Below are 112586 nucleotides of genomic sequence, written 5' to 3'. Positions count from 1 at the left end.
CAGCCAGTTCCACCTGATCCGGCGCGCGGGCCACATTCCCTGTGTCGAACAGCCGGATGAATACACAGAGCGCCTGACGGCCTTCCTGAGGGAGACCGGGCACATTGGCTGAGTTTCTTCTTGTTCACGGTTCCTGCCACGGTCCATGGTGCTGGCGCGACGTGGTTCCGGCTCTGGAGACCCGCGGCCACTCAGCCCGCTCCATCACCCTGCCCGGCCACGCGGACGGGCGGGATCCCGCGGGCGTGACACTCGCTGAAACTGCTGAGGCGGTTGCCGCGGCCTCCACCCCGGACACCCTGATCGTCGGGCACTCCTGGGGGGGCTTTCCCATTTCTGCGGCAGCCGATGCGCATCCCGAGCGGTTGCGCGGGCTGATCTACCTTTGCGCTTATCTGCCGGTCAGCGGCATGTCCCTGATCGGCATGCGAAAGGCAGGACCCCGGCAGACCCTGGAAGGCGCAACCCGGAAGAACGAGGCAGGCACCGCGTACAGCCTGGTTCCGGAGACCACGCCGGATCTGTTCTATCACGACTGCCCGGCCGAAGCGGTGCGCTTTGCCATGGAAAACCTTTGCGAGCAGCCAATCCTGCCGCAGGACACGCCGGTTCGCCTGAGCGAACGGTTTGAAGCCGTGCCCAAAACCTACATCCGCTGCACCGGAGACCGGGTCATTCCGCCGGAATACCAGGCTCAGATGGCGGCCCGCCTGCCGCCAGGGCGGGCACATGATATGAACACATCCCATTCGCCCTTCTTCGCTGACCCGGAAAGTCTGGCAGAGCTGATGGGGCAGATTGCAAAGGACTTCTGATGGCGGGTTCTGTCTTTGACAGCCAAATCTATGGCGAGCTATTCGGCAGCGGCGAGGCCAGCCGCCTGTTCTCGGACAGCGCCGAAGTGCGCGCCATGCTGCTGGTCGAGGGCGCGCTGGCCAAGGCGCAAGGCGAAGCAGGTGTGATTCCTCAGGAAAGCGCGGCTGCGATCGGGCGGGCCGTGGTCGAGATCGCCGTCGACCCGGGTGTTCTGAAACGGCCTGCGGGGCAGAGCGGCGTGCCGGTTCCGGGGCTGGTGGCCGCGTTCCGCGAAGAAATGAAGGCGCCCGAGCATGCGCAATATGTGCATTGGGGTGCGACCTCGCAGGATATCATGGACAGCGCGCTCATGTTGCGGCTGCGCCAGGCGCTGGCGCTGGTTGAGGCGAACGTAAAAGCCGCGGTGCTATCGCTTGGCGAGCTCGCCAAAGCGCATGCGGAGCTGCCGATGGCCGCCCGCACCTACGGGCAGCACGCAACCCCCACCAGCTTCGGCGCAGTGGCGGCGGCTTGGGGCACCCCGCTGCTGAACCTGCTGGAAGAGCTGCCTGACTTGCGGCAATCCTGCCTGATGGTGTCCCTGTCCGGCGCGGCGGGCACGTCCAGCGCGCTGGGAATGAAGGCGGCAGAGGTGCGCGCCGCCATGGCAAAGGGGCTGGCCTTGCAGGATCCGGGGCGCAGCTGGCACACCGACCGCACACCGGTGTTGCGCATCGCGGACTGGATGATCCGCGTGAACCTTGCCTTTGGCAAAATCGGCGAAGACTGCACTGCGCTGGCGCAAAGCGGGGTCCAGGAGATTTCGCTCGTCGGAGCCGGGGCTTCTTCCACCATGCCCCAGAAGCAGAACCCGGTTGCCCCCTCGGTGCTGGCGGCCCTGGCCCGGCAGGGCAGCGGTCTATTCTCTGTCCTTCAGGGCGCTTCGATGCAGCAGCATCAGCGCGACGGTGCGGCCTGGTTCACCGAATGGATGTGCCTGCCGCAGATCGTTCTGGGCGCGGCAGCTGCAGCAAGAACGGGAAAGGAGCTGTGCGCTGTCATTGCGCCGCGCACTGAGACCATGGCGGCTGCGCTGTCGTCCGGGTTGGGCCTGATCCACGCCGAAGCACTGAGTTTTGCCCTGGCTGCGCAAATACCGCGGCCCGATGCCCAGGCGGCCGTCAAAACCTTGTGCCAGGAGGCTCAGGCCTCGCAAACCCCGCTGCGGGATCTTGTGGCGCGGGACTATCCGGACCTGGATGCGGATGCCTTATTTGACCCCGCCAGGCAGATGGGCCATGCCCCTTGGGAGGCCCTTCAGTTCAGCAAGAAAACGGACAGCCTGCGCAATCCCTGACAGGATTGCGCCCGGCAGCGCGCAGGGCGTCTTCCGTGACGTTACAACGCGTCCCGCCCTGCGTATTCCCGCTTGATGCAACCACCCCGGCGCGTCACCCTGACTGCAAACGGGGAGGATAATCATGCAAACCATCAAAGCCGCTGTCTGCCATGAATTCGGCGCCCCGCTGGTCATCGAGGACGTGCAGCTGGCGCCGCCCGGCACGGGTGAAGTCGAGGTCACGCTGGACGCGGTTGCAATCTGCCACAGCGACATTTCCTTTGCCGAAGGCGCTTGGGGCGGGCATCTGCCGGCGGTTTACGGCCACGAGGCCGCCGGGGTGATCACCGGGGTCGGCACAGGCGTGCAAGGTTTCAGCGCTGGCGATTCCGTAGTGGTCACATTGATCCGCAGCTGCGGCACCTGCCCGTCCTGCGCGGGCGGCAGGCCGGTGATTTGCGAAGCGCCCTATGACACAGTTAACGGTCCGTTGAAGACGGCCAGCGGCGAACCGCTGGAGCAGGCGATGGCTTGCGGCGCCTTTGCCGAGAAGGTGGTGGTGGACCAGCGTCAGATCGTGAAGATCCCGGCAGAAATCGGCAAGGACGCGGCGGCGCTGATCTCGTGCGGGGTGATCACCGGTGTGGGGGCGGCAGTCAACGCGGCCCGGCTGCGTGCAGGCCAGGACGTGGTGGTCATCGGCGCAGGCGGCGTAGGCCTCAACGCCATTCAGGGCGCCCGTATTGCTGGCGCCCGCCGCATCGTGGCCGTCGACATGAAACCTGACAAACTGGAAACCGCCAAGGAGTTTGGCGCCACCCACGGGGTGCTTGCCACCGAAGACAAGCCGTGGAAAGCGGCCCATAAGGCTCTTGGAGGACGCGGCGCTGATGCGGTTTTGGTAACCGTCGGAGCCATTCCCGCCTATGATCAGGCACCGCGGTATTTAGGCCGCGGCGGCAAAGCGGTGCTGATCGGCATGCCGCATTCCGGCGCCAAGGCCGCCTACGAACCAGTTGTGCTGGCCGCAGTGGGTCAGGGATTGATCGGCTCCAAGATGGGGGATGCGGTGATCCAGCGCGACATTCCTTGGATGGTGGATCTGTATCAGCAAGACCGCCTAAAACTGGATGAACTGATCTCCGGCCGCTGGTCTCTGGAGCAGATCAATGAAGCAATTGCCGACACCAAGTCCGGCAACGCGAAACGGAACATCATCATCTTCGACCGGAGCGGCACGGCAGGCTGAAGTGGTGCGGAGAAGATTATGGAAGTCATTACCTGCACCGTGGGCGCTCGTTCACCACCTGCCAATGGCCGTCCTACCGTTCCCATCAGATTTGAACTTTGCAGGCGCGACTACGCTCATGGCTGGGCCCTCACCGGTGGCTCTCCGCCGATACCGGAATGAAACTCAACTGCTGGATGACCGGGACGCCATTGGAAGGCAAGCTGTGAGGAAACAGCAGGAAATGAAGCAGTGCAACCGTCAAGAAATGACGGCGACCCGCCGGAAGCAACCATGCAGGAAAGTGCTGCAGCCGCAACAGCTTTCCTGAAAACTCTCGCGCATGAAGGCAGGCTTATGATCCTTTGCCATCTGAGCGCCGGGGAGAAATCAGTCAGCGAACTTGAGAAGCTTTTGGAGCTGCGCCAAGCAGCGGTGAGCCAAATGCTGGCCCGGTTGCGGGAGGATGGGCTCGTGAAAGCCCGGCGCAATGGGAAATCCGTGTTCTATTCTCTGAACAACGGCAACACGGAAGAGATAATTGCCCTGTTGTACAAACAGTTCTGCAATGGCGAATAAGAGCCTCGCCCCTGTCTAGCTGACGCCCTGCAGGACAGCGGATTGGAGAACAGTTTTCATCATGAGGGCCTGGTTTGCACTACACCATTACTCCCGGCAGAGACTGTCCGCCTTTGACATTTCAACTACAAGGCAGCAGACGGGAATAGCCGCTCAGTTGGCTATACGTCTTCTACCTTTTCTGCTCTGACTTCCTGAGTCTGCACCCCAAGTCCTTCGATCTCCAGGCGCATCACATCGCCGTTTTTTAGATAAACCGGTTCAGGCTTGGCCCCCATTCCGACTCCCGGCGGGGTTCCAGTTGCAATCACATCACCGGGGTGCAGCGTCATCAGTTCGCTTAGATGTGAAATGATCTGCGCAACAGTGAACACCATTCGCCTGGTGCTGCCCGTCTGCCGCCGAATGCCATTCACATCACAAGTCAGCCAAAGGTTTTGCGGATCCGGAACCTCATCCCTGGTCACAAGCCAGGGTCCCGTCGGCCCGAAAGTGTCGCAGCTTTTGCCCTTTGTCCATTGCCCCGTCAGCTTGGTTTGAAAATCCCTTTCCGACACGTCGTTGATCACGCAATAGCCTGCAACATGGTCAAGCGCTTCAGCCTCGGTCACGTATTTCGCTTTGGTGCCGATTACCACGCCCAGCTCAACCTCCCAGTCAGTGGCCACAGAGCCGCGGGGCAGGATTACATCATCGTCCGGCCCGCTGATAGAAGACGTTGCCTTGAGGAACAGGATCGGATGTTCTGGAAGATCCATGTCCATTTCTTCGGCATGATCAGTGTAATTAAGGCCGATACCGAGAAACTTTCCAGGCTGTCCAACACAAGGAGCGAGGTCCGGCTTCCCCTCCACTAGAGGCAAAGTAACGGGGTCCAGGGCGGCCAACCGGGCCAGCGCGCTTTCGCTCAGAGCCTCTCCTGCAATATCCGGCACATGGGCGGACAAGTCCCGGATCGCACCCGAACTGTCCAACAGTCCCGGGAGCACCTCTGAGCCCAAGCGGTATCGAAGCAGTTTCATTTCACTTCCTCCCGTACGGTCACCGGATCAGTTGGATACATAACCAGCCACCACTTGCAGAAGCTTGAAGGCCGTCGAAGCGTCGTTTTCGACAACTGCCAGGAACTCCTCTTCGCCGATTCGCAAGCACCGCAAATCGCTGGATGCAACCATACTCAGTGCCCGCGGCTCCTGACGGATCAGCCCCAGTTCTCCGACCAGCCGGCCTGGCCCCACTTGCGCAATCAGCCGGTCTTCGCGCCCCTCCTGCGGAAGCAGAAGATCTGCCTCACCCGACAGGATCATATAGGCACCGTCTGAAGCCTCATCATCCTTGAGGAATACCACCTCACCTGCCTTGGCATCGTACCAGCGCGCACCAAAAGCCAAGAGGCGCAACTGCCGACGGTTCAGGCCTGAGAAAAGCTCTGTCTGTTCGAGAGCACGAAGCTTGCGCGCCAGATCCTGACTGGCTGCTCCGTCTTCAGCAACCTCCGCCTGAGCCTCATCACTGACCAGCCGGCCTTGGCGCAATTCAAAATAGACATCAAAGACGTCCGGGCTCTGAAACCCGGGGGCCAGATAGATCAGCGTCGTGTCAGGCAAAAGCTTGCGCAGATTCTTGTGCACTGCAACACGGGTTTCCAGATCATAGCTCGCCATCGCTGAGTCGAGGATCAGGATGTCGGGACGTTTGATCGTCGCACGGCAGAAGGCGAGCGGTTCTGCGAAACTGGCTGCCAGCCCTTGTCCGCCAACAGCAATGGGCATGTCGAATATCAGTTCCACCACCTGATCACGCAAACCTTCACGAACCATAAGGTCCGAAACCAGTTTGCGCACTTCGTCGCCCTTGGCGCCGGCGGCATCGGATATCTTGCCGAACAGCGCATTCTCCAAAACCGTGAAACTGGGTGTAATGGCGTTCTGCTGAAAGGATACAAAGCCTGTGCCCAAGGACTTCAGCAGCCCGTCTCCGTGACTGCGGCGGAAACCAAGGATACGTTCCTTCATATCATCTTCAAAAGCTGGTCCGATCTGCTCGGCTGAGATGGTGAAAGGCACGATCAGCAGCTGCGCCAGCTCTTCCCGGCTAAGCGAAGATGCTTCAGCAGAGCCGGACCGGTCGACCAGCGTCAGCGCGGTCTCATATGCAGTAACATCCAGGCCGAGCTTACGGAAAAGCGGATGGCCGGTTCCATCCACACCAAAGATCTGCCGCAGCATTTCAACAACGTCGCGGGTCAGCGCGACCAGGCTTTCATCGAGGCCCAATTGCTTCAGCTGGTCCAGAAAATCTCTTTGCTGATGCAGCGTCTCGCCGGTCAGTGGCTCGTGAGAGGCCGCGAACAGCAGGTTTTCAGCAACAGGCAGGGCCGGATTGTAGCTCTCTGGGTCCAGGAAATGCACATGCACATCCAATCCTGCATTTTCGATTGCTTCACGCACTGCCGGGCGCAAGCTAACCAGTTGCTCTGCCAGCTCCTTGTGCGCGGCTTCCTCGAAACGCTGTTCAATGCCGCGCCGGAACAGGGCCGTATCTGAGCCGATGCCCTCCACTACTTTCAGCCACCAGCCCCTCAGTTCTGCCTCGCTGGAAAACCCGGCCAGCTTGGGGTCCAACCATGGCGCGTCAAATGGATCCGGGCTGTTCCCCGCCTGAACAGCAATCTCCAGTTCGTGCAGGTTGTTCGGCTCGCCCTGCGGACGCATCCGCATCGGCATCATCACATTGTCGCCAAAAGACCCCTGAAACAGAACCGGCCGCGAGGTGGCATAGCCTATGCGAGCTGCGACCACGGCCTGATGCAACCCGCTCAAATCCTGCTTTGCCACAGTAACAATTCCTGAGGTCGGCAGAATTTCACGCGTCAGTAGCTCCGCCAGTGCCCTGCGGTCCTCTTCTGACGGCGCTGCGATTCCGATCACTTGCCCGGCCGGAAAAGTTGCACTCAGTTCCTCCAGCACCAGGTTGCCATCAGTGTCACGCACGGTGACGGAATCGAGCACCACATCTCCAGAAAGGTGCTGCAGCTCGTCCGGATCCCCTGTGAGCAGCGCTTCGTCCACCATCCCCTGCGGGGCAAAACGTTCCAGGATCACCTCCCAGCGCAGGCTCATGTCCTGGGTCTGGTTGTAATAGGCCAGAAGCTCCTTCCACGGGGAAGCGAGATCCTTATATGCGGCCAGCGCGGCAACCAGCGCCCCAAGCGAAACTTTGCCCTGCAGAACCAGGTAGCCGCCAACCGCGTAGAAGAAAAACGGGGTCAACTGTGTAATGAAGTTGTTGAGGAACTTCATAAAGAACTTTTTCTGGTAGATCTGGAAGCGGATGTCATAGAGACGCCCGAGCCTGGCCGTGATGATCGCCATCCGGTAACGCCAGCCGCCATTTATCCGCAGGGTCGAAGCTCCAGCCGCGCTTTCCCCGATTTCGGTAGCCAGCGACCGCACCTGTTTGATGCGTTTCTTGTTCAAGAGGTTGATCTGCCTCTGCAGCATCGGAATCAGCCAGCCTTGCAACGGGATCAATGCAATCGCCGCCATTCCGAACCAGAAGTTCTGCAAAAACAGAAAAAACAAGATGGTCAGCATCTGCCCGGCTTGCAGAACGGGCTGACTCACGGCGTCCCCCATCAGCCCGCCCATCGGCTCAGACTCTGATGTGACCATCGATACCAATTCCCCCTGGCTCACCCGTTCAAAGTAGGGCTGCGGAAAGCGCAGCACTCGGGCGATCAGCTGATAGCGGAAACGGCGCAGCATCCGCTCCGCCAGCACCCCTTTCATGGTGTTGATCCGCATCTTCAGCAGACCGTGGCACAGCACTGACACCAGAAAGGCACCGCAAAGAATCCAGAGGAAGGTCAGCTGATCAAAACTATGGCTCAGCACCGTGATGGTCGAGCTTTCAGCACCTATCGCGTCGTTGATGATCCGTTTCGGCAGCTCTAGCGTCAAGTAGAGCAGCGGAAACAGGCAAGCGGTCACGACAAGCAGCACCAGCTGGTCGCGTTTCGAGTATTTCCAGATGAAGCGGAACAGAGAGCGCTCGATGGGAAAGCTCCGTAATTGGCGGCATCATGCAAGGTTTTTCTATGGGTAGCGCGGTTTGGCCAGCGCAGGCAATGGGCAGAAACCGGCCAAATCCCGTTGCGGCACCCTGCAGTTGCAACATTTGCCAGACGGCAAAAAATCCGTAAGGTGCCAGCCAAGTGTACTTTCAGGAGACTTTTTGGTTTGCCGGAATATGTCGGATCCGTGCTGCTGCTTCTCTGCGCCTTGCAGGTCAAGCACCTGTTTGCCGATTTTTTCCTGCAGACTCCAAAAATGCTTTCTGGCCGCTGCGCTTACGTGCACACCGGGCGGGCGCAGCATGCAGGCGTTCATATCGCCGGTTCGGCAATCATTTTTCTGCTGTTTGGCGCTCCTTTGAACTTTATTCTCGTGCTCGCGGTTTTGGAGTGGCTGGTGCATTTCCACATCGATTTCGGCAAAGCCCGCTTTTCCGAGCGCAAAAATCTTAATCCACAGCAACCGATGTTCTGGCAGGCCATGGGATCGGACCAGGCGCTGCACCAGCTGACCTATATCGCCATGGCCTGGGCCTGGGTGAAGTACGCAGCAACCTGAAAAGCGGAACCTGAATAGGAAACTGCTCTCCCCAGGAGCGCTGCCGGGAAAGAAACCACCAAGAAATCACAGATTTGCACTCTGGCTCTTTTGCAAGAAGGGCCGTGTTAGAGGCGACCCGGTCAGGGCACCACAGGCATGTCCCGTTTTATTGTGCGCAGAACTACGTTGGTTTGCGCGCTGGCGACCGCAGGCAGACGGAACAGAAAGGTTTCAAGAAAGCGGTTGTAGACATCTAAGTCCGGAGCAAGCACCCGCAGATGGTAATCCGCCTGACCGGTTGTGGCATAGCACTCCTGCACCAGCGGGTTTGTTTCAACGGCGCGGATGAACTCCACCAGTTTATCCGGGTCATGACGGGTCAAATGGACATGCACGATTGCCTGGAAACCAAGCCCCATTGCTGGCGCATTTACCACCGCACCATAGCGTTCAATGATACCCGCCTCTTCAAGTGCCCTGACCCGGCGCCAAAGGGCAGACGGCGACATTCCAACAGCCTCTGCGAGATCAGCGTTGGAAATCCGGGAATCCTCCTGCAGCAGCGTCAGGATACGGCGGTCTCGGTCGTTGATATCCATTTTCCGGTCACTTTCCCCGCATCAGAGCTTAACGAGGGGTAACTTAACCACAAATCATCGCAAAACCAACAAATCGGGCAAATCTTTTCAAGCATTCGGGATTACTTTTCCGCAAACCACATTTCCGCGCAAGGATTCCGACGCCATGACGAAGCTGAGCCACGACTTTCGCAGCTACAAACTGGACGACCGGTACGACATGACCAAAGGCCGGGTGTTCCTGACCGGCACCCAGGCGCTGGCCCGGGTGATGCTGGACCAGGCCCGCCGCGACCAGAAGGCAGGCTTGAACACCGCGGGCTTTGTCTCCGGCTACCGCGGCTCCCCGCTGGGTGGCGTAGACCTGGAATTCTGGCGCGCCAAGGGGCGGATGCAAGACCACCGCATCAAGTTCATGCCCGCCGTGAATGAAGACTTGGGTGCTACCGCCGTTTTGGGCGCCCAGCAGGCCATTCTGGACCCTCATTGCGAGGTCGAGGGTGTTTTTTCCATGTGGTACGGCAAAGGCCCGGGAGTTGACCGCTCCGGTGATGCGCTGAAGCACGGCAACGCCTACGGGTCGTCGGCGAAAGGCGGAGTGCTGGTCGTCGCCGGTGATGACCACGGCTGCGTAAGCTCTTCCATGCCGCACCAGTCGGATGTGGCCTTTATGTCCTGGTTCATGCCGGTTCTGAACCCGGCGGATGTTTCAGAATACCTGACTTTCGGCGAATACGGCTTTGCCCTGTCCCGCTACTCAGGCACCTGGGTCGGCTTCAAAGCAGTGTCGGAAACCGTGGAGAGCGCGCGCTCGGTGGAGCTGCAGCCGGACCGTCAGTTCGTTTACCCGGAGCTGCCGGATTACCCCGGCGGGCTGCATATCCGCCGCGCCGACCTGCCCTCGCCCGAGATTGAAACCCGCATCCATGCCAAGCTGGACGCGGTGCGTGCCTTTGCCGAGGCAAACCCGATCGACAAGCGGATTTATGACATCAAGGACGCCCGTTTCGGCTTTGTCTCTACCGGCAAGGGCCATCTGGACCTGATGGAGGCCCTGCGCCTTCTGGGGCTGGACGAGGCCGGCTGCCGCCGTCTGGGTATCGACATCTACAAGGTCGGCATGGTCTGGCCACTGGACCGCACCGATGCGCTGAAGTTCGTGAAGGGCAAGCAGGAAGTTCTGGTTGTAGAAGAAAAGCGCGGCATCATCGAAAGCCAGTTCAAAGAAAACTTCTATGACTGGCCCGGCAGCAAGCCGGAGAAGATGGTCGGCAAATACGACAGCCAGGGCGAGCCGCTGATCCCGTGGACCGGTGAGCTGAGCCCGCTGCTGCTGGCGCCCATCGTGGCGGCGCGGCTGGACAAGTTTTTCCCGGAAGAAAACCTTCCGGCCAAGGCCGCTGCGCTGACGGCTGAACCGCCGAAAGTGCTGAACGTGCCCGGCGCCACCCGCACGCCTTACTTCTGCTCCGGCTGCCCGCACAACACGTCTACCAAGCTGCCGGAAGGCTCCAAGGCGTTTTCCGGCATCGGCTGCCATGTGATGGCCAGCTGGATGGACCGTGAAACCGCCGGCTATGCCCAGATGGGCGGTGAAGGCGTGCCGTGGACCGTTGCCTCGCAGTTCAATGGAAACAAGCATGTGTTTCAGAACCTCGGCGAAGGCACCTGGTATCACTCCGGTTCGCTGGCGATCCGCCAGGCGGTCGCGGCCGGCACCAACATCACCTACAAGATCCTGTATAACGACGCGGTGGCGATGACCGGCGGCCAGCCGGTGGACGGACCGGTTTCGGTGCATGGCATCGCCCAGACCTGCCGCGCCGAAGGCGTGCAGCGTATTGCCCTGGTCTCGGACAACAACGGCAAGTTCAGCCATGGGGATTTCCCAAGCGGCACCACCTTCCATGACCGCGCAGAACTGGACACGGTCCAGCGTGAACTGCGCGAGGTCCCCGGCGTCACCGTGCTGATCTACGAACAGACCTGCGCCACCGAAAAGCGCCGCCGCCGCAAGCGCGGCAAGATGGAGGACCCGAAACGCTTTGCCTTCATCAACGACCTGGTCTGTGAGGGTTGCGGCGATTGCTCGGTGGAATCCAACTGCCTGAGCGTGGAGCCGAAGGAAACGCCCTTTGGCCGCAAGCGCAAGATCAACCTCTCCACCTGCAACAAGGACTTCTCCTGCCTCAACGGCTTCTGCCCCAGCTTCGTCACCGTCGAGGGCGCAACCCGGCGCAAGAAGAAGCCTGCCGGGCTGGACGCCGCCAAACTGGCAGCCCAGCTGCCCGCCCCGGACCTTCCCTCCCTGGCAGAACCGTTTGACCTGCTCGTTACCGGAGTAGGCGGCACCGGCGTTGTCACCGTTGGGGCCCTGATCACCATGGCCGCGCATCTGGAGGGCAAGGGATCGAGCGTTCTGGACTTCACCGGTTTTGCCCAGAAGTTCGGCACTGTGCTGAGCTACATCAGGCTCTCTAAGTCTCCGGAGACACTGAACCAGGTGCGGATCGACCAGGGCGGCGCGGATGCGGTCATCGGCTGCGATGTCGTCGTGAGCTCGGCGCCCAAGGCCTCGGCTCATTACCGTGCAGGCACCCGGATAGTTCTGAACCGGGCCGAGATGCCCACAGGAGATCTGGTTCTGCGCCGCGATGCCGACCTGATGGCAGCGGTACGAGAACGCACCATCGCCGACGCTGTTGGTCCGGCCAACCTGTCCGGCTTCAATGCCAACGAGGCTGCCGAAACAATGCTGGGCGACGCGGTCCTCGCCAATGTCATGATGCTGGGCTTTGCCTGGCAAAAGGGGCTGGTGCCGGTCAGCGCCGGAGCATTGGACCAAGCGATCGAACTCAACGGCGTTGCGGTCGAAAAAAACCGGCTCGCCTTTGCCATCGGCCGCGCCATGGCAGCAGACCCGAAGCTGGTTGAAGACGTCTACAAGGAAACTCCTGACGAGGGCGAAACGCTGCAAGAGCTGGTTCAACGGCGCGCAACCTTCCTGACCGGATACCAGGATACCGAATATGCATCCCGGTATCAGGAAACGCTGGGACGGTTCCGCGACGCCCTGCCTGCTGAGGCACAGGAGCAGCTAACCGCTGCAGCCGCCCGGTCGCTGTTCAAGCTCATGGCCTACAAAGACGAATTCGAGGTTGCGCGGCTATTGACCAGTGAAAAATTCCGTCACCAGATCGAGGACGAATTCGAGGGAGATTTCACGGTCAAATACCACCTCGCTCCGCCGCTGCTGAGCCTAAAAAAGGATAGCCGCGGCCGGCCGCTGAAACGCTCATTCGGCCCTTGGCTGCGCCCGGCTCTGAACCTGCTGGTCAAGGCACGCCGCCTGCGCGGCACTGCCTTCAACGTCTTTGGCTACCATGAGGAAGCCCGCCTGCACCGCGATCTGCTGACATGGTACGAGGCCGCGCTCAGCAAGATTGCCCAGCGCTATACGCCTGGCACCCATGACGCCTGTATCGCAATTCTGCAAGCACCGATGGAAATCCGCGGTTACGGCCCGGTGCGCCTGGAAGCCGCCAGAAAAGTCCGACATGCAACGGATGAGGTGCTGCTCAGCCTTTAACAACCATCCATCACAAGCCGGCGCTGGGATATCAGATGTCCCAGTGCTGGCGCGTGAACTCGGTGAAGGCGTCGATCTCCTCAGCCAGCGGCTCGCGCCCGGTGAACACTTTCAGGTACTCGGGCGTCACTTCCAGCCGATGGGCATGGCTTTCGTTCGGGTCCGCCATGTCGTAGCCTAGCTGCATGTAATACAGCACCTTGGCGCGGGTCATAGCCTCTCGTTCGGGGTAGCCATAACGGGCAAACATTTCAGTCAGCGCCTCAACCCGGCGCCGGTCAGAGCGATCCAGCAGGCTGCGCACCTTGCCAGATCGGCGCGACCAGTCCCGCACTGCAAAGTCCAGCGCGGTGTTGAAAAGGTTGGGGTTGGTAATGCAATGGAAGACATTCAGCACGGCCCCCGTGATAGTCTTGGCCGAGGCCTCAGCCTGGCGCACCATGCCCGCTGTGTTCGTCTGCTCCCAGGTTTTCAGAAGCGCGTCCAGCAGATCCTGGCGCGACTTAAAGTACCAGTAGAACGACGACCTTGAAACCTGCATCCGCTCAGCCAGCGCCAGCACTTTGACCTGCTCAACCCCGTCAGAGATCAGCACGTCCATCGCCACGTTCAGCCAGTCGTTGCGGGTGACTTTGATGTTGCCGATCAAAGGCTCAGCCTCAGGGTCATCCCGGTGCAGAACAGGTTTTTGCGCCATGGGCGGCCTTTCAGGTAGATTGCTTTTGCGATAGTCTACGCCGGGCCTGCAGCCAGCGCCAACACAGCACTCAAGTCTGCGCCGAATTGCTGTCAGGTTTGAGTGGCCTTAGCGACACACCGTTCTGCTGGTCCGGTTTTCAGAAGTTTCCAGCCGCAGGCAGCGGCCTGCACGAGGTCATGATCAATCGTGACTGAACGCTGGCGCAGTACTCCAGCCCCTTTCAGACGGCTTGCATACTCGTTGCTCTGCAACCGCGGGCTCGCAACAGCCTCATAAGCTTTGCCAATTACCACTTTCAAATCCGGCATCTGGTCAAATGGGGTTTGACTAAAAGGCCTTCGGCGCGCGAAGGTGATGAAAAAAACAGGGGAAAACACAATCTCATGAGCGCCTTGAACCAGCTGGGCGGGCAATTCTGAATGCGCCCTCTGCTGTCCGTTGAAAACCTCAGCATCGGGTTTGGCAAAGGAGACTCCGTTGTCAAGGACGTCAGCTTTGCTGTCCAGCCCGGCGAAACACTTGCCTTGGTTGGGGAAAGCGGCTCGGGCAAGACGATTTCCTGCCGCGCAGTTCTGCGTATTCTGCCAAAGGTGGCGCAGCTGCGTTCCGGACGAATATTACTGGAGAGCCGGGGCAAGAAGCTTGATCTGGCCACGCTTGACGAACGCTTGATGCGCGACGTGCGCGGCAATACGGTCTCAATGATCTTTCAGGAGCCCATGCGGTCCCTGTCACCACTGCACCGGATCGGAAACCAAGTATCCGAAGTCCTGTGGCTGCACGGGCGCAAATCTGAACGCGAAGCACGTAACGTGGTTCTGGAGTGTTTTGAACGGGTCGGGTTTCCTGAGCCAGAGCGCACCTACCGCTCCTACCCGTTCGAGCTTTCGGGAGGAATGCGCCAGCGGGCGATGATTGCCATGGCAATGGTTGCCAAGCCCGACCTGCTGATTGCAGACGAGCCGACCACAGCACTGGATGTAACTACACAGGCGCAAGTGCTGGGGCTGATGAAGGATCTGCAGCGCGAAACCGGAATGGCGATGATCCTGGTCACCCACGATCTGGGCGTAGTTGCCAATATGGCTGAGCAAGTGGTGGTGATGCACAAAGGCAGGGTTATGGAATCCGGGCCTGCCGAACCGATGCTCCGCGCACCGGCACACCCCTACACCAAGGTATTGTTTGACGCTGCACCGGAAATTCCGAATGCAGAAGTTGTCGCAATTCCGCCTTCGCGCGATGACCTGATCCTGGAGATGAAAAACATCTCCAAAACCTATACCCTGCGGGCAGGCAAAGGCTGGCAGGCCCCGACACTGATCCATGCCTGCCGGGAAATCGACTTACGGGTGACCCGAGGTGAGACACTGGCAATTGTGGGGGAGAGCGGCTCAGGCAAGACAACAGCCGCCCGGATCGCACTAGGGGCGGAACCGCCCGATTCCGGCGGCGAGATTCTGTTCCGGCCAACCCCCGGCAGCCCCCCGGTTGCAGTGCATGACATGGACCGGGAAACGAGAACAGCTTTTCAGAGGCAGGCTCAAATGGTGTTTCAGGATCCGTACTCGTCCCTATCGCCCAGAATGCGCATTCAGGACACACTGATGGAACCGCTGGACATCCATCGTATCGGCACCCGTTCTGAACGGCGTGACAAGGCAGCGGAAATGCTGCGCCTCGTGGGTCTCTCCTCTGATATGCTGAAACGCTATCCTCACGCCTTTTCCGGCGGTCAGCGCCAGCGCCTGTCAATTGCGCGCGCTCTGATGCTGGACCCTGCTCTGATTGTCTGCGATGAACCGACTTCTGCACTCGACGTATCGGTCCAAGAACAGATCCTCCGGCTGCTTGAGGAAATCCGAGACAAGAACAATTTGTCGTATCTGTTCATCAGCCATGATCTGGCCGTGGTGGCACGGATTGCAGATGAAGTGGCGGTAATGCGGCGCGGTCTGATCGTCGAGCAGGCCCCGCCAGAGACACTGTTCTACAATCCGCAGCATCCCTATACCAAGGCGCTGATCGCTGCCCAGCCGGAGCCAGACATAGACCGGCCAATTGATCTGAAACTGGTGGCCCAGGGTGCGGGCGCCCCCGAGCACTGGCCTGAAGCGTTCAGGTTCAACGGTGCTGATGCTCCGCCTTTAGTGGGAATGAAACACCTGGAACCTGGCCACAAGGTGCGCTGCCATGCTTGATGCTTTGAAAGCTCTGCTAGCCGCTGCCTTCTGCCTTGCGCCTTTAAGTGCTCACGCAGACATCACGGTGCAGGAAAGCGGCTTCTGGAAGTCAGAAGTTAAGGCGGGATACCTCCCTCCCGTTGCCAAACGTCTGCCCGAGGTGCCGCTGGTGGTCGATCTGGCGGCCAAGGGCCGCGATTTTGGCATTCAGGGCGGCACTCTCAATACGATGGTCACCCGCTCCAAGGACATCCGGCAGATGGTGGTCTATGGATACGCGCGGCTGGCAGGCTATGATGAGAAGTATCAGTTAAAGCCGGACATTCTTCTGGGTTATGATAACGATGGCAACCGCCGCTACACGCTGAAACTGCGGCCCGGGCACCGCTGGTCCAACGGCGATTCCTTCACATCGGACGATTTCCGTTATTGGTGGGATGATGTCGCCAACAACGAACTGCTGAGCCCGGCCGGGCCGCCGGATTTTCTGCGGGTGATGGGTAAGCTGCCACGGGTCAGCTTCCCCGACGAAACCACCGTGATTTATGAGTGGGACGATCCCAATCCCAGTTTTCTGCACATGCTGGCGCAGGCGCGCCCGCCCTTTATCTACCGCCCGGCCAAGTACCTGAAACAGTTTCACGCGAATTACGCCGACCCTGAAATTCTGGAAGAAGAAGTCGACTATGCCCGCGTGAAAAGCTGGGCTGCCCTGCACAACAAGTACGACAATATGTACAAATTCGATAACCACGAGCTTCCAACTCTGCAGCCGTGGATCAACGCTTCTCCCGGCAAGAAGATCCGCCACCAGTTTGTACGCAACCCTTACTACCACCGGATCGACAGCCGGGGTGTCCAGCTACCATATATTGATACCGTAGAGATGGAGATCGTGACCGCAGGGCTGGTGGCTGCCAAATCAAATGCTGGGGAAGCCGATTTGCAGGCCCGCGGGCTGGATTTCCGCGACATTCCTATCCTGCGCAAAGGGGAAAAGGACAACTCCGGCTACAAAACCTATCTTTGGGGCAACGGTGCGGCCTCGCAAATTGCCATTTACCCGAACTTGAACACTCAGGACCCGGTGTGGCGGACAGTACTGCGTGATGTGCGGGTGCGGCGCGCTCTATCGCTGGCAATCAATCGGCGCGCTATCAACCGGGCACTTTATTTCAACCTTGCCAAACCCGGCGCGATGACCGTTTTGGAGCAAAGCGAGCTTTTTGATCCCGCGTTCAGAAATGCATGGGCACAGTTTGATCCGGAACACGCCAGCAACTTGCTGGACGAAGCCGGGCTAACTGAAAAAGACGGCTATGGCATCCGCTATTTGCCTGACGGGCGCCTAATGGAACTGATCGTGGAAACCGCCGGCGAACGGCAGGAAGTGGAAAACGCCCTGCAGATCATCGCAGATGACTGGCGTGATGTCGGCGTCAAACTAATTATGCGGCCTCTGGACCGCGATATACTCAGGAACCGCGTGTTCTCAGGAAGGTCGATGGCCTCCGCCTGGTTCGGCTGGGACAACGGTCTGCCTCAGTCCTATACATCCCCCGTTTACTTGGCACCGACTGATCAGGTCTTTCTGTCCTGGCCTAAGTGGGGTCAGTACTACCAGACAGGCGGCAATTCAGGCGAACCGCCTGACATGGCGCCAGCCCGGCAGCTTCTCTCCCTCTTGCAGGACTGGGACATGGCCACGACCAAGGCCGAACGCATGGCTGCATGGCACGCCATGCTAAAAATCCACGCAGAACAAGTATATGCCATCGGCGTGGTTGCCGCTGCTCCGCAACCCGTCGTCGTCAGCAACCGGCTGCGCAATGTGCCAGAAAAAGCAATCTGGGCTTGGGATCCCGGAGCACATTTCGGCGTCTACCGGCCGGATGAGTTCTTCTTCCAGGGTGGCCTTGACTGATGGAAATACTGCGATACGCCATCTACCGTTTTGGCACCATGCTGATGACCCTGCTGGTGGTGTCGGTGCTGATCTTCGTCATCATCAACTTGCCACCCGGCGACTACCTGTCGAACCAAATTGCCGAACTGCAGGCAACCGGACAGTCCGCGGGGGTGGCCAAGGCAGAATTTCTGCGCAAGGAATACGCACTCGATAAGCCGCTTTGGCAGCAATACATGATCTGGATGGGTTTCATGCCGGGGCCGCACGGGTTTTCCGGCATGGTCCAAGGCAATTTCGGCTGGTCGTTTGAGTTTGACAGCCCGGTGGCCGATATTGTCGGCGACAGCCTGTGGCTGACGGTGCTCGTGAACTTGGCCGCCGTGATTTTTGTCTATGCCGTCGCCCTGCCCTTGGGCGTTCTGGCGGCGGCCCGCGCGCGCACCTGGGTCGACTACACCACCGCTTTTGTAGGCTATCTGGGGCTTGCCACACCGAACTTCCTGCTGGCGCTGATCCTGTTCTACTACGGCCACCGGTGGTTTGACCTGCCGATCGGGGGGCTTATGGCGCCTGAATTCGAAGGTATGCCGATGAATTGGGACAAGGTAAAATCCATCCTGGTGCACCTCATTGTTCCAACCTTTGTGATCGGTACAGCCGGCGCCTCGGCGATGATGCAGCGGCTGCGGGCCAACATGCTGGATGAACTGGGCAAACCCTATGTGGAAACCGCCATCGCCAAGGGCATGGCGCCGTCCCGCATGCTGACAAAATACCCGCTGCGGGTGGCCTTCAACCCCTTTGTTGCAGATATCGGCAACCTGCTGCCCTCGATGATTTCCGGCTCTGTCCTTGTGTCGGTGGTGCTGGGCCTGCAAACCATCGGCCCGACCCTGCTGACAGCGCTCAAGACACAAGACATGTTCCTCTCGGGGTTCGTACTCATGTTCGTTGCCCTTCTCACCCTGATCGGTACCATGATTTCGGATGTGCTGCTGGTGCTGCTTGACCCCAGAATCCGCTACGAGGGGCGTGACGCATGACCCATCTGCCCGACGGACGCTATGTCGACGATGAACCATTTGATCCGCAGGCCTCGCTGCTGGAACTGGAGCGGAAGGATCTGGATGCCCCAAACTGGCTACTGGTCTGGCGTAAGTTCAAGACGCACAGGCTGGGCCTCATCTCGGGTATTTTTCTGCTGATTGCCTACGGGCTGATCCCGTTTGCCGGTTTTATTGCCCCTTACGGCCCGAACCAGCGGTTTTCCGAGCACCTCTACTCGCCCCCGCAGTCAATCAAGCTGTTTCACGAAGGCGAGTTTGTCGGCCCCTTCGTCTACCCGATGACCTCCGAAGCCAACCTGGAGACCTTCCAGTGGGAGTTCAAACCGGACACCTCGCGGCCGTTAAAGCTCAAGTTTTTCTGCGAAGGCAGCACCTACAACCTCGCGGGTTTCATAGAGAGCAACAGGCATCTGTTTTGCGCCAGCGAAGAGGCCACGATCTTCATTATGGGCTCCGACCGTCTGGGCCGCGACATATTCAGCCGCGTGTCCTATGGCGCACAGCTATCACTGACGGTTGGCCTGATCGGAATCACGGTCTCCTTTGTACTTGGCATTTTCTTCGGCAGTGTCGCTGGTTATTTCGGCGGCCGCGTGGACTGGACAATAAACCGGGTGATCGAGATCTTGAGATCACTACCGGAACTGCCTTTGTGGCTCGCCCTGTCTGCCGCGGTGCCTTCAAACTGGTCGCCTGTTGCTGTGTTCTTCATTATCTCAATCATTCTTGGCATTCTTGACTGGCCCGGACTAGCCCGCTCCGTGCGCGCCAAGTTCCTGTCCCTGCGGGAGGAGGAATATGTTCGTGCTGCAGAAATGATGGGGGCCTCCTCCGGGCGGGTGATCCGCAAGCACCTTCTACCGAATTTCATGTCGCACCTGATCGCATCAGCCACCCTGTCGATCCCTGCGATGATCCTTGGTGAAACTGCGTTGTCATTTCTCGGCCTTGGTCTGCGCGCTCCGGCGGTCAGTTGGGGAGTGATGTTGAATGATGCGCAGAACCTCACGTCTGTTGAAATCTATCCTTGGCTCGCAATACCTATGCTGCCGATTGTCATCGTCGTGCTTGCATTTAACTTCCTTGGTGACGGATTGCGGGACAGCCTGGACCCGTATCAGCAATGACCCTCCTCAGCAGCCTGCCCGCCGCAGGCCAATATCAGGTGACCGGAAACGGCCATTTGCTCAGCGCTTTCGCGGTCACCGAATTGGCTGTCGCTTCGATCGGCACAGTGGGTCTCGAACTGGCAAGGCTGATAGACGTGATGAACCTGACCGCTTCTGCGCCAGAAGTTACTGTGGATCAGCGGCTTGCTTCACTCTGGTTCGGTTACAGCTTCCGGCCTAAGGGCTGGGAGCTCCCGAACCTTTGGGATGACATAGCAGGCGTTTACAAAGCCAAGGACGGCTGGATTCGCCTGCACACCAACCTGCCGCATCACCGCAAGGCTGCGCTGCAAGTGCTCGATTGCTCCGGAACAGGGGAAGCTGTAGCTGATGCGGTAAAACACTGGCAGGCCGACGCGCTTGAAAGCGAAACCGTGGCGGCCGGCGGCGTAGCTGCCGCCATGCGCTGCCGTGCCGACTGGCTGGCGCACCCTCAAGGCCGTGCAGTGGCCTCGGAACCGCTGATCTTCTGGTCAGCTCGGGAACCGGTCGAGTTGCGGGACCGGCCGGAAGCAACGGCAGCACGCCCTCTCGCTGGATTACGGGTGCTGGACTTGACTCGTGTTCTTGCAGGCCCGGTCTCGACCCGCACCCTTGCGGGGTTCGGGGCTGATGTACTGCGCATCGACCCGCCTGGATGGGATGAGCCGGGAGTAATCACAGACATCTCACTGGGCAAGCGCATGGCTGCGCTCGACCTGACTGAAGATAGCGACAGGCAGGTTTTTGAAACCTTGCTAAGCGAGGCCGATGTACTGGTGCACGGCTACCGGCCAGGCGCCTTGGATGGGCTGGGGTATGGCGCACAGACCCGTCGGCAGCTTGCGCCAAACACCGTCGAGGTGCAATTGGACGCTTATGGCTGGACTGGCCCCTGGGCGACACGGCGCGGCTTCGACAGCTTGGTTCAAATGAGCGCGGGAATTGCTGATGCGGGCCGGAACTGGGCTGGAACGGAGAACCCGCACCCTCTCCCTGTGCAAGCGCTCGATCATGCAACTGGATACCTGATGGCCGCCGCAGTCCTTTCGGCACTCACCACAGCAGCACAAGGTGAGGCAGTTCCACAGGCCCGCCTATCGCTGGCGCGCACGGCGGAGTTGCTGGCCGGGATGGAAAAATCTGCCGAAGGTCCGGAAATCATCGGACCAATTGATTGCGACTACGCACCGGATGTTGAAGCAAGCAGCTGGGGGCCTGGCCGCCGGCTTGCCGCACCGCTCAACATGAGCGGCACTGCTATGCGCTGGGAAATGGCAGCAACCCGCTGCGGCAGTGCTCCCCCTGCCTGGGCTGAAAAACCGCGCAAAAGAAGCTGAACTTGGCTATGAGGCGCACGATGCAGAGGGGTTCCCGAAATAGAAGGCGCACACAGGCTTCACAGGTTCGTCCACCCAATCCTTTTCCACGCTTTTCACACACGAAAGCGCAACCTTGCACCCGCTCGCAAGCCGAACGTGCCATCTGTACAGCAGGTGACCATGCAGCTGCCAGTTGGGAGATAGTCAACGGTCATCCCCACCAGGGCCGCCCATATCCTCAAGCAGGTCTTCATCAATCGCAGCCTGAACCGCCCCCAGAGCGGCCTCCTTCTGTTTTGGTGTCACCTCATCCGCCTGATCCGGGGCAAGGCGTACCGTCACTTCGCGATGCGCAAACTTGACGCCTTCGATTGCAAACAGCTCACGGATCTCTTGGTATACCCGCTTGCGCACGATCCACTGGTCACCCGGCTTGGTCATGAACTTTACCCGGATGATCATTGCGGAGTCCTGCATTTCGATCACCCCTTGCGACTTCAACGGCTGGATAAACGTATGACCAACAACAGGATCATCCATCAGTCTTTGTCCCAGCTTCTTGATGAGCTTCCTGACTTTTTCCACATCAGTGTCATAGGTTACCCGCAGGGGCAGCTTCATCATCACCCAATCCCGGGAGTAGTTGGTCAGAACCTTGATCTCCCCAAAAGGAATGGTGTGCAGTGCTCCCAGATGATGGCGCAATTGGAAAGAACGGACAGAGATCTTTTCGACAGTGCCCTTCACATCTCCGATGTCGATGTATTCGCCTTTGCGGAAAGCATCATCAATCAGGAAGAACGCCCCGGAGAAAATGTCCCGCACAAGCGTCTGCGAGCCAAAACCCACTGCCAAACCTACGACGCCAGCTCCGGCGAACAGCGGGCTGACATTGATTCCAAGCTCCAGCAGCAAGATCAGGACAATTGACACCAAAACCACTGCCAAAATTGCGCCGCGGAACAGGGGCAGCAGAGTCGCCAGGCGGCTGGCGCCGCCAGCTCCACCTTCATCGCCCAGCTCCGACTCTGAAACGTCACCCACTTCCTCATCAATCTTGCTGTCGATCCAAATCCGGAAAAGGTGGTAGACGATGTAACCGATAAACAGGATGACAGTCACATCCACCACACGTTCGGCAGCAGTGGTCCTGAGCCAGCTGGCGTCCGGGTTCCAGACAATTACCAGCGAATAAGCCCCGACGACAAAGGCGAGGATGCCTGCCACTCTGCGAGCGAGGTCCTCGTAAGTGGCGATCGGATGTCTTGGCTTCAGCGGAACTTCTGCTTCATCGTCCCATTCCGCCGCCGTACCGTCCGCCTGCGCATTTTCGCTCTCAGAAGGAACTCCCCTTGCGTCCTGCGCGGCACTTTCCTCAGCTGCGGGCGCAGAAACAACTCTCCGGCGGAAATACCTTTCAATGACATAGTTGATTGCCCCGTAGACCACTAGGATCGTCGTCAGAACGAAATAACTTCCAGCCATCAGCGGTATTGAGACTTCATGCTCAAGAACGAGGTCAAACGCCAGTTTTAGCCAGCCAAAGACCATGTAGATCATCAGTACAGGAGCCCAGGCAAATGCCAGAACCCGCACCAGCCATGAGCACTCCTCCGGCAGGCGGCCAGCGCGGATAGCATTGGAAATGGCCCGGCCGTTTACCAGCACCATCAGAAGATTGCCCAGCGTCGCCACCAATGCCAGGACGCCGTAGACCAGCGCATAAACGTTATAGTTGAGACCGAAGTCTCCAACCCAGGTTGCAAACAGTGTTGAAGAAACATCGTAGGTTGCCAGCAAAGAGGCCCAAATATAAAGCCGCTTGGCATCCCGGTCGGAAAACACCGGGATACGGTATTGCGCCAGAAATGGCGACAAAACCATCCGCCACAGATCCGACACGGTGCGAGCCAGGAAATAAGCTGTGTAGATTGCAGTAACGGTAAACTCGATGGACGGATCACCGGATGAGCCAAAAATCAGATACGAGGTCAGCGCAGCAAAAATCATCGCAAAAACTGTGGCCCCAATTCCTGTGAGAAAACGGAACACCAGAAACGGCATTTTCTCCTGATACCCTTCCGGGGTCTTTCGGATCCGCGAGACCACAAACCTCTTTGCAAACCGCTTGCCGTAGATCTCCACTGATAGCCAGCGTCCGATCAGAAGGAACAGCACACTCCAGCCCAGCACCTCTACATAGGTCATGATGCGCCCGTCCGGGCTGGTTTGGCGCAAGATGTACTGCATTTCGAAGACTGAATACGGCAGTGCTTCCAGCCTGCTGTTCAATTCTGCCCGAAACGCTGCAACTCTGGACTGCGCCTTCATCAAAGCCGACGGCTGTTCCATCGCTCCCGGCGCAGAATGATCCGCTGGCGGCCCGTCCTCCGGCGGCACATTCAGCAACCGTCCGCTGCTGTCAACGACCAGAACATTGACGCCGCTTTCGGCCGCTTGCTCAATCGCCCGGGACAGTGCCTCTGCACTTCCAGCGTCACTTTCCTGCGCGCTGGCGTGAGCTGTCAGCCCGATCCCCAGCAACAGACAGAGCAGGGCCCGAAAGATATATTGCTGCATGACCCGCTATCCTTCTGGAAACTTAAGCCAAATTAACCATCTCCCGAAGCGTTGCGCAAATGGCGCGCGCGCAAATCACCGTGCGCTTTGCAACAATGCCGCACGATTGCATGCTCCGCAGCTCCGGGCTATACAAATTCAGATATCTGCCCATGGGCAGAAAGCCGCAACGCCGCGGCCCCAGATAAGCCTTTCCGGGACTCGACGCGGCTAAAGCAAATACTGACCGCGCTCTTGCCGCAAATGGGCACCGAAGGCGCAAACTGAGGCGGAAGATGGCCGAGCACAAGAGCACGCGCCCTGACACAAGCGGCCGCATGGGCTGGCGCGCTCACTCTGCCGCCACGGCCATCCCGCTGCCAGCCTTGGTCCGAAAATCCTCCCAGGTAGTTGAATGACGGACACAGCCATCCCCCGCTCTCAGGCAGAAACCTGCAAACGTGGTCCCAGGATCATGTTCTATAGCCACGATACGTTCGGGCTAGGTCATCTGCGCCGGTCGCGCGCGCTTGCCGGGGCGATTACGGCGGCCAACTCCAACGCTTCGGCGCTGATCCTTACCGGCTCTCCGGTTGCAGGCCGGTTCTCCTTCCCTTCCCGGGTCGATCATGTGCGCCTGCCTGGTGTGATCAAGCGCTCAGATGGGTCCTACGCTTCGCGTACCATGGGTATGAGTATCGAGGAAACAGCCGAGCTGCGGGCAGCTTTGATCCGCTCAACCGTTGAGCAATACGATCCTGACGTGCTGGTCGCCGACAAGGAGCCTACCGGTTTTCGCGGCGAGCTGATGCCAGCCCTGGACCTTCTGAAATCGCAGGGGAACTGCAAGATGGTGCTCGGCTTGCGGGATGTGCTGGATGAGCCGGAAGTGCTGGCCGCAGAATGGGAACGCAAGCACGCGGTCGAAGCAACCCGTGATTTCTACGATGAAATCTGGGTTTACGGCCCTCAATCTGTGTATGATCCAACCGCCGGACTGCCATTCACTGCAGAGATGCAAGCCCGTATGCACTGGACTGGCTACCTGCGCCGCGATCTTGGTCAGGTCGGAGAACCGCCCGAGCAGCCTTACCTGCTGGTAACGCCAGGCGGTGGTGGCGACGGCGAGATGATGGTGGATCTGGTGTTGTCGGCATATGAAGCCGACCCGTGCCTCTCGCCGCGTGCGGTTCTGGTCTATGGCCCCTTTCTGTCCGGCGAAACCCGGCAGGATTTTGAGGAGCGCGTCGCCCGGCTGAATGGCCGCGTCACCGCCGTTGGCTTTGAATCTCAAATTGAGACTTTGTTTGCCGGCGCTCAGGGCGTGGTCTGCATGGGGGGGTACAACACGTTTTGCGAGGTTCTGTCTTTTGACAAGCCTGCAGTTATCGTGCCTCGCACCACCCCTAGGCTGGAGCAATGGATACGCGCCAGCCGGGCAGAAGAGATCGGCCTGACAACCATGCTGGATGAGTTTCGGGATGGCTGGACCGCGCCAGCACTGGCCAAGGCAATCCGAGCACTGGCTACCCAGCCGCCACCCTCTGCCGCTGGTTCCGAAGGTCTGCTGGACGGTCTCGATTATGTGACCCAGCGCGTTACAGCGCTGCTTCAGGAAACCCGCAAAGAGGCCGCCGAATGAACACTGCCCGCCCGCCCCTTGCAGTGGTGGTAAAGGGCTGGCCGCGCCTGTCCGAGACCTTTATCGCGCAAGAACTGGTTGCCCTCGAGGCCGCTGGCCATGCTTTTGAGATATGGTCATTGCGCCATCCCACGGACATCAAGAGCCATCCCTTGCATGCACAGCTGAAGGCGCGTGTAAATTACCTGCCTGAGTATCTGCATGAAGAACCGGTCCGGGTCTGGCGCGCACGCGAAATTGCTCAGCAGTTGCCTGGATACTTCGAGGCCTACCGCATTTGGCGTGCGGACTTGCGCCGTGACGCGACGCCTAACCGTATACGCCGTTTTGGCCAGGCTTGTGTTTTGGCGGCAGAGATGCCGGAGGAGGTACTAGGCCTCTACGCGCATTTCCTGCACACCCCATCATCAGTGGCTCGCTACGCAGCAATCATGCGGGACCTTCCGTGGAGCTTTTCTGCCCATGCCAAGGACATCTGGACCTCACCAGAGTGGGAAATCCAGGAGAAGCTCTCCGCAGCCCATCACGGCGCTGAATTTGGTGCCACATGCACTGGCTTCGGCGCCAAGCATCTGCAGGAATTGGCGGATACACCTGATCGTATTGATTTGGTCTATCACGGGCTGGACCTGACCCGTTTTCCAGCACCGCCTGCGCGCAGGCCGCGCCGGCCTCAAGACCCCATGCGCTTCATGTCTGTAGGCCGCTTGGTGGAAAAAAAGGGGTTCGACCGCCTGATTGCCGCACTGGCTTTGCTGCCGGCAGGCCTTGACTGGCACTGGACTCATATCGGTGGCGGCGGGCTGGGTGACCTTTTGCAAGGTATGGCTGAAGATGCAGGCATTGCCGATCGTATCACCTGGCGCGGTGCCTGCGACCAGCCAGAAGTGATTGAGGCAATGCGTTCATCTGACCTGTTCGTACTGCCCAGCCGGGTGGCAGCCGACGGTGACCGGGACGGGCTCCCGAACGTGCTGATGGAGGCGGCTTCGCAGGCTCTGCCGATCCTGTCGACCCCTGTTTCAGCGATCCCGGAGTTCATAGACCATGGGATCCACGGGCTTTTGAGCGCAGACAGCCCTGAGGCGCTGGCAGAGAGTCTGCTCTCTGCTGCGCGGCACCCACAGAAACTGGCAGAAATGGCCCAGTCCGCTTTGGCCCGTTTGCGCAGCGATTTCGGGATGGATCCTGGAATTGCCCAGCTTTCGAAACGGCTGAACTCTATGCTGCAGAACGGCTGACCTCGATGATGCCGGGATCCGGAAAGCGGGTTGCCTTCTACGCGCCGATGAAGCCGCCGCACCATCGTGTTCCCTCCGGCGATCGCGAGATTGCACGCAATCTGATGGCTCTGTTTAAATCCAACGGCGCAAAGGTGCAGCTTGCATCGGACCTTCGGATCTATGACAAACACGGCGACAGGGAGCAGCAATCTGCTCTGCGCGCAAATGCGGAAGGCGAAATCCGCCGTTTGATTGAAGAAATGCCTGAAGCTGACCTCTGGGTCACGTATCACAACTACTACAAAGCCCCTGACCTGATTGGCCCGGTGATGGCGCGCGCCCGGGGCATCCCGTATGTGCAGATCGAATCCACACGCGCCCAAAAGCGTTTGACCAGCCCCTGGGCCGAGTTCGCCAAAGCGGCCCATGCGGCGGCTGATGCCGCAGATGCAATCTTTTATTTCACCGAACAGGACCGGTTTGCGCTGGATCGTGACCGGCACGGGCACCAGATCATCACTTGCCTGCCCCCCTTCCTTCCACTTAACGGGCTACCGGCCCCGTCTTCCCTGGACGGACCCATTCTGGCAGCGGGCATGATGCGCCGGGGCGACAAACTGGCTTCATATGGTATCATTGCAGAAACACTTGCCCACCTGCCCGGTGATTGGCATCTGGATATTGCAGGCGACGGCCCGGCCCGGGCTGAGGTTGAGATTCTGATGGCCCCCTTCTCAGAAAGGGTCCGCTACCTGGGCCAACTCTCCCGCACGGAATTGGCCGCGGCCTATGCACAGGCGAGCTTGTTTCTGTGGCCCGGTGTCAATGAAGCCTTTGGCATGGTGTATCTGGAGGCCCAAGCCCATGGGCTGCCAGTTGCCGCTCAGGACCGTCCCGGCGTGCGGGATGTATTGCTGCCCAAGGCCTACCCGGCTCCGGAAGCAGGCGCACAAGCTCTCGCATCCTTTGCCACCCAGCTGCTTGCAAACCCCGAGCTGCGTTCAGAAACTGCCAAGGATGCCCGCGACTATATTTCAACCAACCACCTTGCTCCCGCCGCCGCCCGGACATTTTGGAAGACTGTTTTGCCGCTGATGGACCTCTCCGCATGATACGGCTTGCTCTATTGCGCCACGGGCATACCGCCTGGAACCGCGCCGGCCGCATCCAAGGCCGCAGTGACATACCGCTGGACGATGCGGCCCGGACAGAGCTGGGCAGCCACACCTTGCCAGAGGATTGGCGGCAGGCAGAGCTTTGGTCCAGTCCACTGGCACGTGCAGCGGAAACGGCCCTGCTCGTCACCGGACACAAACCACGAACAGCGTCTGAACTCATCGAGATGAACTGGGGGGATTGGGAAGGGCTCCGTGGTTTGGATCTAAAAGCTGCTCCGGGCAGCGTCTTTCGCGATATCGAAGAATGGGGCTGGAATTACCGTCCGCCTGGAGGAGAGAGCCCGGCGGAAGTCTGGTCCAGAATCGAACCTTGGCTTTACGCACTGAAACAGGATGCTGTTGCTGTTTGCCATATCGGTATCATGCGAATGATCCTGGCACGGGCGCACGGCTGGAATTTCGATGGCCCCGCCCCATTCCGCATCAAACGGAACCGCCTGTTTGTAATCGAGGTTATCGGTCGAGACCTTCGTCCCTGGCCAGACCCGGTTCGGCTGCTTAGCAAGGCATCCTCATGAAAGTTTTGATTGCCGTCACACATCTGCTGGGTACCGGCCACTTGTCCAGGGCTATCACACTGGCCCGGGCTTTCATCGAAGCGGGCCACCGGGTGCAGGTCGCCTCAGGCGGTTTCCCGGCACTGCAGCTCACAACTGACGGGGTTGAGTTGCTTCAGCTGCCTCCGTTGCGCTCCGACGGGGTGGACTTCACCCGCCTCCTGGCAGAAAACAACACGCTGGCTGATGAAGCATATTTGTTACAACGTCAGACAGCCATTTGCACTGCACTGCGGAACTTGCAACCCGACGTGCTGATCACAGAGCTTTACCCTTTTGGCCGACGCTCCCTGCGAAGGGAATTCCAAGCTCTGCTTGAAACTGCCAAAACACTGCCTCGGCGGCCGGTGATCCTGTCTTCTATCCGCGACATCCTCTCCCCTCCGTCAAAACCGGAGAAAGCGGCAAAGGCCGACGCAGTGATCGCTAAATACTTTGATGCTGTGCTGGTTCATTCCGACCCCGCAGCCACACGGCTCAACGCGAGCTGGCCGGTCTCTAAAATGCTGGCAGCCAAGCTGCGTTACACGGGTTATGTGGCCCCAGCCACCGCTGGCCCCCACCCGGATCAGGCAGGCGCTGGCGAAGTGCTGGTGAGCGCTGGGGGCGGCAGCGTGGGGACACCGCTCTATCGCTGCGCCCTAGAGGCCGCTAGGCTGATGCCCGGCACGCCGTGGCGATTGCTCGTTGGCGGCTCGGATGCCGACGTTCGCATTGCAGAGTTTTCCACGGCCAGGTCCCCCGCTCTGCTGGAGCCTGCCCGTCATGACTTCCGCCAGATGCTTTCCCACGCCGCGGCTTCAGTCAGCATGTGCGGCTACAATACTGCATTGGATATTTTGCAAGTCGGCACGCCTGCTGTTCTAGTGCCCTTCGACGCTGGAAACGAAACAGAACAGGGCCTGCGCGCGGCCAGTCTCGCACCACTGAAGGGCATAGAGGTTCTTGAAACTGCAAACCTTTCTCCTGAATCGCTATGCGCAGCAGTCAAGGCGGCAATGCAAGCACCGCCGCGGCTCGCAGGCGGTTTCAGGTTTGACGGGGCAGCCCGGACCGTGGAGATTGCCGCTGAACTTGCGGGAGGGCGCGAATGACACCGGATTGGAGCGAGCTGGACCGGGAACTGGACCACTGGCAGCAGGCAGGGCTGAGGCTGCCCCTGTGGTGGCGGGACGATGATGCAATGTCCCATTCTTCTGAACTGGAACGGCTGGCAGCGCTTTCGGATCACCTCGACCTGCCGGTGCATTTGGCCGTGGTTCCACAAGGCGCGACACCGGATCTGGCCCGTTTCATCGCAGAGCATCCAACACTCGTCCCGGTCGTCCACGGTTGGGCCCACCAGAACCATGCACCGGCTGGAGAAAAAAAGGCCGAGTTCGGTGCGCACCGCCCTCTGGAAGAACTGCTGGATGATGCCGAGCGCGGCTTGGCGGCGATGCAAAACTTGTTTGGCGGCTGCTTGCGCCCAATGTTTGTTCCGCCGTGGAACCGGATTTCTGCGGAAATGCTGACTTGGCTGGCAGGAGCCGGTTATACAGCTGTATCAACATTCACCCCCCGCAAGGCTGCCAAACCCGCTTCCGGCCTGTTGCGGGTGAACACTCATCTGGATCCGGTCGACTGGAAAGGCCGCCGCGGCTTGCTGCCAGTTGATCGGTTGACCACACAGGTGGCCCGCCAGCTGCGCGACCGCCGCATGGGAGATGCCGACAATGCGGAACCCTATGGGCTCCTCACCCACCATCTGGTCCATGATGAGGCAACTTGGTCTTTCATCGGTGCGCTCGCAAAGCGCCTGCTTCACGGCCCGGGCGAGGCTTGGATCTATGATGAAAGGATGTCCTGAATGAGCCGTCTCGATTCCATGCTGCGTCGTCTGACCGCCCAGCGCGACGGATTGAACTGGGCCGCGGAACTGATAAATCCGGTCCAAGGCGATGTTCTGGATATGGGGCTCGGCAACGGGCGCACCTATGACCACTTGCGCAAAATCATGAGTGACCGCCGGATCTGGGTGATTGACCGGATCCTGCAATGCCATCCGTCTTGCGTCCCACCGGAAGAGGACTTTCTTCAGGGCGAAGCCAGACCGATGCTGGAGCAGCTTGCGGCAGGCGGTCACAAGATTGCTCTCGCACACTATGACTTCGGCTTTGGTGTCAAGGAAAAGGACGTTGCCGAAGCTGCCGCACTCTCGCCTGTGATTGGTCAAGTCATGGTCCCTGGCGGGATTATCGTTTCCGGCCAGCCGCTGACGGGCTTTGAACAGTTGAGCGGCCCCGACGGCATCCCTGCCGGGCGCTATATGTTTTACCGGGCTGGCTGAACACTGACTTCGCGGGGCTCCGGCTCACAGCATCTACGCCACCCGCAGCCCTCGGGTCCAGACACCACGTATAGCAGGCGCTCCCGCCTGCATGCTGAACCTGATCAGGTCAGCACGTTTGCCTGTTTCCAGCCGCCCCCGGTCATCAAGTCCGACTGCGGCAGCAGGAGCATGCGTGACTGTGCCCAACCCACGTGCCAAATCACCCCATAGCTCGCCCAATTTGACCGCAGACATTAGCAGCGCGGCAGGCACATAATCGGACGAAAGAATGTCCAGCAATTCCAGGTTCGCCAATTCATGCGCAGCAACGTTGCCTGAATGCGATCCGCCGCGGATCAAGTTCGGTGCACCCATCATCACCTTGATGCCTTGCACCCGGCACGCCTGCGCAGCCTCAACCGTCGTTGGAAATTCAGCAAGCCGGATCCCATGGCCGGCGGAAACCGCCACCTGTGCCGCTGTTGTATCATCGTGGCTTGCCAGCACCGCGCCAAACCGCTTGGCCGCCGCGACAGCCTCCGCTTCGTGCAACGCGCCATAAGTTTCCTGCAGCTCCATCAGATGCGCCACATGCGACTGAAAGGCTGCATCGTCAAACCCGTGTTTGCCTTTTACATACTGCTCCAGCTTGGCGAGGTCGCGAAACTGTCGCTGGCCCGGCGTGTGATCCATGAGAGAGACCAGCCTGACCCGGTCTTCTTCTCCGAAGGCATTCAGTTCTTCCACCAGTGTATCAGTGCATATCTCTGCCCGAAGGTGCAGGAAGTGCGAGATCTTCAGCGCGTTGGCAGCGCGCAACTCCAGAAGCTCAGAAGCCAGCTGCCGGGCATATGCGCCATAACGGCTTTCCCGGCGGCTTATTGATCCAACGCGCATAGCGTCAAACACCGTGGTGATGCCGGTCCCCGCCAGCTCCGCGTCATGAGCAATAATGGCACTGGCAAGCGGCCAGTCCACCTTCGGGCGCGGCTGTATATGGCGTTCCAAGTTGTCCGTGTGCAGTTCCACCAGGCCAGGGCTAACAAAATCCCCTTGGCAATCCATAGCGCCCGCCGGGACCGATGCTCCGTCGGAGATGTCTGCTATCACACCACCTGTAACTTTCACACTGCCGGTCCGGACTTCGCCCGGAAGTACCAGAGCAGCATTGGCAAGGATCATCTCTTCTGTCATCTGGACTTCACATCTTTCAAGCTATGGAAGGCCACGTTTAGGAGGCCAATGTGACATTCACGCGATACGCGATCTATTACGCTCCGCCCGCCGATGCGGAATGGAGCCGGTTTGCAGCCAGCTGGCTTGGATGGGATATCAAGACGGGCAAGCGCCTGCCGCATCCGGACATGGCAGGGCTGGACATTGACGCGATCACGGAAGTGCCGCGAAAATACGGGCTTCACGCGACGTTGAAGCCGCCGATGCGCCTGGCCGAAGGTCAGACACAGGCTGCGCTTGAAATCGCCTGTGAAGCCTTTGCGGCTTCTCAGAAGCCTGTCAGCTTTGACGGCCTTCACTTGGCACGCCTTGGCCGTTTCCTCGCATTGCGTCCTACCGGTGACCAGTCGTCCGTGAACACGCTCGCAGCAAACTGCGTGACTGAACTCGACAGGTTTCGAGCGCCGCTGTCCACGGCAGATCTGGACCGCCGCCGTGCCGCTGGCCTGGCGCCGGAGCAGGAGGAGAACCTCATGCGCTGGGGCTACCCGTATGTTCTCAGCCAGTTCCGTTTTCATATTACGCTGACAGGAAAGCTGCCCAAACCAGAACTGCCCGCAGTGGAGGCCGCACTGAACAAACGCCTGATCCCACTTCTGCCTGCGCCTCTTGTGATCGGAGATATCGCGCTGACGGGCGAAGCGCCGGATGGCAGGTTTCACCTCATCCATCGCTATGCGCTCTCCGGCTGAACAACGGCCAGCGCAGCGTTCACCGCGGCACTCAGCGTCCCGCTGTTGTCGATCTGATGAACCCGGCGCAAGCCTGCAGGCAGCGGCTTCATCGCGCGAGCCAAACGCCTCTGCACTTCCTCTTCGCTCTCTCTTCTGCGAGCAGCAAGGCGCGCGGCCAGCACCTGCGGGCGTGCAGTCACCGAAAGCACGATGAAATGGCCGAACTTTTCCTGCGCCTCCAGCAACACGGCGCGGGACAAGTTTACCAGTACACCAGCTGCTCCTTCACGCAGGTCTTCGATGTCACGGGGGATACCGTAGTGGAGGCCATGCGCCTGCCAGTGCAGAGAAAAGACACCAGCTCCGGCGAGGGCAGAGAACTCCGCTTCTGATACTGCCTGATAGTCCTCGCCTCCGGCTTCGGGTGCTCGCGTGATCACCCGGCGCAACACGCGCAGTTGCGGGACTGAGACTGCCAGAGCGGACATGAGACTGTCCTTTCCGACACCTGACGGTCCGACCACTGCTATGACCGGACCTTTTGAAGCCCCCTTGCTCATGCCATGGCCTTCGGTGAAAAGCCGGAGACGTCCACGAACCGGTCGCATACCGTTTCGCGCGCAGCTTCATCATGGAAAATGCCTATAATGGCCGCCCCCCGTGCCTTGGCGGCCTTGATCAGGCCCAGAACAGTAGCCCGGTTTTGCGCATCAAGGCTGGCCGTTGGCTCATCCAGCAGCATCGCAGGATAATCGAAAGCAAAGCCTCGGGCGATATTCACCCGCTGCTGTTCGCCGCCGGAAAAGGTCGTTGGGCTAAGGCCCCAAAGCCGTTCCGGGATGTTAAGCTGTGCCAGCAATGAGGCTGCCTTGTCACGAGCTTGGCCCACGGGAGCTCCAACCGCCAGCAAGGGCTCTGCTACGACATCCAGAGTCGGCACTCGCGGAACGACACGCAAGAACTGGCTGACATATCCCAGGGTTTCGCGGCGCAAGGCCAGGATTTCGCGCGGCTCGGCGTTGGCCACATCGACACCACCAACCACGACGCTGCCAGAGGCGGCTAGATAGTTGCCATAGATCACACGCATCAGCGTGGATTTGCCCGCACCGGATACTCCAGTCAGCCCGACACATTCTCCGGGTTTCACACACAGTGTTGCATTTTGCATCACCGGGATCACTGCGCTGCCCTGGTTGTGCAAGATGAAGCTCTTGCTTACGTTGTTCAGTTCAATCATGATCCTGCCCTCAGACTTGCAGCACGCTGGAAACCAGCAGTTGGGTATAACTGTGCTGGGGATCGTCCAGTACTTGGTCGGTCAGCCCGGTTTCCACCACACGGCCATCTTTCATCACCATCAGCCGGTCTGCCAGCAACCGCACCACGGCCAGGTCATGGGTGACGATAATGGCGCTCAGCCCCATTTCCCGCACCAGCCCGCGCAAGAGGTCGAGGAGGCGCGCCTGGACAGAGACATCCAGCCCGCCAGTTGGTTCGTCCATGAAAACCAGCCGCGGGCCGGTGACGAGGTTGCGGGCAATCTGCAGACGTTGCTGCATGCCGCCAGAGAATGCGGAAGGGCGATCATCAATCCGGTTTTCGCTGATCTCGACCCGACCAAGCCAGTCAGCTGCCCGTTCCCGGATTGCGCCGTAATGGCGGTCGCCCACTGCCATCAGCCGCTCGCCAATATTGCCACCAGCCGAAACCGACATCCGCAAACCGTCGCGGGCGTGCTGGTGGACAAAGGCCCAGTCTGTTCGCGACAGCATCCGCCGCTCCGCTTCGGACATGGTTACTGTATCCACTGGCCCGTCCGCGCGTGTGTCAAAGATTACTTCGCCGAAATCCGGGACCAAATGTCCTGCCAGGCTGTTCAGCAGCGTCGATTTTCCCGACCCGCTTTCGCCCACAATTCCCATGACTTCGCCTGGGTACAAATCAAATGTCACATCCGTGCAGCCGATCCGTGCGCCATAAAGTTTCTTGACGTTTTTCACTTGCAGCAAAGGTGTCATCACACGGCCTCCTCACCCAGACGGCCGGAATGGCCCGCTTCACGCCGCGACCGGCAGTAATCAGTATCCGAGCAAACAAACATCCGGCTGCCTGCATCATCCAGAATGACCTCGTCCAGGTAGCTGTCCACTGCCCCGCAGAGATCACAAGGATGATCAGCCTTGCTGGCCTCAAACGGATAATCCTCAAAGTCCAGAGAGACGACCCGGGTATAGGGCGGCAGCGCATAAATACGTTGCTCGCGGCCCGCGCCGAACAGCTGGATTGCTGCCATTTCCATTTTGGGATTGTCGAATTTGGGGATCGGTGAAGGATCCATTACATAGCGCCCCTCCACCTTGACCGGATAGGCATAGGCGGTGGCGATGGCCCCGTGCTGGCTGATATCCTCATACAACTTCACATGCATCAGCCCGTACTCCTCAAGCGCATGCATCTTACGGGTTTCGGTTTCCCGCGGCTCCAGGAAGCGCAGCGGCTCCGGGATCGGCACTTGGTAGACTAGAATCTGATCCTCGGTCAGTTCTGCCTCAGGGATCCTATGACGGGTCTGGATAACGCTGGCCTTCGCGGTTTCCTCAGTGGTTGCAATGCCTGCCGTCTTTTCAAAAAATTTGCGGATTGAAACCGCGTTGGTGGTGTCATCGGCCCCCTGGTCGATCACTTTGAGCGTGTCGTCCGGGGTCAGCGTGGCGGCTGAGACCTGCACGCCGCCGGTGCCCCAGCCATAAGGCATCGGCATCTCGCGGCTGGCAAAGGGCACTTGATAGCCCGGCACCGCCAACCCTTTCAGGATTGCCCGGCGGATCATCCGCTTGGTCTGCTCGTCGAGATATGCGAAGTTGTAGCTGGTGCTCATTGGGTAGCCCCCCTCTCACATGGAGACATATGATGAGTGACTATTGGCCACTCTTGGTTTTCGCGGTGATCGCCGTTGTGGTTGCCTGGCCTTCGAAGAAAAAGCTCCGAAGGCTCCCAACCAGCGCCGCTACAGGCGCGATTCCAGGTGGAGGTGACGAAGTCATCCGCCGGAGTGATGGCTTCGATGGCGGTGACTGCGTCGGAGGCGGGGGCGACTGAAGTCATTCCACTGCCTCGCGTCGCAGCTTGCGGACAAGTTCCAGCTCAGACTGAAAATCCACGTAGTGCGGCAGCTTGATGTGCTCCAGAAATCCCGTAGCTTGAATATTGTCTGAGTGGCTCAGGACAAACTCCTCATCCTGCGCAGGTGCCCCCAGATTGTCCTCACCTAACTCTTCCCAACGCAGCGCCCGGTCGACCAGTGCCATGGCGATCGATTTGCGCTCGGACTGGCCAAAGACCAGGCCATAGCCGCGGGTGAACTGCGGCGGCACCGTTTTGGAACCCTTGAACTGGTTCACCGTCTCGCACTCGGTCAGCTCCACCTCTCCTATTTCAATGGCAAAACCCAACTCCGGGATCTCCATTTCCACCGGAACGGTGCCGATGCGCAGCTCTCCGACAAAGGCATGGTTGCGCGCATATCCGCGTTGAGTGGAGTAAGCCATGCCGAGGATAAACCCCTCGTCGCCACGGGTCAGCGATTGCAGACGCACTGCCCTGCCCGCGGGAAAGGCCATCGGTTCGCGTGTCAGATCGCCCGGCACCTCGTCCGAAAACGCCTCACGCTCGATAATGTCCTCCCCCTGCAGAAAGGCTGTGATGTGCGGCGTGGTTTCCATCCGCGGCTCGGCAGCCGGGGCTTCGGGAACGTCGCCTTCGGCGGCAAGTTTGAAATCCAGCAAACGGTGGGTGTAGTCGAATGTTGGCCCCAGCACCTGGCCGCCCGGCGCATCCTTGAACGTCGCCGAAATCCGCCGGTCGCAGGCCATCTCGCTGGTTTTTACAGGCCTTGAGGAACCGAACCGCGGCAAAGTAGTGCGATAGGCGCGGACCAGGAAAATGGCCTCGATCAGATCACCTCGCGCCTGTTTGATTGCCAGGGCGGCAAGATCGGGATCATACAAAGACCCTTCAGCCATCACCCTGTTTACCGCAAGGCTTAGCTGCTCGCGGATCTGCGCAAGAGAAAGCTCCGCAACATTGGTGTCACCCCGGCGTTCTTCGGCAAGCCAGGCATGGGCGTTTTCGATGGCGCGCTCGCCGCCTTTAACTGCAACATACATCGCTTAGGCCTCCGCTATGACTTGGGTGGACCGCGGCAAGGCCGAAACCTGCGATCCAAAAGTGAAGAAGAAGTCCAGTCCCAGCGGAAACAAGGCTGCGTTAGCTTGAAGCGCGGCAAGTTCGGGCACCTGCATGCGAGCCATTTCTTTGATCCCCGGACCGCTTAGCGCCGCATTCGCCACATCCAGGCTGTGCATTTCGACAATCAGCGTGGCCGAGCGGTCAGGATACTCTACCGTCCCTATGCGAAAGCGGCTGAGCGGCTGCAAGTGCTGCCACCCGCCCAAAGCAAAATCCGCCTGCCCTGCGTCAACGACCGGCGCGCCGGTGTGAAAGGCCAGCCAGCCACGCAGGGCCTCGCTGTCCACATCAGGCGCCAGATACACGCCGGTTTCCGGGTCGCAAAGGGTCAGCAAAAGGCTGCCTGCAGCCACTGAAACCCCTTCTGGAGGCGTTGCCCCTGAAATTTCCTGCACCTGACCGGGGCGGGCCATTGCATTCATCGCCGCTCGGAAAGCATGCGCGGCGGCGACCTGCGGATTGCCAAAACCGCCTGAGAAAACTGTGCTACGGGATTGCTGATCCATCAATCATCTCCCCGCACCATCGTGAAAAACTCAACCTTTGTTGCTGCAGCCTTGGACGCGCGGGCCGCCTTCTGCGCCTGCCGCGCTTGCGCCAGCGGCATCAGCACAGCCTCATTCAAGGCTTCAGCAGCACCCGTCTGCATCAGCGCATCTATCTTGGCTGCAATCTCCGCCTTCGCCTTGCAGCGGCCCTGCACATAGCTATGGCCAACCGTACCGTCCGCCAGCGAAAGAGCGCATCGGGTGACGGTCATTTCGCCCAAATTAAAAGGGGCACCAGTACTGCCCATTCGGCCGCGAACCATGATTCCGCCAACTTCGGGAGCGCGGAGGAACTCACAATCCGGGTCCAACCCGAAATCTTGCCACAGCTCAGTCAGCCGGACTTCTTCAGCGGAGGCCAGAAGGCTCATCCAGCCTTTGCGATCCTCTGCAGGAAAATTGGTGTTCATTTGTCTAAGCCTCTTGGCAAAGTTGTCCACAATATCTATACAACTATACAAATTCTACCCAATTCCCCTTCTCCGGTGCAATCCCAGATTTGTGAAAGTTCAGTGACATGGCCCGCACTCCCATTTGGAAGTCCATTGCTATCGCCCTGACCGACGACATCGCGCAGGGCCGGTATGAAACCGGCGGCAAGCTGCCCGCCGAAGTACAGCTTTCGGCTCGTTTCGGGGTGAACCGGCATACTGTTCGCCGGGCATTGTCGGAACTGGCGGAACAGGGATTGGTCCATTCGCGCCGCGGTGCCGGAGTTTTTGTAGCTTCCAGACCAACGGATTACCCGATCAGCAGGCGGGTGCGGTTCCACCAGAACCTGACACGCGAAGGCCGTAGCCCTGCCAAGCAGATCCTGACGCTGGAAACCCGCGCAGCATCTGCGCGCGAGGCCAAGACGCTGCAACTGGACCCGGGCGCAGAGGTGCATGTCTATGACGGGTTATCACTCGCGGACGGCCAGCCCATCGCCCTGTTCCAAAGCATCTTCCCTGCAGACCGCTTTCCCGGCATTCTCGAAGCCCTTCAGGAACAGCGTTCGGTCACAGCAGCGCTTCAGAAGTTCGGAGTTGAGGATTACACCCGGATCGAGACCCGGATCACCGCCAAGCTGGCCACGGCTACCCAGGCGCTGCACCTCAAGATCGCCGAAGGCAGCCCGATCCTGCGCACGACGGGTGTCAATGCGGATCCGCAGGGGCGGCCCGTTGAGTTCGGCCGAACTTGGTTCGCCGGCGACAGGGTGACACTTACCGTAAGCAGCGAAAGCTGAGGACGCTTTCCTGCGGCACTAAGAAAAAGCTCCCGCCAAAGGCAGGGGCTCCACTTATCCAGATCAGATCAGGTCACTGCTGAGCGTTAAAGACAAACAGCGTTTCGCCATTAATCTGGTAAGCGTTGATAAGTTCCTTGGCCTTGTCCGAAACCAGCCATTCCTCCAGCTGCATTACTAGGCCATTCTTCACATGGCCATGCTTCTCCGGGTTCACCGGGATATAGGCATACTGGTTGAACAGCACCGGATCACCAGCAAACAGCAGCTTCAGATCGCCCTTGTTGCCAAAGTTCAGCCAGCTGGCGCGGTCCGACATGATGTAAGCGTCCATACCCGCAGCGGTATTTAGCGCAGCACCCATGCCTGCGCCAACAGCACGGTACCACTCACCAAAACCTTCGGGGTCCAGCCCTGCGGCCTTCCAGAGGCTCAGTTCCTTCTTGTGGGTGCCGCTGTCGTCGCCGCGGCTGACAAAAGCTGCCTCCGTCCCGGCAATCCTTTGCAATGCTCCAGCTGCATTTCCGGCGCCAGCGATCCCTGCTGCATCGTCTTCGGGCCCGATGAAAACAAAATCGTTGTACATAATCTCGCGGCGGTGGGTGCCGTTGCCGCCCTGCAAGAACTTCTCCTCGGCCTTCTTTGAATGCACCAGGATCGCGTCGACGTCGCCCGCCTCTCCCAAGCGGATCGCCTGGCCGGTGCCGACGACCAGCAATTGCACATCCAGCCCTAGGTCCTTCTTGATTTCCGGCAGAAGAATCTCTGCCAGCCCGGAATTGTGGAAAGAGGTGGTCACCGCCATCTTCATCTCTTCCGCCAGCGCCGCCGCGGCCCATACCAAAGAGGCAACAGCACTTAAAATCAAAGGTTTCATTCTACAATATCTCCATTCAAAAACGCGCGCGCTTGCGCGGTTTCCGGCCCAGCGAAGAACTTCACCGCCGGTTTGAATTCGTGGATGCGGCCCTGCAGGACAAAAATAACTTCATCCGCCAGCCTCCGAGCCTGGCCCATGTTGTGGGTGGACATGATCAGACGGGTTCCGCTGCCGGCGGCATGTGCCAGAATTTCCTCGATCTCGCGCGTGGCCCTGCCGTCCAGCGCCGCACAGGGTTCATCCAGAAACAGCACTTGCGGCTCGCACACCAGCGCACGGGCCAGCGCCAGCTTCTGCCGTTCTCCCCCTGACAGCATGGTGGCCTGACGCTCCAGAGTTTCACCCAAGCCGACACGGGCAGCCCAGTCCGCAGCCCGCGAGCGGGCCTGGCTCCGGCTTTTGCCCGTCAGCCGCAGCGGATAAGCGATGTTTTCAATCACCGAACGCCGTAGCATCACTGGGGCCTGAAACACAAAGGCCTGTTTCTTCTGCGCCTCCTCCAGCGGGCAGGCCCATTCCAGGCTACCGCCATTCATACGCACAATACCATGCAGCATCTTAAGCAGCGTGGTCTTACCTGCGCCGTTCGGACCAATGATGATCGAGGTGCCCTGCCCGCCCAGCGTCAGGTCAACCGGGCCGACCAACACCTTGCCGCGGCGGCGCACCTGGGCAGCCTTGGCCTTTAGCGGGAACATCTGCATCACCAGCGCCCCTCGCTCTCAGTGCGGCCAAGCCAGTGGATCGCCAGGTTGACCGCAATCGCCAGCGCAATCAGAACGAAGCCCAGGCCCAGTGCCATTGCAAACTCACCCTTTCCGGTTTCCAGCGCAATCGCCGTGGTCAGCACCCGCGTTGCGTGGTCGATATTGCCGCCAACAACCATGATCGCGCCTACTTCGCCGATCGCGCGGCCAAAGCCGGCCAGGGCCGCAGTCAGCAGCGCCCTGCGCCCATCCCACAACAGCGCCTGGATGCGCTGGAACTGGGTAGCGTTCATCGATATCAGCAGGTCGTGGTAGTCGCTCCACAACTCTCGCAAGCTCTGGTGCGCAACCGAGGCCACGAGCGGCACCACGATGATCACCTGCGCGATGATCATGGCTGTGGGCGTGAACAGCAGGCCAAAAACACCAAACGGTCCGGCCCTGGACAGAAATACATAGACCACCAGCCCGACCACAACTGGAGGCAGGCCCATCAGCGCATTCAGCACTGCAATCGTAGCCCGGCGCATCCGGAACCGGCGCACCGCCAGAAATGCCGCAAGCGGCAGCGCGATGGCGCAAGCGATCGCCAGCGCTGTCAATGTGACCCGCAGCGACCGCAATGTGATCTCCACCAGATCCGAGTCGAGCGTCACCAGCAGCCAAAAGGCCTGGCTCAGTCCTGCCCACAGATCATTCATCGCGCCCGGTCACTCTCCCAAGGGTCAAATATCAGCCCGTACTAACATGGCTTCCTACGGTTCCAAATCACAGGAGAGGACGCCGGGACAGCCAAAAACGGCAAACCACTGGAAAAAGGTCACTTTGACCACCATATCATGACCGACCGCCGCAGACCGCGGACAGAATACTCCGCCTCCTGCGGCTTCATCCGGGAAGAGCACGCAAAACTGTGCCGCCTGTTAGCGCCAAATCACCGCTTTTGGCTCCGTTTCCGCTCACACGCGCTTGCGCGGATGATATGAACATGAAACAACCCCCGCCCAAAGTGTCATCCCTGACGCAACCTTGAGGATACGCCATGTTCGACCTGCAATCCATGCGGGATCAGCTCGCCAACCACTATGACCTGGCTCCCAACCCGGCTCTGGCCGAACAAATGGCGGACGTCTACGCTCGCATGGACCGCGTTGTGAACCCTGTCGAATGGGTGACCCATGCCCCTTATGTTGCGGCGATCCTGGAGTTGAAGAAACAGCGTAATGCGGTGATCCTGGCGCACAACTACATGACGCCCGAGATCTACCATGGCATTTCCGACGTGGTCGGCGACAGCCTGCAGCTGGCGATCGAGGCGACCAAGGTCGAGGCCGATGTGATCGTGCAATGCGGCGTGCACTTCATGGCCGAGACCTCCAAGATCCTCAGCCCGGACAAAACCGTGCTGATCCCGGATATGGAGGCAGGCTGCTCGCTGGCAGAAAGCATCACCGCCGAAGGTGTCGCGGAAATGCGCCGCCGCTATCCGGGCGCGCCGGTGGTCACCTATGTGAACACCACCGCCGAGGTGAAGGCGGCGTCCGACATCTGCTGCACCTCCTCCAACGCCGCGCAGATCGTTGCCGCGATGGAAGAAGACACCATCATCATGACCCCGGACCAGTACCTGGCGCAGAACATCGCCAATCTGGTGCCGGAAAAGAACATCGTCTGGTGGGAAGGCTCCTGCATTGTGCATGAGCAGTACACCGCCAAGGATCTGCGCGACTTCCGCGAATGGAACCCGGGCACCCGCCTGATCGCCCACCCCGAATGCCCGCCGGATGTGGTGGCCGAAGCCGACTTCTCCGGCTCCACCAGCGGCATTGTCAAATACGTGACCGACGAAAAGCCGGAAAAGGCGCTGCTGATCACCGAATGCTCGATGGCCTCGAACATCGCCGACCATCTGCCCGAGGTGGAATTCGTCGGCCCCTGCAACATGTGTCCCTACATGAAGAAGATCACCCTGGAGAAGGTCCTGTGGTCGCTGCACACCATGACCGAGCCAGTTGAGGTGGAGCCTGAAGTCGCCGAAAAAGCCCGAGTCGCAGTCCAGCGTATGATCGACCTATCACAAAAGCTGGGCATCTGATCCGTGATCGAAACCGGCCGTATCGTCATTGCAGGCGCGGGTCTGGGCGCACTTTACGCCGCGCTTGAGCTGGCACCGCGGCCGGTTCTGGTGATCTCTCCCGAAACATTGGGTGAAGGCTCCAGCTCAGCCTGGGCCCAAGGCGGCGTCGCGGCGGCTATGTCCGAACACGACACACCCGAGGCCCATGCAGGCGACACTCTTCAGGCAGGTGCGGGCACGGTCGACCCGGAGGTCGCTGCCATGGTGACGAGGGTGGCGCGCGAGCACATCATCGACCTCACCGAACTTGGAACGCCCTTCGACCGCGATGCGGAGGGCAACTATGTGATGAGCCGCGAGGCTGCCCATTCTGCTGCCCGCGTGGTACGAGTAAAGGGTGACCAGGCCGGCGATCAGATCATGCAGACGCTGATCGCCGCCGTGCGTGCAGCTCCGTCTGTGCAGGTACTCGAAAACACCCAAGCCGAGCGCCTGGAAACAGCTGGCGATGCTGTCACCGGCATCTGGATTACCCGTGCCGATGCCCCCTCTGGACCGGTGCTGATCAAATGCCCCGGCGTCCTGCTTGCGGGAGGCGGATCCGGCGGGCTTTATGCTCACACCACCAACCCTCCGCGGATCCGCGGGCAAGTTATCGGCTTTGCCGCCCGCGCAGGCGCTTGCATTGCGGATCCGGAATTCGTGCAATTCCACCCCACCGCCTTTGATATCGGCGAGGACCCCGCGCCGCTGGCAACCGAAGCCCTGCGCGGCGAGGGCGCAGTACTGATCAATGCCGATGGCGAACGTTTCATGGTTAAGGCGCACCCGGACGCCGAACTTGCCCCCCGCGACATCGTGGCCCGCGCCATCTTCGCCGAATCTCAGGCGGGCCGCCGGCCCATGCTCGACACCCGCGAGGCTCTTGGCACTGAAGTTCTGCGCCGCTTCCCGACAGTTGCCGAAACTTGTGCCCGCGCTGGTATCGACCCGGTGCAAGAAGCTATCCCAGTCGCTGTCGCCGCTCACTACCATATGGGCGGTGTTGACGCCGACCTGCAGGGCCGCACCAGCCTTTCCAACCTCTGGGTCTGCGGCGAGGCCTCCTCAACCGGGCTGCACGGCGCCAACCGGCTGGCGTCCAACGGGCTGCTTGAGGCGCTGGTATTTGCCCGCAACGCTGCACAAGACATGACTGCGCTGGAAATCTCTGAAGGAATGGAAATGGTCCGCCCTAGCTTCCCCGAAGGAGGCAAGGAACTGGACAACACTGCGGTAATGTCCTTGCGGGTGACAATGACCGCCCATGCCGGGGTCCGCCGAACCGCCAGCGGCCTTCGCCAAGCGCTTGCGGAGATTGCCCGCCTTGAAGCTGAGCAGGCTGGTGACGAAAACTTCGTCAACATGTGCGCCACTGCAACGCTGATCGCCGCAGCGGCCTTAAGTCGCAAGGAAAGCCGCGGCGGCCATTTCAGAGACGATTTTCCCGAGGCCGACCCTGCCCTGGCACACCGCACCCGCATTACCCTGAAGGAGGCCATGGCCATCCGCGCCAAGGCCGTTAAGGAACTGACATGAGCACCCAATTCGCCACCCTGCCCGACCTGATCCTGGAACCTATGGTTCGCGCTGCGCTGATGGAGGACCTGGGCCAGAACGGTGACATAACCACTCGTGCGGTGATCCCCGCTTCCGCCACCTACTCTGCCCGGCTGAACGCGCGGGAGGACGGTGTGGTCTCGGGTATGCAGATCGCCCGCATCGCCTTTCACCTGGTAGATGCCGAGCTGAAGGTGAACACCCTCCTGCACGATGGCAGCCCATGCAAAAAGGGCGACACCCTGATGACAATCGAAGGCTCGGCCGCCTCGATCCTGTCTGGCGAACGTGTGGCGCTGAACTTTGCAGGCCGCCTGACCGGCATTGCCACTCTGACTGCAGCCTTTGCGGCCGAGACCAAAGGCACCGCAACCCGCATAACTTGCACCCGCAAGACCACGCCCGGCCTACGCATTGCCGAGAAACAGGCAGTGCTGCACGGCGGCGGCTACAACCACCGTTTCGGCCTATCGGACGCAATCCTGATCAAGGACAACCACATCGCCGCTGCTGGCGGCATCAAGGCTGTGCTGGAAGCCGCCAAAGCCTCTGTCAGCCATATGATGAAGGTGGAAATCGAGGTCGATACCCTGGATCAGCTGGCTGAGGTCATCGCCACCGGCGGCGCTGACGGGGTGCTTCTGGACAATATGGACACCCCTACCCTGATCAAGGCTGTCGATATGGCCAAGGGCCATGTGGTGACCGAGGCTTCCGGCAACATGCGGCTCGAGCGTATTGCCGAAGTGGCAGCCACTGGGGTCGATTATATCTCCTCCGGCGCGCTCACCCACTCGGCCCGCACTCTGGATCTTGGCCTCGACTTCTGATCCCGGAAGGCCGGGAGTTTCCCCTGGCCTCCTATGGTCGTCCTGCTGCTTTTACAGCACCCCGCGCGGAATGGTCTCCTGCCACTCCTTGCGCATCACGACGTCCTTGTCTGCGCCTTCATAGGCCGTGACCTTGCGCCAGAGATAGAAATTCTCCCGGTCGCAGGTCATCTTGTTCTCGGTATCGATCGAGACCTGCCAGCCGCCACACTCAAACTCGAAGTTCCAATCACTGGCAAAGGCTGCCGACGCCGGGTCATCGGGATGCACCTCATAATGCATGGACACATGGCTGCCCACGCACATGCCGTGATAAGGGTCCACTGATTTGCCGTAGTCGTCAAAAGTATCCAGCACCAGTGCCCCGTCCTCGCGGATCCAGGTCTTGGAGGTGCCCCCTGCCTCTCGCAGGTTTTTGGATTGCAGTACCGGGTAGCCGCGCGGCGCGCCGGGGTTTTGCGGATCGATTTCCTCCGCGACCCTGCGTTCCGGCAGCACCAGCGAACAACTTTCCAAAAGCAACGTCACCTCCGCCGCTTCCGGCGCAGGCCAGACAATCGGCCAGTAAGACGTCGAAAGCGCCAGCCGCAGAACATGGCCCAGCCGCAGGCGGTGAGCGCATTCGTTGAGTTCGATTTCAGCCTCGTAACGCTCTCCGGGCACCAGTTTATCTGGTGCCTCGAACCCGTTCCGGCAGGCGAGGTTCAGCGCCCTGAAGGTTATACGCTGCGATACGCCTTCAGGCGACACATCGCACAGCCTTGCCGCAAGCTGCGCAACCGGCTTGTCCACAGTGAAGGCAATCTTCACGCGCGGTCGGCCCAGCATTTCCAGCGGCTCGGCCAACGGCGCTGTGTCGAAACAGGCTGACAGCCCGTCATCCCCGGCCTGATCACCAGCAAGTTCATTGTCGAACCGCATGCCCGGGCAGAAATAGCCGCCCGCCTGCCCCACCGTTGCCGGGCTGCTGATTGCTAATGTTCCGCTGGCGGCGCTTTCTGCTAGCACGCCGTCCCCCAGATGCATCACCGTCTCCTGCACATTGGGCGAGGGCCACTTTGCCTCTGCTGCCCAGCGCCCCTGACGCGGCTTGTTCTGCATAGCCGGGTTGAAATGCTCCTGAATGTAGACGCGGTAGTCCGGCAGGGTTTCGGCCCCTGTCTCCTCACCCTTCAGCCATTTGCCGAACCAGGCAAGCACTTCACCATGAAAATCCGCGGGATCCAGCTTGGCGATATGAGCGTAGCGATGCTCCCAAGGACCAATCAAGGCTTTGGCAGGCACCGTCAAGTTCGCAGCCAGCGCCGGAGGCGCGTTAACATAGGCATCTGCCCAGCCGGTGATCGCCAGCACTGGCACCTGAATGGCTGACCAGTCTTCACATACAGAACCGTGCCTCCAGAAATCGCCCCGTGTCTGCTGTCGCAGCCATTCCGCAGCCATGAAAGGCATTCCTTCGATCCGCCTGATCCAATCTTCCCTCCAATCCTCACGAAGCTCCGGGTCTGAAGGGCGCGACTGATAGGCAAACATTTGGCTGCCCCAATTCGCATTGTCGCTTAGCAGGCAGCCGCCCATATAGTGAATGTCGTCGGCATAACGATCCACAGTCGAGGCTACAGAAACCACCGCCTTCAGTGCAGCCGGGCGGCGAAATGCCAACTGCAGCCCGTTGAAGCCGCCCCAGCTGATGCCGATCATGCCAATGTTGCCGTCACACCAATCTTGCGCGACCATCCATTCCAGCACAACTTCGCCGTCGCTCAGCTCTTGGTTAGAGTATTCGTCATCGAACACCCCCTCACTGTCACCCGTGCCCGCAATATCCACCCGTAGGCAAGCGTACCCTTCGGCAGCAAAGACCGTATGCGTGGTCTCATCCCTTGGTGCAGTTCCGTCACGTTTGCGGTACGGAAGGTATTCCAGGATTGCAGGAAAGGGTCCCTCGCCTTCAGGCATCCACATGCGCGCCGCCAGCCTGCGCCCGTCGGGCAGGGAAATCCAAGTGTTCTCTTTGATGCTGTATGCACCGGGCATAGGCTTTTCCTTTGACTGTCTTTGCATTCGGCTTTTGCCCGCACCTTCGCCAAATCCGCACCCGCTGCAAAGTGAGCATTTATTCGCGGATGTAAGCGAGTTTACGCGCCTTCAGTTATTGGCCGCGCAAGTCAGGTCAACTGCTTCGGCAGCTTGGGTGCCGATTTGTCCAATGAAAGCTCTGCCTCAGAAAACTTCCAAGGACCACGCACACCCGGCACGCCCTCCGGCTCAATTTGCATACCCCTGTGCCTGATTTGCGGATCCTCGAAGGCCTGCCCAATGGTATTGATCGGCCCAGCCGGCACAGTTGCTGCCTCCAGCGCTGCCAGAAGTTCCGTTTGCGGCCAATCTGCCAGCGCTGCTTCAAGAATAGCAGTCAGCACTTTGCGGTTTGCCACCCTCATCTGATTGGTTTGAAACCGTTCATCGGATTTCGTTTCCGACAACCCAAGGACATCGCACAACCTCTGAAACTGGCCATCATTCCCAACCGCAAGGATCACGTGGCCGTCATCAACTGCCATTACTTGGTAAGGCGCTATATTGGGGTGGTCGTTGCCCAGCCGCGTTGGGCTTTCGCCGGTCGCCAAATAATTCATCGCCTGGTTTGCCAGAAGGGCCGTCGCGCAATCCAATAAGGACATATCCAGATGCTGGCCGCGCCCGGTTCTATGGCGCTGCTCTACCGCCGCCAGAATGCCAATAGTCCCATAAAGCCCTGTTACGATATCGGTGATCGCTACTCCTACTTTCTGCGGCTGCCCACCCTGCGCGCCAGTGATCGACATCAGCCCGGACATACCCTGAAGAAGGAAGTCGTAGCCAGCGCGCGGCGCATAAGGCCCGTCCTGCCCAAAACCAGTCACCGAACAATAAATCAGCCGCGGATTGATCTTGGAAAGTGTCTCGTAATCGAGCCCGTATTTTTTCAGCCCGCCCACCTTGAAGTTTTCAATCAGGATATCGGCATCCTGGATCAGCCTGACGACTGCCTGCCTGCCTTCTGCTGTCCTGAAATCGGCTGTCACGCAATCTTTCCCACGGTTGGCGGCATAATAATAAGCAGCTGACTTGTCGCCATCCCGCTCGATGAAAGGCGGGCCCCACTTGCGGGTATCATCGCCAGCGGGGCTTTCCACCTTTACAACCTCGGCACCCAGATCCGCCAAAGACTGACCAATCCACGGCCCGGCCAGTATGCGGGCAAGTTCGACCACTTTAAGGCCTGCAAGCGGGCTCATCGGCATTCCTTCCTGTCGGAAACTGTTTCTTCCCGACATGCTTAGCCGCTGCCGCGTCCCCGGGCAACATTTGATCAAATTTCACTTTCAAAACGCAAATCCCCCAATTCCGCAAAAATCCATGCAATTAGGCTGCAGCTAATAAATTTCCTGTGGCTCTTTGGCATGCAACATGTTAGCGATAACGAAACATTAACCGCCCCTATGCCAGCAGAGGGAATTGAATTGCCGCGCCCTTGGCGGCACAATGGCCTGGCTTTGCGGCCCCTAGGAACAGCGACGTAATATCAATGGTTTCCCGCGTCATTCCAGTTGAACCTTTTGACCTCGTGCTGTTTGGTGCGACCGGTGACTTGGCCCGCCGAAAAATCCTGCCAGCCCTGTTCCACCGTTTTCAGATCGGCCAATTCAACACAGATTGCCGGATCATCGGCACCTCGCGCAGCGAGCTGACCGCAGAAGAGTTCCGAAATCAGACTGCAGACGCGATCCGCGAATTCGGCCAGCAAGTAGAGACCACCCCCAAGGAGATCGCTTCATTCACTGCGCTGCTGGACTATGCTGCCGTAGATGTCCGCGGCGATGCCGGGTGGGATGAGATCCGCGGAAAGCTGCGTGACGACGCAGTCCGCGCCTTCTACTTGTCGGTTGGCCCGTCGCTGTTCACCGACATCGCCCGCCGGCTCAGCGAGACGGGCATCGCCACTCCCGAAAGCCGCATTGTTCTTGAAAAGCCCTTTGGCCACGACCTCGCCTCAGCTCAGGCTCTGAACGCCGCTCTCCGAAAGCATTTTGAAGAGCAGCAGATCTACAGGATCGACCATTACCTGGGCAAGGAGACAGTGCAGAACCTGATGGCGCTGCGCTTCGCAAACTCGTTGTTCGAACCGCTGTGGAACTCGTCCCACATCGACCATGTGCAAATCACAGTGGCCGAAAGCATCGGCGTTGAAGGACGCGGCGAATACTATGACAAATCCGGTGCCATGCGGGACATGGTGCAGAACCACTTGATGCAGCTTCTCTGCCTGACGGCAATGGAGCCGCCCGCGCAGTTTACCCCCAATTCGGTACGGGACGAGAAGGTCAAGGTGATCGAGGCGCTGCGCCCGGTTCCTCAGTCCAGCATTGCCCGCGGTCAGTACCGCAGCAGAAACATCGCGCAGAACGGCGATGGCTACCGCGATCATGCATGCAATGCCGCCAGCCGTACTGAAAGCTACATTGCTCTCAAGGTTGAAGTGGCAAACTGGCGTTGGGCAGGCACACCCTTTTACCTGCGCACCGGCAAACGCCTGCGTGAGCGGGTCAGCGAAATTGCAGTCTATTTCCGCGACCCGCCGCACAACATCTTCGAAGGATCCGGTCCTGTGCATGGCAATGTGCTGGTAATCCGCCTGCAGCCGGATGAAGGCATCACTCTGAAAACCACAATCAAGGATCCGGGACCTGGCGGCATGCGGCTGACTGGTGCTAACCTGGATATGACCTTTGCCGATGAGCTGGCGGAATCAGGGCGCCCGCAGGACGCCTATGAGCGGCTGATCATGGATGTGATCCGCGGCAATCAGACGCTGTTCATGCGCGGAGACGAAGTTGAGGCAGCCTGGGCCTGGGCCGATCCGATCATCGCCGGCTGGCAGGATACTGGAGACACGCCGCAGCCTTATGACAGCGGCAGTTCCGGCCCCGATGATTCTCTGCTGCTGATCCACCGAGATGGCCGCCGCTGGCGCAGTATCGGAGCATAAGATGGCACCCCTGATCTCCGCCCTCGCAAATGACAGCAAAGGCACGACATGACCCTGAATTCCACATTGGCAGCCGTCACGGAGCGCATCGTCTTGCGCAGCGAAACGACCCGCACCGCCTACTTGGAGCGGATGCGCGCTGCAAAGGGCAAAGGACCGGCCCGGGCGCATCTCAGTTGCTCCGGTCAGGCCCATGCCTATGCAGCCTCTGGTACGGACCAGCAAACGCTGGCGGCCGGCGGCAACGGGCACTTGGGGATTGTCACTGCCTATAACGATATGCTGTCGGCGCATCAGCCGTTTGAGACCTACCCCGCATTGATACGCGATGCGGTGCGCAAGGCAGGCGGCACTGCGCAAGTGGCAGGCGGGGTGCCTGCGATGTGCGACGGCGTCACCCAAGGAGCGGCCGGCATGGAGCTGAGCCTGTTTTCCCGCGACACCATCGCCATGGCGGCAGGTGTCGCACTTAGCCACAACGTGTTCGATGCCGCCGTGTTTCTGGGCGTCTGCGACAAGATCGTGCCCGGACTGGTGATCGGCGCCCAGGCCTTTGGCCATATTCCAGCAGTGTTCCTGCCCGCAGGACCGATGACCAGCGGCCTAGCCAATGACGAAAAGGCACAGATCCGCCAGAAATTTGCCGCCGGGGAAGTCACCCGCGAGGAGCTGCTGAAGGCAGAAATGGCTGCCTACCATGGCCCCGGCACCTGCACCTTCTACGGCACTGCCAACACCAACCAGATGCTGATGGAGTTCATGGGGCTGCATCTGCCCGGATCCTCTTTCGTCAATCCCGGCACTCCCTTACGCGAGGCGCTGACGGTTGAGGGTGCCAAGAGAGCGCTGTCGCTCAGCGCCCTTGGCAACAACTACACCCCTGTCTGCGACGTGCTGGACGAAAAGGCCTATGCCAACGGCATCGTCGGGCTGATGGCCACCGGCGGCTCCACCAATCTGCTGATCCACCTCATTGCCATGGCGCGCGCAGGCGGCATTCTCCTCGACTGGCAGGATTTTGCAGAACTCTCGGAATCTGTGCCGCTGCTGACGAAAGTTTATCCCAATGGCTTGGCCGACGTGAACCATTTCCACGCTGCAGGCGGGCTGGGCTACATGATTGGCGAACTGCTGAAGGCAGGGCTTTTGCACCCGGACACCCGGACAGTCGCGGGCGAAGGGCTGGAGACCTATACGCAGGAGCCGTTCCTGTCGGAGGACGGGCTCACCTTCCGCCCCGGCCCGGGGCAAAGCCTGAATGACGCGGTGCTGCGCCCTGCAGATGCACCGTTCCAGAAGACCGGCGGGCTGAAGCGGCTGACCGGCAATCTCGGCACCGCGGTGATCAAGGTCTCGGCGGTCGCAAAAGAGCACCAAGTGGTCGAAGCCCCAGCCAGAGTCTTTCACGACCAGGAAGAAGCCAAGGCCGCCTTCAAGGCAGGCGAACTGACCGGCGACGTGATCGTGGTGGTGCGCTTCCAGGGCCCCAAGGCAAACGGCATGCCGGAACTGCACAGCCTTACTCCGTTCCTCGGAATCCTTCAGGGCCGCGGCCTGAAGGTGGCACTGGTCACAGACGGGCGGATGTCCGGAGCTTCAGGCAAAATCCCGGCGGCGATTCATGTGGTGCCCGAGGCCCTTGACGGCGGCCCGATTGCCCGCATCCGGGACGGCGACTTGCTGCGGCTCGATGCGGTGAAGGGCACATTGGAAATACTGACGGAAGGCGCACTCGAACGCGAAGCCGCCACTGCCGACCTCAGCGCCAATCAGCATGGCACTGGCCGCGAGCTGTTTTCCCTGTTCCGCCGCTCGGTTGCCTCAGCCGACGAAGGCGCCAGCGTATTCGGAGTTTGAATGATGCGGATTACCCCTCAGGACGCCAGCCTGCGCACCTGCGAGATTTGCGCCCTGGCGCCGGTGATGCCGGTGCTGGTGGTGGAGGACGCGGCCCATGCCCGCCCGCTTGCCGAAGCACTCGTGGCAGGCGGACTGCCCGCCCTGGAAGTCACCCTGCGCACCGGTGCGGCACTGGATGTGATCCGCGAGATGGCGCAGGTGAAAGGAGGCGTTGTCGGGGCCGGGACGCTGATCACCCCCAAGGACGCCGAGGCCGCAAAAGAGGCCGGTGCCCAGTTCGGTGTCTCGCCCGGCGCTACGGATTACCTGCTGGACGCCTGTGAGTCCATCGGCCTGCCGCTCTTGCCAGGCGCGGCGACTGCCACTGAAGCAATGCGGCTGCTGGCCCGCGGCTACGGCATGCTGAAATTCTTCCCGGCGGAAGCCTCCGGCGGCGCACCGGCGCTCAAGGCCATTGGCGCACCGCTACCGCAAATCTCCTTCTGTCCCACTGGCGGCATCACACCCGCCAATGCAGAAAGCTACCTGAGCTTGGGTAACGTGGTCTGTGCCGGCGGCAGCTGGGTCGCACCCAAAGATATGGTTCAGGCAGGCAACTGGAGCGCAATTGAGGATCTGGCCCGCGAGGCGAGCACATTGGGCAAGGGCTGATTGCAGAACACCAGCATCAAGGATGAATGCCGGGCAGCACCGCGCCTGCGGTTGTTTTGCAGATCCGCTGCCCCCATGTTTCCCGAAACCAACGGAAACTAAAGGAACCGCCCATGGCAGAGGTCCAGACTCCCCGTACCGCGCTTCGGGTAGACATTATCTCAGACGTCGTCTGCCCATGGTGCGCCGTAGGCTATAGCCAGCTTGCTTTTGCCGCCCGCCGCGCGGGAGTAACCTTAGACATCCACTGGCAACCTTTTGAGCTGAACCCCGGCATAGCCCCCGAAGGAGAGAACCTGAGGGAACACCTTGCAGCGAAATACGGCAGCACGGACGAGCAATCGGCGCAGGTGCGGGCTCAACTGACGGACCTTGGCGCAGCCGTGGGCTTCACCTTCCGCTTTTTTGACGGCATGCGGATCTACAATACCTTTCAGGCTCACCAGGCAATCGCATGGGCAGACGAGCACGGCAAAGGACACGAGATGAAGCAAGCTCTGCTTCGCTCTTACTTTACAGATGGCAAGGATATCTCGGACCCGGATGTTCTGGCAGAGGCCGCCGAAAGTATCGGCCTGGCTGGTTCTGAGGCCCGAACCGCGCTCCAAAGCGGATTGCATGCTGACAGCGTTCGTCAGCGCGAAACGTTTTGGACAAGCCAAGGTATTCGCGGAGTTCCTGCGATGGTTTTCGACGGGCGCCATCTGGTCACCGGAGCGCAGGGCGTCGAAAACTATACCAGCATCCTTGAGCAGCTGGGATTTGCCGGAACCACTCTCAACTGACAACGGCGCGCGGCCAGTGTCCGGGCGGGTCCGCAAGCCTGGAATTCATCCATCTGGCAAACACTGCGTGATCGCTGTTTCCAGCTTGTCTACCATTTCAATGATCTGCTCCTCAGAAATAATGAACGGCGGCGCCAGCAGGATATGGTCACCGTTCCGGCCGTCGCGAGTGCCGGACATCGGATAACAGATCAGCCCGGCCTGAAATGCTGCCTTTTTGATTTTCCCCGCCAGGCCCAGCGCTGGATCAAATGGAGTTTTGGTGTCACGGTCAACGACCAGTTCCACCCCGCGAAACAGGCCCCGGCCGCGGATGTCGCCAATGTTGGAGTGCTGGCCGAAACGGTCCTCCAACGCGGCCTGCAGCTTATCTCCCATCTCGGCACAACGCTGCACCAATCCGCGCTCCAGCATCGCCTTGACCACAGCCAGCCCTGCCGCAGTTGCCACCGGATGGCCGATATAAGTGTGGCCATGCTGAAAGAAGCCGGACCCCCCCTCGATCGCTTCATAAATCTGCCTGGTACAGAGCATGGCCCCAATGGGCTGGTAGCCAGCCCCAAGGCCCTTGGCTATGCACAGAATGTCCGGCGCTACGCCGTCAGCTTCGCAAGCAAAGAGATGCCCGGTCCGGCCCATGCCGCACATCACCTCATCCAGAATTAGAAGTACCCCGTACTTGTCGCAGATCTCGCGGATGCGTTTGAAATACCCGTCCACCGCCGGCACCGCACCGGAAGTCGCGCCGACCACCGGTTCGGCCATGAAAGCCATCACGGTGTCCGGGCCAAGGCGGAGGATTTCCTCCTCCAGCTCATTCGCCACCCGCTGGCCATAGTCATGGCTGCTCTCTCCCTCCGCCCGGCCTATATATTCATAGCAGGGCGAGATATGGGAAATGTCGATCAGCAGCGGCGCAAACTGGGTCCGTCGCCATTCATTGCCGCCCGCCGCCAGCGCACCGAGGGTGTTGCCATGATAGCTCTGTTTGCGGGCGATGATGCGCCGCCGCTGTGGCTCCCCTCGCTCCAGATAGTACTGGCGGGCGAGTTTGATCGCTGCTTCGGTGGCCTCAGACCCGCCAGACACGAAATAGACCCGGTCGATGTCGCCCGGCGCGTTGGCCACCAGGAGATCTGCCAGTTCTTCTGCGGGATCGGAAGTCATGAAACCGGTATGCGCAAAGGCCAGCTTGGCCACCTGGTCCTGCACCGCCCTGATTACACCAGCGTCGGAATGACCCAGGCAAGAGACTGCAGCGCCGCCAGAGCCATCGAAATATCGCTTGCCATCCGCATCAATCAGATAACAACCGTCGCCTGCAACTGCAGTAGGCAGGCTGGCCTTGGTGTGACGAGGAAAAACATGACTCATGATCAGCGCTCCTTGAGTGTATGGCCCTGGGCCTTTGCGGCCTGAACGAAAGCGGCAACCGAAGCTGCATTATCTGCCAGAAGCCCGCCCTCTGATGTTTCGATGTTATTCTCAAATCCGATTCGCGCATCCCCACCGGCAGCAACCGCCGCCAGCAGACAGGCCTGCTCATGGCGGCCGAAGGCACAGACAGTCCAGCTAAGGCGTAAATCTGCCGTTACGTCACGGAAGGCAGTGAGCTGCCCAGGCTGCCCCAAAACCGGCGGGCTGTATTTGCCGAGGACAAAGATCGCACCCCGCATGCCACCTGGCACTGTTCCATCCTGATACCAGGCACGGAGCTGGGCGATGCAGTCTGAACCGTACAGAATATGCTGCACCTGCGTGCCTGCTTCCGCACACATAGCATAAGCACGCGCGGCCAGCGCCGTGTCCCGCGCCATTTCCCGCACCGAGACAGAGGCTGCCGCCGGACGCAACGCCTCCAGACAGGCAGTCTGGGCGGCCACATCGTAAAGGCCTGCGCTTTCCGTGGTGATTTGCACCGCCATCGCCGGTGCGCTTTCCTGCACCGCATCAAGGGCTTCACGGTAGCGGCCCGGATCCAGCGAATGCAGCCCTTCGCGGTCGCGCACATGAAGGTGCAAAGCCTGGGCGCCCGCAGCAAAGCAGGCAGCCGCAGTTTCCGCCGTTTGCTGCGGCGTCACCGGCAACTGCGGGTGAACCCGGCGATCCCGCCGGGCCCCGTTGGGTGCCACCATCAAACTGTAATTTGTCACCTCTTACCTCCTGCGCGGTTTGCACAGCCACGACTTATGGCCGGAGCATTTGGGCAGCTTGCCCGCACGGGACATGCGCTCTCAAGCCTGCAACTTCAGAACACCTGTTCCTTCAAGGCAGCTCAGCGGTGCTCTGCCAAAGAAGCCGGGGCTCGCCTCTGGACCTAAGCAAGCATATGCTCTGGCCCTAACGAATTCCCCGAAACTGACGTTTCTGGTACATAATACGCCTCGGAAGCCCTGTAGGGTTCCTGGCAGCCTGATTCACTTCTAACGCCGAAAGGACATGTCATGGACGGCACGTTCAACGAAAACGATCTCTCCCGTGTGGTCGAGGCCGACAAGGCCCATATGTGGCACCACCTGTTCCAGCACAAGGCGCTGGAAAGCTCCGACCCGCGCATCATTGTCGAGGGCAAGGGCATGCGCGTCTGGGATCAGAACGGCAAGGAGTTCCTGGATGCTGTGTCCGGCGGGGTCTGGACCGTCAACGTCGGCTACGGCCGCGAAAACATCTGCAAGGCGGTGTATGACCAGTTGATGAAGGTCTGCTATTTCGCAAACTCCGCAGGCTCCATCCCCGGCGCGCTGTTTGCAGAGAAACTGATCTCCAAGATGCCGGGCATGACCCGCGTGTACTACACCAACTCCGGATCTGAGGCCAACGAGAAGGCCTTCAAGATGGTCCGCCAGATTGCCCACAAGAAATATGGCGGCAAGAAAACCAAAATCCTGTACCGCGACCGCGACTACCACGGCTCCACCTTGGCGACCATGTCGGCAGGCGGTCAGGACGAGCGCAATGCGCAATACGGACCGTTCGCACCTGACTTTGTTCGCGTGCCTCACTGCATGGAATACCGCAAGCATGAACTGGGCCTCGAGCATCTCTCGGGCCGCGAGTTCGGCATTGCAGCAGCTGACGCCATCGAAGAAGTCATCCTGCGCGAAGGGCCGGAAACCGTTGGCGCCCTGTGCCTGGAGCCGGTGACCGCAGGCGGCGGCGTGATCGAGGCGCCGGAAGGCTACTGGGAGCGTGTGCAGGAGATCTGCAAGAAGTACGACGTGCTGCTTCACATCGACGAAGTTGTCTGCGGCGTCGGCCGTACCGGTAAATGGTTCGGCTACCAGCAGTACGGTATCAAACCCGATTTCGTCACCATGGCCAAAGGCGTCGCCTCCGGCTATGCAGCGATTGCCTGCATGGTCACCACCGAGGAAGTCTTTGAGATGTTCAAGGAAGACGCATCGGATCCGATGGGCTACTTCCGCGACATCTCGACCTTCGGCGGCTGCACCGCAGGCCCGGCGGCGGCGCTTGTCAACATGCAGATTATCGAGGACGAGAACCTGCTGGACAACTGTGCAGCTATGGGCGAACGGATGCTGAACAACCTGCGCGCTCTGCAGGAAAAGCACGCCGTGATCGGTGACGTGCGCGGCAAGGGCCTCTTCCTGGGTGCCGAACTGGTTCAGGATCGCGAATCCAAGGAACCAGTGGACGAGAAACTGGCCCAGCAAGTTGTCGCAGAATGCGGTGCGCAGGGCGTGATTATTGGTGTCACCAACCGCTCGCTGCCGGGCCGCAACAACACCCTGTGTTTCAGCCCGGCCCTGATTGCCACAGCAGATGACATCGACGCAATCTGCGATGCGGTCGACAAAGCGCTGACCAAAGTATTCGGCTGACAACCTCTCCCTGTTGGACGAAAAACTGCGCCCCGGAAATCCGGGGCGTTTTCTTTTACAAAAAGCGAGGCAATGCTGCCAATGGCTCGCCGCTGGCAGCTGGACCGTGTAAATCCTGCTCAATCAATACCGGAGCCGGTCCAAAGAGAAGCTCAAAATCCAAGACTTCTTTGGGACAGGAAACTGCGCGGAGTGTCAGAGCAGCACCGGTCTAGGGTGTTTCAGATTAGCTGGAAAAGCATCCCCGCTAGAATCGCGCCACTGACTCCCAGCCCCAGATAGGCTGCAAATACCTTTGGCTTTACCAGCGACCAGACCGCTGCCATGGCGGGAACAGAGCTGACCGCGCCCGCAACCAAAAAGGCCATAGCGGCGCCTGCGCTCATACCTTGCTCCATCAGCCCAGCCAGTAGCGGCGGCGCAACATAGGAATTTAGATAGGCAGGCATCCCAACCAGCGCTGCAACAGCAATCGGCAGCACACCATCTCCGCCGACCAGACCGGCAATCACAGCGGCTGGCACGTAGTGGACTAAAAGAGATTCCAGCACATAAGCCAACGCCAGCCATTTCAGCAAAAACACGCCGTTTGAGATGAACTCCCCGCGGAACCTCGCCCGGCGCTCTGCCTCGGTCCAGAAGCTCCAGTTCGGCTCGGCGTCAGGCTTCGGCGCGCTACAACCGCAGCAGTTCCTGGCCTTCTGCTGGCGTAGTGGATTGGCAAATACACCCTGCCCATGCAACAACTTGATGGCAAAACCGCCGAACAACCCCAACGCCACTGCAGCAACTGCCTTGCCGATGGCAAAAGGCCAGCCCAAAGCGCCGGCAGTGATTAACAACGTCGGCGGATCGATCAGCGGTGAGGACAGCCAGAACGCCATCACTGCCGACAACGGCGCGCCAAGCGCCAGAAGCCCTGCTATGAACGGGATCACCTCACAAGAGCAGAATGGGGCCAAGCCGCCAAACAGTGCGGCCAGAAAGATCATCCGGGTTTCACGGCCTTCAAATGCGCGAGCGACCATAGCCTCGGCCCCCGTTGCTTTGAGATAGGCCAGCAGCAGCACTGCAAACAGAATGTAACGCGCAGTGCTGCCCAGTGCGGCAAGTGTGAATTCCAGAACTGATCGGAAGTTTCCTGGATCAAGGATTGCGGCGGCAGCCAGCATTGCGACGCTGAGCGTCCAGGGCGTATTCAGCCAGTTGCCCAGCGCCTTCATAGGGCGGGGGTTCTGTGTCAGTTCAGCCATCGTTTGCAGCCCTCAAACCTGCATCCGCGCAACACTCCTGCAGGATGAAGCCGGCCAGCGCCTCCAGTCGCCCGTAGTCGGCCCGGCAGATGGTGCTGCGCCCTTCGCGCGCCTGCTTCACCACGCCTGCCGCTGCCAGGAATTTGAGGTGATGAGCCAGTGTTGAGGGCGCAATACCCGTGCGATTCTGAACTTCTCCGACAGTCAACCCGTTTTCTCCGGCCCGGATCAGGCAACGCAAAACCTGCAGCCTTGCTTCGGATCCCATAGCTGCAAATCCCTGTGCTGCTTCTTCCCATTCCATGACTTCAGCCCTCATTAGTTCGATGAAACTAGTTATATGGTTATTTTTAGAGTTTCAAGATGTAAGAGGGTCCCGCATCATTAGAGTTGCACATGAATATGATCATCGTGCCGCGCAGCACGGCACCCCTGGAAGCGCAGCTTGCCGGAACTCACCGCAAACCGTTCTTGCAAGTGTGGCTCAAGAAATACCTTCCCGATCCTGCCATCCGCCGCCAGGGCCCGCAGCAGATGGCGGGTTCGGTCAGCATCTACCCTCAAATCCTGCCACAATGGCTGTAGCGCCTGAAGGTCCCAGCGCAGCGATAACCAAGCGGCCGGGCAATCCGACACCCCGTGTTCAAAGGCAAAGTAGCCGATCGGAGACCGGGTCGCCGTGGGAACGTAACCCGATGCGCCCGAATAGTAGAATGCGAGATCTGCCTTGCGCCCGTCGCGGTGAGACAGGTGCGGAAGCAGCGGAAAACCATCAAGGAACGGAAAATTGGCATCAAGAACCTGCGTGACAGTACCGGGATAGGCTGTAGCAACCGACGCCGCTGTTTCCTGCAGCGCCTTGGCCAGCTCCGGTGTCACGAAATTCCGATTCGACGCACAGTATAGCCAGGATTGCATTTGCAAAGGGCCCTCCTGCCAGCAGCCGAGAGCAACCCGCCCGAAGTGCGGGGCGGCCCAGATGGCCGACAAGCTGAGACCTGAGTATAGAATTAAGAACGCCGCAAGCCTGCGCCGGAACAGGAGCGCAACCAACCAGGCGATGCCGCCGAGTTGTGTAAGAAGAGTCAAAAAGACTGCAAAAGCGATGTGAACGATGGGTTTCGGCATGAAGTGATCTGGCACTGCCAACCCAGCCAATTCAAGGCGCAGTTTTCCCCAAACTGGCCCTAAGTCCAGATTGCACCCCACTTAAGTCCACCCTAAGGTGCCCATATGGCCATCTCCGTTGACACCTTCTTCCTGAATCCGGATGCTCAGGGCACACTGCAGGCGCAGATCCAGGAAATGATTGCCGAGGGCATCTTGTCCGGCCGCTTCCGGGTAGGTGAGAAACTGCCGTCCTCGCGCAAGCTGGCCGCGCATCTTGGCATCAGCCGGATCACCGTAACTCTGGCCTACACCGAACTTCTGGCGAATGACTATCTCACCTCGCGTGGACGTTCGGGGTATTTTGTCTCCGACAACGCGCCGGTGCCTCCCTCCTACACTCCACAACAGAAATCCGGCGACACTGTTGACTGGGGCAAGGTGATGGCGCGCAGCTTCACTGGCGGCGACACCCCCCGCAAACCGCAGGATTGGCGCGACTACCGGTATCCGTTCATATACGGTCAGGCCGATGCTTCGCTGTTCGATCACGCTAACTGGCGGCTTTGCGCGCTGCGCGCTCTGGGGCAAAAGGACTTCTCCGCACTGGCCAATGATTACTTCGACCAGGACGATCCGCTGCTGATCGAGTATATCGCCCGCCATACGCTGCCGCGGCGCGGGATCACCGCACGGCCGGAGGAAATCCTGATTACCCTGGGCGCCCAGAACGCGCTGTGGATCACTTGCCAGTTACTGCTGAACCGCGGACGCCGCGCAGCTGTGGAGGATCCAGCTTACTATACATTGCGCGACCAGGTGGTTCAGACCCGGTGCCAAGTGGACTGCATTCCGGTGGACGAGCGCGGTCTGCCGCCTGACACCATTCCCGACGACACCAATGTTATCTTCTGCACTCCCAGCCACCAGAGTCCCACCACGTTCACCATGCCAATGGAACGCCGCAAGGAGCTGCTCCGGCGCGCCAGCGAAATCGATGCAGTGATTGTCGAAGACGACTACGAGTTCGAGATGTCCTTCCTTGGCGCACCTTCACCGTCGCTCAAGTCTCTCGACACCGAAGGCCGGGTCATTTACGCGGGCAGTTTCTCCAAGTCGCTTTTCCCGGGCCTCAGGCTTGGTTACCTGGTTGGGTCAGAACCTTTCATCCGCCAAGCCCGTGCATTGCGCGCCAGCGTGCTGCGGCACCCGCCCGGCCACGTGCAACGCACCGTGGCCTACTTCCTCTCCCTTGGCCACTACGACGCTCAGATCCGCCGCATCGCCAAGGTACTGCATGATCGGCGCGCGGTCATTGAAGATGCGATCCGAAAACATGGCCTGACCATCGCAGGCGTTGGCAGCTTTGGCGGCTCCGCCCTGTGGATGCAGGCACCAGCGGACGTAGACGCAACTGTAGTGGCGCAGCGGCTGAGGGAGAAAAGCGTGATTATTGAACCCGGCGCTCCCTTCTTTGCGGCAGAGCGCCGCAAGCAGAATTACTACAGGCTCGGCTATTCCTCGATTCCTGCTACCAGAATCGAGCCTGGGCTGGCCTTGCTGGCTCATGCGCTCAAACAGCGCTGACCAATACTACCGCACCAATGCCCAAATCAAAAAAATGGCACCAGATGTATCACCTGGTGATACACTCCCATTGAGGAGTCTAACAGGCGTGACCGGCTGAGCCTTATGTGAAAATCCCGCCCGGCTATTTTCATAAGGCCATTTTTGGACCTACCCCAGCGCCCTAACTGGCCCTAACCGGACACCCCAGCGCCCCCTAAACCAGAGTCAACTCCCGGCACTCTGGTCCGGGCAGATTATGCGTCTCACTCAGGAGCAAAACCCATGAAAATGACCACCGAAGAAGCCTTCGTCAAAGTGCTTCAGCTGCACGGCATCGAGCATGCCTTTGGTATTATCGGTTCGGCCATGATGCCGATCTCCGACATCTTCGAGCCGGCAGGCATCACCTTCTGGGACTGCGCTCACGAAGGTTCCGGCGGCATGATGGCTGACGGCTACACCCGCGCCACCGGCAAAATGTCGATGATGATCGCCCAGAACGGCCCTGGCATCACCAACTTTGTGACCGCCGTTAAAACCGCTTACTGGAACCACACCCCGCTTCTGTTGGTCACCCCGCAAGCCGCAAACAAGACAATGGGTCAGGGCGGTTTCCAGGAAATGGAACAGATGCGCATGTTCGCCGACTGCGTCTGCTACCAGGAAGAGGTGCGCGATCCCTCCCGCATGGCCGAGGTCCTGAACCGCGTGATCATGCAAGCCAAGCGCAACTCCGCTCCGGCCCAGATCAACGTGCCGCGCGACTACTTCACCCAGGTTGTCGACATCGAACTGCCGGCCGTTGTTGACTTTGAGCGCCCCGCAGGCGGCACCGACGCGGTGAACGAGGCGGCCGAGCTGCTGTCAAACGCGAAGTTCCCGGTCATCCTGAACGGTGCCGGCGTTGTTATCGGCGGCGCGATCCCGTCCTCGATCGCCCTGGCCGAGCGCCTGGACGCCCCGGTTTGCGTCGGCTACCAGCACAACGACGCCTTCCCCGGATCGCACCCGCTGTTCGCTGGCCCGCTGGGCTACAACGGCTCAAAAGCAGGCATGGAACTGATCTCCAAAGCGGACGTTGTCCTGGCCCTGGGCACCCGCCTGAACCCGTTCTCGACCCTGCCCGGCTACGGCATCGACTACTGGCCGACCGACGCGAAAATCATCCAGGTTGACATCAATCCGGACCGCATCGGCCTGACCAAGAAAGTCACTGTCGGCATCGTCGGCGACGCCAAGCAGGTTGCAGACACAATCCTGAGCAAACTGTCCGGCACCGCAGGCGACGAAGGCCGCGAAGAACGCAAAGCGCTGATCGCGCACACCAAATCCTCCTGGGCGCAGGAACTGTCCTCGATGGACAGCGAGCAGGACGATCCCGGAACCACCTGGAATGAGCGTGCCCGCGCAGCCAAGCCTGACTGGCTGTCGCCGCGCCGTGCATGGCGTGCGATCCAGGCCGGCCTGCCGAAGGATGCGATCATCTCCTCCGACATCGGCAACAACTGCGCAATCGGCAACGCCTACCCGTCCTTCGAGGAAGGCCGCAAGTACCTGGCCCCCGGCTTGTTCGGCCCCTGCGGCTACGGCTTGCCGGCGGTTGTCGGTGCAAAAATCGGCTGCCCGGACGTTCCGGTTGTCGGCTTCTCCGGCGACGGCGCATTCGGCATCGCAGTGACCGAGCTGACCGCAATCGGCCGCGAAGAATGGCCCGCCGTGACCCAGGTTGTCTTCCGCAACTACCAGTGGGGCGCGGAAAAGCGTAACTCCACCCTGTGGTTCGACGACAACTTTGTCGGCACCGAGCTGGACACCCAGGTGTCTTATGCCGGCATCGCCCAGGCCTGCGGCCTGAAGGGTGTTGTTGCCCGAACTCAGGAAGAGCTGACCGACGCTCTGCGCCAGGCCTGCGAAGACCAGAAGAAGGGCATCACCACCCTGATCGAAGCGATGATCAACCAGGAACTGGGTGAGCCCTTCCGCCGCGACGCAATGAAGAAGCCGGTCCAGGTTGCAGGCATCAGCAAGGACGACATGCGTCCGCAGAAGGTCTGAACCCAATGCCCCTGCCCTTTGACCTCTCGATGGGCCAGGGGCTCTATCTGGCCGCCGCGTTGTTCGCGGCGGCCATTATCCGGGGCTTCTCCGGGTTTGGTTTTTCCGCGATCTTCATCATTCTGGCAGCACTCACAACCAACCCGCTGCCTTTGATCCCGGTGGTGTTTTCTTGCGAAATCGCCATGACCGCCTTTCAGGCCCGCGACATCCGCCCGCATATCGACTGGCGCCGGGCCATTGCCCTTCTGGCAGGGGCCGCCGTCGCAACAGTTCCCGCCATCGCCATCATGGCACGGCTGGGCGAGCAGGAAGCCAGGCTGGCGATCTCAAGCCTGATCCTGGTGCTGAGCCTGGTTCTGCTCAGCGGCTGGCAGCTGGAACGCCCGGTCGGGCGCAACGGTAATTTGGGCGTGGGTGCTGTTGCAGGCATCGCCAACAGCGCCGGCGTCGGCGGGCTGCCCGTAGCGGCTTTCCTGACCGCGCAACCGGTTCCGCCTGCGGTGTTCCGCGCTACGATGATCATCTTCCTGACCGGCATCGACTTGATGGCGCTGCCGGTGATGGCTCTGAACGGTCTGGTAGGGCCGGAAACCCTGACCGGCATCCTGCTGGCCTTTCCCTTTCTGGGCCTCGGCATCTGGGCCGGGTCTCATAGTTTCAAGGCGGTCTCGCAATCGCTGTTCCGCCGGGCGGTGGTGCTGATGCTGACCGCACTTTCGCTGATCAATATCGCACGGCTGGCGTTCTGACTGCCGCGCCCTGCCCGAAACAACTGTTACAGGACGCTCGCCCATGACCCAGACCTTGTCCCCGCTTGAACTGCTGAAGGCCGAAGCCCCGGCGACCCGCCCCGTTGTTGCGCTGAGCGAGGGCACCGACCCCCGTGTGGTTGCAGGCGCCTTGGCCGCACATCAGGCAGGTATTGCCGATGTCATTCTGGTCGGCCCCCATGCCGGGGTTGAAGCCGCTCTGCAAGCCGAAGGTGCCCGGGCTAGCGGCGGTGTGGCAATCCACGATCCGGCCACGTCGGATCTGACTGCAAGCTTTGCTGCAGAATACTATGTGCTGCGCAAGCACAAGGGCGTGGATGAGGCCAAGGCCCGTGCCGCTGCCGAAACACCACTGGTTTATGCCGCCATGCTGGTCCGCCTGGGCCATGCAACCGGCACCGTCGGCGGTGCTGTGCACACCACCGGCGATGTGGTGCGCAGTGCCATCCAGGTGATCGGCATGGCGCCGGATGCCGGCATGGTCTCCTCCTTCTTCCTGATGTACCCGCCAGCCGATGCGCCCGAGGGTGCCCGTGCAATGCTGTACTCGGACTGTGGACTAGTGATTGACCCCAAGCCCGCCGAAATGGTTTCCATCGCCGCAGCCTCGGCCCAATCAGCCAGCGCGCTGTTGCGAGTGGACCCCAAACTGGCCTTCCTCAGCTTTTCGACCAAGGGCAGCGCCAAGCACCCGGCGGTGGAAAAGGTTACCGAAGCCCTAGGCCTGTTCCAAGACGCCCACCCTGAGCTTCCCGCCGATGGAGAACTGCAATTCGACGCGGCCTTCGTGCCTTCGGTAGGTGAGCGCAAGTCTCCGGGCTCTGCCGTTGCCGGCCAGGCCAACGTGATGATCTTCCCGAACCTGGACGCAGGTAACATCGGCTACAAGATCACCCAGCGGCTTGGCGGCTACTCCGCCATAGGCCCGGTCCTGCAAGGGCTGGCCAAACCCGCCAACGACCTGTCGCGCGGCTGCAGCGCCGAGGATGTGACCCAGATCATCGCCGTTACAATCCTGCAAGCTGCAGGCGCCAAGCGTCCGGAAATTTGAACAAATGTTCCAAAAGTCAGAACCTGTGCAGAACGCCATTCCCAAATTGAGGCAATCCGTCATACGGTCGCCCGAAACTCCCAACAGGACCCGCCAATGACCCACCAGCAGCCAATCCTGAACACCTCGCCCAAAGTTTCGGACGAGATCCGCAAGACCACCTGCTACATGTGCGCCTGCCGCTGCGGCATCAACGTGCATATGAAAGACGGCAAGGTTGCCTATATTGAGGGCAACCGCGATCACCCGGTGAACAAGGGCGTGCTTTGCGCCAAAGGATCCGCAGGGATCATGCAGGTTAATGCGCCATCCCGCCTGAAGGCGCCGATGCTGCGCACCGGGCCGCGCGGATCCGGCCAGTTCAAGGAAATCACCTGGGATGAGGCGCTGGCCATCGCCGTAGGCTGGCTGGAACCTGTCCGCCACGAGGCGCCGGAACAGCTGGCGTTCTTCACCGGCCGCGACCAATCGCAAAGCTTCACCAGCTTCTGGGCGCAAAGCTATGGCACACCGAACTATGCGGCGCATGGCGGCTTCTGTTCGGTCAACATGGCGACCGCGGGCATCTACACCATGGGCGGCGCCTTCTGGGAGTTCGGCCAGCCCGACTGGGACCACACCAAGCTGTTCCTGCTGTTCGGCGTTGCCGAGGACCACGATTCCAACCCCATCAAGATGGGCATCGGCAAGATCAAGAAACGCGGCGCGCGGGTGATCGGCGTCAATCCTATCCGCTCGGGCTATAACGCAGTGGCAGACGACTGGGTCGGCATCACGCCGGGTACCGACGGTCTGTTCATCCTGTCGATGATTCACGTGCTGATGAAGGCCGGCAAGATCGACCTCGACTACCTTAGCCGCTTTACCAACGCACCGGTTCTGGTGAACGCCACGGAAGGTCCTGAAAAAGGCCTGCTGATGCGTGACGCGGACGGCAAGATGCTGGTCATCGACCGCAACACCGGCAAGCTGACCCCCTTCGACCAGCCCGGCGTGCGTCCGGACCTGTCGGCGGTCTACGAAAAGGACGGCGTCACCCACCGGCCGGTCTTCCACCAGATGGCCGAACGCTATCTGACAGACGAATACGCCCCGGAAGCGGTGGCCGACAAATGCGGCATCCCGGCCAAGCGCATCCGTGCCATCGCGGGCGAGCTGGCCCGCGTCGCCTTTGACGAAGCGTTTGAGCTGGATCACGAGTGGACCGACTTCCGCGGTGAGAAACACTCCAAGATGACCGGCCGCCCGGTGGCCATGCACTCGATGCGTGGTGTCTCGGCGCATGCCAATGGTTTCCAAACCTGCCGTGCGCTGCATGTGCTGCAGATCCTCTTGGGCACCGTCGAGGTTCCCGGCGGCTTCCGCTTCAAACCGCCCTACCCCAAGCCGGTCGAGGCGCACCCGACACCGCACTGCAAATCCACGCCAGACACCCCGCTGGACGGCCCGCACTTGGGCTTTGTGCGCGGACCCGAGCATCTGGCGCTGAAAGAGGACGGCAGCCCGGCACGGATTGACAAGGCCTTCACGTGGGAAAATCCGATGTCGGCCCATGGCCTAATGCATATGGTGATCTCCAACGCGCACGCGGGCGATCCCTACAAGATCGACACGCTGTTCATGTATATGGCCAACATGTCGTGGAACTCTTCTATGAACACTAAGGGTGTGATGGAGATGCTGACCGACAAGGATGAGAACGGCGACTACAAAATCCCGCATATCATCTACTCGGACGCCTACAGTTCCGAGATGGTGGCCTTTGCCGACCTGATCCTGCCGGACACCACCTATCTGGAGCGCCACGACTGCATCTCGCTGCTGGACCGCCCGATTTGCGAGGCGGACGCGGCGGCAGATGCCATCCGCTGGCCGGTGATTGAGCCGGACCGCGACGTGCGCGGCTTCCAGACGGTACTGATTCAGCTGGCCAACCGGATGAAGCTGCCGGGCTTCACCAATGAGGACCGGACCGCCAAGTGGAAAGACTACGCCGACTACATCGTCAACCACGAGCGTAAGCCCGGAATTGGCCCGCTGTCGGGTTTCCGTGGGGAAGACGGCAGCAAAACCGGCCGCGGTGAAGTGAACCCGGAGCAGCTGAACCAGTACATCGAAAACGGCGGTTTCCACGTCGCCCACATTCCGGAAGGCGCCGACTACTACAAACCCTGGAACACCGCCTATCAGGACTGGGCGGTGGGCATGGGGCTGTATGACAGCCCCCAGCCCTACCTGTTCCAGCTTTATGTCGAGCCCATGCGCAAGTTCCAGCTGGCTGCCGAAGGCCATGGCGAGCGCCAGCCGCCCGAGCATCTGCGCCAGCGGGTAAAGGATGTGATGGACCCGCTGCCGATCTGGTACGAAACCGACCAGCAAGGGAACGAGGGCTTCACCGTCAACGCGCTGACCCAGCGTCCGATGGCGATGTACCACTCCTGGGGCACCCAGAACGCCTGGCTGCGCCAGCTGCACGGCCGCAACCCGCTCTATGTCCCCACCAAGCTGATGCGCGAGCACGGGCTGCAGGACGGCGACTGGGCCAAGATCACTTCGCCGCACGGGGAGATCACCGTGCCGGTGATGGAGATGGCCGCGCTCAATGACAACACCGTCTGGACCTGGAACGCCATCGGCAAGCGCAAGGGCGCCTGGGCGCTGGAGGAGGATGCACCGGAGGCCACCAAGGGCTTCCTGCTCAACCACCTGATCCATGAGCTGCTGCCCGCCAAGGGCGACGGCATGCGGTGGGCCAACTCGGACCCGATCACCGGTCAGGCGGCCTGGTTCGACCTCAAAGTCAAAATCGAAAAGGCCGCCGCGCCATCTGACCTGCAGGAAAGCCAGCCGGCCTTCCCGGCGCAGGAGTCGCCCGTAGGCACCGGCCCGAAAGAACTGAAGTGGAAAGTAGGCAAATGACCGAGCTCCCCAACTCCACAGACCGCAAGATGGGCCTGGTCATCGACCTGGACACCTGCGTTGGCTGCCATGCCTGTGTGATCTCCTGCAAAGGCTGGAACACGGAAAACTACGGCGCGCCGCTGTCAGATCAGAACCCCTATGGCGGCGACCCGTCGGGCACCTTCCTGAACCGGGTGCATTCTTACGAGGTGCAGCCGGAACAGGGCCACGCCCAGCTTATCCATTTCCCCAAGTCCTGCCTCCACTGCGAGGACGCGCCCTGTGTCACCGTCTGCCCCACCGGCGCCAGCTACAAGCGGGTGGAAGACGGCATCGTGCTGGTGAACGAAGACCACTGCATCGGCTGCGGCCTGTGCGCCTGGTCCTGCCCTTACGGCGCACGGGAACTGGACCTGGCCGAAGGGGTGATGAAGAAATGCACCCTCTGCGTTGACCGGATCTACAACGAGAACCTGCCGGAAGTGGACCGCATCCCCTCCTGCGTGCGGACCTGCCCCGCAGGCGCCCGCCATTTCGGCGATTTGGGCGATCCGGACAGCGATGTCTCCAAACTGGTGGCAGAGCGCGGCGGCATGGACCTGATGCCGGAAATGGGCACCAAACCTGTGAACAAATACCTGCCGCCCCGCCCCAAGGACCAGATCGAGGATCAAATCGACATCCTCGCCCCGCTGCTGGCTCCGGTCGCTGAGGAGCCGCAAGGCTTCATGGGCTGGCTGGACAAGGCCCTCGACAAACTTCCGGGAGGAGCGAACTGATGCATCCCGCACCCTCAGTCATCATCTTTACCACCCTGTCGGGTCTGGGTTTTGGCCTGCTGTTCTTCCTCGGGCTCGGTCAGCCAGCAGTGACCGGTACGGTGGCCTTTGTGTTCCACGCAATCGCCTTTGGCTTGGCCTGCGGCGGCCTGCTGGCTTCCACGTTCCACCTGGGCCGCCCTGAGCGTGCCTGGCGCGCACTCACCCAGTGGAAAACCAGCTGGCTCAGCCGTGAAGGCATCTGTGCCGTGGGCGCCTTGATCGTCATGGGGCTTTATGCGCTAGGCGCGGTGTTCATGGACAGCCAGTGGACCGTGCTGGGCTGGATCGGCGCGGCGCTCAGCCTCGCCACCGTCTTTACCACCTCGATGATCTACACCCAGCTCAAGACCATCCCGCGCTGGAACATGGAACTGACACCTGTGATGTTCCTCTCCTTCAGCCTGGCCGGCGGCGCGCTGCTGGCCGGTGCAGAGAGCCTGGCGCCCTGGCTGCTAGCCATCGCAGGAGCAGTGCAGCTGGCCTATTGGGCCAAAGGAGACAAGGCGCTTGAAAACTCAGGCACCAATCTGGGCACCGCCACCGGTCTTGGCGACCGCGGCACGGTCCGCGCCTTTGAGCCGCCGCACACCGGCTCCAACTACCTGCTGCGCGAGTTTGTGCATGTGGTGGGCCGCAAACACGCGCAAAAGCTGCGGATGATGGCCTTTTTCTTTGGCTTCGCCCTGCCGCTGCTGCTGATCCTGACCCCGGTTCAGGGCATCGTGATCAAGCATGTGTTTGCTGCCCTCGCGGTGCTGTCGCATCTCGCAGGCATCGCAACCTCGCGCTGGCTGTTCTTTGCTCAGGCCGAACATGTGGTCGGCCTCTACTACGGCAAACGCTGACATCCCCGGGGCGCCCAATGCGGCGCCCCAACTTTTTTGGCCGGAGGCGTCACAAACACCAAGCTTGCCTCGTCCTGTTCCTGAAGCCATCAGAAAGGAACAGACCAATGACCCAACGCCTCGACTATTTCGCTATTGCCCCTGAGCTGTTCCAGCCAATGCTGGAGCAGGAAAAACTGTTCAAGGACAGCACTCTGGAACACAGTCTGGTGGAGCTGGTGAAACTGCGGGCCTCGCAGATCAACGGCTGCGCCTTCTGCATCCACATGCACAGCCAGGACCTGCGGGCACATGGCGAAAGCGAGGACCGGATGCAACTGCTGAATGCCTGGCGGGAGTCTTCTTTGTATTCGAAACGGGAGCGTGCTGCGCTTGCGTGGTGCGAAGCTCTGACGCGGGTGGAAACAACCGGAGCGCCGGATGCGGACTACGAGGAGGCAACCAACCTGTTCTCTCCGCGTGAGCAAGTGGTGCTGACACTGCTGATCAGTGCCATCAACGCCTGGAACCGCATTGCAATCGGCTTCCGTACTCCCCATCCTGCCGCTGAGGAGGCAAACGCCGCGTGAAAGCTCAGGAAAGGAACGAAGGAATCGATGCGTTCCTGACAGCGCGGCCGCGATTGTTTGCGGCCGCCTATCGGATGCTGGGCACGGTCAGCGACGCCGAGGACATCCTGCAGGACGCGTTCCTGCGCTGGCAGGCAGCAGACAAGGCCGAAGTGCGGGACCCCACCGGCTACCTGATGCGGATCACCACCCGGCTGTGCCTTGACCAGCTGAAATCGGCCCGTGTGCGGCGCGAGACATATCCTGGCGAATGGCTGCCTGAGCCTCTGCTGACCGAGGACGCCACAGAACAGTTGGACCATGACGTCTCGGTTGCCCTGCTGTTGGCGCTGGACGCCTTGTCACCGCTGGAACGCGCCGCTTTCCTGCTGCATGATATCTTCGAAAGCTCCTACGATGATATTTCCGCCGCGCTGAACCGCTCGCCTGAGGCATGCCGCCAGTTGGCTGCCCGCGCCAGGCGCAAGGTGCAGGAACTGCGGCCGCGGGCCCCGGCCGACCCGGACCGGGGGCGGGATTTGACCGAAGCCTTCTTCCGGGCGTCAAGGACAGGCGACACAGCAGCCCTGACCCAGCTTCTGGCGCAAGATGTGCAGCTCATTTCGGATGGTGGCGGCAAGGCCATGGCGGCGCTCAATCCGATCTACGGGCGGGACAAGGTTCTGCGGCTGCTGGAAGGCATTGCCCGCAAGTTCGGCAATACGGTTCCGACCCGCTGGCGGTTCTGCCGACTGAACGGCCTGCCGGCGATTCTGAACCTGGCCGAGGATGGTATCCTGCAAGCAACTTCGCTGGAGATCACGGAGGGCAGAGTCACAAGGATCTACGTGACCCGCAATCCCGATAAAACCCGGCACCTGACGGACGCCCTGAGCTAAAGGGAGAACCCTTCTCGCCCCTTCAGGCTAACTCATCCCGGAGTATTTCCAACCGGCAAGAAGTAAATAGGGCGGCACTCCGATGGAGGCCGCCCTAGCTGTTCTCAGCTGCGGAAAAAGTTTACAGCAGGCCCGCGTGCACCATGGCCGCGTCTATAGCAGCCTTGGTGCCGTCCTCCAGTGTGGTCAGCGGCGAGCGAACCTCTTCGCTGCACATGCCGAGCCTGGCCAGACCGTATTTTGCACCAGCAAGGCCCGGCTCGATGAAGATTGCCTCGTGCAGCGGCATCAGCTTGTCCTGATACTCCAGGGCCTTGGCATAGTCACCTGCCAGGGTAGCGGCCTGGAATTCGGCACAAAGTTTCGGCGCAACGTTTGCGGTCACCGAGATGCAGCCTACGCCGCCGTGGGCGTTAAAGCCCAGTGCAGTTGCGTCTTCGCCGGACAGCTGCACAAAATCCTTACCGCAGGCGGCACGTTGCTGGCTGACACGGGCCAGATCGCCAGTCGCGTCTTTCACCCCGATGATGCGCGGAAGCTTTGCCAGCTCCCCCATGGTCGCAGGCGTCATGTCGACGACCGAGCGGCCGGGGATGTTATAGATGATGATCGGCAGGTCCGCGCATTCATGGGCGGCCTGGAAGTGCTGCATCATGCCGCGCTGGGTCGGTTTGTTATAGTACGGTGTCACGACCAGCGCCGCATCGGCGCCGACCTTCTTGGCGAACTCGACAAAGCGAATCATCTCGACGGTGTTGTTGGAGCCTGCACCCGCGATCACCGGCACGCGGCCCGCCGCTGCCTTGACCGTCTCTGCAATGACCAGCTCATGCTCCTCGTGGGTCAGCGTAGGGCTTTCGCCAGTGGTTCCGACGGGTACCAGCCCGGTCGATCCCTCGGCTATCTGCCATTCCACCAGGCGTTTGAGCGCATCCAGATCCAGCTCGCCGTTCGAAAACGGGGTAACGAGTGCTGGCATAGAGCCTTTGAACATGGGCACGCTCCCTTTGCTGCAGGTGCAGGCGGCAATCCGCCGCCGTCAAGATATGGAATGCCGGTTATTTGAGTTGATACCAGCACGCCAATGAGTAACGTTCATGCCTCTATCCCCGGACCACTGGAAAATGCAAGAGATGACCCGCATCCTGGCCTTTATTCTGCTGATTTTCGCAGCCCTGCCAGGCGACCCGGCACTGGCCCGCGACTTTGGCACGGCGCTTGATCTGATGCGTGCAGAAAAGTGGGATCAGGCCGCGCGGGAAGCCGGCAAGCGCCACAGCGTGGCGCATGACATCATCGAATGGCACCGCTTGCGGGCCGGGCTGGGATCTGCAGGTGATGTGGAAGATTTCCTGCAGCGCAGGCCGGACTGGCCCGGGCTGGATTACCTGCGCCGCCAGAACGAGGACGCCATTGCCGCCACCGGGCGTGAAACCATTCTGGCCTTCTATGCCAAGGATCGCCCGCAAACAGCCGAAGGCGCGCTGAGCCTGGGCAAGGCGCTTTTTGCTGCCGGGCGCCGCGGTGAGGGCGAGGCCGAGATCGTGCTAGCCTGGCGCACCATGGCGATGGGCAGCGCGATCCAGGACCTCTACTTACGCGATTTCGCCAAACTGCTGAAGCCGCACCATGCCGCGCGGCTGGACCGGCTATTGTGGGAGGATCATCTGGTCAGCTCCAAGCGCATGCTGCCGCTGGTGCCGGAGGGGGAACGCAAGCTGGCAGAAGCCCGAATCGCTTTGCAAGAACGCGCTCCCGGCGTGGATACCAGGATCAAAGCGGTTCCGGATCGCCTGCAAGACGCCGCCGGCCTTGCCTATGACCGCTTTGCCTGGCGCGACCGAAAGCGCCTGCAGGACAGCGCCATCGAAATGCTTTTGGACCGCAGCACCAGCGCCGAGAAGCTGGGCGAACCAGGAAAATGGTTGCGCCGCCGCCGTGACTTGTCACGCCAGCTGATGCGGGACGGCGATCATGAACGGGCCTACCAGCTCGCTGCCTATCATTTCTCTTCGCCTGAGGACGGCTATGGATATTCCGATTGCGAATGGCTGGCCGGCTACATCGCCCTGCAGAAACTGCGCGACCCTGAACTCGCCGCGGTGCATTTCCAGCGTTTCCTTGCTTCGGTCGAGACCCCGATCTCGATCGGCCGCGGAGGGTACTGGCTTGGCCGGGCCTATGCCGCAATGGGAGAGGCAGATAAGGCACATGAAGCGTACGCCAAAGGCGCGGAGTATCAGACGTCCTTTTACGGCCTTCTGGCCGCGGAAAAACTGGGACGTCCCTTTGATCCGGCCCTGGTGAAACCGGCGCCAATGCCTGACTGGCGCAAAGCGGCTTTCATGCAGTCCTCTGTAACGGAGGCCGGGCTGATGCTGCTGAAGGCTGGCGATCTTGCTCTGGCTGAACGCTTTCTCACCCACCTGGTGGAAACCCTGCCGCCGGTGCAGGCCCGGCAGCTTGGGCAGATGGCGGTCGACATGGACCAGCCGCATTTGGCCGTAATGATCGCCAAGCGTGCAGCCCGCGGCGGGGTGGAGCTGGAAGGTGCCTATTACCCGCTGCACCCGGTCGCCAAGCATCAGCTGCCGATGGCCGAGGAAATGACCCTGGCCATCGCCCGGCGCGAAAGCGAATTTGATCCTGCGGTCGTCAGCCATGCCGGCGCACGGGGGCTGATGCAGGTGATGCCGGCAACAGCCAAGCTGGTGGCAACGGAACTGGGCATCCTGGCAAACCACAAGACATCCCGCCTGACGGCGGAGTGGGATTACAATGCCAAGCTGGGGGCCAATTACCTGGCAGGCCTCGCCGGCAAGTTCCGCGGCAACGTTGTCATGATGGCAGCTGGCTACAACGCCGGGCCGCACCGCCCCATTGCCTGGATGGAACGCTATGGCGACCCCCGGGACGGCGACCCCGATATCGTCGACTGGATTGAACATATCCCCTTCAACGAGACCCGCAACTACGTGATGCGGGTCACCGAAAGCCTGCCGGTTTACCGGGCCCGGCTGGGCAAGGCACCACTGCCGGTTCCGTTCTCCAAAGAGCTGAAGGGCTCAACCCTTCACGCGTTCGCGCCATAGGGTGAACAGGCCCGCGGCGATGATGATGCCCGCACCGACAGCCACATTGGTGCGGATTACCTCGCGGAACACCGCCATACCCAGCATCGCCGCCCAGATCAGGTGGAAATAGGCGAAAGGCTGAACTGCACTGGCCTCGGCCATCTCATAACATTTGATCAGCAGCCAGTGACCGGTCACGCCCGAAACGCACAGCAGCGCCATCCAGAACCAGTCGCCCTGGCTCATCGGCTCCCAGAACCAGATACCGATTGCAGTCATGAAGACCATGCCGGCAACCCCGGTCCAGAAGAAACTGGTGGCGGTGCTGTCCTTGCGCGCGGCGTAGCGCGTCACCAGCCCGTAAACGGCAAACATCAGCGCCGAGATGAACGGTATCACCGCGGCCGGGTTGAACACGCCCATGCCCGGCTGCAGGATAACCAGCACCCCGATCAGGCCGACGCCAATCGCCGCCCAGCGCCGCCAGCCGACGCTTTCTCCCAGGACCGGGCCGCTCAGCGCCGCGACCAGCAGCGGATAGCAGATGAACACCGCCTGGCTCTCAATCAGGCCCAGCACGGTAAAGCCATAAACCGCCACGCAGATTTCCCCAACCAGCAGCACACCGCGGAAGATCTGCAGCCACAGCTGATCGGTACGGGCGGCCTCCTTGATCCCGCCCTTAGCCCGCGCCGCCAGGAACACAACAAAGGCAGCGAAGAACCAGTAGCGCACCATCACCACCATGTAGGTATTGTAGGTGCCTGCCAAATGTCGTGAAATGCCATCCTGCAGGGCAAAGACGATGGTGGCACCGATCATCAGCAGAATGCCCAGCGGCACGTTGTTCTGCTGCACCCGGGGCTGAGGCAGGCTTTTACCCTGTGGAACCATGCTCATCGCATTACTGCCTTTGTCATATGCCGCTTGCGCCCGTAGCCGGGGATGCGGGTCACTTCGAATCCTGCTGTCTCAAGCCCGCGGCGGACAAAACCCGCCGCCGTGTAGGTCGCCGCCGAGCCGCCGGGCGCGGTATGCGCCGCAACTTCCGCCATCAGCGTCTCCTCCCACAACTCAGGGTTTTTGGCCGGAGAGAACCCGTCCAGAAACCAGGCATCGGCCCGCCCTGTCCACTCAGGCAGCGACACCCGCGCGTCGCCCTGGATCACTTCCAGTTGCAGGCTACCCAGATTGCAAGCCCCTGTGCCTTGCCACTTGCTCAGGAACCGCTCTGCCCAGGGGCCAACGGCCGGGAAGGCTTCCAGCGCCTTGGCCATATCGGCAGGCACCATCGGGAAGGCTTCGAAGCTGGTGAAGCGCAGCGGCCCTTCCTGCCCCGCTTCCTCCCAGGCGCGCCAGGCCGCCAGCATGTTGAGACCGGTGCCGAAGCCCAGCTCGGCAATACGGAACCCCGGCACAAACCGCTCAGGCAGGCCGTTTCCGCCCAAAAAGACATGCTCGGTCTCCGCGAGCCCGTCGTGAATTGAGAAATAGGGGTCATCGAACTGATCCGATACCGGAACAGTGCCATCGCGCCAGCTGAGGCGGGCCTGCTGGTCTGCCATGCTGTAATCCCCTAAGTGAGTGCCTGGAACGGCGCGACACTGGCGAAAGGATCAGCAAATGGCAATGGCAGATGTAACGGTGCGCGGTGCGGGCATTTTCGGCCTGTCAATTGCCTGGCTCTGCGCCCGGCGCGGTGCAAAGGTGCAGGTGGTGGACCCGTTCGGAGCAGGTGCAGGCTCCAGCGGCGGCCTCGTCGGTGCCTTGGCTCCGCATGTGCCGGAGAACTGGAACCCCAAGAAGCAGTTCCAGCTTGAAAGCCTGCTGATGGCAGAAGGCTTCTGGGAGGAGGTCGAGGCCACCGGCGGTGTGTCCCCCGGCTACGGCCGCACCGGGCGCCTGCAGCCTATCAACGATGAACGCTCCCTTGAGCTCGCCCGCAGCCGCGAAGTTTCCGCCCGCGCGCTGTGGAAGGGTGAGGCCGAATGGATTGTCTGCCTGGCGGACAGCCTCGGTCCCTGGGTGCCGCCCAGCGCCACCGGGTTTGTCATTCACGACACCCTCAGCGCCCGCATGCACCCCCGCCGCGCCTGCGCTGCTCTGGTCTCCGCCCTGGCGGTGATGGGTGTGGAGGTGCAGCCGGAAGCAGCCGATCAGGGCCAGGTGGTGCACGCCAAGGGCTACGCGGGCCTCTTGGAACTGAACAAAAACTTCGGCAAGACCATCGGCGGCGGCGTCAAGGGCCAGGCGGCGCTCCTGCGCTTTCATGAAGGCGAGGTGCCGCAGCTGTTCGCCGACGGCCTGCACATCATCCCGCATGCGGACGGCACCCTGGCAATCGGTTCCACCAGTGAACGGGAATTCGAAGACGGCGGAGCCACCGATGGCCAGCTTGACGATGTGATCGAGCGCGCCCGCGCCGCGGTGCCGGTGCTGCACGGGGCGGAGGTGATTGAACGCTGGGCAGGCGTGCGCCCTCGTGCCAAGTCCCGCGCCCCGATGCTCGGCGCGTGGCCGGGCCGCAATGGCCATTACATTGCCAACGGTGGCTTCAAGATCGGCTTCGGCATGGCCCCGAAGGCCGCGCATGTAATGGCGGACCTGCTGCTGGAGGACCGGGACAGCATTCCGCAGGGCTTCCGGGTCGAAGACAATCTGTGACCGGACAGTGTCGTTCTGTCTCTAAGCAACCAAGGGATAAACGCCGTTGGCCGAGAGGGCGAACGCCTGCCCGCCGCTAGGTCAGCAGGGTAGGCTTTACTGTGCCGCCACCGCCAATTCGGCCCGCAGCTTCTGCATCAGCTTGGTCAGCGAGGCCTCATAGTGATCGCTCGTCAGCCGTCCGTTCTCGTCGAATTCCTTGCTGGATCCTGCCAGATGCACTTCCGGGCCGGTAATCAGCCGCGGCTGGAATGGCACCAGGAAGCCACGCAGGACCATTTGTGCGCGCTCGCCCCCGGCGCGGCCTGCAGCCGCCGACATCACAGCCACAGGCTTGTCTGCCCAAGGGTTGCCCTCGGTGCGGCTCACCCAGTCCAATGCGTTTTTCAGTACACCCGACGGTCCCTTGTTGTATTCTGGAGTGGAGATCGCAACGGCATCCGCCGCCGCGATCTGATCAGCCAGAACCTGCACGGATGGCGGAATGCCCTGTGCTGCTTCCGCATCACCATCGTAGAGCGGCAGATTGAGATCTGCCTCCGCGACTGACGCAGTACCAAACACCCGTGCGGCTTCAGCCAGCAATTTACGATTGGTGGCCTCGCGGCGCAGAGAGCCGGAAATTGTCAGCAGGACGGGGTCAGTCATTAGGAGCTCCTTCTGTTCGCGATGGCTTTGCCTGCATCATGTATGAGGTCGGCGTCAGCATGAAACCGCCATGCCCGCGCAGTCCATGTGCAGCGTTGCGTAACCCTGCCGCTGATTGAACGAAAACAGCCCGCCCCCATACGGGGCGGGCTGCAACACTTCTCATCCGGTTCCGGCTCAGGCCGCCTGCGGGATCACAATTACTTCGACACGGCGGTTTTGCGCCTTGCCCTCCGGTGTCAGGTTCGAAGCGACAGGCTGGTTCTCGCCCCGGCCGATGATGCGCAGGCGATTGTAAGGGACACCTCCGGCCTGGATCTGATCCGCCACCGCATTGGCGCGGCGTTCGGACAGGCCCTGATTATACCCAGCATCGCCATCGCTGTCGGTATGGCCGATCACTTGAACGATGCTGTTGGGATACCGCACCAAGCTGTCAGCAACCCGGCGCAGATCGCCCTGCACCGCCGGAGAAACCGTGGCGCTGTCCGTTGCGAAAGTCAGATCATTCGGGAACGACAGGATCAGCCGGTCACCGGTGTTGACGATGGTGATGTCGTCGTTGGCCAGCGTCTGACGAAGCTCGCGTTCCTGCGCGTCTAGCTGATTGCCGATCACGCTGCCAGCGGTCGCACCAACCAGTGCGCCGGTCACGGCACCCAGGCCACGATCAGAGTCATTTGCTATGGCGCCGACACCCGCACCGATGATGCCGCCCAGAACTGCTCCTTTTTGCGTATTGCTGCCCTGAGTACCGATAGTCGCAGGATCGGTGCAGGCGCCAAGAGCCAGTGTTGCGGCGACAATACCAGCCGTGGTGAGTTTCATCTGCATCTTAAAATTGCCTTCTGGTTTCTAAGGTCCGGGCGACACCCGGCGGTCCGCTGGAATATCGGGGCGCAGAGACGTGTTCTCAAGCCAAAGGGTATCAAGTTCGGCGGATTACCGCGCAAAATCTGCGTTATCCGCGGTATTCAGGGCGCAAATGCGAAGTTCCAGCCCTCCTGTTCCATCCAGAGTTTACGCAACGACCCGGCCTCCGCAGCAAAATCCGCCTCTTGCAGTTCCGCCGCAAGCATCCGGTCTGTGCGGAAATGACGGAACCCGCCGCGCAGCTCGCACCAGGCTGCCAGCATTGTGCATTCGATGTGATAGATCAGCGCCAAGGGTCGCAGCATGCGGCAGCTTTCGCCATTCTCCGGGCTGAGATAGGTCAAATACAGCTTACGGCTTTCCCTCACAGCTTTGCGCAACAAGGCCTTGGAAACGCAACCCTGCTCCGGATCATCCAGCGGTGCTCCCCAAGGAGCCACCTGCAGCCAGTCGGCGGTGGCATGCACATCCTTGATCTTATGGCTCACCCGCCCGGCAGCCTTCTGAAGGGCACCATCCCCGGTGCGCATCAGCATCGCCAGCCCCACATGCAGAGCCTCCAATTCCTCCTCGTCGAAATTGAGCGGCGGCAGGTCATAACCCTTGCGCAGCATGTAGCCAACGCCTGCTTCCCCCTCCACCGGCGTGCGCATCGCCTGCAGTGCTGCGATGTCCCGGTAGATAGTGCGTTTGGAAACCTCCAGTGTGTCGGCAAGATCCTCTGCCCGCACCGGAGCGGAGGCAGACCGCAGGATCTGGATGATTTCGAACAGGCGGCCGGTACGAGGCATAGGCGGGGCTCCAATGACATTCTGCTGACACTCTAGCACATGCCACTGACAAGAGCCTGTCAGTAGAGTTTTGGTTTGAATACCCAAAAGAGGAGAAAGCCAATGCTGAGCTACGATTGGATAGTAATGATCACGCTGGGTCTGGACCGCTGGGACAGCCAGCGGTCTCTACCTGCCCCTTATCTGATTGAACGCGAAGAGGCGCGGAAACGATATGAAGCACGGGTCGCCGCAAATCCGCCGGAGCCAAGTCTTCTTGAGCGCCTCTTTAACCGGCGGCCTGCAAACCGCCTGACGCAGGCTCCTCATCCCGCGCGGCCTCATAGGCCAGCATCGCGCGCTTGACCGGCAGTCCCCAGTGATAGCCGCCCAGCGCACCGGATTTGCGCAACGCGCGGTGGCAGGGAATCAGCCAGCTGACCGGGTTGCGGCCCACCGCGGTGCCAACAGCGCGCACCGCCTTAGGGGAGCCGATCGCACTAGCCAGCTCGGAATAGGTTGTGACATGGCCCGAAGGAATGCGCAGCAGTGCTTCCCAGACCTTAATTTGCAACGGTGCACCGATCATATGCAGCGCGGTCTCGCCTTTCTGAGCGAAGGCCGCCTCAGCCAGTGGCCGCAAAGCCGTGGGATCCTCAATGAACTCCGCCTGCGGCCAGCGGGCGCGCATATCAGCCATTGCGGGTTCGGCGCCGGTTTCGGCTGCAAACGCCAGACCGCAAATGCCCTTCTCGGTTCCCATCACCAGCGCAAGACCGAAGGGGCTGTCAAACCAGCCCCAGAAAATCCGCAGGCCGTCTCCGTTGCGGGCATATTCGCCTGGGCTCATGGCCTCCCAGCGCAGGAAAAGGTCGTGCAGCCTTCCGGATCCTGACAACCCTACAGCGTGTGATGCTTCCAGTGTGGTGAAGCGGTCCCGCAGCAGTGCCTTTGCATGACCCAGGCGGAGGTACTGCTGATAGCGCTTGGGGGACACACCAACCCAGGCCGAAAACAACCGCTGGAAATGGGCCGGGCTCATATCCATCCGGGCCGCCAGTTGCTCCAGTGTCAGATCCTCGCCGCCATCGTCGATGAGCTCAATCGCCCGCCGCATGACGCCATAATGATAAGTGTGTTCCCGCGCTTCGATATTCATCGGTCCAGCCTGTTTTGAACGTGTGCTGCCAAGGTAACCGGGCCTGCCCTGTCAATCGACCCGGAACCTGCGGGTTTCCCTTGCGGGAAAGGGCCAGGATCAGGAAAGGCGCAATTTCAATTGCTCTTTGGCACCCGCTCTGTACATATGGCGCGCGATGGCAAAGCAACTCGATTATCACACCCTGCGCGAGATCTTCACGCGGTTCCAAGCAGCAGAGCCCGAACCCAAGGGCGAACTGGAGCATGTCAACGCCTATACGCTGGTGGTTGCGGTGGCGCTCTCAGCGCAGGCAACCGACGCCGGCGTCAACAAGGCGACCCGCGAACTGTTCAAGATCGCCGACACCCCGCAAAAGATGCTGGACCTGGGCGAAGAGCAGCTGATTGAGCATATCAAAACAATCGGTCTCTACCGCAATAAAGCCAAGAACGTGATCAAGCTGTCGCAGATCCTGGTCGAGGATTACGCCGGCGAAGTTCCGAACTCACGCGCTGCATTGCAGTCGTTGCCGGGTGTGGGCCGCAAGACCGCCAATGTGGTTCTGAACATGTGGTGGAAGCAGCCTGCACAAGCGGTGGATACGCATATTTTCCGCGTTGGCAACCGCTCCGGCATTGCGCCGGGCAAGGATGTGGATGCCGTGGAACGCGCTGTGGAAGACAATATCCCGGCGGATTTCCAGCAGCACGCGCACCACTGGCTGATCCTGCACGGCCGCTACCACTGCAAGGCACGAAAGCCGATGTGCGGAACCTGCATCATCCGCGACCTCTGCATGTTCGAAGACAAGAACCTGTAAACTTTTTGAGCGGCATAGTCACTTCAACTGACACCGCTTTGGAAATCCCCGAGGAGGGACCATGACCAAAACCTACCAGCTCGTCGGCATTGGCAATGCCGTGGTGGATGTAATCGCGCAGTGCGAGGACAGTTTCCTGGCTGAACAAGGCATCGAAAAAGGCATCATGCAGCTGATTGAACGCGACCGCTGCGAAGATTTGTATGCGGCAATGGGAAACCGGGTGCTGACCCCGGGCGGTTCGGTCGCTAATACCATCGCAGGCGCCGGCGCGCTGGGGCTCGAGGCTGCATTCATCGGCCGGGTCCGGGACGACGCGCTTGGTAAGTTCTATGCCGATGCAATGAATAACGAAGGCGTCGGGTTTGTGAACGAGCCTGTTTCAGGGGATGTGCTGCCGACCTCGCGGTCGATGATCTTTGTCTCTCCGGACGGAGAACGATCGATGAACACTTACCTCGGCATTTCGTCCGATCTGAGTTCTGCAGACGTGCCGCAGGACGTGGCTGGCCAGGCGCAGATCATGTTCCTTGAGGGCTATCTGTTCGACAAGGACAAGGGTAAGACCGCCTTTCTGGAAGCCGCACGCAGCTGCCGTGAAGGCGGCGGCAAAGTTGGCATCTCGATCTCCGACCCCTTCTGTGTTGAACGCCACCGTGCGGACTTCCTCACCTTGATCGGGGAAGAACTGGATTTTGTAATCGGCAACCAGGACGAAATCCGCGCCCTGTTCGAGACCGATGACTTGGAGAAGGCAATGGCCAAGACCGCCGCGATCTGCCCGCTGGTGGTCTGTACCCGCTCCGGAGATGGCGTGACCGTTCTGAACGAGGGTGTGCGCATCGATGTGCCGGTGGAGATGATCACCCCGGTAGATGCCACTGGTGCCGGCGACCAGTTCGCGGCCGGCTTCCTGTTCGGCATGGCCACCGGGCGCAGCATGGAAATCTGCGCCCGCATGGGCTGCATCTGCGCAGGCGAGGTGATCCGGCATATAGGCCCGCGCCCGGAAAGAAACGTGCGTCACCTGCTGGAAGAAGCCGGACTGGTCTAGGCCAACCGCAACCTCCGGCCCGCCGGAGACCCGCCTGACGGCGTGCAGCCGCCAGTTGGACATGGCGCGAAGCGGCCTTGCCGCTCCGCGCAGCCTGACCGCAGCAGGCAGTTCACAGTTTTGCCGCCTCAGCGCTTTCAGCCGCCGCCAGGGCGCGTCCCAGAAGCACTGTGAACGCTTCCACGTCTTGGGTGCTCATGCCTTCCAGCAGCTTTGCCTGGGTCTGCACATGCGTGGTGACAGCCCGGTCGATCAGGGCAAAACCCTCCTCTGTCAGCCCGACAAGGAAACTGCGGCTATCCTCCGGGTTCACCTCACGCTTGACCAGTCCGTCCGCCTCCAGCCGGTCGATGCGGTTGGTCATAGTGCCGGACGCCACCATGGTCGCCTTCAGCAGATCGCCCGGCGACAGCGTGTAAGGCGCCCCGGACCGGCGCAACGTTGCCAGCACGTCGAACTTGGCCGCGTTCAGCCCGAATGCCGCAAATGTCTTATGCATCTCGCGCTGATAGGCCAGGTATAGTCTCGCCACTCTGCCGATCACTCCCATGGCCGTAACATCCAGGTCCGGCCGCTCCTGCTCCCATTGCTGGGTGATAAAATCCACATGGTCCATGCCACTGGTTTAGGTGTTTACATCTTGACGTCAAGACAAATCCTATTATCTCGACATCAAGACAAGGAGAACCACATGCCGATCCGCACCCTTCTGCTGACCGCGCTGGCCCCTGCAATCTGGGGCAGCAGCTACATCGTGACGACAACTTTTCTGCCCGGCCACTCACCGCTGGTGGTGGCACTGCTCAGGGCGCTGCCTGCCGGGCTGCTGCTGCTGGTGCTGGTGCGCCAGCTGCCGCCGCTTAGCTGGCTGCCGAGGCTGATGGTGCTTGGAGCGCTGAATTTCTCGCTGTTCTGGGTGCTCTTGTTCCTGTCCGCTTACCGCCTGCCTGGCGGGGTCGCCGCGACGCTTGGCGCCGTGCAGCCGCTGATCGTGGTGTTCCTGTCAGCGTTGCTGCTGCAGACGCAGATCCGCGCCGCTGCCGTTGCCGCCGCGCTTCTGAGCATGGCAGGTGTTGCCTTGCTGGTGCTGACCCCGGCCGCCAAGCTGGACACGCTGGGTGTCCTGGCCGGCTTTGGCGGCGCCTTGTCGATGGCGGCAGGCGTGGTGCTGACCCGCAAATGGCAGCCGCCGGTGCCGCCGCTCACCTTCACCGCCTGGCAGCTGACCGCAGGCGGGCTGCTGCTGGTGCCTTTTGCGCTGTGGATGGTGCCGGAGATGCCGGTCTTCACGGCTGCCAATGTCCTGGGCCTTGCCTACATGAGCCTCATCGGCGGTGCGCTGACTTATATCCTGTGGTTCCGCGGCCTTGCCCGGATTGACCCGTCGCAAGTCTCACTGCTTGGCGTGCTCAGCCCGCTGACCGCCGTGATCCTCGGCTGGCTGCTGCTGGGAGAAACCCTGACGCCCAATCAGATGCTGGGCGCCACCCTGGCCCTGTTCAGCCTTTGGCTCGGCCAAGCCAGGCTGCCGCGGCAGACAGAACGCGCTGCAGCGCCTGTAAAATGAAAACTGCTACCGCGGCTGGGCCGGTTCACAGGCCTTGCCGCGGTGGCAATCCAGCACCTGCCGCCGCACTTCGGGCGTGTCGTCAAACACAAACCCGCCACAGGCGTTTGCCCGGACCACCAGCTCCTGCCCGCGCTGCTCCGCAAAAACTACATAGTCTGCACCGGACTTGATCCCGCCGCACCAGGGGCCCAAGCATTCCACTTCCAGAACCGCAGGCACATTCACCCGGCCGGAGAAATACTTGCCCTCCAGCATCTTGCCCGACAACTGCGCCGGAATAAGGGTCAGCGGTGGCGTATCGTTGGGATTGTCAGCATGGGATTGCGGAAGCAAGCCTTCGTCAAACTGCAGTTCGCCCGCAATAACGTTGTAGACGCTTTCCGCGTTCGCAGCATGAAGATAGGCATCTGCGGGGCCCCAGGGCATGCAGCTGAGGGCGGCAGCGGGGCTGGCGGCAACAGCCAGAATACACGCGGTCAGGGCAGCCCCAGTTCCGGCAGGTCGCAAACAGGCTCGCAAATCCATCTCAAAGATACTCCCGGAACTCTGCCACCACCCGCGCATAGACCTCGCGCTTGAACGGCACGATCTTCTCCACCAGGCTCTCCACCGGCTGCCAGCACCAGGCGGAGAACTCCGGATCATCCGTCTCGATATTGACCTGATCATCCGTCCCGAGGAACCGCATCAGATACCACTTCTGCTCCTGCCCGCGGTATTTACCGCCCCAGAAGCTGGGCACCACGTCATGCGGCAGGTCATAGGGCAGCCAGCCTTCGCTTTCGGCGATGATCTCCACCAATTCAGCTGCGACACCGGTTTCTTCCTCCAGCTCGCGCAGCGCTGCAATCCGCGGATCCTCGCCCGCGTCGATCCCGCCCTGCGGCATCTGCCAGGCATCCTTGTAGCGGTCTTTGCGCTGGCCGACGAACACCGCGCCCTCGGCATTGATCAGCATCACCCCGACGTTGGGGCGGTAGGGCAGCTTGGCAATCTCTTCCGGCGTCATCAGGCTCTCCTCAACATGGGTTTTCTCAACCTTAGACCGCTTGCCGCCGGGGCACGCAAGGGGGTGACGCGGCGTTTGGCCGTGACAAGGCGGCCCGCACCCTTGATCCTAGAGGCAACTGCCAGGGAGAGTTTCAAGATGACTGCGTACCCCAATCTGCTTGCCCCGCTGGATCTGGGCTTTACCACGCTGAAGAACCGGGTGCTGATGGGCTCGATGCACACCGGGCTGGAGGAAACCGGGGACTGGAACCGCGTTGCCGAATTCTATGCTGCACGCGCCCGCGGCGGCGTGGCGCTGATGGTGACTGGCGGGATCGGCCCGAACCTGGAGGGCTCGGTGCTGCCGGGCGCCTCGATGATGACCTCGCCCAAAGACGTAGAGAACCACCGCGTGATCACCAGCCGCGTGCATGAGGCGGGCGGCAAGATTGCCATGCAGATCCTGCACGCAGGCCGGTACGCCTACGGCCCGAAATGTGTCGCTCCCAGCCCGGTGAAGTCACCGATTTCGCCCTTCCCGCCGCATGAGCTGGACGAAGACGGCATCGAAAAGCAGATCGCCGACATCGTGAACGCCGCCCGGCTGGCGCAGGAGGCAGGCTATGACGGCGTCGAGATCATGGGGAGCGAGGGCTACTTCCTCAATCAGTTCCTGGTCACCCACACCAACAAGCGCACCGACCGCTGGGGCGGCTCCTACGAAAACCGTATGCGGCTGCCGATCGAGGTCGTGCGCCGCACCCGCGAGGCCGTGGGCCGTGATTTCATCATCATCTACCGCCTGTCGATGATCGACTTGGTGCCCAATGGTTCAACGCATGAGGAAGTTGTGCAGCTGGCTCAGGAAATTGAGAAGTCGGGTGCGACGATCCTCAACACCGGCATCGGCTGGCACGAGGCGCGTATCCCGACGATCGCCACCTCGGTTCCCCGCGCGGCGTTTGCCTGGGTCACCAAGAAGCTGATGGGCAAGGTCGGCATCCCGGTGATCACCTCCAACCGCATCAACACGCCGGAAGTGGCCGAAGAGGTGCTGGCAGAGGGCTGCGCCGACATGGTGTCGATGGCCCGGCCGATGCTGGCGGATGCGGATTTCGTGGCCAAGGCGGAGGCCGGTCGGGCGGGCCAGATCGCTCCCTGCATCGCCTGCAACCAGGCCTGCCTCGACCATACCTTCAGCGGCAAGCTGACGTCTTGCCTCGTAAACCCGCGCGCCTGCCACGAAACCGAGCTGGTGATCGAGCCTGCTGCAACCTCCAAGACCGTTGCCATCGTCGGCGCCGGCCCCGCGGGGCTCGCCACTGCCATAACGGCTGCCCAGCGCGGCCACCAAGTGACGCTGTTCGACCGCGCCGACGAAATTGGCGGCCAGCTCAACATGGCCAAGCAGGTGCCGGGCAAGGAGGAATTCTGGGGGCTGGTCGACTGGTACCGGGTCATGGTGGCTGACGCGGGCATTACCTTGGAACTGGGCCGTGAGGTCAATGCAGAGAACCTCACCGGCTTTGACGAAGTGGTGATCGCCACCGGCGTCACGCCGCGCGACCCCGCTATTCCCGGCCAGGACCGCGACAATGTGCTCAGCTACATTGACGTTCTGCGCCACAAGAAACCGGTGGGACAGCGGGTCGCTGTAGTCGGTGCCGGCGGCATCGGCTTTGACGTCTCCGAATTCCTGCTTGAAGAGGGTCACAGCCCGGCAACCGACCTGCCCGCCTGGATGAAGGAATGGGGCGTGGCCGATCCGGGAGAGCACCGCGCAGGTCTCGCGCCCGAGGGCCCGCAGCCCGCGGCCCCTGCACGCCAAGTGACCTTGCTGCAGCGCAAGGCCGAACGCCACGGCAAGCGGCTGGGCAAGACCACCGGCTGGATTCACCGGGCAACGCTCAAGATGAAGGACGTGGAATTCGTCGGCGGCGTCAATTACGAGCGCATCGACGCGGAAGGCCTTCATGTGAGCTTTGGCGAGGCCCGAGAAAGCCCGCGGGTGATCCAGGCGGACACCATCGTGCTCTGCGCAGGCCAGGTCTCCGAACGGTCACTGGCCGACCAGCTGGCGGAGCGCGGCATCACCGCCCATGTTATTGGCGGTGCAGATGTGGCCGCGGAACTGGACGCAAAACGCGCGATCAACCAAGGCACCCGGCTGGCTGCCAGTCTTTGATGCAAACAGGAACCTCCCGCCTGCGGCAGCCGGACCTGTCAGGCCCGGCCCGCAGTCTGGCCGGGAGCCGCGCCATAGGCGCTACGGGTGCGTCCCCTGCCCCCCTTCAGGCGCCGGGCCCGCAAAAGCGATCAGCCGTGAGTCTGAATGCTGTCTGCAGGAGCCTCTTGCCGCGCCGTCATGCCATAATCCCGGATCACCCCGGCAACCCGCAGCCTGTAGTCTGCAAAAATTCCTGCCCTGCCCTTTCCCTGAGCCACGCGGTGTTCCGCCAGTTGACGCCAGCGCTGCACCGCCGCTTCGTCCTGCCAAAAGGACAAGGACAGCAGCTTGCCGGGTGCGGTCAGGCTTTGGAACCGCTCAACGGAGATAAATCCCTCCATCTCTTCCAGCAACCCGCGCAGTTCCTCAGCAATTTCCAGATAGGCATCCTTCTGCCCCGAGGCGATCTCGACTTCGAATATCACCGCAATCATCTGCGCACCTCTCATCCGTCCCCATGCGGCATTGAAACCAGCTTGAGCCAGGTCCGGTCCTCGCGCAGCAAAAACCGCTCCTTCCGGGCAAACTGGTAGTTTTCCTGCCCCAATGGGTCTGCCGCGAGCCGCACCCGGTAGGCTTCATACGCCGCCAGGCTGTCCACGTTGTAGATTCCGTAGGCCAACGTCGACGACCCTTCATGCGGCGCATAGTAGCCAACCAGATCAGCCCCGCAACGCGGGATCGCCTGTCCCCAGTTGCGGGCGTATTGTTCGAACTGCGCCTTCTTGGCGGAATCGATGTGGTAACGGATGATGCAGGTCAGCATAGGAGGTCCTTTAGTTTAACAAGACCTCCTGCCTAAACTGCGCCGTCCCGCAAATGCTTCGCTGCGCAGCGAAGTGTCATTCGACGTTTATAGTGATCACCTCGGACACCACGGGCGAGTCATGCGGCACATGACCTGCATCCCCCAGCACCAACTGCAGCGTGTGGCGGCCCGGAGCCAGATCAATGACAGCCTCAGTCTGCCCACCGCCGAAATGCACATGGTGCTCATCCGCCGGCAATCCGTACAGCAGTTCATCCGCGCCATCTTCGCCTTCCCCGATGGCGGGCCTGTCGATCAGCAGATGGTGATGGCCAGTATGCTCCTTTTCCGTTCCCGCAGGAGCGACCCCCATGCCGGAAAGACCGAAAACCACGGTTACCGGGGAGGTGACGGTATCGCCATCCTTCAGATTGACAAAGTAAACCTTAGCATCCGGGTGTGACGGCGTGCGCTCCTGCGCCCCAAGCGGTGCAGCCAGGCAAAGGGCAGCGGCGGCGGCAAGCAAAACTTTCATAGCGGGTTCTCCAGCAATTTGTTCAACAAACAAATGTAAAGCTATGCGCCTTGCCTGCGGCCGCAAACCCTTCTGCTGCAGCAGATGCACATTTTTTTGTCATCTTCACAGAAGTCCCCCTTGCCGTCCCCATCGCTCTTGCCTGCTCAATCTGGCGGCGGCAGTGTCGCACCAGAACCGCAAAACGAGGCAACCGTGATATTTGCAGTCATCCTGATGGGCCTGACTCCCAGCTTCCTGATGGTGGCCCTTGGAGGGCTGGTGCGCAGGCGGCTGTCACCGCAAGCTTGGCAAGGCCTGGACAAACTGAACTTTGAAGTGCTGTTTCCAGCGCTGCTGTTCTTTGCCGCCAGCGGCCGTCCCATTGCCATTGCAGACCTCGGCCGCATCGGACCCGCCGTCTGGAGCATCCTAGCCCTGGCGCTTGCCCTTGGCTTCCTGGCGCGCCGGGCAGGGCCGGAAAAGTTTCTTGATTTCGCAGGAGCCTGGCAGGCGGCCTGGCGCTTCAACACGGCCATTGCTTTTGTCGCGCTGCCATCGATCGGCAAAGAGCTGACCGGCCAGATGGCGGTTGCCATCGGGATGGCCGTTCCGGTGGCCAATGTCATGGCCGTCACCGCTCTGTCGCGCGGCAGCAGCCTTTCACTGCGCGAAACCTCTGCAAAAATCGCGCTCAATCCGTTTCTTATAGCATCTGTCGCAGGCGTCACCGTCGGCCTTTCCGGCTACAAGGTTCCTGCGCCGATCCTGGCGCCAGCCGAGATGCTGGCCCATGCCGCGATCCCGATTGCACTTCTGTCGATCGGCGCCACCATGAACTGGCGCGCACTGGCGCGGCTGGATTTCTTCAACAGCTACCTCTGCCTGGTACGTCTGGTTCTGGTTCCCGCCATTGTTCTGGCTGCCTGCCTGCTGCTGGGAAGTGATCCCGGCTTTGCATCAGTGCTGGTGCTGTTTGCAGCCTTGCCGACAGCCTCCGCCGCTCATGTGCTCGCATCTGCCTTTGGCGCCGACCGCACTCTGGCCGCCACACTAATTGCGCAATCCACCCTTCTCAGTGCGGTGACACTGCCGCTGTGGATACTCACAATCAGGCTTGTGATTTAAGGTTTCAGTAACCTTCTCAAGATCTTCTCTGCCATCCCGCGGCAGCCGTTTCCAGAGCGCAAACGATAACCGCGAAACCTCGCAATTATCCCACCTCCGCCCCGTTCTTGCCCGATTTCACCGTCAGTTTCGAGGCAACACGGCTTTACGAGGATGGGTGAATATGGACCGATTGATGGAAATGGAGGCCTTCGCCAATGTGGTGGATCAGGGCGGCTTCACCGATGCTGCCCGGAAAATGGGGATTTCCAAGTCGGCCGTCTCCAAACATGTCTCCAGCCTGGAGGCCCGCCTCGGCGCGCGGCTTCTCAACCGTACCACCCGCCGGGTTTCCCCAACCGAGATCGGCCTTGCCTATTACGACCGCGCCCGCCGGGTGCTGAATGATGCAGGTGAAGCAGATGCGCTGGTCACCTCGATGCAATCCGCGCCCTCCGGCCTGCTGCGGATTTCCGTCGCCACCGATTTCGGCGTGAACCATTTGTCGCCGGTGCTGTCCGACTTCCTGCGCGATTTCCCGGACATCACTGTCAACATGGTGCTGAACAACCGCTATGTTGAGCTGATTTCAGAGGGTTTCGACATGGCAGTGCGGATCGGCGAGCTGGAGGACAGCAGCCTCCGCGCCCGCAAGCTGACCGAGACAACCAAGCGGATGATCGCCTCTCCAGAGTATCTGGAAAAGTTCGGCCGCCCGCAAAAGATCGACGAGCTGAACAATCACAAGCTGCTGCATTATTCCAGCCAGTCCAGCGGCAACGTCTGGAAAATCACTGCGCCGTCGGGTGAAAAACGCCAAGTGCGCACCTCTGGCTGGCTGTCCGTGAATGACGGTCAATCTCTACTGAACGCAGCAATTTCCGGCCTCGGGATCGCCTATCTTCCCAGCTACCTCTACTCAGAGGCCCTGGAAGAGGGACTCGTTGAGGATGTGATGCCCAGCCTGCCCGTGGAAACCCAAGGCATTTACGCAGTCTACCCGCCCGGCAAGTTTACCCAGCCCAAGGTGCGGGCCTTTATCGATTTCCTGGTGGCGGCCTTTGCCGACCGCGACCCTTCTGAATGGAAAACCTGAACCGGTTCAACAGAAACGAAACCAAGATCTCCCTCGAACACCTGCCCCCGCACTATTTGCGGGGGTTCTTTTTTTGCAGGTATTGCCGCTTTCCATTTCCGGAGCTGGCGGGATTTGCTGACACTGCCGCAGCGCCTCCCCTGACCACGCCGGGCAACCTTTGGCTTTAAACGCCTCCCGATCCGTTTGTCAGCCAGTTCGAAAAACTCTTCATCGCCGCAGTAAACGGGCGGTCTGACGGCCAAGCCAGATAGTATTTACCGGCCGCCACAGTTGCACCGAAAGGCTGCGCAAGACGGCCTTGCTCCAGATAGCGTTCGAACATGCGGACTGGCAGCAATGCGGCCCCTGCACCAGAAGCGGCAAGTTCGGCGAGAGCAACCGAGCTATCCAGAACAGGTCCAGTGACAGGAGGGCAAGCAGCACCAGCCGCGTCAAACCAGCCTGGCCATTCCGCACTGCGATAGCTCCGCAGCAACGTGACCTTCCCCAGATCCGCCGGACACTTCAAGCGGCCGGCCATGGCAGGTGCGCAGAGGGGCGCCAGCGGTGCCTCCATCAACGGGACCGCATCATGACCCGTCCAGGCCCCGGATCCAAACCGGATCGCCATGTCGAGGCCTTCGCGCAAGATTTCCACGCGGTTGTTATTGGTCGAAACCCTTAAATCGACTTCCGGATGCAGCCGCTGGAATGCATCAAGTCTGGGCAGAAGCCAGCCGAGCGCGAAGGTGGTATTCACACCGACTTTCAGCACTTCCACATCCCGGCGGCCACCAAGTTGGTCAAGGACACGGGAGATCGCTTCGAACCCATGCTCCAGGACAGGAAACAGCAGCAGCCCCTCATCCGTCGGCATCAAGCCTTGAGGCGTGCGCAAAAAGAGCGTCGTTCCCAGAAGATCCTCCAACCGCGCAATCTGGTGGCTAACGGCGGCTTGCGTCACGCGCAACTCCACAGCGGCGCGGGTAAAACTGCCTTGACGCATGGCAACTTCGAAAACCCTAAGAGCGTTCAGAGGCAGATCCGGACGGTCCATAACATTACTTCACCTAATGACTGCTCACAGGATTTGTCGTTTGAGGCCGGATTTCAAGTTGTTTTATGACTTCCGCATAACATCACGTTATGCCTCTACAAAGTTAACACGCCCCTCAGGGCGCACTTTCAAAAGGGAACTCAATCATGCGGTTCTCCGCTTCGGTCCTGCCGCGCATTACGGCCGGGATTGCTCTCTGTTTGGCTTTCGCCACCGCTCCCGCTGCGCAGTCGCCCTTCAAGAAACTGGCCGCGTCTGTGTCCCAAATAGAAGAACGGCTCGATGGCCGCGTTGGAATCGCGCTGGTGGATACTGATACAGGCGCAGCCTGGCTCCATCGTGCAGACGAGCGGTTCCTCATGAACAGCACAGTGAAGACGCCGGTCTGCGGAGCTGTTCTTGCGCGCCATGATGCAGGCGGCTTGTCCCTCTCGGAACAGCTGCCTGTCCGCGACTCCGATCTGCTTTCCTACGCTCCGGTCACCAAGGAACATGCCGGCGGAACCATGCAGGTTGCAGATCTTTGCCTGGCTGCGCTCGACTGGAGCGACAATACCGCGGCAAACTTGCTGATCTCGCGTCTGGGCGGCCCGCAGGAGGTCACTAAGTTCTTCCGCAGCATCGGTGACACGGCCAGCCGGCTGGACCGCTATGAACCAGAGCTGAACACATTCGCCGCAGACAGCCCATTGGACACCACAACTCCCGCCGCAATGGCAGGAACACTGCGCGCCCTTCTGGTTGGAAACGCGCTGTCTGCATCTTCCCGCAACCTGCTGCGCGAGTGGATGAGCCATGGCAGTGTGACCAGTGCACTGTTGCGAGATCAAGCGCCTGCAAACTGGGCATTTTCCGACAAATCCGGTGCTGGCAGCCACACCCGAAGCATCATTGCGCTTGTCACGCCCGAAGGCCGCGCCCCTTGGGTTGCCGTTATTTACATATCCGGCACGGACGCGGACTTCGCGGTCCGTAACGCCGCGCTAAAGGAGCTGGGCGCGGCAGTTATCAACGTGATGCGTAACTAGCGCAGATCCAAAGCCTGGGTTTTCGCCCAACCTGTGCGAAAACCCGTCGGCCCTCCGCGTTGCCAAGCCCCTGCTCCCGGAAGGATTGCATCTTTTCAGATGCATTTCGCTGCTTGTTCTGACGCATATGGCCTGCGTTTTTCCTGCTCCTCGGACCAAGCGCCTCAATCGGCCAGCAAAACTGCCTCAACCCGCCGGTTGGCTTCCCGGCCTTCCGGGATCAGATTGCTGGCAATAGGCGCCAGAAATCCGGCGCCTGCAACGTCGATACGTCCTTCGTCCGCCTCATGGGTTTCTATCAGTCTTTCCTTCACCGACTGCGCCCGGCGCTCTGATATACCTGCGTTCTGCGCTTGAGAGCCGACTGTATCGGTGTGCCCTACCAGCAGCAGCCGGTACTGCGGGTTAGCGGCCAAATAACCCGCAAGTTCTCTTAGGCTGTCATACTCTCCGTCGCGCAGGCGGGTGGAACCGCTGTCAAAAACAAGATCGGTCAGCACGGCATGGCCGCGCACTTCCAGCACCTTGGCCAGTTCAACAGGCAGCGCCGGGCCCGGCTCTGCTTGCACAACGGGTTTTTCAGCTTCAGCGGCTGCACGCCCAGGCCCTACGCTGATCATCTGAACAAAGGCCGCGGCCCCGGTCCGGGACACCAGGATAGAGATCGCGTCCTGTCCGCGGACAGCCGACAAAAAATGGTAGCGGGAGATATCCACCATCATGTCCGGCGCCGGCACCACCTCAATCCCGAACCGGAAACCAAAGCCGCCGCAATCACGCGCCGCGCAGTCAAGACGCACTTCGTAGCCCAGCCCTTCCAGTTGATCCCGCAGCGGGGCCAGGATCTGCAGCACCGTGCTCTGACCATCCACCCGCCAGGTGCGACGGATGATCCGGCCTTCAAACCGTTCTGACGGCACTTTGTCCCCGTCTTCCGCCGCGACAGGCAGCTGATAGACACCAAGTGCCGTTATCCGCTCGGATATCCGGGCCGCACCGGCAGGAAAAGTAAGTTGAGCGGCACTCGGCATGGCAGGCAAAAGCGCAGCCGCAGCCGCTGCAATCAAACGTTTCAACGGCACTGGCTGTGATATTCCGGATTGGGTGCCATCGCGGTGGCGCTTGCCACCCGGTTGGACATATTGAAGAAGCCTGCGACATTGATGATGTCCCAGATATCCCGGTCGCTGAAGCCCGCTTCCCGCAGGGCCTGACGGTCCGCCTCCTCAATCTCCGCGCTGGCGGTGGTCATCTTGGCGGCGAAGTCCAGCATCGCCCGCTGACGGGCCTCCAGCGGAGCGACACGGTAGTTCATCACCAGCATTTCGCCGAGCTGCGGATCGCCTGACAGCTGCCGCACCGCCGCGCCATGTGCCACCAGGCAATAGAAACAGCGGTTGATCGAGGAGACAACAACCGCAATCATCTCCCGCTCCAGCTTGCTCAGGCTGCTGTCCGCCAGCATCAGATCGTTGTACATGGCGGTAAAAGCGTTGAGCTTATCAATGTCAAAGGCGTTCGCCTTCAGCACATTCGGCACAAAGCCCAGTTTTTCGACACAGATATCGAAGTATTTCTGCGTTTCCGGCGGCAACGGGTCCACCATTGGCAGATCAAGAGCTGTGGGTAAGGTCTGGTCACTCATCGTGTTCAATCGCCTTGTTGCAAAATCCGGTAGTGATACTCTCCAGCACAGTCCATGCCGAGGGAAGCGTAAAGCCCGTTGGCGCCTTCATTACGTTTCGTGCAAAGAACTGCCAATTCTCCGGCGCCGTTCTCCAGCGCCCAGAATGCTGCCTGGCGCATCATCCAGGCGCCCATGCCAGCCCGGCGCTGATGCGGCAGGATCTCAAGCGCATGCACCATCGCAACTCCGTCGTGAACCGCCACAAAACCAGCGCCCGCCGGCTTGTCTTTGTGGCGGGCGAGCAGCCCCGTCTTTGGCCCCTGCACCCGGCTCATCACTGCCAGCCGCGCTGGCCCGATGCCGCCCTGCGCCCAAATCTCACGCTGGATCGCCAGCGGCTCCCAGACGCAAAAGGCGGTGACACGCGGCACAGCAACATCCGTTAGCTGCTCCGCCGGACAGGTCCAGAGATTGACCGGATCCTTTACCACGTATCCGCGCGCCTCCAGCTGCGCATCAAGCTCAGACTCGCCGTCACGGACCATGAACAAACAATCCTGACCCATCGCACGCATCGCATCTTCAGCCGCGGCGATCTCTGCGTCTGTGGCCGTTCCGTTGACTGTCGCCGCCGACACCCGGCTGCCGCCGCCCTGCCCTTCGCGCAGGGTGACAGGCCCAAGTTCACGCAGCGAAGCCGGCGGCCAGGTTGCCTCAGTCACGGCATAGTAACGGGGATCGGTGGTCACTGCTCCAGCTCCCTTGCCAGTTCGGTCATCGCCGCATCGATGCGCGCACCATCGGTGCCCCGGATCACGATATTGGCGCCAAACGCGCCGTCCTTCTGAAACGGGTAGCAGCCTACCGAAAGGTCATCATAGGCCTCAGCCAGGGCACGCAGCGGAACGGCGATTTCGCCCTCTCCCCGCAGCACCCGCAGGGTCTGGGACAGCATTGGGCTGCCGCCAGTCAGCGTCGGCATCACACTCGCCACCATGGCTTGAAAGATCATCGGAACCCCCGCCATTACATGCACGTTGCCGACCGTGAACCCAGGCGCCGCCGAGACCGGGTTGTCGATCAGCATCGCACCATCCGGAATGCGGGCCATCCGCAGCCGCGGCTCGTTCATCTCCAGCCCTTGGGTATCGTAATGCGCCTGCAGGATCGCTCGGGCGTCATCACGCACACCCAGATGCGCTTCAAAAGCCTTGGCGATGCAATCCGCAGTGATATCGTCATGGGTTGGCCCGATGCCGCCGCTGGTGAATACATGGTCATATGCGCCTGACAGCGCCCGGACCGCAGCGATGATTGCGGGTTCGTCGTCGATCACCACCCGCACTTCTTTCAGATCGATGCCGTGTTTGGTCAGCTCCCCCGCCAGAAAGTGCATGTTTGCATCGCGGGTGCGGCCTGACAGGATCTCGTCGCCGATAACCAGCATGGCGGCTGTTGGGTTGGTCGTTGCAGGCATAAGCATCTCCCTTGATTGAATGCGAAAATACCCCGCCTGAAAGGCGGCACAAGAGCCAAAGCGACTAGATAAGCCCGGCAACCGCAGCGTCGAACAACTCCGCGTCGCCCGTTGCACGGGCCAGAATCATCATCCCTTCGAGGATTGCGGTCACAGTCGCCGCGGCTTTCCCCAACGCCCTCACTTGGTCGGGAAGTGATAGTGAACCGAGGCTGACTTAAGGCCAGCTTCAGCGGCTACTCCCCGAAAGCTGAAGGCGCGGCAACCATCCGTGCGCGCTGCCTTCTTCGCTATGACCAAAATCCGATTTGCGGAGTTAGATCCCGGCATGCTTGCCTCGTCACGCCTTACCTGCTTGCAGATTGGCCTTAGCGGAACACCGCACAATCCAATCCCATCAACTAACAATAGATAGAGGGGTCGCAACAACCCCTGAAACAGCATGTATCATCAGCGAGTCCTCGGGAAGCGGTCTGGAAACCACCCGCCAGTCGGCAAAATCCGGACATCAAGTCACCCTGCTCGGACCATCAGAAGCCAAGCTGGAGGCCGCCCAGGCTGAGTTCGGACCCCTCGCGAATGTCTGGAAGGTTGACCTGATGGACCTCACAAACGTCCAGATGCTGGTGCAAGAGCTAAAGACCGACAGCCGCTATTTCAGCAAGCTGGTCAATGCCGCCGGTGTCTTTGCCTCAAACCTTTTTAGGAACATGGCCCCGACGGTTTTGACCGATACATGGGCCTGAACCGCGTAACTTTCCTTCTGACACAGGCCGTTGCAGTCAACATGGCGCACAACTGCGGCGGTGCCCTCATCAACATCGGTTCGATGTGGGCCAAACAAGCAACCAAGGCGGCACCCAACTCTGCCTATTCCATCGCCAGGGCGGGCTTGCATGCCCTGACCCAGCACTTGACGATGGAGCTGGCGAACCACTGCATCAGGGTGAACGCGATTGCCCCTGCAGTGGCGGCCACCCCGATTTACGGCGCCTTTTTCGACCCGGCGCAGATCGCGGACACGCCGACGGCTGGCTTCGACACGTTCCATCCGATTTGGCGCATCGGCCGCCCGGCTGGCATTGCGGCCACCATTGTGCACCTGCCGTCCGATCGGGCCGCCTGGGTCGCCGGCGCCATCTGGGATGTTGACGGCGGCGTCATGGCCGCCCGCAACTAACGCTTTGCCGCCGGGCAGGGCTGGGATAGTCATCCGGGTATGAAGTTTGCCCAGCCCCTGATCCCCGCCACTCTGATCCGCCGTTACAAACGTTTCCTTGCCGATTGCCGGCTGGAGGACGGGCAGGAGATTACCGCCCATTGCGCCAACCCTGGCAGCATGATGGGGCTGGCGGACCCGGGCATGAAGATCTGGCTGGAGCCCAACGACGACCCGAAGAAGAAACTGAAGTACGGCTGGCGCCTGGTGGAACACGCAAACGGCCATTTCACTGGCGTTGACACCTCGGTGCCGAACCGTGCCCTGCGCTCTGCACTGGAGGCCGGTGCGGTCGCAGACCTTGCCGCTTATCAAACCATACGCGCCGAGGTGAAATACGGGGAAAACAGCCGCATCGACTTCCTGCTGAGCCAGGACGGGCTGCCGGACTGCTATGTCGAGGTGAAAAGCGTGACACTCTCCCGCGAACCAGGACTGGCCGAATTTCCCGACAGCGTCACCGCCCGCGGCACCAAACATCTGGGGGAGCTGGCCAACATGGTGGCCCAGGGCCACCGGGCTGTGATGCTGTACTTGGTCCAGCGCACCGGCTGCGAACGCTTCCAACTGGCCGCCGACATTGACCCGGCCTACGCAGATGCCTTTGCCAGCGCCTATGCCGCCGGGGTGGAGAAACTGGTTCTGGGCACCCGGGTTACCCCGCAGGGTGTTGAGGTCGCCGGACCGCTCTCATCAGAGTAACGGCCCGGACCGGGCGGCAGATCAGGCTGCCTGCCCCACTTGTTTTTCAGCGCCCTCCTCCTCGCGCTCCGGCTGGGCCTGGATCAGCGTACGGGTCGGGAACGGAATATCCACGCCTGCCGCGTCCAGCGCCTCCTTCACTTTGCGCTTCATGTCGGCCTGATACTGAAAGTAGTCCCCGGCATCGACCCAGACGCGCACCAGGAAATCAACCGAGCTGCTGTTCAGTTCATTGACCTGAATGAACGGCTCCGGGTCGCTGTGCGACCGGCTGTCGCCCATGATCGTGTCACGGATCACCTTTTCGGCAGTGGCAAGGTTCGCGCCATAACCGACGCCAAATGTCCACTCGGCGCGACGGGTGTCGAACGAAGAGTAATTGGTGATCGTATTCCCCCAGACTTCAGCGTTCGGGATGATCACCTTGAGGTTGGACATGCTGGCGATAACGGTGTTGTTCAAGGTGATTTCCTGCACCGTGCCCATCTCGCCGTCCACTGCGATAAAGTCGCCCAGTTTGAAGGGGCGGAACAGGATGATCATCACGCCTGCCGCAACATTCGAAAGCGCCCCCTGCATAGCCAAGCCGATGGCCAAACCGGCAGCACCGATTGCCGCGACGATGGATGTTGTCTTGACCCCAAAGGTGTTGAGCACGAACAAGGCAGCAAACGCCAGGATCACGTACCGGGCGACGTTGCCCAGAAAATGGAACAGAGTGACATCCAGTTTGGCATTGCTGTCGCCCAGCTGCACAATCCGGCGCTTGACCCAGCCTGCGACGATGAAGCCGGCCAGCAGGATAACCACCGCGGCCAGCACACTGCCCAGCGCCTGCGCCAGGAATTCCAGCGTCACCAGATCCGCAAGCGTTCTGCCATCGTAGATTTCGGTTTGCATGAGACTGTTGAAGCTGTCCATTCCGCTGCGTTCCCCTTGTTGCCAAATCGAATATTCAAACGATTAAACGCGCTTCAGACGAAAAAGTTCCCGCAACCCCGCTCTGGCCCTTTCGGCAGGAACCGCTTACATAGCTACGCAAAGAACGTGATGGAGCTCTGCGTGATGAGATCGAAAGACGGCCGCACTACCAAGGACGGCATCCGCATTCATGAAGCCGGCGACTATGCCGGCATGCACAAGGCGGGTGCGCTTGCCGCGCGCATTCTGGACGATATCGCAGCGCATGTTTTCCCGGGCCAGGCGACCAGCGAGATCGACCGCATCATCACTCAAATGGTCGAGGATGCGGGCGCCAAGTCGGCCACCATCGGCTACAAGGGTTATCAGCACGCCAGCTGCATCTCGGTGAACCATGTGGTCTGCCATGGAATCCCCGGCGACAAGAAGCTGAAGGATGGCGATATCCTGAACATCGATGTGACAGTGATCGTCGACGGCTGGTTCGGCGACACCTCCCGGATGTTCGTCGCAGGCAAGCTCAGCCGCAAGGCGGAGCGGCTGATCCAGGTCACCCATGATTCGCTTATGATGGGGATCGAGGCGGTGAAGCCGGGCAACACCTTCGGCGACATCGGCCATGCAATCCAAACCTATGCCGAAGCGCAGCGGATGAGCGTGGTGCGCGACTTCTGCGGCCACGGGCTGGGCACCGTGTTCCACGCACCGCCTAATGTGCTGCACTATGGCCGCCCCGGCACCGGACCGGTGCTGGAGGAAGGTATGTTCTTCACCATCGAGCCGATGATCAACCTGGGCCGTCCCGAAACCAAAATTCTGGCAGACGAATGGACCGCCGTGACCCGCGACAAGTCGCTGTCGGCGCAGTTCGAGCATTCGATCGGCGTAACCTCGGACGGTGCGGAGATTTTCACCCTGTCGCCCGCGGGCAAGTTCCACCCGACCTACGGCTAAGCTACAGCAAGGCAAGCGGGGGCCAGCCCCCGCACCCCGGCATACCTTCAGCCAGATGAAGGGCTGATCCGGTCAGGGTTTTACATCGCCCTGATCCACTGCTTCCTGAAACCGCCAGAGCGCCAGCAATAGCGTGCCATCGCCAAAAGGCGTCACCGCATCCTGAATGAACAGCGGTGCGCGCAGCTTTCCCGGTTTCGGCCGGCTCTGCGTTTCTGCTGCTTCTGAAGTCTGCAGGAAAGAAGCGTCCAAGGTCTGTTCCATGCACGCGATCGTACCACAACAGGGTCAGATCGACAAAAGCGCCGGCACTTCTGACATGTCAGTGAACACTTCCGCTCCCAGAGCCGCGAGCTTTTTGCCGCCGCCGCGTGGCGCGAAACCAAGGCAGCGCATGCCTGCCCGCACCGCTGCGGTCACCCCGCTGCCGCTGTCCTCGATCACCAGGCAATCGCGGGCCTGCACCCCGAAATGACTGGCCGCTGCCAGAAACAGCCCCGGCTCAGGCTTGGCAACACCCAGCGAATGGGCTGAGAACACCGCATGCGGATGAAACCGCTCCCACAGCCCGTTCTGTCCCAGGGTGATCCGCATCTTGTCCTCGCTGCCGTTGGAGGCAACGCAGACCGGGATGCCACATGTATCCAGCCGTGCCAGCAACCCGGAAATGCCCGGCATGAGCGGCACTCCTAACTCCAGCATTGCAAAAGTTTCCGCATAGATTTCTTCAATCCAGCTGGCCGGCAGATCCGCCCCCAGTGACCTGGCTTTCTCCATCACTCCGGCCATCGTGCCGCCGACAAAATGCGCCATCGATTGCTCCACCGTCAGCGGAAGCCCATGACGGGACAGGTTGTCTGCCAGCGCCTGATTCGAAGCTGGCTCGCTGTCCACCAGGACACCGTCGCAATCAAAGATCACCAGCTTCGGGGTCGGAAAAGTCTTGGGCATGCAAGGACACCTCATCGCAGAATTGGCTGAGCACTCGTGGCGCGCAGGCGTGGATCCTGTTTTGTACTAGAGTAGCGTAGGCACTGCAGCAAACCAGCCCTGAGCGATCCCCCGCCCGGCTTGTTTCAACCCGAAACATCCCTCCACATCAGGGTGATATGTGTATCGCCGTATTTGCGGCTATCATGCAGTTCAAACCCCTCAAGCGCGGCTGCGGGAGCGTTCTCCTCCCAGACCACCAGCGCGTCATCCGCAACCCAGCCGCCAGCGGCAGCTGCCGCAAGCGCCTTCTCTCCCAATGCTTTACCGTAAGGCGGGTCGAGAAAGATCAGGTCAAACGGAGCGTCCGGGTTCTGCCCGAGCTTCAATGCGTCGCGGCGCATGAGCGTGCAGCGGTCCTCTGCCCGGCAGATGCCGATGTTCTTGCGGATCAGCCCGGTGGAAACACGGCCGTCATCGACGAACACCGCTTCCGCCGCACCGCGCGACAGTGCCTCCAGCCCCAGCGCGCCGGTGCCCGCGAACAGGTCCAGCACCCGGGCACCGGGAACGGCACCTGTGTGCATCAGCACATTGAACAGGCTTTCGCGCACCCGGTCGGTGGTGGGGCGCAGATGAGCGCCCGCATCCCCCTTGCCCACCGCGGCCAAGGCACGGCCGCGGAAGTCTCCGGCGATGATCCTCACGCCTTCAAGAGCGGCTTCAGGTCCGCGGCGGGGTCACCGGCAACCGCCTTGTCGGCAGTCTTGCCCGCATCGATCAGCCGCTTGGCCACCATATAGGCGCGCGGATCGTTCATCGCATCCACGGCCACCAGCTGGTCGCCTTTGTAGTACCAGAAGGAAACCTGATTGCCTTCGCCCTGACGGGTCACAACATTGTCGTAACCGGTGTTGAGGCCCGCGATTTGCAGTTTGACGTCATACTGATCCGACCAGAACCAGGGAGTCGCGATGTAATCCTTGTCCGCGCCCAGCATGTTCTGTGCCACGACCTCAGCCTGGTCGATGGCGTTCGGCACGCTTTCCAGCCGGATCCGGCTGCCCTGGAACGGGAAGGAGGCGCAGTCACCCGCCGACCAGATGAAAGGATCGGAAGTGCGCCCCTTGGCATCCACCTTGATGCCATTGTCCGGCTCCAGCCCGGCCATCTCTGCCAGCTGCGAGGACGGCGTGATGCCAACACCAACCACCACAAAATCCACATCCACGGCTTCACCGCCGCTCAATACTGCGCGGGTGACTTTGCCACCCTCCCCTTCCAGCCGTTCCAGCCCGACGCCCTCGCGGATGTCCACTCCGTGGCTGCTGTGCAGGCTGCGGAAGAAATCAGAGGTCTCAGGGGCTGCAACGCGCTGCAGGATGCGGTCGGCCATCTCAACCAGGGTGACCTTCACGCCGCGCTTGGCGCAAACCGCCGCCGCCTCCAGCCCGATATAGCCGCCGCCGACGATCAGCGCCCGCTTGCCTTCGGTCACATGGGGCGCCATGGCGTCCACATCACTCAGCCCGCGCACCACATATACGCCGTCCAGATCACCGCCAATTGCCGCCGGCAGGCGGCGCGGGTCGGAGCCGGTGGTCAGCGCCAGCTGGTCATAGGAAATCACCTCATCGTCCAGGCTGACCGTTTTGGCCGCAGGATCAATCCCGGTGACACGCTGGCCCAGCTTCAGGGTGATGTTGTTTTCCGCATAGAAGCTTTCGGGGCGCAGAAACAGCCGCTCCAGCTCCATCTCCCCCAGCAGGTATGCCTTGGACAACGGCGGCCGCTGATAGGGCAGCACCTCTTCCGCACCGATCAGGGTGATCTCCCCGTCGAACCCGTCCTTTCGCAGCTTTGCCACCAGAGAAGACCCCGCCTGCCCCGCTCCAATCACGACGATATGGGACATATCCCCTTGCCTCCCGCAATAGTTCCCGTCACGCTTTCACCGGACCCTATATACCCGGGACCCCAAAACGCAATCAGGAGAAAGAGGAACGTGCAATGATTTCTGTTGGAGACCAGCTGCCGGACGCGACACTGACACGGATTGGGGAGGACGGCCCTGAACAGGTGCAGCTCGCGGACAAGCTGAAAAGGCGCAAAGTTGTGATTTTTGCGGTTCCAGGTGCCTTTACCAGCACCTGCCATTCCGCCCATGTGCCCAGCTTCATCCGCACAAAGGATCAGTTTGCCGCCAAGGGCGTCGACGAGATCATCTGCCTGGCCGGCAATGATCCTTTCGTGATGTCGATCTGGGGCGACAACACCGGTGCCACCGAAGCAGGCATCACAATGCTGTCGGATGCCGAATGCAGTTTTACCGAGTCCATCGGGATGCGTTTTGACGCCCCGCCGGCAGGTCTTATCGGCCGTTCGCTGCGCTATGCAATGCTGGTGGAGGACGGCGAGGTAAAGATCCTCAACAAGGAAGAAAACCCCGGTCAGTGCGAACTGTCTGCAGGCGAGGGCCTGCTGGACTCCATGGGCTGAGCGTGAAATCCCGGCAGCCGCCGAAGCAGGCGGCTGCCACACCAACCCCTTAATATTTTGTAAAAAATAGGGTCAGAACACCTGCCCGAATGTTTCGCGCGCGAAACATTCGGGCAGCAATGCTGACTTACTTTTCAACCGGCTTGGATCACTCCTGCGGCTCGCCGAACAGCCCGTCCATCTTGCGCGCCAGCTTGGCGTCCTGGGCGCTGATCCCGTCGACATCATGGGTGGTCAGCACCACCGTCACCCGGTTGTAGACATTGCTCCATTCGGGATGGTGGTTCCACTTCTCGGCCCAGATCGCGGCACGGGTCATCCAGCCGAAGGCATCCGCGAAATTGCTGAATTTGAAGGTCTTGGTAATGGCGTCGCGGCCATCAACCATCTCCCAGCCGGTGGCGAACAGCGGCTCCAGCAGCGGACCGCGGGTGGCGTCGGACAGTTTCTCCGTCATTCTTGCTCCTCCACATGGGCTTTGCGGAACGGGCCGTAATCGGTCAGGATTTCGATCTCTTCCTCGGTGGCAGCCCGTTCAGCCTCAAGGTAGCGTCCGACGGCCCCGGCAAACCCGGGATCGCCGATCCAGTGCAAGCTGTGTGTCTGGCACGGCATGTAGCCGCGCGCCAGCTTGTGTTCACCCTGTGCGCCAGCTTCCGCCCGGTCAAGCCCCAGGGCAATGGCCAGCTCAATGGCCTGATAATAGCACAACTCGAAATGCAGGCAGGGGTGCTGTTCGACACAGCCCCAGTAGCGGCCGTAAAGCGTTTTGCGGCCAATGAAATTCAACGCTCCTGCAACGTAGCGCCCGTTGCGTTCCGCCAGAATCAAGGCCATGTCATCCCCCATCATCCGATGTGCGATGTCAAAGAACTGCCGCGTCAGATAGGGGGAACCCCATTTGCGCGCGCCAGTGTCCTGGTAGAATTCCCAGAAAGCATCCCAATGCTCCGGGCGCAGGTCATTGCCCCGGAAAATGCGAATATCACCGCCAAAACACTGCGCCTGCATCCGCTCCTTGCGGATATTCTTGCGCTTGCGAGAGGACAGTGCCCGCAAAAACGCCTCAAAGTCGGCGTAACCATCATTTTGCCAGTGGAACTGCTGCGTGCTGCGCAGCATCAGCCCCATCTCCGCGCCCAGCCGGGCCTCGTCCTGGGTGCAAAAGGTCACATGCAGCGACGACAGATTGTTATCCGCCGCCAGCTGCACAGCGCCCTGCAGAAGCGCCGAATGGCCAATGCCATCAAAACCCGGGCGCACCAGGAACCGGCGTCCTGTGGCCGGGGTGAAGGGCACCGCGATCTGCAGCTTGGGGTAATAGTGGCCGCCCGCCTGCTCATAGGCATGCGCCCAATTGTGATCGAAGATGTATTCGCCCTGGCTGTGCCCCTTGGCATAAAGCGGCGCGCAGGCGATCAGGCTGCCTTCCTGATAGGCGGTCAGATACTGCGGCTGCCAGCCGGTGCCGGGCCCGACTGAGCCGCTGTCTTCCAGTGCGCTCAGGAAACGGTGTGTCGTGAAAGGATCCAGCGGACGCCCGCCGTCCGCGGTTTCAGGGCAAGCGCAGGCATCCCAGTCCTCTGCCGTGATCTGAGACAGCGACGCCAGCACCCGGATGTCGATTTGCGCCTGAGCCATTCAATTCCTCCGCACCGCTTCAAGATGTGGGGTGCGAGCCAGCGCGATCAAGATGTTAGCGGCGAAAGGTACTGTTCAAATGTGACATTGTCGGCAAACGCCCGCGCCGCGGTTTCCTCAGCCGCCGATCTGACCGTCCAGCACAGAACCGGCACGCCGGCGCTGCGCAGCGCCTGCACCCGCGGCCGGGCCAGATCGCCGGCCTCGTGGCTGATAAAACCGGATCCGCTGCGGTCAAAATCCGGAATGGCGCGCAAGTCATCGCACACAGCCTTGGGCAGCTCCGGCCATTCCGCCGGGTCATAGGCGCTGGTGGTGATACCGCGGGCGGTGTCCGGCGCCAGCCGCGCCAGTTCCGTTACCGAGTTGGGATTGAAGGACATCAGCGCCACCGGGCCCGCGTAGCCCTGGAGCGCCTCTACCGTGGCACGCTCCAGCATCCCGTCAGTGATCCCCATTTCCCCATGCTGATCCTTCAGCTCGATCAGCAGCGGCACCCGGCCCGCAACCAGGTCAAGCACCTCCGCAAGATCCGGAATGCCTTCACCATCGCCCCCCTTGAGCGGAACCGATCCCAGCGCCGCGCGCGTCAGCGCGCGGACCGGGCCGGTGCCTGCAGCCAGCCGGTCCAGATCATAGTCATGGAACACCATGGCGCAGCCGTCCTTGGACAGCTGCAGGTCAATCTCGATCCCGTAGCCTGCCGCAATTGCTGCGCGGACGGCAGCCCGGCTGTTCTCCGGACGCCCGTCCGCAACATCATGCAAGGCACGGTGGGCCAGCGGGACGGTCAAAAAGGCGGCAGGCAGGGACGGGATCATTTGATCTGGAACACGCCGTCGATTTCAACCGCGACCCCCAGCGGCAGTGAAACCGATCCCACAGCAGCGCGCGCATGTCGGCCGATGTCACCCAGGGCTTCCACTAGAAAGTCGGAGGCGCCGTTCACCACCTGCGGCTGCTGGGTGAAATCCGATGCAGAGTTAACGAAGGCACCCAGTTTCACAACACGCACCAGGCGGTCCAAATCGCCGCCGCAGGCTGCCTTCAGCTGTGCCAGCAGCGCAATCGCGCAGCGCTTGGCAGCGGCCTGGCCTGCATCGACGTCCATATCGGCCCCCAGGGTGCCGGTGATCAGCCCGTTTTCATCCGCGGAAATCTGACCGGAGATATAGACCATGTCGCCCGCCACCACATAAGGCACATAGTTGGCTGCCGGTGCCGGCGCGTCAGGCAGGGTCACACCCAGCTCTTTCAGTTTTGCTTCGATGCTCATGGTGCATTCCTCCGAGTCTTCAATTGCCGGGACGCTACCCGCCCCGGCAGGTTTCGGAAAGGGAAAATGCGAAGCCCCAGCGCAGCTTTCCGCACCTGCAGGCGCGGCAGCGGCCGCATTCCGGTTCTATGCGATGAAAACGGCGGGGCCTCAGCTTTCGCGGAAGGCCTTGTTGAAGTAATCGGCCAGCGGTTTGACCAGATAAGCCAGCGGCGAGCGGTCGGCTGTACGGATGTAGCTTTCAACCGGCATTCCCGGGATCAGCACCGTGCCCGCAGGCAGGCGGCCCTGTTCGCCAGGGTTCAGCTCGATCTCGGCGCGGTAGTAGGACAGGCCGCTGCCCTGGTCCTCAAACGCGTCCGCGGAAACCTGGGTCACACGGCCGAACAGCTCCGGTGTCGACCGCTGATCCAGAGCCGAGAACCGCAAGGTCACTTCCTGGCCGGTGAACAGCTGGTCGATATCCGTCGGTGCCACCTGCGCCGCAATCACCAGCGGCCGGTCCTGCGGCACCAGGTAGAGCACCGGATCAGCAGGCCGGATCACTGAGCGCGGTGTCTGCACCTGCAACCCGTAAACCACGCCCGAAACCGGCGCCGTGATGTCCAGCCGTGCCAGCCGCTGCTTCAGGGAACGGCGGGTTTCTGCCAGTTCCAGTTCCTGGTAGCGCAGGTCGCGCAAGCGGGTGATCGCCTCCTCGCGCTGGCCGGTGCCCAGCTTCAGGATCTCGATCTCGATCTCGGTGATCCGCCCCTCTGCCTGCGCCTCGGAGGCAACCAGCTCCCCAAGCTGCCCGTCCAGACTGGCCTGAGTGCGGCGCAGGTTCAGCACCGTTGCGGCCTGCGCGAGGCCGCGGTCCAGCAGCGATTGCTGATTGCCCAGCTCCTCGCCAATCAGTTCCAGCTGCACCTTCATAGATTTCTGCTGCGCCTCGATGCCCCGGATTTGCTCCTCGATCTGCGCACGGCGTTTCTCAAGCTGTTCAATTTCGCGCGCAGTGGTATCCCTGCGGGCCTGGAACAGACGCTGCTGCCCGTCGGCCAGATCCTTGACTTCCGCCTGGTTTTCCGCGGCTTCCAGCAGTTCCGGGTCAAAAGCGACTTCTGCCGCCTCATCCCGCTCCGCCTCCAGCCGGGCACGCCGCGCCATCAGCTCAAACAGCTGACCTTCCACGATCACCAGTTGCGAGGCCAGTTCATTGGCGTCCAGCCTAATCAGGGTCGCACCCTTGGCTACCGTATCGCCTTCATCCACCAGGATTTCAGCCACGATACCGCCATCCAGATGCTGCACCACCTGCCGGTTCCGGTCCACCTCGATACGCCCCGTTGCCACCACGGCACCGGAAATCGAGGACAGCACCGACCAGGAGCCGAAGCCCCCCACCAGCACCAGGAGGGCAATCAGGCCAATCATCAGCGGCCGCCGTGCAGGCCAGTTGGTTTCCACGCTCACCGCACACCTCCCGCGCCAGTGGCCTGGCGGATGTTCTGATGGTTGGCCACCATTTCCTGCAGCACCTTGTCCTTGGGCCCAAAGGCCGTTTGTGTCCCCTTGTCGATCACCAGCAGCATATCGCATTCCTGAATCGCCGCCGGCCGGTGCGCCATAATCAGCACTGACCGCCCTTCCGCTTTGATCTGCTTGATCGCCTTGTTCAGCGCGATCGAGCCATCGTTGTCGAGGTTGGAGTTCGGCTCATCCAGGATCACGATCACCGGATCATCGAACAGGGCACGGGCCAGCCCGACCCGCTGCATCTGTCCGCCGGACAGCCGCCCGCCAGTGGCGTTGACGCGGGTGTCATAGCCCTCAGGCAATTTCAGGATCATCTCATGCGCCGCGGCCTTGCGGGCGGCTTCCACCACTTTCTCGGCGTCCGGCTGCTGGCTCAGCCGGGCGATGTTCTGGGCGATGGTCCCATCAAACACCTGCACCCGCTGCGGCAGATAGCCGATGTGGCCGCCAAGCACATCCGGCGCGTACTGGTCCAGCGCGGCCCCGTCCAGCCGGACCGAACCGGCGGCGGGCCGCCACACCCCGGTCAAGGCACGGGCCAGAGTCGACTTGCCCGACCCCGAGGGTCCGATAACACCGATTGCCTGGCCCGGTTGCACCCGGAAGTTCACGTTGCGCAACAGCGGCGCGCTGCTGCCCGGCGGCACCACCGCCAGCCCCTGCACTTCCAGCAGCGCCTTTGGCTTGGGCAGCGCGGTGCGCACCTCCTCCTCTGGCACCTTGTCCAGAAGCTCCGCCAGATTGTGCCAGCCTTTCAGCGCCCGCTGCACCAGCACCCATTGCCCCAGTCCCAGTTCAATCGGTGCCAGCGCCCGCCCCATCAGGATGGAGCCCGCAATCATCGCCCCCGGTGTCACCTGGTTCTGCAGCACCAGATAGGCACCCAGGCCCAGCATTGCCGATTGCAGAAACAGCCGCAGTGTCTTGGTCAGCGTGGTAAATCCACCGCCGGTGTCATTGGCCGTCACACTGTCGGCCAAGGCCGCATCCCTGGCCTGTTTCCAGCGCGCGAACGACGCCCCGCGCATCCCCATCGACTGGATCATCTCCGCCTCGTTGCGGATTTCCTCGGACATCAGGTTGGCCTTGTGGCCGGTGATGTTCGCCTTCTGCTGCGGGACGCGTGTGAAGATCTGGTTCAGCAGCGCGATCACCACCAGCACCGCCCCGCCAGCCAGCGCCAGCAATCCCAGCCAGGGGTGGAACAACGCGATGCCCGCCAGGAACACCGGCACCCAAGGCAGGTCGAAGGCCGCCGTCAGCACAGGCGAGGCAATCAGCCTCTGGACTGACTCCAGGTCTGAAAGGCCGGTCTGCGCCACCGGATCCTGCGCCACCGCCGAACGGCGGATCATCGCGTCGAAAACCCGCTTGTCCAGTGCCGCCTGGAACCGCGCGCCGACCCGCGCCATGATGCGGCCGCGGGCGTAATCCAGCAGCCCCATCATCCCGTAGAGGAACACAACCAAGAGCGACAGCGCCAGCAGCGTCGCCTCCGACCGGCTGCCCAGCACCCGGTCATAAACCTGCATCATGTACAGAGGGCCGGTCAGCATCAGCAAATTCACAAAGAAACTGAAGACCCCGGTGAACCAGTACAGGCCGCGGCTTTGCCGCCGCACCTGCCGCAGTTCCTCATATCCGTTTTTGTAAAGGGTTTTATTCATGCTCAGACTGCAATAGTGGTTCGATGGCTTCAGATCAGGGCTGGAATTGTACCAGTTGTGGCATAGCCAGGTAAAAAAATGTAATCAGACTGGAAAACGGCAGCAGAACCCTTATTTGCCCTCCGACATGCCCGTTCCAGTTCCAATTGGACACTTATCCGAATGCTCTTGATGTTGCGACCGCTTAAATTTGTACCTGCGCTGATTTTGGCCGCTTTTGCCGCTGGCTGCGCCACCCAGGACCCGGTAGCGCGCGCCTCCGGTGAAGTGTTCGACCCTTATGAGCGGACGAACCGCACTGTTCATGCCTTCAACCGCGGTGTCGACCGGATCGCTTTCCGCCCTGCATCCAAGGGGTATGTGGCGATTGTGCCCGCGCCGATGGTCACCAGCTTCTCCTACTTCGCGGAAAACCTGTCGATGCCCGGCCAGATGGTCAACGCGCTGCTGCAAGGTGACCTGAGAACAGCGGGCAATGCATTTTCGCGTTTCGTGATCAATTCGACAGTGGGGTTTGCGGGCCTGGCTGACCCTGCATCCGAATTCAAGGTGCCTGCGGTCGATACCGATTTCGGCGAAACGCTGCACAAGTGGGGCGTCGGTGAGGGCGCCTATGTCGAACTGCCTCTGCTCGGCCCGTCCACCAGCCGCGATGCGGTGGGCATAGCGGTTGATTTCTTCACCAATCCCCTGGGCCATGTCGAGCAGAATACTGCCGACAATATCACCATCTACGCCGAGATCGTGCGCCGCATGGGCGATCGTGGCAACTATTCCGACACAATCGACTCGATTCTCTACGAGAGTGCCGACAGCTATGCCCAGTCGCGGCTGATCTACCTGCAGAACCGCCGGTTCCAGTTGGGTGATGGCGAGGAGATCAAGGAAATCGATCCGTTCGAACTGAACACTGAAGGATTTTGAAAATGGACCGCCGCAATTTCCTGACCGGCCTGTGTGCCGGAGCTGCCGCACTCATAGCCGCACCGCAGGCTCTGTGGGCGCTGACCGAAAGCAGTGCCAGCACATTGATCAACCGTCTGGTAGCCGACATCAACCGGGTGATTGAATCCGGCAAGGGTGAAAGCGCCATGTTCCGCGACTTTGAGCGGATCTTCCAGCAATACAGCGACACATCTTACATCGCAGCCTATGCGCTGGGCGCAGATGGGCGCCGCGCATCTCCGGCTCAGAAGAAGGCGTTCTCCAAGGCGTTCCAGGGCTACATCTCCCGCAAATACGGCAAACGCTTCCGCGAGTTCATCGGCGGCAAGCTGGAAGTGAAGGGCGTCAAAAAGGTGAAGAAATGGTACGAGGTAAGCACCATCGCCTACCTCAAGGGCCAGTCGCCGTTTGAGGTGACCTTCCTTGTGTCAGACCGCTCCGGCCGCGACCTGTTCTTCAACATGTTCATCGAAGGCGTGAACCTGCTGCTGACGGAGCGCACCGAAATTGGTGCGATCCTGGACAGCAAGAAGGGCGACATCGACGCACTGATCGGCGAGCTGAAGCGGCTCAGCTGACCCGGCAGTTTGCAGATTGCAGGAAAGGCTCTCTCCGGGGAGCCTTTTTCTTTGTTCTGACGGGGCAGATCAAACGGGGCTGCCAGCTGAATGCGCAAAGTCCTCCCGCCCGCCGCAGCGGCATCCAGGATGCCGCACTCCTGTTGAGCACGGCGCCGGGCCCAACGGGCGGGGCCTCCGCAAGGAGGCCGGAGACGGGCGGGACCACGCCCTGTCCGCAGGATCAGTTGCCGAGAATATCACGCAGGATGTTATCGACCGCGCGGCCCAGTTCCTGGCCGAGGTTCGGCCCCTGGCGGCGGCGCTCGCGGCGGGTTGGCTGCGGCGGCGGAGCAATCGGCGCCGGTTCCAGCATCGGCAGCGGCTTCGGCTCCAGCCCCTCATGCACGCGCACCATTGTCTCGCGCCAGATTTCGGCGGGCAGCCCGCCACCGGTCACACCGGACAGGGGCGTGTTGTCGTCGTAGCCCATCCAGACCCCGGCAACATAGTCTGCCGTGAAACCGATGAACCAGGCGTCCTTGGCGGCTGACGTGGTGCCGGATTTGCCCGCCGCCTGCCAGCCCGGGATCTGTGCCCGCTGGCCGGTGCCGCCGGCAATCACCTTTTCCATCATCCAGACCAGCTGCTGCGCGGCCTCCGGGCGGATCACCCGCTCGCCGATGCCGCCGCTGGCACCCATCAGCGCCTCGCTGTCCTCGACCAGCTTCAGTTCCGTCACACCATAAGGCGTCACCGAAGAGCCGCCGTTCAGGATGCCCGCATAGGCCCCGGTCATCTCCAGCAGCGTGCTTTCTGATGCGCCCAGCGCCAGCGCCGGGCCCGCGGCCAGATCGCTGTCGATGCCGAAATCCTTGGCCACAAGGCTCACCTTGTCGCGGCCCACAGCTTCGGACACTTTCACCGCCGGCACATTCAATGAGTCCCGCAGCGCTCGCGCCAAGGTTACTTCTCCATAAAACTTGCGGGTGTAGTTGTCCGGGCACCACTGGCCGGAGCCGGGGATGTTCAGACAGTACTTTGCATCCAGAACCCGGTCGTAAGGCGAGTAGCCCAGCTCAAGCGCCGTGGCGTAGACAAAGGGCTTAAAAGCCGACCCGGTCTGCCGCTTGGCCTGGGTGGCGCGGTTGAACACACCCGAGACGCGGGTCTTGCGCCCGCCCACCATCGCGCGCACGGCGCCATCGGCGCTCATCACCACAATTGCGGCCTGCGCCTTGGACCCCTGTCGGACCTTGTTTTCAAAGACAAACTTCAGCGCTTCCTCCGCCGCGCGCTGCAGGCGCTGGTCCATGGTGGAGCGGATCACCACATCTTCGGTGGTCTGATCGCCGAGAAAGTCCGGGATGCTGTCCATCACCCAGTCGGCGAAATAGCCGCCGGCCCGCGCCGTTGCTGCCTCGCTCAGCTCTGCCGGGTTGTCCTGGTACTTCTGCATCTCCGCCGTTGTCAGGTAGCCTTGCTCCTGCATCAGCCGCAGAACGGTGGCGGCCCGGTCCTGCGAGCGCTGCAGATTGTTGGTGGGGGCCAGTGTCGAGGGCGCAGTCAGCAGCCCCGCCAGCATCGCGCCCTCTGCCGGGTTCAGCTGGTTCGCGGATTTCCCAAAGTACCGCTGCGCCGCAGCCTCCGCCCCATAGGCGCCGCCGCCCATATAGGCGCGGTTCATGTAGATCGAGAGGATCTCATCCTTGCTGTACTTGGCTTCCATCGCCAGGGCAAAGATCGCCTCAGTCCCCTTGCGCCAGAGCGAGCCCTTTCGGCAGTCCGCCTCATAGGCGCTTTCGCTCTTCCATTCGGCCGGGTCATAGATTTTGCCGAGGCAGAGCAGCTTCGCCGCCTGCTGGGTGATGGTGGAACCGCCATGGCCAGACAGCGGTCCGCGCCCTTCGCTCAGGTTGATGCGGACGGCACTGGCAATACCGCGCGGCGACAGGCCAAGGTGGCGGTAGAACCGCTTGTCTTCGGTCGCCACAATCGCGTTTTTCAGATGCGGCGAGACAGTGTCTGCTGTCACCACCCCGCCGAACTGGTCACCGCGCCAGGCAAAGACCTCCCCCTCACGGTCCAGAATGGTGACAGACCCGCGGGCGCGGCCGTCCAGGTAGGCCGTGACATCCGGCAGTTTTGCATACTGGAATGCCACAGCCAGGCCCACCAGCCCGCAGGCCACCATGCCAATACGCCATGTGAAACCCCAGGCCAGCCGGAACACAAAGGCAAACGGCGCCAGCAGCCAGCCGAAGGGGCCGCGTTTCCTGCGCACCGGTCTGGCGCGGGACTTCTTGCGGCCGAACAGCCGTCCCAGCAAACCCGGCTTCTTCGCCTTGGCTGCCGGTTTCCTGCGCGCAGGTTTCTTGGCGGGTGGTTTCCCCTTGCCGCCCGTGGAATAGCGTTTCTCTGCCACCAGAGGCTTGCGCCCGGATCCTTGTGCCATCGTCTGTTCCTGCCCGGTTTGCCCGTTGTCCGGCGACAATACCCTGCCTGCGCCGGATTGTAGAGGGGGCAGAATCCGGACCTTTCCCCCTTTGCCAGATGGCCGGTTTTTAAGCGAAGCGGGCAAAAGGCGCAAAATTATTGTGCGCCCGCAGAAAGACGCGCGGAAATTTGCTGGCGTTTGCTTTGCACGACTCGGGGCGGCGGTTTTGCTGCAGGTGCACAATGCATCGGCATGGGGCCGGGGCAGCGCGAAACCAAAAGGGATGCAGAGATGAAAATGATCGT

Annotated in this window: 110 protein-coding genes (2 of these 110 cut by a window edge); 55 read left to right on the top strand and 55 right to left on the bottom strand. The window is 60.9% G+C overall.

The window, feature by feature from the left end:
• The 5 genes from pcaD to K3725_RS03600 all read left to right on the top strand — a co-directional run.
• Positions 1 to 112: the final stretch of a 3-oxoadipate enol-lactonase gene (gene pcaD / locus K3725_RS03620; RefSeq protein ID WP_260017500.1), read on the top strand. 680 nt of this gene lie to the left of the window's left edge; only the last 112 of its 792 coding nucleotides appear in the window; its start codon lies off the left edge, out of view; its stop codon occupies positions 110 to 112.
• Positions 105 to 815, top strand: a complete 711-nt coding sequence (locus tag K3725_RS03615; protein ID WP_260017499.1) for an alpha/beta fold hydrolase — start codon at positions 105 to 107, stop codon at positions 813 to 815. The genes pcaD and K3725_RS03615 overlap by 8 nt, the downstream gene beginning before the upstream one ends.
• Positions 815 to 2152 carry a lyase family protein gene (locus K3725_RS03610; protein WP_260017498.1) on the top strand — a complete coding sequence of 446 codons (1338 nt, stop codon included), beginning with the start codon at positions 815 to 817 and terminating at the stop codon, positions 2150 to 2152. Before K3725_RS03615 ends, K3725_RS03610 begins: the two co-directional genes overlap by 1 nt.
• A 124-nt stretch (positions 2153 to 2276) precedes the next feature.
• Positions 2277 to 3383, top strand: coding sequence for a Zn-dependent alcohol dehydrogenase (locus tag K3725_RS03605; protein ID WP_260017497.1), 1107 nt, complete (start codon positions 2277 to 2279; stop codon positions 3381 to 3383).
• A gap of 273 nt (positions 3384 to 3656) precedes the next feature.
• Complete coding sequence (locus K3725_RS03600; protein WP_260017496.1) at positions 3657 to 3941, top strand: helix-turn-helix transcriptional regulator; 285 nt, start codon at positions 3657 to 3659, stop codon at positions 3939 to 3941.
• A gap of 161 nt (positions 3942 to 4102) precedes the next feature.
• On the opposite strand, the gene K3725_RS03595 is transcribed toward K3725_RS03600, so the two are convergent.
• Both K3725_RS03595 and K3725_RS03590 read right to left on the bottom strand, forming a co-directional pair.
• Positions 4103 to 4963: a fumarylacetoacetate hydrolase family protein gene (locus K3725_RS03595; RefSeq protein WP_260017495.1), complete on the bottom strand. Its 861-nt coding sequence runs from the start codon at positions 4961 to 4963 to the stop codon at positions 4103 to 4105.
• A 27-nt stretch (positions 4964 to 4990) separates the two neighbouring features.
• Positions 4991 to 7948, bottom strand: a complete 2958-nt coding sequence (locus tag K3725_RS03590) for an ABC transporter transmembrane domain-containing protein (protein WP_260018561.1) — start codon at positions 7946 to 7948, stop codon at positions 4991 to 4993.
• A 234-nt stretch (positions 7949 to 8182) separates the two neighbouring features.
• On the opposite strand from K3725_RS03590, the gene K3725_RS03585 reads away from it, so the two are divergent.
• Entirely contained in the window at positions 8183 to 8575 is a 393-nt protein-coding gene (locus K3725_RS03585; RefSeq protein WP_260017494.1) for a DUF3307 domain-containing protein, read from the top strand.
• A gap of 122 nt (positions 8576 to 8697) precedes the next feature.
• Here the strand turns inward: K3725_RS03585 and K3725_RS03580 are convergent, their stop codons facing one another.
• On the bottom strand, positions 8698 to 9156 hold the full coding sequence (locus K3725_RS03580; RefSeq protein WP_260017493.1) for an Lrp/AsnC family transcriptional regulator: 459 nt from the start codon (positions 9154 to 9156) through the stop codon (positions 8698 to 8700).
• A gap of 145 nt (positions 9157 to 9301) precedes the next feature.
• Here K3725_RS03580 and K3725_RS03575 point away from each other — a divergent pair, with 145 nt between their 5' ends.
• On the top strand, positions 9302 to 12724 hold the full coding sequence (locus K3725_RS03575; protein WP_260017492.1) for an indolepyruvate ferredoxin oxidoreductase family protein: 3423 nt from the start codon (positions 9302 to 9304) through the stop codon (positions 12722 to 12724).
• A 31-nt stretch (positions 12725 to 12755) separates the two neighbouring features.
• Here the strand turns inward: K3725_RS03575 and K3725_RS03570 are convergent, their stop codons facing one another.
• Together K3725_RS03570 and K3725_RS03565 are read right to left on the bottom strand one after the other, a co-directional pair.
• Positions 12756 to 13421: a TetR/AcrR family transcriptional regulator gene (locus K3725_RS03570; protein ID WP_260017491.1), complete on the bottom strand. Its 666-nt coding sequence runs from the start codon at positions 13419 to 13421 to the stop codon at positions 12756 to 12758.
• A 92-nt stretch (positions 13422 to 13513) separates the two neighbouring features.
• Positions 13514 to 13837 carry a hypothetical protein gene (locus K3725_RS03565; protein WP_260017490.1) on the bottom strand — a complete coding sequence of 108 codons (324 nt, stop codon included), beginning with the start codon at positions 13835 to 13837 and terminating at the stop codon, positions 13514 to 13516.
• A 6-nt stretch (positions 13838 to 13843) separates the two neighbouring features.
• On the opposite strand from K3725_RS03565, the gene K3725_RS03560 reads away from it, so the two are divergent.
• Genes K3725_RS03560 through K3725_RS03540 form a run of 5 tightly spaced genes read left to right on the top strand, consistent with a single transcriptional unit; the run spans position 13844 to position 21071 of the window.
• Positions 13844 to 15625 (top strand): ABC transporter ATP-binding protein, encoded by a 1782-nt coding sequence (locus tag K3725_RS03560; protein ID WP_260017489.1) that lies wholly within the window; start codon positions 13844 to 13846, stop codon positions 15623 to 15625.
• Positions 15618 to 17531, top strand: coding sequence for an ABC transporter substrate-binding protein (locus K3725_RS03555; protein ID WP_260017488.1), 1914 nt, complete (start codon positions 15618 to 15620; stop codon positions 17529 to 17531). The genes K3725_RS03560 and K3725_RS03555 overlap by 8 nt, the downstream gene beginning before the upstream one ends.
• On the top strand, positions 17531 to 18559 hold the full coding sequence (locus K3725_RS03550; RefSeq protein ID WP_260017487.1) for an ABC transporter permease: 1029 nt from the start codon (positions 17531 to 17533) through the stop codon (positions 18557 to 18559). Before K3725_RS03555 ends, K3725_RS03550 begins: the two co-directional genes overlap by 1 nt.
• Entirely contained in the window at positions 18556 to 19710 is a 1155-nt protein-coding gene (locus K3725_RS03545; protein WP_260017486.1) for an ABC transporter permease, read from the top strand. Before K3725_RS03550 ends, K3725_RS03545 begins: the two co-directional genes overlap by 4 nt.
• Positions 19707 to 21071 carry a CoA transferase gene (locus tag K3725_RS03540; RefSeq protein ID WP_260017485.1) on the top strand — a complete coding sequence of 455 codons (1365 nt, stop codon included), beginning with the start codon at positions 19707 to 19709 and terminating at the stop codon, positions 21069 to 21071. Before K3725_RS03545 ends, K3725_RS03540 begins: the two co-directional genes overlap by 4 nt.
• A gap of 186 nt (positions 21072 to 21257) precedes the next feature.
• On the opposite strand, the gene K3725_RS03535 is transcribed toward K3725_RS03540, so the two are convergent.
• Positions 21258 to 23633, bottom strand: a complete 2376-nt coding sequence (locus tag K3725_RS03535; RefSeq protein WP_260017484.1) for a mechanosensitive ion channel family protein — start codon at positions 23631 to 23633, stop codon at positions 21258 to 21260.
• A 394-nt stretch (positions 23634 to 24027) separates the two neighbouring features.
• Here K3725_RS03535 and K3725_RS03530 point away from each other — a divergent pair, with 394 nt between their 5' ends.
• Genes K3725_RS03530 through K3725_RS03500 form a run of 7 tightly spaced genes read left to right on the top strand, consistent with a single transcriptional unit; the run spans position 24028 to position 30541 of the window.
• On the top strand, positions 24028 to 25254 hold the full coding sequence (locus K3725_RS03530) for a glycosyltransferase family protein (RefSeq protein ID WP_260017483.1): 1227 nt from the start codon (positions 24028 to 24030) through the stop codon (positions 25252 to 25254).
• The gene (locus K3725_RS03525) at positions 25251 to 26495 is read left to right on the top strand and encodes a glycosyltransferase family 4 protein (RefSeq protein WP_260017482.1); all 1245 of its coding nucleotides are present in this window, start codon (positions 25251 to 25253) and stop codon (positions 26493 to 26495) included. Before K3725_RS03530 ends, K3725_RS03525 begins: the two co-directional genes overlap by 4 nt.
• 47 nt (positions 26496 to 26542) lie before the next feature.
• Positions 26543 to 27589 (top strand): glycosyltransferase family 4 protein, encoded by a 1047-nt coding sequence (locus K3725_RS03520; protein ID WP_260017481.1) that lies wholly within the window; start codon positions 26543 to 26545, stop codon positions 27587 to 27589.
• Positions 27586 to 28173 carry a histidine phosphatase family protein gene (locus tag K3725_RS03515; protein ID WP_260017480.1) on the top strand — a complete coding sequence of 196 codons (588 nt, stop codon included), beginning with the start codon at positions 27586 to 27588 and terminating at the stop codon, positions 28171 to 28173. The genes K3725_RS03520 and K3725_RS03515 overlap by 4 nt, the downstream gene beginning before the upstream one ends.
• Positions 28170 to 29306 (top strand): glycosyltransferase family protein, encoded by a 1137-nt coding sequence (locus tag K3725_RS03510; RefSeq protein WP_260017479.1) that lies wholly within the window; start codon positions 28170 to 28172, stop codon positions 29304 to 29306. The genes K3725_RS03515 and K3725_RS03510 overlap by 4 nt, the downstream gene beginning before the upstream one ends.
• A complete protein-coding gene (locus K3725_RS03505) occupies positions 29303 to 30061 on the top strand; it encodes a polysaccharide deacetylase family protein (protein WP_260017478.1) in 759 nt (252 codons plus the stop codon). The genes K3725_RS03510 and K3725_RS03505 overlap by 4 nt, the downstream gene beginning before the upstream one ends.
• Positions 30062 to 30541, top strand: a complete 480-nt coding sequence (locus K3725_RS03500; protein WP_260017477.1) for a class I SAM-dependent methyltransferase — start codon at positions 30062 to 30064, stop codon at positions 30539 to 30541.
• Positions 30542 to 30574: 33 nt separating this feature from the next.
• Here K3725_RS03500 and K3725_RS03495 read toward each other — a convergent pair whose 3' ends face one another.
• Positions 30575 to 31717 carry an alpha-D-ribose 1-methylphosphonate 5-triphosphate diphosphatase gene (locus K3725_RS03495; protein WP_260017476.1) on the bottom strand — a complete coding sequence of 381 codons (1143 nt, stop codon included), beginning with the start codon at positions 31715 to 31717 and terminating at the stop codon, positions 30575 to 30577.
• A 50-nt stretch (positions 31718 to 31767) separates the two neighbouring features.
• Between K3725_RS03495 and K3725_RS03490 the strand changes: the two genes are divergently transcribed.
• Entirely contained in the window at positions 31768 to 32451 is a 684-nt protein-coding gene (locus K3725_RS03490) for a DUF1045 domain-containing protein (protein WP_260017475.1), read from the top strand.
• On the opposite strand, the gene phnN is transcribed toward K3725_RS03490, so the two are convergent.
• The 7 genes from phnN to phnG form a co-directional block, all read right to left on the bottom strand.
• Positions 32433 to 32993 (bottom strand): phosphonate metabolism protein/1,5-bisphosphokinase (PRPP-forming) PhnN, encoded by a 561-nt coding sequence (gene phnN, locus K3725_RS03485; protein ID WP_260017474.1) that lies wholly within the window; start codon positions 32991 to 32993, stop codon positions 32433 to 32435. The two genes, K3725_RS03490 and phnN, sit on opposite strands and share 19 nt — an antisense overlap.
• Positions 32990 to 33673: a phosphonate C-P lyase system protein PhnL gene (gene phnL, locus K3725_RS03480; protein WP_260017473.1), complete on the bottom strand. Its 684-nt coding sequence runs from the start codon at positions 33671 to 33673 to the stop codon at positions 32990 to 32992. The genes phnN and phnL overlap by 4 nt, the downstream gene beginning before the upstream one ends.
• A gap of 10 nt (positions 33674 to 33683) precedes the next feature.
• Positions 33684 to 34454: a phosphonate C-P lyase system protein PhnK gene (gene phnK / locus K3725_RS03475; RefSeq protein ID WP_260017472.1), complete on the bottom strand. Its 771-nt coding sequence runs from the start codon at positions 34452 to 34454 to the stop codon at positions 33684 to 33686.
• A complete protein-coding gene (locus K3725_RS03470; protein WP_260017471.1) occupies positions 34454 to 35314 on the bottom strand; it encodes an alpha-D-ribose 1-methylphosphonate 5-phosphate C-P-lyase PhnJ in 861 nt (286 codons plus the stop codon). The genes phnK and K3725_RS03470 overlap by 1 nt, the downstream gene beginning before the upstream one ends.
• 223 nt (positions 35315 to 35537) lie before the next feature.
• Entirely contained in the window at positions 35538 to 36602 is a 1065-nt protein-coding gene (locus tag K3725_RS03465; protein WP_260017470.1) for a carbon-phosphorus lyase complex subunit PhnI, read from the bottom strand.
• Positions 36603 to 36605: 3 nt separating this feature from the next.
• Positions 36606 to 37190: a phosphonate C-P lyase system protein PhnH gene (gene phnH, locus K3725_RS03460; protein WP_260017469.1), complete on the bottom strand. Its 585-nt coding sequence runs from the start codon at positions 37188 to 37190 to the stop codon at positions 36606 to 36608.
• Entirely contained in the window at positions 37190 to 37642 is a 453-nt protein-coding gene (gene phnG / locus K3725_RS03455) for a phosphonate C-P lyase system protein PhnG (protein WP_260017468.1), read from the bottom strand. Before phnG ends, phnH begins: the two co-directional genes overlap by 1 nt.
• A gap of 107 nt (positions 37643 to 37749) precedes the next feature.
• On the opposite strand from phnG, the gene phnF reads away from it, so the two are divergent.
• Positions 37750 to 38463, top strand: a complete 714-nt coding sequence (gene phnF / locus K3725_RS03450; RefSeq protein ID WP_260017467.1) for a phosphonate metabolism transcriptional regulator PhnF — start codon at positions 37750 to 37752, stop codon at positions 38461 to 38463.
• Between the two features lie 73 nt (positions 38464 to 38536).
• On the opposite strand, the gene K3725_RS03445 is transcribed toward phnF, so the two are convergent.
• The 3 genes from K3725_RS03445 to K3725_RS03435 are packed head-to-tail and all read right to left on the bottom strand — an operon-like array spanning position 38537 to position 40751.
• Positions 38537 to 39340, bottom strand: coding sequence for a substrate-binding domain-containing protein (locus tag K3725_RS03445; RefSeq protein WP_260017466.1), 804 nt, complete (start codon positions 39338 to 39340; stop codon positions 38537 to 38539).
• Entirely contained in the window at positions 39337 to 40047 is a 711-nt protein-coding gene (locus tag K3725_RS03440) for an ATP-binding cassette domain-containing protein (RefSeq protein WP_260017465.1), read from the bottom strand. Before K3725_RS03440 ends, K3725_RS03445 begins: the two co-directional genes overlap by 4 nt.
• Complete coding sequence (locus K3725_RS03435) at positions 40047 to 40751, bottom strand: ABC transporter permease (protein ID WP_260017464.1); 705 nt, start codon at positions 40749 to 40751, stop codon at positions 40047 to 40049. The genes K3725_RS03440 and K3725_RS03435 overlap by 1 nt, the downstream gene beginning before the upstream one ends.
• Positions 40752 to 41092: 341 nt before the next feature.
• On the opposite strand from K3725_RS03435, the gene nadA reads away from it, so the two are divergent.
• The 3 genes from nadA to nadC are packed head-to-tail and all read left to right on the top strand — an operon-like array spanning position 41093 to position 44556.
• Positions 41093 to 42145 carry a quinolinate synthase NadA gene (gene nadA / locus K3725_RS03430; protein ID WP_260017463.1) on the top strand — a complete coding sequence of 351 codons (1053 nt, stop codon included), beginning with the start codon at positions 41093 to 41095 and terminating at the stop codon, positions 42143 to 42145.
• A 3-nt stretch (positions 42146 to 42148) separates the two neighbouring features.
• A complete protein-coding gene (locus K3725_RS03425) occupies positions 42149 to 43705 on the top strand; it encodes an L-aspartate oxidase (RefSeq protein ID WP_260017462.1) in 1557 nt (518 codons plus the stop codon).
• Complete coding sequence (gene nadC / locus K3725_RS03420) at positions 43702 to 44556, top strand: carboxylating nicotinate-nucleotide diphosphorylase (RefSeq protein WP_260017461.1); 855 nt, start codon at positions 43702 to 43704, stop codon at positions 44554 to 44556. Before K3725_RS03425 ends, nadC begins: the two co-directional genes overlap by 4 nt.
• 51 nt (positions 44557 to 44607) lie before the next feature.
• Here nadC and K3725_RS03415 read toward each other — a convergent pair whose 3' ends face one another.
• Positions 44608 to 46593 (bottom strand): CocE/NonD family hydrolase, encoded by a 1986-nt coding sequence (locus tag K3725_RS03415; RefSeq protein ID WP_260017460.1) that lies wholly within the window; start codon positions 46591 to 46593, stop codon positions 44608 to 44610.
• Between the two features lie 131 nt (positions 46594 to 46724).
• The gene (locus K3725_RS03410; protein ID WP_260017459.1) at positions 46725 to 47837 is read right to left on the bottom strand and encodes a CaiB/BaiF CoA-transferase family protein; all 1113 of its coding nucleotides are present in this window, start codon (positions 47835 to 47837) and stop codon (positions 46725 to 46727) included.
• A gap of 290 nt (positions 47838 to 48127) precedes the next feature.
• Between K3725_RS03410 and zwf the strand changes: the two genes are divergently transcribed.
• The 4 genes from zwf to K3725_RS03390 all read left to right on the top strand — a co-directional run bounded on the left by zwf (position 48128) and on the right by K3725_RS03390 (position 52884).
• Positions 48128 to 49588 (top strand): glucose-6-phosphate dehydrogenase, encoded by a 1461-nt coding sequence (gene zwf / locus K3725_RS03405; protein ID WP_260017458.1) that lies wholly within the window; start codon positions 48128 to 48130, stop codon positions 49586 to 49588.
• 48 nt (positions 49589 to 49636) lie between these two features.
• Complete coding sequence (gene edd, locus K3725_RS03400) at positions 49637 to 51445, top strand: phosphogluconate dehydratase (protein ID WP_260017457.1); 1809 nt, start codon at positions 49637 to 49639, stop codon at positions 51443 to 51445.
• 3 nt (positions 51446 to 51448) lie between these two features.
• Positions 51449 to 52099 (top strand): bifunctional 4-hydroxy-2-oxoglutarate aldolase/2-dehydro-3-deoxy-phosphogluconate aldolase, encoded by a 651-nt coding sequence (gene eda / locus K3725_RS03395; RefSeq protein WP_260018560.1) that lies wholly within the window; start codon positions 51449 to 51451, stop codon positions 52097 to 52099.
• A gap of 113 nt (positions 52100 to 52212) precedes the next feature.
• Complete coding sequence (locus K3725_RS03390) at positions 52213 to 52884, top strand: DsbA family oxidoreductase (protein WP_260017456.1); 672 nt, start codon at positions 52213 to 52215, stop codon at positions 52882 to 52884.
• A gap of 45 nt (positions 52885 to 52929) precedes the next feature.
• On the opposite strand, the gene K3725_RS03385 is transcribed toward K3725_RS03390, so the two are convergent.
• Positions 52930 to 54258 carry an aspartate aminotransferase family protein gene (locus K3725_RS03385; protein WP_260017455.1) on the bottom strand — a complete coding sequence of 443 codons (1329 nt, stop codon included), beginning with the start codon at positions 54256 to 54258 and terminating at the stop codon, positions 52930 to 52932.
• A 2-nt stretch (positions 54259 to 54260) separates the two neighbouring features.
• On the bottom strand, positions 54261 to 55037 hold the full coding sequence (locus tag K3725_RS03380; protein WP_260017454.1) for a 3-keto-5-aminohexanoate cleavage protein: 777 nt from the start codon (positions 55035 to 55037) through the stop codon (positions 54261 to 54263).
• Positions 55038 to 55328: 291 nt separating this feature from the next.
• Here K3725_RS03380 and K3725_RS03375 point away from each other — a divergent pair, with 291 nt between their 5' ends.
• Positions 55329 to 56726 (top strand): aspartate aminotransferase family protein, encoded by a 1398-nt coding sequence (locus tag K3725_RS03375; protein ID WP_260017453.1) that lies wholly within the window; start codon positions 55329 to 55331, stop codon positions 56724 to 56726.
• A gap of 221 nt (positions 56727 to 56947) precedes the next feature.
• Here the strand turns inward: K3725_RS03375 and K3725_RS03370 are convergent, their stop codons facing one another.
• From K3725_RS03370 to K3725_RS03360, 3 genes are all read right to left on the bottom strand, one after another.
• Positions 56948 to 57979: a permease gene (locus K3725_RS03370; RefSeq protein WP_260017452.1), complete on the bottom strand. Its 1032-nt coding sequence runs from the start codon at positions 57977 to 57979 to the stop codon at positions 56948 to 56950.
• Positions 57972 to 58283: a helix-turn-helix transcriptional regulator gene (locus tag K3725_RS03365; RefSeq protein ID WP_260018559.1), complete on the bottom strand. Its 312-nt coding sequence runs from the start codon at positions 58281 to 58283 to the stop codon at positions 57972 to 57974. The genes K3725_RS03370 and K3725_RS03365 overlap by 8 nt, the downstream gene beginning before the upstream one ends.
• Before the next feature lie 80 nt (positions 58284 to 58363).
• On the bottom strand, positions 58364 to 59107 hold the full coding sequence (locus K3725_RS03360) for a hypothetical protein (RefSeq protein WP_260017451.1): 744 nt from the start codon (positions 59105 to 59107) through the stop codon (positions 58364 to 58366).
• A gap of 105 nt (positions 59108 to 59212) precedes the next feature.
• Here K3725_RS03360 and K3725_RS03355 point away from each other — a divergent pair, with 105 nt between their 5' ends.
• From K3725_RS03355 to K3725_RS03315, 9 genes are all read left to right on the top strand, one after another.
• Positions 59213 to 60673, top strand: coding sequence for a PLP-dependent aminotransferase family protein (locus tag K3725_RS03355; protein ID WP_260017450.1), 1461 nt, complete (start codon positions 59213 to 59215; stop codon positions 60671 to 60673).
• Positions 60674 to 60937: 264 nt separating this feature from the next.
• Positions 60938 to 62710 carry a sulfoacetaldehyde acetyltransferase gene (gene xsc / locus K3725_RS03350; protein WP_260017449.1) on the top strand — a complete coding sequence of 591 codons (1773 nt, stop codon included), beginning with the start codon at positions 60938 to 60940 and terminating at the stop codon, positions 62708 to 62710.
• A gap of 5 nt (positions 62711 to 62715) precedes the next feature.
• Positions 62716 to 63462: a sulfite exporter TauE/SafE family protein gene (locus K3725_RS03345; RefSeq protein ID WP_260017448.1), complete on the top strand. Its 747-nt coding sequence runs from the start codon at positions 62716 to 62718 to the stop codon at positions 63460 to 63462.
• A 43-nt stretch (positions 63463 to 63505) separates the two neighbouring features.
• The gene (gene pta, locus K3725_RS03340; protein WP_260017447.1) at positions 63506 to 64534 is read left to right on the top strand and encodes a phosphate acetyltransferase; all 1029 of its coding nucleotides are present in this window, start codon (positions 63506 to 63508) and stop codon (positions 64532 to 64534) included.
• Positions 64535 to 64630: 96 nt separating this feature from the next.
• Positions 64631 to 67453, top strand: coding sequence for a molybdopterin oxidoreductase family protein (locus tag K3725_RS03335; RefSeq protein WP_260017446.1), 2823 nt, complete (start codon positions 64631 to 64633; stop codon positions 67451 to 67453).
• On the top strand, positions 67450 to 68214 hold the full coding sequence (locus K3725_RS03330; RefSeq protein WP_260017445.1) for a 4Fe-4S dicluster domain-containing protein: 765 nt from the start codon (positions 67450 to 67452) through the stop codon (positions 68212 to 68214). The genes K3725_RS03335 and K3725_RS03330 overlap by 4 nt, the downstream gene beginning before the upstream one ends.
• On the top strand, positions 68214 to 69101 hold the full coding sequence (locus K3725_RS03325; RefSeq protein WP_260017444.1) for a DmsC/YnfH family molybdoenzyme membrane anchor subunit: 888 nt from the start codon (positions 68214 to 68216) through the stop codon (positions 69099 to 69101). Before K3725_RS03330 ends, K3725_RS03325 begins: the two co-directional genes overlap by 1 nt.
• Before the next feature lie 107 nt (positions 69102 to 69208).
• Positions 69209 to 69670, top strand: coding sequence for a carboxymuconolactone decarboxylase family protein (locus K3725_RS03320; protein ID WP_260017443.1), 462 nt, complete (start codon positions 69209 to 69211; stop codon positions 69668 to 69670).
• Positions 69667 to 70548 carry a sigma-70 family RNA polymerase sigma factor gene (locus K3725_RS03315; protein WP_260017442.1) on the top strand — a complete coding sequence of 294 codons (882 nt, stop codon included), beginning with the start codon at positions 69667 to 69669 and terminating at the stop codon, positions 70546 to 70548. Before K3725_RS03320 ends, K3725_RS03315 begins: the two co-directional genes overlap by 4 nt.
• 121 nt (positions 70549 to 70669) lie before the next feature.
• Here K3725_RS03315 and dapA read toward each other — a convergent pair whose 3' ends face one another.
• Positions 70670 to 71542 (bottom strand): 4-hydroxy-tetrahydrodipicolinate synthase, encoded by an 873-nt coding sequence (gene dapA / locus K3725_RS03310; RefSeq protein WP_260017441.1) that lies wholly within the window; start codon positions 71540 to 71542, stop codon positions 70670 to 70672.
• 139 nt (positions 71543 to 71681) lie between these two features.
• Between dapA and K3725_RS03305 the strand changes: the two genes are divergently transcribed.
• Positions 71682 to 73640: a lytic transglycosylase domain-containing protein gene (locus K3725_RS03305; protein WP_260017440.1), complete on the top strand. Its 1959-nt coding sequence runs from the start codon at positions 71682 to 71684 to the stop codon at positions 73638 to 73640.
• Here the strand turns inward: K3725_RS03305 and K3725_RS03300 are convergent.
• A complete protein-coding gene (locus tag K3725_RS03300) occupies positions 73614 to 74522 on the bottom strand; it encodes a DMT family transporter (protein WP_260017439.1) in 909 nt (302 codons plus the stop codon). The two genes, K3725_RS03305 and K3725_RS03300, sit on opposite strands and share 27 nt — an antisense overlap.
• Complete coding sequence (gene mnmD, locus K3725_RS03295) at positions 74519 to 75187, bottom strand: tRNA (5-methylaminomethyl-2-thiouridine)(34)-methyltransferase MnmD (RefSeq protein WP_260017438.1); 669 nt, start codon at positions 75185 to 75187, stop codon at positions 74519 to 74521. Before mnmD ends, K3725_RS03300 begins: the two co-directional genes overlap by 4 nt.
• A gap of 58 nt (positions 75188 to 75245) precedes the next feature.
• Between mnmD and K3725_RS03290 the strand changes: the two genes are divergently transcribed.
• On the top strand, positions 75246 to 76286 hold the full coding sequence (locus K3725_RS03290; protein ID WP_260017437.1) for an FAD-binding oxidoreductase: 1041 nt from the start codon (positions 75246 to 75248) through the stop codon (positions 76284 to 76286).
• A gap of 96 nt (positions 76287 to 76382) precedes the next feature.
• Here the strand turns inward: K3725_RS03290 and K3725_RS03285 are convergent, their stop codons facing one another.
• From K3725_RS03285 to K3725_RS03270, 4 genes are all read right to left on the bottom strand, one after another.
• On the bottom strand, positions 76383 to 76934 hold the full coding sequence (locus tag K3725_RS03285; RefSeq protein WP_260017436.1) for an NADPH-dependent FMN reductase: 552 nt from the start codon (positions 76932 to 76934) through the stop codon (positions 76383 to 76385).
• Positions 76935 to 77111: 177 nt separating this feature from the next.
• Entirely contained in the window at positions 77112 to 77768 is a 657-nt protein-coding gene (locus K3725_RS03280) for an OmpA family protein (RefSeq protein WP_260017435.1), read from the bottom strand.
• Between the two features lie 140 nt (positions 77769 to 77908).
• A complete protein-coding gene (locus K3725_RS03275) occupies positions 77909 to 78598 on the bottom strand; it encodes a YafY family protein (protein ID WP_260017434.1) in 690 nt (229 codons plus the stop codon).
• Between the two features lie 268 nt (positions 78599 to 78866).
• Entirely contained in the window at positions 78867 to 79736 is an 870-nt protein-coding gene (locus K3725_RS03270) for a bifunctional helix-turn-helix domain-containing protein/methylated-DNA--[protein]-cysteine S-methyltransferase (RefSeq protein ID WP_260017433.1), read from the bottom strand.
• Between the two features lie 157 nt (positions 79737 to 79893).
• Between K3725_RS03270 and nth the strand changes: the two genes are divergently transcribed.
• A complete protein-coding gene (gene nth / locus K3725_RS03265) occupies positions 79894 to 80538 on the top strand; it encodes an endonuclease III (protein ID WP_260017432.1) in 645 nt (214 codons plus the stop codon).
• 61 nt (positions 80539 to 80599) lie between these two features.
• On the top strand, positions 80600 to 81592 hold the full coding sequence (locus tag K3725_RS03260) for an adenosine kinase (RefSeq protein WP_260017431.1): 993 nt from the start codon (positions 80600 to 80602) through the stop codon (positions 81590 to 81592).
• A gap of 112 nt (positions 81593 to 81704) precedes the next feature.
• Here the strand turns inward: K3725_RS03260 and K3725_RS03255 are convergent, their stop codons facing one another.
• Positions 81705 to 82208 carry a MarR family winged helix-turn-helix transcriptional regulator gene (locus K3725_RS03255; RefSeq protein WP_260017430.1) on the bottom strand — a complete coding sequence of 168 codons (504 nt, stop codon included), beginning with the start codon at positions 82206 to 82208 and terminating at the stop codon, positions 81705 to 81707.
• A 75-nt stretch (positions 82209 to 82283) separates the two neighbouring features.
• Between K3725_RS03255 and K3725_RS03250 the strand changes: the two genes are divergently transcribed.
• Positions 82284 to 83159: a DMT family transporter gene (locus tag K3725_RS03250; protein ID WP_260017429.1), complete on the top strand. Its 876-nt coding sequence runs from the start codon at positions 82284 to 82286 to the stop codon at positions 83157 to 83159.
• Positions 83160 to 83165: 6 nt separating this feature from the next.
• On the opposite strand, the gene K3725_RS03245 is transcribed toward K3725_RS03250, so the two are convergent.
• Positions 83166 to 83588 carry a hypothetical protein gene (locus K3725_RS03245; RefSeq protein WP_260017428.1) on the bottom strand — a complete coding sequence of 141 codons (423 nt, stop codon included), beginning with the start codon at positions 83586 to 83588 and terminating at the stop codon, positions 83166 to 83168.
• 100 nt (positions 83589 to 83688) lie between these two features.
• The gene (locus tag K3725_RS03240; protein WP_260017427.1) at positions 83689 to 84171 is read right to left on the bottom strand and encodes an RNA pyrophosphohydrolase; all 483 of its coding nucleotides are present in this window, start codon (positions 84169 to 84171) and stop codon (positions 83689 to 83691) included.
• Positions 84172 to 84309: 138 nt separating this feature from the next.
• Between K3725_RS03240 and K3725_RS03235 the strand changes: the two genes are divergently transcribed.
• Positions 84310 to 86337 carry an NADPH-dependent 2,4-dienoyl-CoA reductase gene (locus K3725_RS03235; protein ID WP_260017426.1) on the top strand — a complete coding sequence of 676 codons (2028 nt, stop codon included), beginning with the start codon at positions 84310 to 84312 and terminating at the stop codon, positions 86335 to 86337.
• Between the two features lie 131 nt (positions 86338 to 86468).
• Here the strand turns inward: K3725_RS03235 and K3725_RS03230 are convergent, their stop codons facing one another.
• From K3725_RS03230 to K3725_RS03220, 3 genes are all read right to left on the bottom strand, one after another.
• Entirely contained in the window at positions 86469 to 86813 is a 345-nt protein-coding gene (locus tag K3725_RS03230) for an antibiotic biosynthesis monooxygenase (protein ID WP_260017425.1), read from the bottom strand.
• A gap of 11 nt (positions 86814 to 86824) precedes the next feature.
• Entirely contained in the window at positions 86825 to 87145 is a 321-nt protein-coding gene (locus tag K3725_RS03225; RefSeq protein WP_260017424.1) for an NIPSNAP family protein, read from the bottom strand.
• 76 nt (positions 87146 to 87221) lie between these two features.
• The gene (locus K3725_RS03220; protein WP_260017423.1) at positions 87222 to 87662 is read right to left on the bottom strand and encodes a DUF4399 domain-containing protein; all 441 of its coding nucleotides are present in this window, start codon (positions 87660 to 87662) and stop codon (positions 87222 to 87224) included.
• Positions 87663 to 87857: 195 nt separating this feature from the next.
• On the opposite strand from K3725_RS03220, the gene K3725_RS03215 reads away from it, so the two are divergent.
• Positions 87858 to 88769 (top strand): AEC family transporter, encoded by a 912-nt coding sequence (locus K3725_RS03215; RefSeq protein ID WP_260017422.1) that lies wholly within the window; start codon positions 87858 to 87860, stop codon positions 88767 to 88769.
• A gap of 163 nt (positions 88770 to 88932) precedes the next feature.
• Positions 88933 to 89844 (top strand): LysR family transcriptional regulator, encoded by a 912-nt coding sequence (locus K3725_RS03210; protein ID WP_174146039.1) that lies wholly within the window; start codon positions 88933 to 88935, stop codon positions 89842 to 89844.
• A gap of 166 nt (positions 89845 to 90010) precedes the next feature.
• Here K3725_RS03210 and K3725_RS03205 read toward each other — a convergent pair whose 3' ends face one another.
• Positions 90011 to 90883 (bottom strand): LysR family transcriptional regulator, encoded by an 873-nt coding sequence (locus tag K3725_RS03205; RefSeq protein ID WP_260017421.1) that lies wholly within the window; start codon positions 90881 to 90883, stop codon positions 90011 to 90013.
• A gap of 146 nt (positions 90884 to 91029) precedes the next feature.
• Here K3725_RS03205 and bla point away from each other — a divergent pair, with 146 nt between their 5' ends.
• Positions 91030 to 91911 (top strand): class A beta-lactamase, encoded by an 882-nt coding sequence (gene bla, locus K3725_RS03200; RefSeq protein ID WP_260017420.1) that lies wholly within the window; start codon positions 91030 to 91032, stop codon positions 91909 to 91911.
• Between the two features lie 164 nt (positions 91912 to 92075).
• On the opposite strand, the gene K3725_RS03195 is transcribed toward bla, so the two are convergent.
• From K3725_RS03195 to K3725_RS22610, 5 genes are all read right to left on the bottom strand, one after another.
• Entirely contained in the window at positions 92076 to 92942 is an 867-nt protein-coding gene (locus K3725_RS03195; protein ID WP_260017419.1) for an OmpA family protein, read from the bottom strand.
• Positions 92943 to 92983: 41 nt separating this feature from the next.
• On the bottom strand, positions 92984 to 93556 hold the full coding sequence (locus K3725_RS03190) for a peroxidase-related enzyme (protein ID WP_260017418.1): 573 nt from the start codon (positions 93554 to 93556) through the stop codon (positions 92984 to 92986).
• Positions 93557 to 93561: 5 nt separating this feature from the next.
• The gene (locus K3725_RS03185; RefSeq protein ID WP_260017417.1) at positions 93562 to 94287 is read right to left on the bottom strand and encodes a GNAT family N-acetyltransferase; all 726 of its coding nucleotides are present in this window, start codon (positions 94285 to 94287) and stop codon (positions 93562 to 93564) included.
• Positions 94284 to 95015 (bottom strand): molybdopterin-binding protein, encoded by a 732-nt coding sequence (locus tag K3725_RS03180; RefSeq protein WP_260017416.1) that lies wholly within the window; start codon positions 95013 to 95015, stop codon positions 94284 to 94286. Before K3725_RS03180 ends, K3725_RS03185 begins: the two co-directional genes overlap by 4 nt.
• Positions 95016 to 95195: 180 nt before the next feature.
• Positions 95196 to 95345 (bottom strand): TetR family transcriptional regulator, encoded by a 150-nt coding sequence (locus K3725_RS22610; protein ID WP_409201585.1) that lies wholly within the window; start codon positions 95343 to 95345, stop codon positions 95196 to 95198.
• Positions 95346 to 95347: 2 nt separating this feature from the next.
• Here K3725_RS22610 and K3725_RS03175 point away from each other — a divergent pair, with 2 nt between their 5' ends.
• The 3 genes from K3725_RS03175 to sfsA are packed head-to-tail and all read left to right on the top strand — an operon-like array spanning position 95348 to position 96936.
• A complete protein-coding gene (locus K3725_RS03175) occupies positions 95348 to 95761 on the top strand; it encodes an SDR family NAD(P)-dependent oxidoreductase (protein WP_311202215.1) in 414 nt (137 codons plus the stop codon).
• Entirely contained in the window at positions 95752 to 96195 is a 444-nt protein-coding gene (locus K3725_RS03170; protein ID WP_260017414.1) for an SDR family NAD(P)-dependent oxidoreductase, read from the top strand. Before K3725_RS03175 ends, K3725_RS03170 begins: the two co-directional genes overlap by 10 nt.
• Before the next feature lie 39 nt (positions 96196 to 96234).
• Entirely contained in the window at positions 96235 to 96936 is a 702-nt protein-coding gene (sfsA, locus tag K3725_RS03165; protein ID WP_260017413.1) for a DNA/RNA nuclease SfsA, read from the top strand.
• Between the two features lie 21 nt (positions 96937 to 96957).
• Here the strand turns inward: sfsA and K3725_RS03160 are convergent, their stop codons facing one another.
• Positions 96958 to 97857: a mechanosensitive ion channel family protein gene (locus K3725_RS03160; protein WP_260017412.1), complete on the bottom strand. Its 900-nt coding sequence runs from the start codon at positions 97855 to 97857 to the stop codon at positions 96958 to 96960.
• A 144-nt stretch (positions 97858 to 98001) separates the two neighbouring features.
• Here K3725_RS03160 and map point away from each other — a divergent pair, with 144 nt between their 5' ends.
• Positions 98002 to 98811, top strand: coding sequence for a type I methionyl aminopeptidase (gene map / locus K3725_RS03155; protein ID WP_260017411.1), 810 nt, complete (start codon positions 98002 to 98004; stop codon positions 98809 to 98811).
• Between the two features lie 72 nt (positions 98812 to 98883).
• Here the strand turns inward: map and K3725_RS03150 are convergent, their stop codons facing one another.
• From K3725_RS03150 to K3725_RS03135, 4 genes are all read right to left on the bottom strand, one after another.
• Positions 98884 to 99075, bottom strand: coding sequence for a hypothetical protein (locus K3725_RS03150; protein WP_260017410.1), 192 nt, complete (start codon positions 99073 to 99075; stop codon positions 98884 to 98886).
• Positions 99076 to 99099: 24 nt separating this feature from the next.
• Positions 99100 to 99762: an HAD family phosphatase gene (locus K3725_RS03145; protein WP_260017409.1), complete on the bottom strand. Its 663-nt coding sequence runs from the start codon at positions 99760 to 99762 to the stop codon at positions 99100 to 99102.
• Between the two features lie 125 nt (positions 99763 to 99887).
• Positions 99888 to 100448: a 16S rRNA (guanine(966)-N(2))-methyltransferase RsmD gene (gene rsmD / locus K3725_RS03140; protein WP_260017408.1), complete on the bottom strand. Its 561-nt coding sequence runs from the start codon at positions 100446 to 100448 to the stop codon at positions 99888 to 99890.
• Positions 100445 to 101656: an NAD(P)/FAD-dependent oxidoreductase gene (locus K3725_RS03135; protein WP_260017407.1), complete on the bottom strand. Its 1212-nt coding sequence runs from the start codon at positions 101654 to 101656 to the stop codon at positions 100445 to 100447. Before K3725_RS03135 ends, rsmD begins: the two co-directional genes overlap by 4 nt.
• A gap of 95 nt (positions 101657 to 101751) precedes the next feature.
• On the opposite strand from K3725_RS03135, the gene K3725_RS03130 reads away from it, so the two are divergent.
• Positions 101752 to 102240, top strand: a complete 489-nt coding sequence (locus K3725_RS03130; protein ID WP_260017406.1) for a peroxiredoxin — start codon at positions 101752 to 101754, stop codon at positions 102238 to 102240.
• Positions 102241 to 102388: 148 nt separating this feature from the next.
• On the opposite strand, the gene K3725_RS03125 is transcribed toward K3725_RS03130, so the two are convergent.
• The 6 genes from K3725_RS03125 to K3725_RS03100 form a co-directional block, all read right to left on the bottom strand.
• Positions 102389 to 102697 carry a 4a-hydroxytetrahydrobiopterin dehydratase gene (locus K3725_RS03125; RefSeq protein ID WP_260017405.1) on the bottom strand — a complete coding sequence of 103 codons (309 nt, stop codon included), beginning with the start codon at positions 102695 to 102697 and terminating at the stop codon, positions 102389 to 102391.
• Positions 102694 to 103881, bottom strand: coding sequence for a GNAT family N-acetyltransferase (locus K3725_RS03120; protein WP_260017404.1), 1188 nt, complete (start codon positions 103879 to 103881; stop codon positions 102694 to 102696). Before K3725_RS03120 ends, K3725_RS03125 begins: the two co-directional genes overlap by 4 nt.
• Positions 103882 to 103928: 47 nt before the next feature.
• Entirely contained in the window at positions 103929 to 104702 is a 774-nt protein-coding gene (locus tag K3725_RS03115; protein ID WP_260017403.1) for a glycerophosphodiester phosphodiesterase family protein, read from the bottom strand.
• A complete protein-coding gene (locus tag K3725_RS03110) occupies positions 104699 to 105157 on the bottom strand; it encodes a RidA family protein (RefSeq protein ID WP_260017402.1) in 459 nt (152 codons plus the stop codon). Before K3725_RS03110 ends, K3725_RS03115 begins: the two co-directional genes overlap by 4 nt.
• 150 nt (positions 105158 to 105307) lie before the next feature.
• Positions 105308 to 106612 (bottom strand): HlyD family type I secretion periplasmic adaptor subunit, encoded by a 1305-nt coding sequence (locus tag K3725_RS03105; RefSeq protein WP_260017401.1) that lies wholly within the window; start codon positions 106610 to 106612, stop codon positions 105308 to 105310.
• Positions 106609 to 108342 carry a type I secretion system permease/ATPase gene (locus K3725_RS03100; protein WP_260017400.1) on the bottom strand — a complete coding sequence of 578 codons (1734 nt, stop codon included), beginning with the start codon at positions 108340 to 108342 and terminating at the stop codon, positions 106609 to 106611. Before K3725_RS03100 ends, K3725_RS03105 begins: the two co-directional genes overlap by 4 nt.
• Before the next feature lie 162 nt (positions 108343 to 108504).
• Here K3725_RS03100 and K3725_RS03095 point away from each other — a divergent pair, with 162 nt between their 5' ends.
• Both K3725_RS03095 and K3725_RS03090 read left to right on the top strand, forming a co-directional pair.
• Entirely contained in the window at positions 108505 to 109266 is a 762-nt protein-coding gene (locus tag K3725_RS03095) for a VacJ family lipoprotein (protein WP_409201584.1), read from the top strand.
• 2 nt (positions 109267 to 109268) lie between these two features.
• Positions 109269 to 109865, top strand: coding sequence for a phospholipid-binding protein MlaC (locus tag K3725_RS03090; RefSeq protein WP_260017398.1), 597 nt, complete (start codon positions 109269 to 109271; stop codon positions 109863 to 109865).
• A gap of 223 nt (positions 109866 to 110088) precedes the next feature.
• Here the strand turns inward: K3725_RS03090 and K3725_RS03085 are convergent, their stop codons facing one another.
• Positions 110089 to 112299: a transglycosylase domain-containing protein gene (locus K3725_RS03085; protein ID WP_260017397.1), complete on the bottom strand. Its 2211-nt coding sequence runs from the start codon at positions 112297 to 112299 to the stop codon at positions 110089 to 110091.
• A gap of 273 nt (positions 112300 to 112572) precedes the next feature.
• On the opposite strand from K3725_RS03085, the gene K3725_RS03080 reads away from it, so the two are divergent.
• On the top strand, positions 112573 to 112586 hold the start of the coding sequence (locus K3725_RS03080) for a P-II family nitrogen regulator (RefSeq protein ID WP_029204925.1). Its footprint extends 325 nt past the window's final position; only the first 14 of its 339 coding nucleotides appear in the window; it begins with the start codon at positions 112573 to 112575; its stop codon lies beyond the right edge, outside the window.

Source organism: Leisingera sp. S132 (assembly GCF_025144465.1).
In the GTDB taxonomy this organism is placed as follows: Bacteria; Pseudomonadota; Alphaproteobacteria; order Rhodobacterales; family Rhodobacteraceae; genus Leisingera.
This window is presented reverse-complemented; position numbering and strand designations above follow the sequence as displayed.

What these genes read in the sequence shown, in the direction of transcription:
- mnmD (WP_260017438.1), bottom strand. Translation starts at nt 75,187, where the DNA reads ATGGCAGACCAGCAGGCCCGCCTCAGCTGGCGCGATGGCACTGTTCCG.
- K3725_RS03410 (WP_260017459.1), bottom strand. Translation starts at nt 47,837, where the DNA reads ATGAGCCCGCTTGCAGGCCTTAAAGTGGTCGAACTTGCCCGCATACTG.
- K3725_RS03095 (WP_409201584.1), top strand. Translation starts at nt 108,505, where the DNA reads ATGCTCTTGATGTTGCGACCGCTTAAATTTGTACCTGCGCTGATTTTG.
- K3725_RS03110 (WP_260017402.1), bottom strand. Translation starts at nt 105,157, where the DNA reads ATGAGCATCGAAGCAAAACTGAAAGAGCTGGGTGTGACCCTGCCTGAC.
- phnK (WP_260017472.1), bottom strand. Translation starts at nt 34,454, where the DNA reads ATGACACCTTTGCTGCAAGTGAAAAACGTCAAGAAACTTTATGGCGCA.
- K3725_RS03385 (WP_260017455.1), bottom strand. Translation starts at nt 54,258, where the DNA reads ATGAGTCATGTTTTTCCTCGTCACACCAAGGCCAGCCTGCCTACTGCA.
- K3725_RS03570 (WP_260017491.1), bottom strand. Translation starts at nt 13,421, where the DNA reads ATGGCGCAAAAACCTGTTCTGCACCGGGATGACCCTGAGGCTGAGCCT.
- K3725_RS03320 (WP_260017443.1), top strand. Translation starts at nt 69,209, where the DNA reads ATGACCCAACGCCTCGACTATTTCGCTATTGCCCCTGAGCTGTTCCAG.
- K3725_RS03610 (WP_260017498.1), top strand. Translation starts at nt 815, where the DNA reads ATGGCGGGTTCTGTCTTTGACAGCCAAATCTATGGCGAGCTATTCGGC.
- nadC (WP_260017461.1), top strand. Translation starts at nt 43,702, where the DNA reads ATGAGCACCCAATTCGCCACCCTGCCCGACCTGATCCTGGAACCTATG.
- K3725_RS03510 (WP_260017479.1), top strand. Translation starts at nt 28,170, where the DNA reads ATGAAAGTTTTGATTGCCGTCACACATCTGCTGGGTACCGGCCACTTG.
- K3725_RS03160 (WP_260017412.1), bottom strand. Translation starts at nt 97,857, where the DNA reads ATGGACAGCTTCAACAGTCTCATGCAAACCGAAATCTACGATGGCAGA.
- K3725_RS03535 (WP_260017484.1), bottom strand. Translation starts at nt 23,633, where the DNA reads ATGCAGCAATATATCTTTCGGGCCCTGCTCTGTCTGTTGCTGGGGATC.
- K3725_RS03195 (WP_260017419.1), bottom strand. Translation starts at nt 92,942, where the DNA reads ATGCCGAGTGCCGCTCAACTTACTTTTCCTGCCGGTGCGGCCCGGATA.
- K3725_RS03600 (WP_260017496.1), top strand. Translation starts at nt 3,657, where the DNA reads ATGCAGGAAAGTGCTGCAGCCGCAACAGCTTTCCTGAAAACTCTCGCG.
- K3725_RS03120 (WP_260017404.1), bottom strand. Translation starts at nt 103,881, where the DNA reads ATGGCTCAGGCGCAAATCGACATCCGGGTGCTGGCGTCGCTGTCTCAG.
- K3725_RS03235 (WP_260017426.1), top strand. Translation starts at nt 84,310, where the DNA reads ATGACTGCGTACCCCAATCTGCTTGCCCCGCTGGATCTGGGCTTTACC.
- K3725_RS03530 (WP_260017483.1), top strand. Translation starts at nt 24,028, where the DNA reads ATGACGGACACAGCCATCCCCCGCTCTCAGGCAGAAACCTGCAAACGT.
- K3725_RS03170 (WP_260017414.1), top strand. Translation starts at nt 95,752, where the DNA reads ATGGGCCTGAACCGCGTAACTTTCCTTCTGACACAGGCCGTTGCAGTC.
- K3725_RS03090 (WP_260017398.1), top strand. Translation starts at nt 109,269, where the DNA reads ATGGACCGCCGCAATTTCCTGACCGGCCTGTGTGCCGGAGCTGCCGCA.
- K3725_RS03190 (WP_260017418.1), bottom strand. Translation starts at nt 93,556, where the DNA reads ATGAGTGACCAGACCTTACCCACAGCTCTTGATCTGCCAATGGTGGAC.
- eda (WP_260018560.1), top strand. Translation starts at nt 51,449, where the DNA reads ATGCGGATTACCCCTCAGGACGCCAGCCTGCGCACCTGCGAGATTTGC.
- K3725_RS03605 (WP_260017497.1), top strand. Translation starts at nt 2,277, where the DNA reads ATGCAAACCATCAAAGCCGCTGTCTGCCATGAATTCGGCGCCCCGCTG.
- K3725_RS03355 (WP_260017450.1), top strand. Translation starts at nt 59,213, where the DNA reads ATGGCCATCTCCGTTGACACCTTCTTCCTGAATCCGGATGCTCAGGGC.
- K3725_RS03540 (WP_260017485.1), top strand. Translation starts at nt 19,707, where the DNA reads ATGACCCTCCTCAGCAGCCTGCCCGCCGCAGGCCAATATCAGGTGACC.
- K3725_RS03205 (WP_260017421.1), bottom strand. Translation starts at nt 90,883, where the DNA reads ATGGACCGTCCGGATCTGCCTCTGAACGCTCTTAGGGTTTTCGAAGTT.
- K3725_RS03595 (WP_260017495.1), bottom strand. Translation starts at nt 4,963, where the DNA reads ATGAAACTGCTTCGATACCGCTTGGGCTCAGAGGTGCTCCCGGGACTG.
- K3725_RS03465 (WP_260017470.1), bottom strand. Translation starts at nt 36,602, where the DNA reads ATGTATGTTGCAGTTAAAGGCGGCGAGCGCGCCATCGAAAACGCCCAT.
- K3725_RS03255 (WP_260017430.1), bottom strand. Translation starts at nt 82,208, where the DNA reads ATGGACCATGTGGATTTTATCACCCAGCAATGGGAGCAGGAGCGGCCG.
- K3725_RS03545 (WP_260017486.1), top strand. Translation starts at nt 18,556, where the DNA reads ATGACCCATCTGCCCGACGGACGCTATGTCGACGATGAACCATTTGAT.
- K3725_RS03575 (WP_260017492.1), top strand. Translation starts at nt 9,302, where the DNA reads ATGACGAAGCTGAGCCACGACTTTCGCAGCTACAAACTGGACGACCGG.
- sfsA (WP_260017413.1), top strand. Translation starts at nt 96,235, where the DNA reads ATGAAGTTTGCCCAGCCCCTGATCCCCGCCACTCTGATCCGCCGTTAC.
- K3725_RS03375 (WP_260017453.1), top strand. Translation starts at nt 55,329, where the DNA reads ATGGACGGCACGTTCAACGAAAACGATCTCTCCCGTGTGGTCGAGGCC.
- K3725_RS03525 (WP_260017482.1), top strand. Translation starts at nt 25,251, where the DNA reads ATGAACACTGCCCGCCCGCCCCTTGCAGTGGTGGTAAAGGGCTGGCCG.
- K3725_RS03520 (WP_260017481.1), top strand. Translation starts at nt 26,543, where the DNA reads ATGAAGCCGCCGCACCATCGTGTTCCCTCCGGCGATCGCGAGATTGCA.
- K3725_RS03330 (WP_260017445.1), top strand. Translation starts at nt 67,450, where the DNA reads ATGACCGAGCTCCCCAACTCCACAGACCGCAAGATGGGCCTGGTCATC.
- K3725_RS03500 (WP_260017477.1), top strand. Translation starts at nt 30,062, where the DNA reads ATGAGCCGTCTCGATTCCATGCTGCGTCGTCTGACCGCCCAGCGCGAC.
- K3725_RS03280 (WP_260017435.1), bottom strand. Translation starts at nt 77,768, where the DNA reads ATGCAGATGAAACTCACCACGGCTGGTATTGTCGCCGCAACACTGGCT.
- K3725_RS03100 (WP_260017400.1), bottom strand. Translation starts at nt 108,342, where the DNA reads ATGAATAAAACCCTTTACAAAAACGGATATGAGGAACTGCGGCAGGTG.
- K3725_RS03515 (WP_260017480.1), top strand. Translation starts at nt 27,586, where the DNA reads ATGATACGGCTTGCTCTATTGCGCCACGGGCATACCGCCTGGAACCGC.
- K3725_RS03210 (WP_174146039.1), top strand. Translation starts at nt 88,933, where the DNA reads ATGGACCGATTGATGGAAATGGAGGCCTTCGCCAATGTGGTGGATCAG.
- K3725_RS03305 (WP_260017440.1), top strand. Translation starts at nt 71,682, where the DNA reads ATGACCCGCATCCTGGCCTTTATTCTGCTGATTTTCGCAGCCCTGCCA.
- phnL (WP_260017473.1), bottom strand. Translation starts at nt 33,673, where the DNA reads ATGATTGAACTGAACAACGTAAGCAAGAGCTTCATCTTGCACAACCAG.
- phnH (WP_260017469.1), bottom strand. Translation starts at nt 37,190, where the DNA reads ATGGATCAGCAATCCCGTAGCACAGTTTTCTCAGGCGGTTTTGGCAAT.
- K3725_RS03470 (WP_260017471.1), bottom strand. Translation starts at nt 35,314, where the DNA reads ATGAGCACCAGCTACAACTTCGCATATCTCGACGAGCAGACCAAGCGG.
- K3725_RS03130 (WP_260017406.1), top strand. Translation starts at nt 101,752, where the DNA reads ATGATTTCTGTTGGAGACCAGCTGCCGGACGCGACACTGACACGGATT.
- edd (WP_260017457.1), top strand. Translation starts at nt 49,637, where the DNA reads ATGACCCTGAATTCCACATTGGCAGCCGTCACGGAGCGCATCGTCTTG.
- K3725_RS03435 (WP_260017464.1), bottom strand. Translation starts at nt 40,751, where the DNA reads ATGAATGATCTGTGGGCAGGACTGAGCCAGGCCTTTTGGCTGCTGGTG.
- K3725_RS03220 (WP_260017423.1), bottom strand. Translation starts at nt 87,662, where the DNA reads ATGAAAGTTTTGCTTGCCGCCGCCGCTGCCCTTTGCCTGGCTGCACCG.
- xsc (WP_260017449.1), top strand. Translation starts at nt 60,938, where the DNA reads ATGAAAATGACCACCGAAGAAGCCTTCGTCAAAGTGCTTCAGCTGCAC.
- K3725_RS03370 (WP_260017452.1), bottom strand. Translation starts at nt 57,979, where the DNA reads ATGGCTGAACTGACACAGAACCCCCGCCCTATGAAGGCGCTGGGCAAC.
- K3725_RS03150 (WP_260017410.1), bottom strand. Translation starts at nt 99,075, where the DNA reads ATGGAACAGACCTTGGACGCTTCTTTCCTGCAGACTTCAGAAGCAGCA.
- K3725_RS03415 (WP_260017460.1), bottom strand. Translation starts at nt 46,593, where the DNA reads ATGCCCGGTGCATACAGCATCAAAGAGAACACTTGGATTTCCCTGCCC.
- zwf (WP_260017458.1), top strand. Translation starts at nt 48,128, where the DNA reads ATGGTTTCCCGCGTCATTCCAGTTGAACCTTTTGACCTCGTGCTGTTT.
- K3725_RS03245 (WP_260017428.1), bottom strand. Translation starts at nt 83,588, where the DNA reads ATGCCCTGGGGCCCCGCAGATGCCTATCTTCATGCTGCGAACGCGGAA.
- phnN (WP_260017474.1), bottom strand. Translation starts at nt 32,993, where the DNA reads ATGAGCAAGGGGGCTTCAAAAGGTCCGGTCATAGCAGTGGTCGGACCG.
- K3725_RS03125 (WP_260017405.1), bottom strand. Translation starts at nt 102,697, where the DNA reads ATGACGGAGAAACTGTCCGACGCCACCCGCGGTCCGCTGCTGGAGCCG.
- K3725_RS03560 (WP_260017489.1), top strand. Translation starts at nt 13,844, where the DNA reads ATGCGCCCTCTGCTGTCCGTTGAAAACCTCAGCATCGGGTTTGGCAAA.
- K3725_RS03275 (WP_260017434.1), bottom strand. Translation starts at nt 78,598, where the DNA reads ATGCCTCGTACCGGCCGCCTGTTCGAAATCATCCAGATCCTGCGGTCT.
- K3725_RS03135 (WP_260017407.1), bottom strand. Translation starts at nt 101,656, where the DNA reads ATGTCCCATATCGTCGTGATTGGAGCGGGGCAGGCGGGGTCTTCTCTG.
- nadA (WP_260017463.1), top strand. Translation starts at nt 41,093, where the DNA reads ATGTTCGACCTGCAATCCATGCGGGATCAGCTCGCCAACCACTATGAC.
- K3725_RS03240 (WP_260017427.1), bottom strand. Translation starts at nt 84,171, where the DNA reads ATGACGCCGGAAGAGATTGCCAAGCTGCCCTACCGCCCCAACGTCGGG.
- K3725_RS03550 (WP_260017487.1), top strand. Translation starts at nt 17,531, where the DNA reads ATGGAAATACTGCGATACGCCATCTACCGTTTTGGCACCATGCTGATG.
- map (WP_260017411.1), top strand. Translation starts at nt 98,002, where the DNA reads ATGAGATCGAAAGACGGCCGCACTACCAAGGACGGCATCCGCATTCAT.
- K3725_RS03555 (WP_260017488.1), top strand. Translation starts at nt 15,618, where the DNA reads ATGCTTGATGCTTTGAAAGCTCTGCTAGCCGCTGCCTTCTGCCTTGCG.
- K3725_RS03440 (WP_260017465.1), bottom strand. Translation starts at nt 40,047, where the DNA reads ATGCAGATGTTCCCGCTAAAGGCCAAGGCTGCCCAGGTGCGCCGCCGC.
- bla (WP_260017420.1), top strand. Translation starts at nt 91,030, where the DNA reads ATGCGGTTCTCCGCTTCGGTCCTGCCGCGCATTACGGCCGGGATTGCT.
- phnG (WP_260017468.1), bottom strand. Translation starts at nt 37,642, where the DNA reads ATGAACACCAATTTTCCTGCAGAGGATCGCAAAGGCTGGATGAGCCTT.
- dapA (WP_260017441.1), bottom strand. Translation starts at nt 71,542, where the DNA reads ATGTTCAAAGGCTCTATGCCAGCACTCGTTACCCCGTTTTCGAACGGC.
- K3725_RS03260 (WP_260017431.1), top strand. Translation starts at nt 80,600, where the DNA reads ATGACCAAAACCTACCAGCTCGTCGGCATTGGCAATGCCGTGGTGGAT.
- K3725_RS03360 (WP_260017451.1), bottom strand. Translation starts at nt 59,107, where the DNA reads ATGCCGAAACCCATCGTTCACATCGCTTTTGCAGTCTTTTTGACTCTT.
- K3725_RS03145 (WP_260017409.1), bottom strand. Translation starts at nt 99,762, where the DNA reads ATGCCCAAGACTTTTCCGACCCCGAAGCTGGTGATCTTTGATTGCGAC.
- K3725_RS22610 (WP_409201585.1), bottom strand. Translation starts at nt 95,345, where the DNA reads ATGCCGGGATCTAACTCCGCAAATCGGATTTTGGTCATAGCGAAGAAG.
- K3725_RS03230 (WP_260017425.1), bottom strand. Translation starts at nt 86,813, where the DNA reads ATGATTGCGGTGATATTCGAAGTCGAGATCGCCTCGGGGCAGAAGGAT.
- K3725_RS03445 (WP_260017466.1), bottom strand. Translation starts at nt 39,340, where the DNA reads ATGAAACCTTTGATTTTAAGTGCTGTTGCCTCTTTGGTATGGGCCGCG.
- K3725_RS03580 (WP_260017493.1), bottom strand. Translation starts at nt 9,156, where the DNA reads ATGGATATCAACGACCGAGACCGCCGTATCCTGACGCTGCTGCAGGAG.
- K3725_RS03335 (WP_260017446.1), top strand. Translation starts at nt 64,631, where the DNA reads ATGACCCACCAGCAGCCAATCCTGAACACCTCGCCCAAAGTTTCGGAC.
- K3725_RS03115 (WP_260017403.1), bottom strand. Translation starts at nt 104,702, where the DNA reads ATGATCCCGTCCCTGCCTGCCGCCTTTTTGACCGTCCCGCTGGCCCAC.
- pta (WP_260017447.1), top strand. Translation starts at nt 63,506, where the DNA reads ATGACCCAGACCTTGTCCCCGCTTGAACTGCTGAAGGCCGAAGCCCCG.
- phnF (WP_260017467.1), top strand. Translation starts at nt 37,750, where the DNA reads ATGGCCCGCACTCCCATTTGGAAGTCCATTGCTATCGCCCTGACCGAC.
- K3725_RS03365 (WP_260018559.1), bottom strand. Translation starts at nt 58,283, where the DNA reads ATGGAATGGGAAGAAGCAGCACAGGGATTTGCAGCTATGGGATCCGAA.
- nth (WP_260017432.1), top strand. Translation starts at nt 79,894, where the DNA reads ATGGCAAAGCAACTCGATTATCACACCCTGCGCGAGATCTTCACGCGG.
- K3725_RS03325 (WP_260017444.1), top strand. Translation starts at nt 68,214, where the DNA reads ATGCATCCCGCACCCTCAGTCATCATCTTTACCACCCTGTCGGGTCTG.
- K3725_RS03505 (WP_260017478.1), top strand. Translation starts at nt 29,303, where the DNA reads ATGACACCGGATTGGAGCGAGCTGGACCGGGAACTGGACCACTGGCAG.
- K3725_RS03085 (WP_260017397.1), bottom strand. Translation starts at nt 112,299, where the DNA reads ATGGCACAAGGATCCGGGCGCAAGCCTCTGGTGGCAGAGAAACGCTAT.
- K3725_RS03390 (WP_260017456.1), top strand. Translation starts at nt 52,213, where the DNA reads ATGGCAGAGGTCCAGACTCCCCGTACCGCGCTTCGGGTAGACATTATC.
- K3725_RS03225 (WP_260017424.1), bottom strand. Translation starts at nt 87,145, where the DNA reads ATGCTGACCTGCATCATCCGTTACCACATCGATTCCGCCAAGAAGGCG.
- K3725_RS03300 (WP_260017439.1), bottom strand. Translation starts at nt 74,522, where the DNA reads ATGAGCATGGTTCCACAGGGTAAAAGCCTGCCTCAGCCCCGGGTGCAG.
- K3725_RS03270 (WP_260017433.1), bottom strand. Translation starts at nt 79,736, where the DNA reads ATGAATATCGAAGCGCGGGAACACACTTATCATTATGGCGTCATGCGG.
- K3725_RS03250 (WP_260017429.1), top strand. Translation starts at nt 82,284, where the DNA reads ATGCCGATCCGCACCCTTCTGCTGACCGCGCTGGCCCCTGCAATCTGG.
- K3725_RS03345 (WP_260017448.1), top strand. Translation starts at nt 62,716, where the DNA reads ATGCCCCTGCCCTTTGACCTCTCGATGGGCCAGGGGCTCTATCTGGCC.
- K3725_RS03290 (WP_260017437.1), top strand. Translation starts at nt 75,246, where the DNA reads ATGGCAATGGCAGATGTAACGGTGCGCGGTGCGGGCATTTTCGGCCTG.
- K3725_RS03180 (WP_260017416.1), bottom strand. Translation starts at nt 95,015, where the DNA reads ATGCCTGCAACGACCAACCCAACAGCCGCCATGCTGGTTATCGGCGAC.
- K3725_RS03285 (WP_260017436.1), bottom strand. Translation starts at nt 76,934, where the DNA reads ATGACTGACCCCGTCCTGCTGACAATTTCCGGCTCTCTGCGCCGCGAG.
- K3725_RS03495 (WP_260017476.1), bottom strand. Translation starts at nt 31,717, where the DNA reads ATGACAGAAGAGATGATCCTTGCCAATGCTGCTCTGGTACTTCCGGGC.